Below are 111733 nucleotides of genomic sequence, written 5' to 3' on the forward strand. Positions count from 1 at the left end.
GCCGCGGCGACGGACGGGTGCTTCGCGGGCATCCGCTCGCCTGAGAACGACTCGCGCTCGCGCGTCGCCGCGCCGACGCTGAGCAGCCGCATGGCGTCACCGGTCGATCCGCCGGTCGACGACGCCACCAGCCGCGCCGGGTTGTGGAAGCCTTGCTGCTTCGCCAACCCCTCCGACCCGAACTCCGACCGGGACCGCCGCGCGACCTCGTCGGCGACCCGCGCGAGCAGCGCTTCGGTGTCGCGACGCACCTGCGCCACCGCATCCGTCACCCGCACCAGCCCGGCGTCGCTCATGCGCTCGACCTCGGACTGCAGATCACCCCGCACACCACCGCCCGCGGGCAGCGCTCCGACCCACTCGCCACCGAGCGCATCGACGTGCGCGGCGAGGGCTGCGAGGGGGTTCGACATGCCTCTATTCTGGCAGAGATTCGCCCGACATTCGAAACTTTGTTCGAACAGTGGAGAACTCGATTCGCGGCTGTGGATAGCATGGTCGCCGCCCCGCACGCCCGAGGAAGGACCCGCATGATCATCGCCGCCGCCGACGGATCCGCGCTCGGCAACCCCGGCCCCGCCGGGTGGGCCTGGTACGTCGACGACGCCTGCTGGGCCGCGGGCGGCTGGCCGCACGGCACCAACAACCAGGGCGAGCTGACGGCGGTGCTCGAGCTGCTCCGCGCGACGGCGCACCTCGATGACGAGCTCGTGATCCACTGCGACAGCCGCTACGTCATCGACGCGATCACCAAGTGGATGCCCGGCTGGAAGCGCAAGGGCTGGCGCAAGCGCGACGGCTCCCCCGTGCTCAACCTCGAGATCATGCAGGCGCTCGACGCCGCGATGGTCGGCCGCAACGCCCGCTTCGAGTGGGTGCGCGGACACACCGGCCACGACCTCAACGAGGCCGCCGACGACCGGGCGCGCGCCGCCGCGACCGCCTACCAGCGCAAGACCGAAGTGCCCGCGGGTCCGGGCTGGTCAGACGACTGCGTGACGGATGCCGGTGGGTCGGGCGCCTCCGATACGGCGACGGATGCCCCCGAAGGCGACGCCCCGAACACGACGACGGATGCCCCCGAGCCGGCGCCCGCAACCCCCGCAGCGGATGCCCCTGAGCCAGCCGCCGCTCCGGTCGCAGCGCGCCCCGACCGCACCGACGACGACGCCGCCCTCTTCGACTTCGACGACCCCGAGGCGGACTGGCGCACGCTGCAACTCGAGCTCACGACCGAGGAGCACACGCGCCTCACCGAGCGCGCCCGCGCCGCGGGCGTCACCCCCGAGGAGTTCCTCCGCGGCCTGATCTGAGCCGCAGGCCCTGCGGGCAGCGCCTACGCCGGCGCGTGGAACCGCTGCTGCGCCGCCACGAGGCCGTCGTCGACGATCGCCTCGACGGCATCCGCGGCATCCGACAGCAGTGACGGCAGCGCCTGGCGCTCCGCGCCGGCGAAGTCGCGCAGCACGAAGTCGGCCGGATCCTGCCTGCCCGGCGGGCGACCGATGCCCACGCGCACGCGCACGAAGTCGGGCGTCGAGAGCGCCTTGGCGATGTCGCGCAGTCCGTTGTGGCCGCCGTGCCCGCCGCCGCGCTTCAAGCGCACCGTGTCGAACGGGATGTCGAGCTCGTCGTGCACGACGATCACCCGGTCGGCCGGCACCGACGCGTACTTCACGAGCGCCGACACGGGTCCGCCCGACGTGTTCATGTAGCTGTTCGGCTTGGCGATGATGAGCTTCGCGCCGCCGGGGCGCACGAAGCCCTCCGCGACGCGCGACGGCGTGCGATGCGAGCGGAATGAAGCCCCGATGCGCGAGGCCAGCTCGTCGGCGACCATCTGCCCGACGTTGTGGCGGTTGCCGGCGTACTGGGCGCCGGGGTTGCCGAGGCCCACGACGAGCCAGGTGTTCGCGGCCACTGCGGGGTCCTCTCGGCGGCGCAGGCGGTCGAACAGGCCCATGCGCCCTCCTGCGGTCTCAATGAAGATGGTAGATCGGATGCGGCGCCCAACCGCCCCCGAAACGTCAGCGCCCGACGGGCGCCGGCCACGTCGACGGGCCGGCCCGAGCGAGCGGCCGGCTCAGGGGCATCCGCTCGCCGAATCTCCCCGGAGACGAGCAGGGCCCGCACCGACACCCCGAGCGTACCCGGGGGCGGCACGGGCCCCAGCGAAAATCGCGGCTACTCGGCGGCCTCGGCCGACTCCTCGGCAGCGGCCTCGGCGGTCTCCTCGGCGGCCTCCTCCTCGGCGGCGGGCTCCTCGCCCAGGTCGACCTTCTGCGGCTCGTGCACGTGCACGACGAGCACGTCGCCCTCGGTGAGCAGCGTGGCGCCCTTGGGGAGCTTCACGTCCGACGCGTGGATCTGCGAGCCGTCCTCGAGGCCCTCGACCGACACGACGACGTTCTCGGGGATGTGGGTCGCCTCGACCTCGAGCTGCAGCGTGTGCGCGTCGAGGTCGGCGATGAGGCCGGCGACGGGCTCGCCCTCGAGGTGCACGGGCACCTCGACGTGGACCTTCTCGCCCTTCTTCACGACGATGAGGTCGAGGTGCTCGATGAGCTGGCGCACCGGGTCGCGCTGCACGTCCTTCACCAGGGCGAGCTGCGTGCCGCCGTCGATGTCGAGCGTGAGCACGGCGTTCGCCTTGCGCACGATCAGCGCGGTCTCGTGCCCGGGCAGCGTGAGGTGCTGCGGGTCGGTGCCGTGGCCGTAGAGCACGGCGGGGATCTTGTCGGCGGCGCGGATCTTGCGAGCCGCACCCTTGCCGAACTGGGTGCGGAGCTCTGCGCTCAGCTTGTTGTCGTCAGCCATGGCTGTCTCTTCTCCTCATCGGGACGTGTCGCCCCAGGTCTTGTGTTGTTCAACTCGAACGCTCGTCAGCGTGAGGAATGACCGAAAGCCACATCCACCGCGTCGATCACGGATGCCGCGAGCCGGCGAAGCACCGGCCGCGAGGCATCCCTCGCCGAAGTCCAATCGACCACTCTACCAGCCGTCGCACGACGACTCCGAACTCGGGGGTGCGGGCGGGGAACACTACGCTAGTCGGCGTATCGATTCGCGGGCGGATTCACACGAGGGAGTCACGGAACGTGGCAGCAACAGCAGCAACAGCGAACATCGGCGTCGTCGGCCTGGCGGTGATGGGCTCGAACCTGGCCCGCAACCTGGCCAGCCGCGAGGGCAACACGGTCGCCGTGTTCAACCGCACCTGGTCGAAGACCGAGACGCTCATCACCGAGCACCCCGAGGCCGGCTTCGTCGCCTCGGAGGAGATCGACGACTTCGTCGCGTCACTCCAGCAGCCGCGCACCGCGATCATCATGGTCAAGGCGGGGGCGGGCACGGATGCCGTCATCAACGAGCTGGCGGACCGCTTCGAGCCGGGCGACATCATCGTCGACGGCGGCAACGCGCTGTTCACCGACACCATCCGCCGCGAGAAGGCGCTGCGCGAGCGCGGCCTGAACTTCGTCGGCGCCGGCATCTCCGGCGGCGAGGAGGGCGCGCTGCTCGGCCCGTCGATCATGCCCGGCGGCTCGGCGCAGGCGTGGGAGACGCTCGGCCCGATCCTGAAGTCGATCGCGGCGGTCGCCGAGGGCGAGCCGTGCGTGACGCACATCGGCACCGACGGCGCCGGCCACTTCGTGAAGATGATCCACAACGGCATCGAGTACGCCGACATGCAGTTGATCGCCGAGGCCTACGACCTCATCCGCCGCGGCACCGGCAAGTCGCCGGCCGAGATCGCGGAGGTCTTCGCCGAGTGGAACCGCGGCGAGCTCGAGAGCTACCTCATCGAGATCACCGCCGAGGTGCTGCGCCAGGTCGACGCTGAGACGGGCAAGCCCCTGGTCGATGTCATCCTCGACCAGGCGGGCGCGAAGGGCACCGGCGCGTGGACCGTGAAGAGCGCGCTCGACCTGGGCATCCCTGTCTCGGGCATCGCGGAGGCCGTGTTCGCCCGGTCGCTGTCGTCGAAGCCGGCACAGCGCGCCGCGGCATCCGACCTGCCCGGCCCCGCCGAGGCGTGGACCGTCGACGACGCCGACGCCTTCATCGAGGACGTGCGCAAGGCGCTCTTCGCCTCGAAGATCGTCGCCTACTCGCAGGGCTTCGACGAGATCGTCGCGGGCGCCGAGGAGTACGGCTGGGACATCCACAAGGGCGAGGTCGCGAAGATCTGGCGGGGCGGATGCATCATCCGCGCCCAGTTCCTCAACCGCATCACCGACGCGTACGCCGCCGACCCGGGTCTCGTGGCGCTGCTGACCGCACCGTACTTCCGCGACGCGCTGACCGAGTCGCAGGAGGCGTGGCGCCGCGTGGTCGTGGCGGCCGCACAGGCTGGCATCCCGTCGCCGGCGTTCTCGTCGTCGCTCGCCTACTACGACGGGCTGCGGGCCGACCGCCTGCCGGCCGCACTCGTGCAGGGGCAGCGCGACTTCTTCGGCGCGCACACGTACCAGCGCGTCGACAAGGACGGCATCTTCCACACGCTCTGGTCGGGCGACCGCACCGAAATCGAGACCGACGGCCCGAGCCACTAGGCCCGGAACTCTCGGCCCGGAAACGGCGGAACGACCCATGGCACAGCCGCGCTGGCGCTCGGAGGGCGAGGACCCGGACTACCGGTTCACGCTCGCCAACGAGCGCACGTTCCTCGCGTGGATCCGCACGGCGCTGGCGCTGCTCGCCGGCGGCGTGCTGCTGTTCGAGTTCGCGTCGACGATCGGGCCGCGCGTGCTCGTGGTCGTGCTGGCCGTCGGGCTCGCGGTCGTCGCCGCGGTGCTCGGCGGCCTGTCGTACGTGCGCTGGCGTGCCAACGAGATCGCGATGCGGCACGGGCGCGCGCTGCCGTACAGCATCGCCGTGCCGGTGCTCGCGGCCGTCGCCCTGCTCGGGGCGGCGACCATCGCCGTGATGATCCTGCTGGGCTGAGCTGCTCGTGAGTTCCGTCGTTCCGTCGTACGAGGGCCGTGACCCCGGGCTCCAGCCCGAGCGCACGGCCCTGTCGTGGAGCCGCACGGCGCTCGCGATCGCCGTGAACGCGCTGCTCGTGCTGCGCTCGGGCTTCGTGTCCGACCAGCCGGCGCTCGCGGTGCTCGGCGTGCTGCTGTTCGCGGCAGCGGCCGCGGCCGCGGCCTACGGGGTCGTGCGTGCGCGCGAGCTCGGACACGAGGGCGGCGTCGTGATGCCGTCGGCGTGGCCGCTGCTCGCGGTCGCGGCGGTCGTGCTGCTCGCAGCGGTGGGCGGCGTCGCCTCGATCGTGGTGGAGGCGGGGCGATGAGCGACGAGCACCCGGAGCTGGCCGGCTACGAGGCATCCGACGGCCCCTACCGCCCCCGCCGAGCGAAGGTCATGCGCGCAGTCGTGCTCGTCGCGCTCGCCGCCATGCTGCTGCCGCTCGTGCTCTCGGCCGTATCGGTCGCCCGCTCCACCGCCGCCCGCGCCTGCTTCGTCTACGTCGAGACCTACGTGCCCGACGCCGCCGCCTCCCACGTGCGCTTCGACCTCTTCGAGGAGACCGGCGCTGGCTGGCAGTGCGACTGGATCACCACCAGCGGCGTCACCCACCACCTCGGCAGCCTCGGGCTGATCCCGTCGGGCGCGGTCGTGCCGCCGGGCGTGCGGACCTGAGAACGCTTCGAGCGAAAACCGATCCGAAGCGGATGTTAGGCCGAGTCAGCACCGCCGTCTCTAGGCGACCCCGCCTCTAGCTTGGCGCGCATTTGGTCCAGAAGCGTCTGGACCTGGGCGTCGTCGAACAGCATCCCAACCTCGATCGCAGGACCGCTGAGATCGGCGGTCGATTCGACGATCACCTCGAACTCGCCGCTGTCCCAGATTGTTGCGACGACGAGTTCGCGTTCAGTAGCGATCTCAAGCGTGACGCTGTCCTTGCTACGGCCAGAGCTTGGCCCAGTGAGATCGACGCTCGCCCCGTCTGCTTCCATCGACTTCAGGTTCAGCTCGAGCCACACCACTGCAGACGTGAGAAGGTGCCTGCTCTGGACGCCCATAGTCTCCCTCGCCGCCTTCCGATTTCTTCGCCAAGTTGTCGCATCGGCGAACGGTCAAGCCAGTGCCTCGAGCAGATGCGCGTTCCGCTTCGCGATGAGTCGGCGCAGGTAGGGCACGAGCACCACGCGCTCGGCGAGGCGGCCGAAGATCGGGGACGCGACCGTGATCCGGTCGGTCATCCGCGTTCCGGTGCCGGACGTCTCGAACTCATGGACGTGCGTGAACGCCCGGAACGGCCCCCGCACCTGCCGGTCGACGAACCGAGACGGACGCTCCAACTCGGCGATCTCCGACGTCATGGTGAACCAGATGCCGAAGTGGCGCGCCCGCCAGGTCACGGTCTCGCCGAGGCCGATGCGCCCGGTGGTCACACCGGCGACCGCGCGCTCCCCGGACTGCGCCATCGACGACACGTGCGCGTCGATGTCGAGCGAGATGTCGAGCATCTCCTCGACGCCGTACGGCGCCTCGGTCGTCAGGACGAAGGTGGATGGCACGATGCCATTCTGCCGAGCTTCAGGCGCTGGGATCCGGGGCTGGGGACGCTTTGACCGAGTGCGCGTCGACCCCTTCGGTTGGGCCCACCTCCGAGGCATCCGCCCGCACCCGCCGCGGCCACACCGCCGCCACCGCCGCGCCGAGCACCACGAGCACGTTCGCGACGATGAGCAGGCGGTAGTCGACGATGCCGAGCAGGGCGGCGCCGAGCAGCGTCGCGAGGGTCTGCGGCACGTTGATCGCGAGGTTCGCGGCGGCGCCGACGCGGCCCTGCAGGCGGGCGGGGGTGGTGCGCTGGCGGTGGGTCGCGTAGGCGACGATGACCCAGACGACGCCGAGCCCGACGAACGGGATCGCGGCGACCGCGAGCCACGCCCACCAGCCCGCGGTCGGCAGTAGGCCGAGGCCGACGATGGCGACGCCGAGCGCGATGGTGCGCGACTCTCCGAGCCGGCCGACGACCCGCGCGGCGGTGATGCCGCCGATGAGCGAACCCACGCCCTGCGCGGTGACGATGATGCCGAGCCACGCGCTGTCGAGTCCGAGCCCGCCGAGCGCCGGGAAGATGGTCGCGTTCGACAGGCCGGTCGACGCGAACGCGACGGTGATCACGATCGTGAAGAGGGCGAGCATGGGCGAGGCGGCGATGTGGCGCACGCCCGCGCCGAGCTCGGTCCAGTAGTGCGCGCGCTCGGCGGCGGGTGTCGGCGGAGTCTCCTGCAGGTCGATGCGGGCGATGAGCACCGACGCGATGGCGAACGTCGCCATGGTCGTGCCGATGACCCAGACGGGGCCCGCGAAGACGTACAGCGCCGTGCCGATGAGCGGCGAGAGCAGGCGCGCGGCCTGGTCGATCGTCGAGAGCAGGCCGTTGCCCGAGGCGAGCTCCTCGTCGGGCAGCAGGTCGCGGATCAGCCCCGACTGTGCGGCCGCCGTGAGGTACCCGACGCAGCCGTACAGCAGCATGACGACGTAGATGATCCAGACATCGGATGCCTCCTGCACGAGCAGCAGCACGAGCAGCAGCGGAACCATGGCGGCGTTCGCGAGCGCGAGCAGCTTGCGGCGGGAGAACCGGTCGGCGATCTCGCCGAGGAACGGGGCGCTGAGCGCGGCGAGCCCGAACATCACGAAGACGATCGCCGCGGCGGAGCCCGAGCCGGTGAGGTCGTTCACCCAGACCGCCATCATCAGGAACAGCGCGCTGTCGCCGATGTTGCTGAACACCCACGCGCCGGCGAGGCGGCGGAACGGTCGGCGCTGCCAGGCGGCGGGCGTGCGGCGACGGGCATCCGTCGTCTCGGTCTCGGGGGCGGTCATGACTGGGCTCCGGTCTCGTCGGTGGTGCGCTCGTCAGTGTCGGCTTCGTCGGTGTCGGTCGCATCGGGCGCGGCGCCAGGCGCCCCGGTGGGCACCGAGCCGGGCTCGGCGTTCAAGGTCGCGAACATGCGCACGAGCCGGGCGCCCTCGGGGCGCAGCGACGGGTCGCCGATGCGGCCGGTGAACGGCTCGACGAGGGCGACGATCTGCTCGCCCAGCGCGGCGAGTTCGTCGCGGGTCGCCCAGAAACTCGAGGTGCCGACCATCGACGACCCCGCCCACTCGTGCTCGGCGGTGTCGCGCCCGACGGCGTCGAAGTATCCGCGCAGGCGGGCGTGCTCGCGGTCGACGACCAGACCGGCGAGGCCGAGCACGGATGCCATGGAGTCGGCGTTCTCCGGCGCGGGCGCTGCGCCCCACTGCCGAGCGACGAGCCGCCACGGCTTCTCGCGCCCGCGCGGCTCGGCGCGCTCGATGTAGCCGTACTTCTCGAGCTGCCGCAGGTGGAACGACGCACTCGCGACCGACTCCCCCACCTGCTCGGCGCACTCCGTCGCGGTCGCGTCGACCACGTCACCGAGCATCTCGAGGAGCGCGAGACGGATGGGGTGCGCGAGGGCGCGGATGCGTGCGGGGTCGTCGACCTGCATCCGCTCGTCTGAACCTGCCATGTGGCGAGGCTACAACCCTAAAGACTCCTTGTGCAAGACTTCTTTAGGATTGATCTCGTCAGAGGAGCAGGAACGCCAGAACGGCGAAGACGACGACACCGACGAGACTCAGGCACGCTGCCAGCTCGGTCGTCGTGAGGCCGCCTCCACGTGGTCCAGAATCCTCGCCTCGCGCGCGCACGACCAGCACCGCCGCGAGCACGAAGGCGAGCAGGAGGACGAGGGCGACGACGATCGCCGCAGTGCCGATCGGCCCGGCCAGCGCCGGCTGCTCACCGACGTAGCGGATGGTCTGCGAGAAGAACACCATCCCAATCGCACACCAGACCACGCCCACCACGACGAGCTGGCGGACGTGGCTCGCGGGCGAAACCGCGAGCACGCCCGAACTCAGCGGCACGCTCGTCTGCCGCATGAGCCGACGGAAGAACCGCGTCAGTTGCACTCGAAACGTCGCGATCGCGAGACCACCCAGGAGGGCAGCTGTGCCCATGAAGAACGTGCCGACCGCGGAGATCACCCGTGCACCTCCGACGTCGACGGCCGAGAACCCGCGAGCTCGGGACGGCCGTCAAAGGCTACCGGGCGAGCGGCGCCTCAGCGGCATCCGCTCACAGCCCTACCGAGCTACAGCTGCTCGCGCACCTGCCGGCGGATGACCTTACCGATCAGTGACCGGGGCAGGTCGTCGACCTCGACGACTCGGCGGGGCACCTTGTAGGGCGTCAGCCGGTCGCGCACGGCGGTGCGGATCGCCTCGGGGTCGAGCGTCGCGCCCGGCTGGAGCACGACCGCGGCGACGACCTGCTCCCCCGAGTGCTCGTCGGGCATGCCCACGACGGCGCAGTCGACGACGTCGGGGTGCTGGCGGATGACGTCTTCGACCTCGCTCGGCGCGACGTTGAAGCCGCCCGTGATGATGAGCTCCTTGATGCGGTCGACGATGCGCACGAAGCCGCCGTCGTCGATCGTCACGATGTCGCCGGTGCGGAACCAGGGCGCGCCGCCGTTGGGGTCGTCGACGAACACCTCGGCCGTCTCCTCGGGGCGGTTCCAGTACCCGCTGAACACCTGCGGGCCGCGCACGACGAGCTCACCGCGCTCGCCGGCCGGCACGTCCTCGGTCGGCGCATCCGGGTCGACCACACGCACCTCGGTGTCTGGCAGCGGCAGGCCGACGGTGCCCGCGCGGCGGGTCGTCGCGACCGGGTTGGCCATGAGCACCGGCGAGGTCTCCGACAGTCCGTACCCCTCGACCAGGTACCCGCCGGTCTTCGCCTCCCACGGCTCGACGACCGATGCCGACAGCGGCATCGCCCCCGAGATCGCGATCGAGATGCCCTCGAGCGACACGCCCTGCTCGGCCGCGGCCGCGGTCAGGCGTTCGTAGATCGGCGGCACAGCCGGCAGGAACGTCGGCGGGTGCTTGCGCACCACTTTCAGCACGAGGTCGGGGTCGAAGCGCGGGAACAGCACGAGTCGCGCGCCCATGCTCATCGCGAAGGTGAGGCAGAGCGTCAGCCCGTAGGCGTGGAACATCGGCAGCACGGCGTAGACGACCGACGTGCCGCGCGGGATCTCGGGCACCCACGCGCGCGCCTGCGCGGCGTTCGCGAGCAGGTTCGCGTGCGTGAGCGTCGCGCCCTTCGGCCGGCCGGTGGTACCGCTCGTGTACTGGATGAGCGCCACGTCGCCGACACGCGGCGCGTGGATGTGGGGCTCGATGCGATCGGATGCCACGAGTTCGCGCCAGGTCACGGTGTCGCGCACGTCCGTGGTGAGCGCCTCGCGCGCCTCGCGGGCCTTCGCGATCGGCAGGCGCAGCGCCGCGCGGGTGCCGAACGGCATCGCGCGGGTGACGTCGACCGAGACGATGTGCCGCTGGGCGATGTCGTCGGGGAAGTCCTGGATGGTCTCGACGACCTTGCTCCAGGCGACGACGACGCGTGCGCCGTGGTCCTCGAACTGGTGGCGCAGCTCGCGCGGCGTGTAGAGCGGGTTGTGCTCGACCACGATCGCGCCGAGGCGGAGGATCGCGTAGAACGCAACGATGTGCTGCGGGCAGTTCGGCAGCACGATCGCCACTGGATCGCCGGGCTGCACGCCGAGCTTGCGGAGGCCTTCGGCGGCGCGGTCGATCTGCTCGCCGAGCTCGGCGTAGGTCGTGACGCGGCCGAAGAACTCGAGCGCAGGCCGGTCGGGATACTGCGCGACCGACTCGTGGATGAGGTCGATCAGCGACCCCGTGGGCGCGTCGAGGTGGTGCGGCACGCCCGGCGCGTAGCTTGCGAGCCAGGCCTTGCCGGAGGCATCCGACATGCCTATGCAGCCCCGTCGAACATGCTGGTGACGGAGCCGTCGTCGAAGACCTCGTGGATCGCGCGCGCGAGCAGCGGCGCGATCGACAGCACGGTCAGGCGGTCCCAGTGCTTCTCGGGCGGCAGCGGCAGGGTGTCGGTGACGACGACCTCGTCGATGAACTCGCTCTGCAGCAGCTCGGTCGCGGGCGGCGAGAACACCGCGTGCGTCGCGGCGACGACGATGTTGGTCGCGCCGTTCTTCTTCAGCGCCTCGGCGGCCTTCACGATGGTGCGGCCGGTGTCGATGAGGTCGTCGACCAGCAGGCAGGTGCGGCCCTCGACCTCGCCGACGATCTCGTGCACCGAGACCTGGTTCGGCACCAGCGGGTCGCGACGCTTGTGGATGATGGCGAGCGGCGCGCCGAGCTTGTCGCTCCAGATGTCGGCGACGCGCACGCGGCCCATGTCGGGCGAGACGACCGTGAGCGTCTCGGGGTCGAGCTTCTTCTTGAAGTGCTCGAGCAGCACCGGCATGGCGAAGAGGTGGTCGACGGGGCCGTCGAAGAAGCCCTGGATCTGCGCCGCGTGCAGGTCGACCGACATGATGCGGTCGGCGCCGGCGGTCTTGTACAGGTCGGCGACGAGGCGCGCCGAGATGGGCTCGCGACCGCGGCCCTTCTTGTCCTGCCGGGCGTACGGGTAGAACGGCGAGACGACGGTGATGCGCTTGGCGGAAGCCCGCTTCAACGCGTCGAGCATGATGAGCTGCTCCATGAGCCACTCGTTGATGGGCGACGGATGCGACTGGATGACGAACACGTCGCAGCCGCGCACGCTCTGGCTGAAGCGCGCGTAGATCTCGCCGTTGGCGAAGGTGCGCGAGTCCGACTCGACGAGCTCGGTGTCGAGCTCCCGCGCGATCTCCTCGGCCAGTGCCGGGTGCGCCCGGCCCGTCACAAGGACGAGCTGCTTCGTGGTCTTGCTCGTGATGCTCGACATCCGCTGGTGGTCCCTCCCCCGGCTCAGCCGGCGTCCGTCTCGTCGTCCGTTGCAGCAGGGGTCGCGGCCTCCGCCGCCTCCGCTGCGGCCGACCCGGGTCGGTGCTCCTGCACCCACCCCGGCAGGTTGCGCTGGGGGGCGACGTTCACCGCGAGCGCGCCGGCCGGTACGTCCTTGCGCACGACCGTCCCCGCTCCCGTGTACGCTCCGTCGCCAATCCTAATGGGCGCGACGAACACGCCGTGGGACCCGGTCCGCACGTGCGAGCCGATCTCCGAGTGGTGCTTGTTCACCCCGTCGTAGTTGGCGAAGATCGAGCCGGCGCCGATGTTCGCCCCCTCGCCGATCGTCGCGTCGCCCACGTACGACAGGTGCGGCACCTTGCTGCCCTCGCCGATCGTGGCGTTCTTCGTCTCGACGAACGTGCCGATCTTGCCGTCCGCGCCGAGCGCGGTGCCCGGGCGAAGGTACGAGAAGGGCCCGACGGATGCCCCTGGGCCGATGGCCGACAGGGTGGCATCCGTTCGCTTCACCGTCGCCCCCGCCCCGACCTCGCAGTCGAGCAGGGTGGTGTCGGGGCCGATCACGGCGCCCGCCTCGATGACGGTCGCGCCCTGGATGTGCGAGCCGGGCAGGATCGTCACGTCGGGCGCGATGCGCGCCTTCAGGTCGATCCAGGTGGACGCCGGGTCCTGCACGGTCACGCCGTTCAGCTGCCAGCCGCGGATGATGAGGGCGTTCAGCCTGAGGGCGGCCTCGCTGAGCTGCGCGCGGTCGTTCACGCCGGCGACGAGCCACGGCTCCGACACCGGCACGGCCGACACCTCGGAGCCCGCGCGACGCAGCAGCGCGATCATGTCGGTGAGGTACTTCTCGCCCTGTGCGTTGTCGGTGGTGAGGTTCGCGAGCTGGTCGCGCAGCTCCTGCACGCCGAACGCGTACACCCCGGCGTTCGCCTCCTGCAGGGCGAGCTCCTCGCTCGTCGCATCCTTCTGCTCGACGATGCGGTCGAGCGCCCCCTCGGCCGTGCGCACGATGCGGCCGTAGCCCGTGGCGTCGTCGTAGACGGCCGAGAGCACGGATGCGGCGGCCGTCGCGTCGCGGTGGCGCGCGAGGAACCCGTGCAGCGTGCCCGCGTTCAGCAGCGGCACGTCGCCGTTCAGCACGAGCACGTCGCCGTCGAAGTCGTCGGGCAGTGCGGCGACCGCCTGCTCGACGGCGCGGCCGGTGCCGGGCACCTCGTCCTGGTCGACGATGATCGCGTCGGGGTACTCGGCGAGGATCGCCTCGGCGACCCGGTCGCGCTCGTGTCGCACCACCGCGACGACGTAGGCGGCGTCGAGCTCGCGCGCCGTGGCGAGCACGTGCGCGATCATCGGCGCGCCCGCGAGCGGGTGCAGCAGCTTCGGGGTGGCGGACTTCATGCGCGTGCCCTGCCCGGCGGCGAGTACGACGACGGCGAGCTTCTCATCGGTCATGCTCCGCCACCAGGATTCGAACCTGGACTTCACAGCTCCAAAGGCTGTCGTGCTGCCGTTACACCATGGCGGACCGCGCGCTCCCGCAGGCGGGCACGCGCGCGTCCAAGTCTGCCATGCGGGGGTGCGCCAGGCGGTGTCGGCGAGCGGGGCTCTCGCACGGTGCTTATTTTCGTATTACACTATCACCATGAGTGAGCGCGAGTCGATCGACGGAGTGCCGGTCACCGAAGACCAGATCGCCGAGTGGGCTGCCGAGGCGGAGGCAGGCTACGACGTCACTGCTCTGAAGAAGCGAGGGCGTGGGCGCCCCGGGCGCGGCGCGGAGCCGTCGCAAGTTGTGGCACTGCGGCTCACGAGTGAGGAACTCGCCGCCCTCGATGCGCGAGCGGAACGCGAGCACAAGACGCGCTCCGAGCTCATCCGCGACGCGATCGCCGCCTACGCCGCGTGAAGGTCCACGCGGGCGCGCTCAAGCACGGCATCTCGGCCGAGGACGCGACGCAGGCGGCATCCTGGCCCCTCTGGATCGAGGATCTCGACGACGACTCCCCCGCCCGTCAGCTGCGTCTCGGATTCGACACGCAGGGTCGCCTGCTCGAGACGGTGGTGCTGACCTTCGACAGCGGCAACGAGCTGGTCATCCATGCGATGAAGGCGCGACCGCAGATGCTCGAGCTGCTTCCCTAGGTCGAACCAGCCGTCACGCCTGGTAGACGACCTCGCCGCGCTTGTAGGTGGTGACGACGGCGATGTCGCGGATCGCGTCGGGGTCGACCTCGAGCGGGTTCGCGTCGAGCACGACCAGGTCGCCGAGCTTGCCCACCTCGATCGAGCCGCGGTCATGCTCGGTGCGGTGCTCGTAGGCGCCGTTGATCGTCAGGGCACGCAGGCCCTCGAGCGGAGTGACGCGCTGCACCTCGCCGAGCACCACGCCGCCCGACGAGCGGCGCACGACCGACGACCACAGCAGCAGCAGCGGGTTGATCGGCGTGATCGGGTAGTCGGAGTGGTTCGTCGGCTTCAGGCCCTTGTCGATCGCGGTGCGCATCGGCGAGATGCCGAACGCGCGCCGCTCGCCGAAGTTGCGGATGTGCGTGTCGCCGAACAGGTACGTATGCACCGTGAACATCGACGGCTCGAACCCCTCGGCGACGTAGTCGTCGAGCTGCTCGATGCGCATGACCTGCGAGTGGATCGGCACGGTGCGCCCGGGCGGGGTCGCGCCGGCCGCGACGGCGTTGCGGTGCGCCGTGAGCAGCTGGTCGACCGCCCCGTCGCCGTTCGTGTGCGCGAACACCTGCACGCCGTTGCGGTAGGCGAGTTCGACGAGCTGGTCGGTCGTCGCCTGGTCGATGACCGCGAGGCCGTGCCAGTGCTGCTCCCCGCCGGGCCCGCCGGTGACGTACTCCTCGGTGACGTTCGCGGTACGCCCCTGCGGCGAGCCGTCGAGGATGAGCTTCAGCCCCTGCACGGTGTGCCCGTTCGAGGTGGTGCCGATGAGCCCCGACTCGAGGCCCTCCTGGAAGTCGGTGAACACCACGAGCGAGCGCACGTCGACCGGGATGCCCGCCCCGTCGGCGAGGTCGCGCACCTGGTGCACCTGCTCCATCGACGCAGCGCCGTCCTGCACCGTCGTCACGCCCCACCGCGCGTACTCGCGCAGCATCTGGAACATGGCCGACTCCTCGTAGTCGAGGAGGCCGAACACGAGCGGGATCCACGCCTGCTCCCACAGCACGCCGTTCGGCTTCCGCGTGCCCGGATAGCGCACGATCGTGCCGCCGTCCGGGTCGTCGACGCCGTCGACGAACCCGTGATCCTCGAGCACGCGCGTGTTGGCGACGCCGCCGTGCCCGGAGATGTGCACGACCGCGACCCGGTGCTCCGGGAACTCGCGGTCGAGGATGTCGGCGGTGAGCACCCCGTCGTCCTCCATCTCGTCGGGGTAGTAGCCCCAGCCGATGACGAACTCGCCCGGCGCCGGCTGGTTGCGGTCCTTCGCGTCGTGGAGCTTCCGCAGGATGTCGGCGACGGTGCGCACGTCGCCCGTCGGAGCGGGCTGCAGCGCCGCGTGCTTGATGTACGGCGCGCCCATCGAGACGTGGCTGTGCCCGTCGACGAAGCCCGGGATCACGGTCTTGCCGCCCACGTCGACCGTGGTCGTGTCGGGGCCCGCGAGCGCGGCGATCTCGTCGGCCGAGCCGACGGCGGTGATCAGCCCGTCGGTCACGGCCACCGCCTCCGCGATCGTGTCGGCGTCATCGACGGTGATGACGGTGCCGCCGGTGAGGATGAGGTCTGGTGCGGTCATTGCTGCCTCCGAGGCATCCGATCGTGCAGTGGTTCAGGTTCGGTCGTTCTCATCGGGGTCCGGCTTCGGCGAGGCATTCGACTGCCCCTCCCCGCCGCCTGCGGCGAGTGCCACGGGCGTGCCGTCGAGCGTGAGCGGGCCGTCGACCAGCGTGCCCGCCTTGCGCATGGCGTTTGCGCGGGCGAAGAACAGCGTCGAGATCACCGCCAGCACGGTGAGGATGCCGGCGAAGATGAACATGGTCGTGTTGAACGAGCCGACGAAGACATCGGATGCCTCGCCGATGACCCGTTCGACCTCGGCAGGGTCGTAGTCCGACAGGTCGCCGCCCGAGACGTACGAGGTGATCATGCCCGTGTAATAGCCCTGCTGCGCGGGCTCGACGTTCGCCTGGGCGAACGCCTCGGCGATGCCGCGGCCGTACTGGCCGAACAGGAAGGTCGAGCTGAGCGCGGTGCCGAGCGCGAAGCTCATCTGACCGATCGCGGTCTTCGACGACGCCATCGCGCCGGTGAGCGCGGGCGGCGGCTTCGCCACGAAGTATTGGCCCATCGTCGTCTCGTTGAGCATGCGGGCGAACCCACCGATGACCATGGGGATCGCGAAGAAGATGTACGGGGTCGACGTGCCCGAGAAGCCCATCCAGACGAGCGTGCCGATCAGCAGCACGTGCCCGACGATGAGGTTCAGCGAGGCGGGGATGCCCTTCGACAGCAGGCGGCCGGCCACGATCGCGCCGATCACCATGGCGATGTTCATCGGCAACTGGCCGAGGCTCACCTGCAGCGGCTGGTAGAGGAACACGTACTGCCACAGCATCGACAGCTGGATCATGACGACGGCCTGCCACATGTTGAACGAGAAGCCGACGGCGACCGAGCCTGCGAGCTCCGGGTCCTTGAAGAGCTTGACCGGGAAGGCCGGATGCGACGAGCGGGCCTCCCACCAGACGAAGACGACGAACGCCACCAGACCAACCCCGACGGGGATCAGCACCTGGGGTGACACCCAGCCCGACTCGGCCGCGCCCGAGAGCCCGTAGATGACCCCGACCATGGTGATCGCGATCATGCTGAGTCCGACGTAGTCGAACGGGCCGGGGTCGTTCGCCTTCGCCTCGGGCAGCCCGCGCAGGCACATGAGGAGTGCGATCACTGCGACGATCGGCAGCAGGAGATAGCCGTAGCGCCAGCCGAAGCCGGCCATCCAGCCAGCGACGACCCCCAGGATGAGCGCCGCGGCGGTCTGCCCGGCGAGCCAGAACGCGACCGCCTTCGGAATCTGATTCGGCAGCACCTCGCGCAGCAGCGCGAAGCTCAGGCCGAACGAGGCGGCGATGCCGATGCCCGTGATCGCCCGGCCCGACATGAAGATCAGGGTGGTCGGGGCGATCGCCGTGATCACGCCGCCCGCCGCAGCTACGACGAGTCCGGCGAGCATCACCCTGCGCCGGCCGAGCCGGTCGCCGAGCGACCCCGTGGTGAGGATGAACGCGGCGAGCGCGAGCGTGCCGACGCTGGCGGCGAAGGCCCGCTCCGACGACGACATGTCGAGCTCGGTGCCCGCGCCCACGATCGCGATGTTGTTCGCTGTCGGATCGACGACCTGCAGGCACGAGGCCGCGGTCAGTGCGATCAGTGCCGCGGTGGTGCCCTTCGTTGCCGTGCTTCCCGGCGCCTGCCTGCTCACGAGCTCCCCCGTCCGTCCCCCGACACGGCTGACGCTAGCAGCCGGACGCTGCCCTTCGGAAGGGTGTAGGTTCGGCCGTGTCGGCGATCTCAGGTCGGGGGTACGGATGCCGCGGATGACACGGGCGTGGTCGGTGTGAGCGGCGTCGAGGCACCCGCATCCGCTCGCTTCACCCGGCGCCAGTGGCTGCTGCTCATCGGCTGCGGCATGGGCTTCGCGGTCACCGGCGCCGACCCCGCCGTGTTCTCGGCCAACATCGCGCTCGTGCGCACCGACCTCGGGCTCGACGGCGCGGAGACGGCGTTCATCGCGTCGCTCGCGACCCTGGTGCTCGCGGCTACCATCCTGGGTGCGGGCGTGCTGGGCGACATCCGCGGCAAGAAGCAGATGTTCATCGTCGGCGGCATCATCACCGCGATCGGCGAGGTGCTCGTCTGGGTGCCCGGCGGGTTCCCGCTGCTGATCGCGGCGCGCGCGGTCGCGGGCATCGGGTTCGCGTTCCTGCTGGGGCTGTCGCTCACCATCGTGAACGCGTCGTTCACGCCCGAGCAGCGCCCGCGCGCCATCGGCATGTACCTCGCGATGGCGTTCGCATGCACCGCGCCGATGCCCGCGATCGCCGGGCTCGTCTCGGCGGGCACCGACTGGCGCAACGGGTTCCTCGTGTTCGCCGGGTTCGCGCTGCTCGCGGCCGGGCTGGCCTGGCGGTTCATCGACCCGATCCCGAAGGCGGAGGGGCGGCGGCTCGACCTCGCGGGCATCCTGCTCGCCGCCGTCACCCTCGTGGGGCTCGTGTACGGCATCTCGCGCCTGCAGGACGGCCTGAACGTTGGTTCGCTCGTGCCGCTCGGGATCGGCATCGTGGGCGCCGTGCTGTTCGTGGTCGTCGAGCGGCGGGTCGCGCAGCCGGCCCTCGACCTGCGGCTGTTCTCGCGCGGCCCGTTCAACGCGGCCGTCGGCGGCGTCGCGACCTACAACTTCCTGAACGGCGGGTTCACGCTGCTCGTCTCGTACTACCTCGTGGTCGTGCAGGGGGCGTCGACCGCCGTGCTCGGGCTGCTCATGGTGCCCGCCGCGATCGTGCAGGCGTTCGCGGCCGGGTGGGCGGGGCGCCTCATCACCGCGCTCGGGTCGCGCACCGCGCTCGCGATCGGCCTGGGCGCCTGCACGCTCACGTGCTTCGCATTCGCCGCGCTCGGCGTCGACACCCCGATCTGGGTCGTAGTCATCGCGTTCACGATGATGTCGGTGTCGAACGCGCTCACGCAGACGCCGGTCGCGAACCTCATGATGAGCTACGCCCCGCGCGAGCTCGGCGGCTCGATCGCCGGCGTGAAGTCGGGCGTCGGCCAGACCGCCTACTCGCTCGGGCCGGTCGTGTACACGGTCGTCGCGACGATCCTGCTGCGCATGACCACGTCGGCCGAGATGGATCGCGCAGGGCTCACGGACGACGACGTGCGCGAGGCGCTCGCGTCGACCAGCGGCGGCGCGACGAGCGCCGGCGGCGGCGCCAACCAGGTGCTCGACCCCGACACGCTCGCCGCGCTCACCGAGGCGATCCGGGTGCCGTTCGCGCACGGGCTGCAGTGGACGAGCCTCGTCATGGCGATCGTGCCGCTCACCGCGCTGCTGCTGGCGCTGCGACTGCTGCCGCGCAAGGGGCAGGGGGCGGATGCCTCCGGCTCGGCGCCGTCCGGCGACGCACCGCACTCGTGACCCGCGATACTGGACGAATGGCCGAGGCAGACGAGGTCGACCGCATCGTCGACGACTGGGAGCGCGAGCGACCCGACCTCGATTTCGCGCCGCTGCAGGTGCTGAGCCGGGTCGCGCGCCTGTCGAAGCACCTCGACCGCGCCCGGCGCACCGCGTTCGCCCGCTCGGAGCTCGAGTCGTGGGAGTTCGACGTGCTCTCCGCGCTGCGCCGCGCCGGCGAGCCGTACCGCCTCTCCCCGAAGGCGCTGCTGCAGCAGACACTCGTCTCGAGCGGCACCATGACGAACCGCATCGACCGCCTCGTCGAGCGCGGGCTCGTGTCGCGCCAGACGGACCCGAACGACGGCCGCGGCATCCTCGTCGTCATGTCGACCGCCGGGCTCAACCGCGTCGACGCCGCCATCACGCGTCTCGTCGACGCCGAGGCCGAACTGCTCGGATCGCTGCCGGCAGCCGAGCGCAATCGCCTCGCGAACCTGCTGCGCAAGCTCAGCCTGGGCTTCGACGAGCTCGGCACGTAGGTCGGCCCAGGGGCATCCGCTCGCCCCTGCCGTCTACGCCTCGAGCTGCTCGCTCAGCTCCAGCCACCGGGTCTCGAGGTCGGCGACGGATGCCTCGAGCTCACCGAGCTCCACGGTGAGCACGCCGAGCCCGGTGAAGTCCGTCTGGTCGTGCGCGGCCAGGCGCTCGTGCGCCTCAGCGATCTCGCGCTGCTGCTTCTCGAGCCGCCGGTCGATCGACGCGAGCTCCTTCTCGGCGGTGCGGCGCGCGGCGCCGGTGAGCGCCGACGCGGCCGGCGTGGCGGGCGCCTGCGTGGTGGTCGCTGCGGCGACGGCGGACGCGCCGGCACCGGCATCCGTCGACCGCCTGCGCAGCTCGAGGTACTGCTCGACGCCGCCGGGCAGGTGGCGGAGGTGGCCCTCCATGACGGCGTACTGCTGGTCGGTGACGCGCTCGACGAGGTAGCGGTCGTGGCTCACGACGAGGAGCGTGCCGGGCCAGGTGTCGAGGAGGTCCTCGATGGCGGCGAGCATGTCGGTGTCGAGGTCGTTCGTGGGCTCGTCGAGGATGAGCACGTTCGGCTCCTCGAGCAGGATGAGCAGCAGCTGCAGGCGGCGCTTCTGCCCGCCCGAGAGGTCCTTCACCGGGGTCGAGAGCTGCGCACTCGTGAATCCGAGGCGCTCGAGCAGCTGGCCGGGCGTGAGCTCGGTGCCGCCGGCGACGTAGCTCGACTTCTGGCGGCCGATGATCGCGCTGACGCGCTCGTCGCCGAGGCCCTCCAGCTCGTCGAGCTGCTGCGTGAGGCTCGCGATGCGCACCGTCTTGCCGCGCTTCACGCGTCCGCTGGTCGGCTCGACCGCGCCCGTGACGAGGCCGAGCAGCGTGGACTTGCCCGCGCCGTTCACGCCGAGGATGCCGGTGCGCTCGCCCGGGGCGATGCGCCATTCGATGTCGCGCAGGATCTGGCGGGGCGTGCCGCTCGTGGCATCCGTCACCTCGACCCCGGCGTCGAGCAGGTCGACGACGTCCTTGCCGAGGCGCGCGACCGCGAGGCTCGACAGCTCGACGCTGTCGCGCACCGGCGGCTCACCCTCGATGAGCTGGTTCGCCGCCTCGATGCGGAACTTCGGCTTGCTCGTGCGGGCCGGGGCGCCGCGGCGGAGCCACGCGAGCTCCTTGCGGGCGAGGTTGCGGCGCTTCGCCTCGGATGCCGCCGCCATCTTGTCGCGCTCGACGCGCTGGAGGATGTACGCCGCGTAGCCGCCCTCGAACGGCTCGAGGATGCGGTCGTGCACCTCCCACGTCGCCGTGCACACTTCGTCGAGGAACCAGCGGTCGTGCGTGACGACGACGAACGCACCCTGGCCGGCGGGCCATCTCGTCTTGATGTGGGCGGCGAGCCACGCGATGCCCTCGACGTCGAGGTGGTTCGTCGGCTCGTCGAGGAACAGCACGTCCCAGTCGCCGACGAGCAGCGCGGCGAGCGCGACGCGGCGCCGCTGGCCGCCGCTCAGGTCGCCGACGCGCGCCTGCCACGGCACATCCGCGAGCAGCCCGCCGATCACGTCGCGCGTGCGCGCGTCGCCCGCCCACTCGTGCTCGTCGATGCCGCCGACGACCGCGTGCGCGACGGTGTGCGCCGGGTCGACGGTATCGGCCTGGTCGAGCATGCCCACACGGATGCCTCGCCGCTGCGTGACCCGCCCGGCATCCGGCTCCAGCCTGCCCGCGAGCAGCCGCAGCAGCGTCGACTTGCCGTCGCCGTTGCGGCCGACGATGCCGACCCGGTCGCCCTCGTCGAGCCCGACCGTCACCTCGTCGAAGACGACGCGGGTGGGGTACTCGAGGTGCAGCCGTTCGCCGCCGAGGAGGTGTGCCATGACCGTCCGAGCCTACCCGCGCGCGCTGCGCGCTCCGCTCCTCACGCCGCGCCCCGCGCCGCCCGCGCCCGACCGAGTACGCAAACTGCTGCAATCCACCATTCGTTTCCGCGCTCTGCGTACTCCGTCCCCGTTCGCGCGCGCGACCGAGTACGCAGAGCGCGGGAACGCAGAAGGCGTTTCCGCACTTTGCGTACTCCGCCGGCCAGACAGAGCGCGCTCTGCGTCCTCCACAAGCGTGCACGTCACGCGAGTCGGGCAGCGGCAGGTCGCCCACGCCGCCGTCGTCCATGCGTGACACATCGTGATCGCATGGCACGCCGACCCACGCCGCTCCCAGCCCCGCTCGCCTCGGCGCCGTTCCGCGTCTCGACCGCCGACGAACACGGCGTGAAGCGCGGGCGACTCCGCGCACGGGACCTCGAAGCGCCCTATCACGGCTCCCGCACGGCTGAGGCGCCGGCGAGTCACCTCGACCGGGCAGCGGTGTACGCCGTGCGGATGCCCGATCACCACGCATTCGCCGGTCTGACGGCCGCGATCATCTACAGCGCACCCGTCCCGATGCGTCCCGCCGAAGTGCAGCCGCTCCATGTGTCGGGCCACACGGACAAAGGGCTCCCCCGGTGCTCTGGCGTTCGCGGTATCCGACGGCGCGCGAAGCAAGTAGTACGTGTGCAGGGAGCTAAGGCACTGCGGGTCTCCTCTCCTGCCGATGCCTGGTGCGAGCTCGTGGGCATCCTGTCGCATGAGGATCTCGTCGCGGTCGGCGACTTCTTCGTCACCGGGCGCCAGCCGGTCGACGACGATGACGAGCCGCTCGCGACGATCGCAGAGTTGGAGGCTGCGGTCGACGCGCGATCGCGGAGCAACGGCGTGATGCAGCTGCGGGCGGCGCTCCGCGACATCCGCTACGGCGCAGTCTCCCGCATGGAGACCCGAACTCGGCTCGTCATCGTGAGCGGCGGGCTCCCGGAGCCCGAGTTGAACCACCGTGTCTACGACAACGAGCGCAAACTTGTCGCGATCGTCGATCTCGCCTACCCCGGGTTCAAGGTCGCGGTCGAGTACGAGGGCGAGCACCACTTCGAGCCGGTGCAGGGGCGCAAGGACATCGAGCGCCGCGAGAAGCTCGCCGACCTCGGCTGGACGACGGTGCAGGTCACGTCGAAGGACGTGTTCGACACCCCAGAGCAGACGGTGGAGCGCATCCGTGCCCGACTCCGCTCCCGCGGCGCGAACGTGTAGGCGCGTCCGCAACTCGCACGCGACCGAGTACGCAAAGTGCGCGAATCGGCGACAGATTGAAGAAGTTTGCGTACTCGGTGTCCGCGGAGGATACGCTCCAACGCCCAGCGGCCGCGACGGAGTACGCAAAGTGCGTGAACCTGCGACGCGTTGCAGCAGTTTGCGTACTCGGTGGGCCACATCGGTCGCGGACCGCGCGACGGAGTACGCAAAGTGCGTGAAACAGCGGCGGGTTGCAGCAGTTTGCGTACTCGGTCGAGCGGGGCCGCGGCGCGGGGCCGGACGCAGACGCTAGGCGGGGAGGACGCGGGCGCCGTGCACGGGGCCGTGGGCGCGGATCGCGGTGAGACGCGAGGCCGAGAGGGCGACCTGGAGCTCGAGGGCGGCGTCGGCGTCGGCCGCGAGGAACGCGACCGTGGGGCCCGAGCCGGAGACGATGCCGGCGAGCGCGCCGTTGTCGGCACCGAGCTGGAGGATGCCGCCGAGCCCGGGCGCGAGCTCGAGCGTCGCCGCCTGGAGGTCGTTGTGCAGCGCATCCGCGAGCCGCGAGGGGTCGCCCGCCCGCAGCGCGTGCAGCACAGCCGCGTCGACCTCGGGCCGCCGCGGCCCCGGGAGGGCGCCGCCACCGCGCTGGCGGTCGAGCTCGTGGTACACCGCAGGCGTCGAGATGCCGAACTCGGCGATCGCGAGCACCCAGTGGAACGAGCCGGTCGCGAGCGCGGGGCTCAGCCGGTCGCCGCGTCCGGTGCCGATCGCGGTGCCGCCCGCCAGTGCGAACGGCACGTCGGCCCCGAGGCGCGCGGCGAAGCCGTGCAGGTCCTCCTTCGAGAGGCCGAGCTCCCAGAGCGCGTCGCAGGCGACCAGGGCGGCAGCCGCATCCGCAGACCCGCCGCCCATGCCCCCGGCGATCGGCACGTGCTTGTCGATGGCCAGGTGCACGCCGGTGTCGACCCCGGCGTGGGCAGCGAGCATCCGCGCCGCCCGAATGGCCAGGTTGGTGTCGTCGACCGGCAACCCCGACGTGTCGATCGACCCGCCGAACGCGACCGTGATGTCCTCCGCCGGGTAGGCCCGCACGTCCTCGTAGAGCGACACCGCCTGGTACGCCGTCGCGACGTCGTGGTACCCGTCGGCCTCGAGCCCGCCGACCCGCATGAAGAGGTTGATCTTGCCGGGCGCCCGCACGTGCACGACGGGGGTGGCTTCGGCGAGCGTCATTGCTCCAACCTATCCCGCGGCCCGCGCGAGCCAGGCCCGAAGCTGCTCCTTCACCTCGGCGAACCGCTCGCCGTCGGCCATGCGGCTCCAGGTGAGCGTGACCGACGTCTTCGCGCCCCCGGGCGTGGCCTGCGCCGCGAGCTTCTCGCCGTCGTCGAGGGCCCATCGGGCATTCGGATGCTTCGCCGTGCGATTCTCCGCATCGGGCGCTCGCCCGAGCTCCGCCGTCACCACCGCGATCGCGGCGTCCAGCGCCGCATCCGTCTCGAACGGCAGGGTCTTCGACACGGATGCCTCGAAGGTGCCGTCCTGCCGCTGACCGGGCTGACGGATGCCCCGGGCCTGCTGGTACCCGACGACGATGCCCTGCGTCCACCACGGGTCCACGCCGTGCTCGGCGACGAGCCACTTCACGGTCGCCGGGTGCGTCCACGACGCGGCACCGGCCGCGTCGAGCACCGCGAACCAGCCGTCCCAGTCGCGCCCCGTCGCCGCCTCGAGCGCCTCGCCGCCCATCGCCTGTTGCATGCCCCCGACAGCCATGGGGCTCACGCTACCGCGCGGCGCGGGCGACGGCGAGGAACTGCTCGATGCCGAGCTCCTCACCGCGTGCCTGGGGGTCGACCCCGGCGGCTTCGAGCACGGCGGATGCCTCGGAGCTGGTGCCGCCCAGCACGCCCGCGAGCGCCTGGCGCAGCATCTTGCGGCGCTGCTGGAAGGCGGCGTCGATGATCGCGAACGTCCGCCGCCGCTCGTCCTCGGTGCCGGGCTCCGACCCGGAGCGCGCGAACCCCACGAGCACCGAGTCGACGTTCGGCACGGGCCAGAACACGAGCCGCGAGACCTGCCCGGCGATGCGCCAGTCGCCGTACCAGGCGGCCTTCACGCTCGGCGCGCCGTAGACCTTCGAGCCGGGCGCGGCGGCGAGCCGGTAGCCGACCTCGGCCTGCACCATGACGATGCCGCTCGTGAGCGACGGGAAGTGCTCGAGCAGGTGCAGCAGCACAGGTACGGAGACGTTGTACGGCAGGTTCGCGACCAGGCGCTGCGGCGGGGCGGGCAGCTCGGTGACCCGCAGCGCGTCGGCGTGCACGACGTCGATGCGGGTGCCCGACTGCATGAGCCGCACGGTGTGCGGCAGCTGCTCGGCGAGGCGGCCGTCGATCTCGACGGCGACCACGTGGGCGCCGGCCTCGAGCAGCCCGAGCGTGAGCGAACCGAGCCCCGGGCCGACCTCGAGCACGACATCGTCGCGCGCGACCTCGGCGAGCTGCACGATGCGGCGCACCGTGTTGGCGTCGTGCACGAAGTTCTGGCCGAGCTTCTTGGTGGGGCTCACGCCGAGGTACCCGGCGAGCTCGCGGATCTCGGCGGGGCCGAGCAGTCGCGGCGCAGGCGCGCCGCCGTCGGATGCCTCGTGCCGATGCGCGTTCATCGCTCCCCCACGAACCCGATGCTCACGTATTCCGCGAGGGTGATGCGGTGGGCGCGCCGTCGGCGCCGGAAACGGGCTCGGCGTCCCAGCGCCCGTAGGCCCGCTCCGTGTTCGACGCGATCTGCGCCGACAGCTCGTCCACATCGGCCCCGAGCACCTCGGCCATGAACCGCACGGTGTGCGGCACGAGGTACGGCGCGTTCGGGCGCCCGCGGTTCGGGGCGGGCGTGAGGTAAGGGGCATCCGTCTCGACCATGACGAGCTCGCGCGGCGCGGCGCGCAGCCCCTCGCGCAGGTTCTCGGCGTTCTTGAACGTCACGTTGCCGGCGAACGACAGGAACCAGCCGTGCTCGGCGCAGACGCGCGCCAAGGAAGCGTCGCCCGAGAAGCAGTGGAACACGGTGCGCTCGGGTGCACCGACCCGCAGCAGGGTCGCGACCACGTCGTCGTGGGCGTCGCGGTCGTGGATCTGCAGCGCGAGCCCGTGACGCTTCGCGATGTCGATGTGCGCCTCGAACGAGTGGAACTGCGGGTCGCGCCCGTCGGCGCCGGTGCGGTACCAGTCGAGCCCGGTCTCCCCCACCGCGACGACCCGGGGGCGGGCGGCCAGCGCGTCGATCGCCGTCAGCGCCTCGTCGAGCGACCCCTCGGCAGCGAGCTCCGGCGCGTCGTTCGGGTGGATCGACACCGCCGCGAGCACCCGCGCATCGCGCGCCGCGAGCTCGGCCGACCACTCCGACGTCGCCACGTCGGTGCCGACCTGCACGACCCCGGCGATGCCGACGGCCGCGGCCCGGTCGAGGTGCTCGGCCGGCGCGATCGGCATCGCACCGTCGGCCACCTCGAGGTGCGTGTGGTTGTCGTAGACGGGCACCGCGAGCGGCTCGGGGGCCGCCGGGTAGGCGGGCGACCCGCCGTCTCGAGCCGCCCGGGAACGCAGGTGACCGTCGGTCACGCCGCGCTCTCGATGCGCGGGAACAGCGGCTCGAGTGCGCCCACGGAAGCGGCGCCCTCCCAGTCGGCCGCACGGTCGATGCGCTGCGCGGTGATCTCGCCCGACCCGCCGAGCGCCGACCACAGCTTCGCGGTCGCGACCGGCAGCACGGGCGTGAGCAGCACGGCGAGCGTGCCGAGCCCGCGGTACGCGGTGTGCAGCACGGTGCCGAGTCGCTCGCGCTCGTCCGGGTCCTTCGCGAGCGCCCACGGCTCCTGCTCGGTGATGTACCCGTTCAGCACGTCGACGAGCTCCCAGACGCTGGCCAGCGCGTCGTGCGGCGCGAAGCGGTCGATGGCCGCCTGGGCGGCATCCGTCACCTGCCGTGCGGTGTCGAGCACCGCGGCATCCGCCTCGGTCACCTCCCCGGACGCGGGCACGGCTCCGTCGAAGTACCGCGTGATCATCGCGATCACGCGCGAGCCGAGGTTGCCGAAGCCGTTCGCGAGCTCGGCCTGGTAGCGCGCGGCGAGGTCCTCCCACGAGAACGAGCCGTCCTGGCCGAACGCGATCGCGCGCATGAAGTAGTAACGGAACGCGTCCGACCCGAACGTCGACGTGATCTCCTCGGGCGCGATGCCGGTGAGCTTCGACTTCGACATCTTCTCGCCGCCGACGAGCAGCCAGCCGTGGCCGAACACGCCCTTGGGCACGTCGAGCCCGGCGGCCATGAGCATGGCCGGCCAGATGACGGCGTGGAAGCGCAGGATGTCCTTGCCCACGATGTGATGCGCGGGCCAGCGGCGCGCGAGCTGCTCGTCGTCGGCGCCGTACCCGACCGCGGTGATGTAGTTGAGCAGCGCGTCGAACCACACGTAGACGACGTGCGACTCGTCCCACGGCACCTTCACGCCCCAGTCGAACGTCGACCGCGAGATCGACAGGTCGCTGAGCCCCTGCTTCACGAACGACACGACCTCGTTGCGCGCCGACTCGGGCTGCACGAAGTCGGGCCGCTCCTCGTAGAGCGCGAGCAGCTTCTCGGCGAACGCCGACATGCGGAAGAAGTAGTTCTTCTCGTTCAGCAGCTCGACCGGCTTGGAGTGGATGGCGCACACCTGCTGGCCCTCGTACTCGCCGGTGCCGGCGACGAGGTCGGACGGCTGCTTGTACTCCTCGCAGCCGACGCAGTAGTACCCCTCGTACTCGCCGGTGTAGATGTGGCCGTCGTCGTAGAGCTTCTGGATGAACGTGCGCACGCCCTCCTCGTGGCGCTCGTCGGTCGTGCGGATGAAGTCGTCGTTGGCGACGTCGATGGTGCCGAGCAGCGGGAACCACGACTCGGAGACGAGCTTGTCGGCCCACTCCTGCGGCGTCACGCCGTTGGCGGTCGCGGTGCGCAGGATCTTCTGGCCGTGCTCGTCGGTGCCCGTGAGCATCCAGGTGTCGTCGCCCCGCTGCCGGTGCCAGCGCGCCAGCACGTCCGCCGCGACCTCCGTGTACGCGTGACCGATGTGGGGCACGTCGTTGACGTAGAAGATGGGCGTGGTGATGTAGAACGAGGAGCCGTCGGCCATGCCCTCGATTCTATTGGGGCGCCGGATGCCCCCAGGCCCGTGTTACCTCGCCGCGGAACGCCCTCCCCCGCCGCCGGCACCCGCGCCGCGATCGGCGTGCGCCCGCGGGCTCGCGACCACCGGCGGCAGGTTCTCCTGCACGTTCAGGTGCTCGTGCACCGTGGGCACGTCGAGCGTCGACTCCTGCTCCTTGAGCGCCGGTCCACGCACCTTCTGGCCCGGGTATTCCACCAGCTGCATGCCGATCACGATCTTCCCCGGCGCCTCGCGCTTCTCCATGGCCCGGTACGCCTCCTGCACGCGCTCGAGCGGGAAGATGTCGGCGACGGGCAGGCGGATCTGCCGGTCCTCGACGAGGCGTGCGACCCGCTCGAGGGTGACCATGTCGCCGGCCGCCGCGCGCCCCACGCCCTGCTCGTCGACCGCGTCCCAGTCGGTGAGGGTCGTGATGCGCTGCGACGGCACGCCGAGCTCCTGGGCCGTGGCGACGTCGCCCGTGCCGAGGAAGTCGATGAACGCGTCGACCCCGTCCGGCGCCTCGGCGCGCACCCGGCCGGCCAGGTCGGGGCCGTAGGCGAGCGGATGCACCCCCAACTGCCGGAGAAAGTCGAACCGTTCGGGCACCGACGTGCCGAACACGGTCGCGCCCCGCAGCACGGCGAGTTGCGCGGCGATGCAGCCGAGCCCGCCCGCGGCGGCGGTGATCACGACGGTGTCGCCCGCGCCGACGCCGGTCTGCCGCAGCGCGCCCCACGCCGTGGTGCCGGCCACGTAGAGCGAGCCCGCGACCTCCCAGGTCACATGCGCGGGCTTCCGCATGAGCTGCGACTCGGGTGCGACGACGAACGTCGCGTGCGCGCCCTCGGCCCACCCCATGACGGAGTCGTTCGGCTGGAACCTGGTGACCCCCGGGCCGACCGCGGCGACGATGCCGGCGAGGTCGCGCCCCTCGCCCGCCGGGAAACTCGCGGGCGAGCGATCGGGATGCTCGCCGCGCCGCCTGGCGGACTCGACCGGGTTCACGCCGGATGCGACCACCTCGACGAGCACCTCGCCCGGACCGGGCCGCGGCGCGTCGATCTCGACGACCTCGAGCACTTCCGGGCCGCCGAACCTGTTGAACTGAACTGCCTGTGCCATCACGCACCTCCAACGTGTCGTTGTCTGGTGCCTCCACCACCATTGTCCCCCTTTCGAGGGGCACCGCGGCTGTGAATCGGCGGGGATTCCGAGATCGGTCAGCGCGAGTCGCGCGCGGCGAGCGCGGCCTCGTACAGCTCGCGCTTGCCGAGGCCGGTCTCGGCGGCGACCTCCGCGGCCGCGTGCTTCAGGCGTTCCCCACCCGCGACGAGCGCCTGCACGCGGGCGAGCGCCTCGGCGGCATCCGCCTGCTTCGACTCGGCCCCGGCGACGACGATGCAGATCTCGCCGCGCACGCCGTGCCCGGCCCACTCCGCGAGCTCGGCGAGCGGGCCGCGCCGCACCTCCTCGTGCAACTTGGTCAGCTCGCGGGCGACGGCGGCGCGGCGGTCGGCGCCGAATGCGTCGGCGAGCGCGGCGAGGCTCGCCGCGATGCGGCTCGGCGCCTCGAAGAACACGAGCGTGCGCGGATCGTCGGCGAGGTCGGCGAGCCGGCGCGCGCGGTCGCCCTGCTTGCGCGGCAGGAACCCCTCGAACGCGAACCGGTCGGTCGGCAGGCCCGACAGGGCGAGCGCGGTCACCACGGCGCTCGGGCCCGGGATGCAGGTCACCTCGACGTCGGCCGCGATCGCCGCCTCGACCAGGGGGAAGCCCGGGTCGGAGACCGTCGGCATGCCCGCGTCGGTGAGCACGAGCACGTCGGCGCCGCGGGCGTGCTCGACGATCTCCGCGGCACGCGCGCGCTCGTTGTGCTCGTGCAGTGGAATGAGTCGCGGCCGGTTCGCGATGCCGAGCGCGGCGAGCAGCTTCTGGGTGACCCGGGTGTCCTCGGAGGCGACGACGGTCGCCTGCGCGAGCGCGTCGCGCAGCCGGGGCGAGGCGTCGCCGAGGTTGCCGATCGGGGTCGCGCCGAGGATGATCACGCCCCCAGTCTGCCCGACGGCGGGCGAGGGGCGAGCGAGCCTGCGGCGAGCGCCCGCGCGGCGCCCGGCGTTCCCGCAGCCGGCCCGACCGGCGCGACCGGCCCGCGCGGTGCGTGACCGCACCGCAACACGCGTGGCCTAGCATGATGCCCGATGGCAGCCGAGGACGCCGACGGCCCCGACCGGGGCGCCGCCGAGGCGCGCCGGCAGGGCGCGAGCGAGCGCCGGCCGCCGGTGCCCGGACTCGCCCTGCCCGAGTCGATGCTCGTCACCCGCGCGCCGCGGCCGGCCGACGAGGGGCGCGACTCCGGGGCATCCGACGCCGACGACCGCGACGACCGCGACGACGACCTGCGCGGCAGCGCGCTCGACGCCTGGTGGGAGCGCGTCTGCTCGACGCCCGCCCGACGCCTGCTCTGGTACTGGGGCGCGCCGATCGCGGTGACGCTCGTCGCCGCGGTGCTGCGGTTCTGGAACCTCGGGCACCCGCAGCAGATCGTGTTCGACGAGACGTACTACGTGAAGGACGCGTGGACGCTCTGGAATCTCGGCTACGAGGCGCGCTGGCCCGAGGGCGCCGACGAGGGGTTCGCCGAGGGCGACACGGACGCGTACCTCGACGAGGGGTCGTACGTCGTGCATCCGCCGCTCGGCAAGTGGCTGATCGGGCTCGGCATGGCCGCGTTCGGCGCCGACGCCGCGTTCTGGTGGCGCGCCTCGACCGCGCTCGCGGGCACGCTCGCGGTGTTCATCGTGACGATGGTCGCGCGCCGCCTCACCGGCTCGACCGTGGCGGCCGTGCTGACCGGGCTCTTCCTCGCGATCGACGGCAACGCGATCGTCATGTCGCGCGTCGCGCTGCTCGACGGCTGGCTCATGCTGTTCGCCCTGCTCGGGTTCTGGTTCGTGGTGCTCGACCGCGACTGGACGTGGCGACGCCTGTCGCGACGGGTGATCGCGGCGCGCTCGGGCAGCCGCGAGTCGGCGGTCGGACCCGCGTTGTGGAACCGGCCGTGGGTGCTCGCGGCCGGTGCCGCGTTCGGCGCGGCGTGCGCGGTCAAGTGGTCGGGCGTCTGGTTCCTCGCAGCGTTCGGGCTGTACCTCGTGCTCGTCGACACGCTCGCCCGGCGACGCCTCGGCGTGCCGTTCTGGCTGAGCGGCGGCATCCTGAAGCAGGGGCCGATCACGTTCCTGCTGTTCGTGCCGGTCGCGCTCGTGGTCTACCTCGCGAGCTGGACCGGGTGGCTCGTCACCGACGGCGGCTACTACCGGCAGTGGGCCGCCGATCCGGACAACGCGATCGGCGCGCAGCTCGAGTGGGTACCGGCGGCCATCCAGTCGCTGTGGCACTACCACGAGTCGGCGTACGGCTACCACGTCGGGCTCGACTCGGAGCATCCGTGGCAGTCGAACCCGCTGACCTGGCTGCTGATGATCCGCCCGGTGGCCATGTACCTCTCGACCGACCCCGCGTCGTGCGCGGCCGATGCCTGCCGCGAGGTCATCACGGGGCTCGGCAACCCGCTGCTCTGGTGGGGCGCGGCGCTCGCCGTCGGGTACCTGCTGTACCGGCTCGTGCGGTACCGGGAGTGGCAGGTCGCGGCGATCCTCGTCGGCGCGGCCGCCGGGTACCTGCCGTGGCTCGCCTACCTCGACCGCACGGTGTTCCAGTTCTACTCGATCGCGTTCCAGCCCTTCACGTTCCTCGCGCTCGGCTACGCGGCGCACGTCATCCTCGGCACACCCGACGACCCGTGGTGGAAGCGCGACCGCGGCATCGGCGTGGTCGCGGTCTTCACGGTGTTCGCTGTGCTCGTCTCGGCGTTCTACTACCCGATGTGGACCGGCATCCCCATGAACGAGACGTTCTGGCGCCTGCACCTCTGGCTCCCCGGCTGGAGCTGATCACCCTGCGACATGATGGGGGCATGGCGGAGGACGAGACGGCCCTGATCGTGATCGACGTGCAGCAGGGGTTCGACGACCCGCGCTGGGGGCCGCGCAACGCGCCCGGCGCGGAGGCGAACATCGAGCGGCTGCTTCAGGCATGGGCGGATGCCTCGCGGCCGGTCGTGCTCGTGCGCCACGACTCTCGCGAATCCGGGTCGCCGCTGCGTCCGGGGCAGCCGGGCAACGACCTGCGCCCGTTCGTGGCCGGCGCGGCGCACGAGCTGCTCGTCACGAAGCACGTGAACTCGGCCTTCCACGGGGAGCCCGACCTCGAGGGGTGGCTGCGGGCCCGGGGCATCCGGCGCATCGTGCTCTGCGGCGTGCAGACGAACCAGTGCGTCGAGACGACCGCGCGCGTGGGCGGCAACCTCGGCTTCGACGTGACCGTCGCGCTCGACGCCACCCACACGTTCGACCTCGAGGGGCCTGACGGGCTGCGCCTCACCGCCGACGAACTCGCCACGGCGACCGCCGTGAACCTCGCCGGCGGCGGCTTCGCCCGCATCGCGGCCACGGCCGACCTCGTCTGAGCGCGGCCCGAGCGAGTCTCGCGTTTCGCTCGATTACGCGGGCGTCCGGCGCCGCCCGCGCGCGCCACTACGGTGGAGCGCATGGCAGACCGCGAATACGGCTTCAAGACGCGTGCGATCCACGCCGGCAACATCCCCGATGCGGTGCACGGCAGCAGGGCGCTGCCGATCCACCAGTCGACGGCGTTCGTCTTCGACGACACGGCCGATGCGGCCGCGCGCTTCGCGCTGCAGAAGTACGGCAACATCTACTCGCGCCTCGCGAACCCGACCGTGGCGAGCTTCGAGGAGCGCGTCGCGAGCCTCGAGGGCGGCCTCGGCGCGGTCGCCACGGCCAGCGGCCTGAGCGCGCAGTACATCACCTTCGCGAGCCTCGCCGGTGCGGGCGACCACATCGTGGCATCCGCCAACCTCTACGGCGGCTCGATCACCCAGCTCGACGTGACCCTGCGCCGCTTCGGCATCGAGACCACCTTCGTGCAGTCCGCCGACCCGGTCGACTACGCCGCCGCGATCACCGAGCAGACCAAGGCGCTGTTCGTCGAGACCGTCGCGAACCCGTCGGGCGAGATCGCCGACCTCGAGGGCCTCGCCGACGTCGCCCGCGCGCACGGCGTGCCGTTCATCGTCGACTCGACCATCGCGACCCCGTACCTCAACCGCCCGATCGAGTGGGGCGCCGACATCGTCACCCACTCGGCGACGAAGTTCATCGGCGGCCACGGCACGACCCTCGGCGGCGTGGTCGTCGAGTCGGGCCGGTTCGACTGGCACTCCGAGAAGTTCCCGCTGTTCAACGAGCCGGTGCCGAGCTACGGCGGACTGCAGTGGAACGGCAACTTCGGCGAGTACGCGTTCCTCACTCGGCTCCGCGCCGAGCAGCTGCGCGACATCGGCCCCGCGCTCAGCCCGCACAGCGCGTGGCTGCTCGCGCAGGGCGTGGAGACGCTGCCGTACCGCATCCAGGCGCACGTCGACAACGCGCGCGCCGTCGCCGAGTGGCTCGAGCAGGACGACCGCGTGTCGCAGGTCTGGTGGGCGGGTCTGCCGAACCACCCGCACCACGACCGTGCGCAGAAGTACCTGCCGAAGGGCCCGGGCTCGGTCTTCAGCTTCGAGGTGAAGGGCGGCCGCGCGGTCGGCCAGAAGCTCATCGAGTCGGTCAACCTCGCCAGCCACCTCGCCAACATCGGCGACGCGAAGACGCTCATCATCCACCCCGCGTCGACCACGCACGCGCAGCTCACCGAGCAGCAGCTCGTCGACGCCGGCGTGCTCCCGGGCGTGGTGCGGATTAGCGTGGGCATCGAAGACGTTGAGGACATCATCGACGATCTCGACCAGGCCCTCGCGGCCGCGACCGGAGGCGAATGATGACGGATGCCACGACGGTGGCCGACACCACCGCGGATGCCACGACCGACGCCGACCTCGAGACGGTGCGCCTCGTCAACGGCCTGAGCTGCGAGATGCCGGCGAACTCGCCGCTCGCGCGCCTGCTGCGCTCGCAGCGCACCTGGGAGGGGCCCGACGCGAAGGAGCGCCTGAGCATCTTGCGCACGGCGAAGTCGATCGCGATCGTCGGCGCCTCCTCGAACCCGGCGCGTTCGAGCTACTTCGTCGCGACCTACCTGCTGCAGTCGACCGACTACCGCGTGTACTTCGTGAACCCGAACGCGACCGAGATCCTCGGCCAGCCGGTCTACCCCGACCTGGCGTCGCTGCCCGAGGTGCCCGACATCGTCGACGTGTTCCGTCGCGGCAGCGACATCCCGAGCGTGATCGACGACGTCGTCGCGGCCGGCGCGAAGACCGTCTGGGTGCAGCTCGGCATCTGGAACGAGGAGGCCGCGTACTACGGCGAGGAGCAGGGGCTCACCGTCGTCATGGACCGCTGCATCAAGGTCGAGCACGCCCGCTTCCACGGCGGCCTGCACCTGCTCGGCTTCGACACCGGCCAGATCACGAGCCGCAAGACGCTGCGCTGACGACCCGTTTGAGCGAGGGCGGTCGGATGCCCCGGGGCATCCGCTCGCCTCGCCCTAGGTGCGCGCGACCAGCAGGTACGTGAGGTACACGACGTACGCCGCGACGAACGCCGCTCCCTCGAGCCGGCGGATGCGATTGCCGCTGACGAACACGGGGATGCACGCGAGCGCGGTCGCGACCATCACGGGCAGGTCGACCCGGACGATCTCGGGCTCGATGCCGATCGGCGCGGGCGAGACGACCACCGTGAGGCCCAGCACGAGCGCCAGGTTGTAGATGCTGCTGCCGAGCAGGTTGCCGATCGCGAGGTCGCGTGCGCCGCGGATGAGCGCGATGACCGCGGTCGCGAGCTCGGGCGCCGACGTGCCGAGCGCGACGATCGTGAGGCCGATGACCGCCTCGGAGACGCCCAGCGCGGTCGCGATCTCCACGGCGCCGGCGACGAGCCAGTCGGCGCCGAGCAGGATCACGCCGAGCCCGACGACGACGTACGCGACGTCGCGCACGGCCTTCCAGCGCGAGACCTGCGGCGGGTGCACGTAGATGATGCTGCCGGTCTCGGTGCGCCGGTGTGCCGCCTCCTCGCGGGCACGGCGAGCGGATGCCGCCTGGCGGCGCGCCCCGCGCACGATGACGGCCGCGTAGGCGACGCCCACGAGCAGCAGCACGCCGCCGTCGATGCGGCCGTAGACGCCGTCGAGCGCGAGCAGCAGCGCCAGCACGCTCACGCCCACCATCGTGGGCAGGTCGACGCGCAGCGTGGCATCCGTCACCTTCACCGGCCGCACGAGGGCGACGAGCCCGAGGATCAGCAGGATGTTCAGGATGTTCGTGCCGGCGATGTTGCCGACGACGAGCGCGCCGCTGCCCTGCAGGGCAGCGTCGATGCCGATCGCGAGCTCGGGCACGCTCGTGCCGAACGCGACCACCGTGACGCCGACCACCATGGGCGAGACGCCGAGGCGCTCGGCGAGCCGCGAACCGCCGCGCACGAGCAGCTCGGCGCCGACGACGAGGGCGACGAGTCCGGCGAGGAACGCGATGACGGGCGGCATGCGCGTCAGCGTCCCGGGACGGCGGGGTCGCGACGCGTCGGCATGCGCCCAGCTTAGGCACCCTCCCCCGACCATTCGCGGTGGCAGCGGTCGTACCGGTGTGATTCGCCGCTCACTTGATGGCGCCGGAAACGATACGATCCGGCACCTGTCTGTACGATCGTGTGTGAATTGTGATTCACAACAGTCGTGACATCCGCCCCTCCGAGTGTCATACTCGACCGCGCACCACGGTCTCATTCAAGGAGGAATCACATGGCCGTCACCAGTTCCGCACTCCGCCGACCGGCGCTCCTCGGCCTGGGGGCCGGGCTCGCGGTCACCGCCCTCGTGCTCTCCGGCTGCGCCGGTCGCGAGTCGTCCGGGGGCGACGACACCCCCGACGCGGCCGCCTGCGACCCCGGCTTCACCGAGACCGAGGTGCGCATCGGCGTCAGCGTCCCGATGTCCGGCCCCGCCGCCGCCTACGGTCCCATCGGCGCCGCAATCGAGGCGTACTTCGACGACGTCAACGAGGCCGGTGGCCTCGAGTTCTCCGACGGCGTCACCCGCGAGGTCGTCGTCACCGTGATGGACGACGGCTACGACCCCGCGAAGACCGCGGTCAACGTGCGCCAGCTCGTCGAGCAGGACGAGGTGTTCGCGCTCGCGGGCGTGCTCGGCACCGGCGCCGCCATCGCGACCAGCGAGTACGTGACCGAGGAGGGCGTGCCCTACCTCTACGCCGGCACCGGCAGCGACGCGATCCTCGCTCTCAGCGCGGAGTCGCCGTACACGACGGGCTTCATGCCGCAGTACGACTTCGAGGTGCAGACGCTCTCCGAGTACATCCTCGCGACCGACCCGGATGCGACCGTGGCGATCCTGTACCAGAACGACGAGTTCGGCGAGTCGATCCGTGCGAACTTCGAGGCGCGCTTCGAGGGCACCGGCGTCGAGATCGTGGCCGAGGAGTCGTACGAGGTGGCATCCGGCACCGTCGACAGCCAGGTCACGAACCTCGCCGACTCGGGCGCCGACTGGTTCCTCGACTGGGCCGTCGGCACCTTCGCGACGCAGTCGCTGAAGAAGAAGGCCGAGCTCGGCTGGGACGCGACGACCGTGCTCAACGCTCCCGCGGCGGACGCCACGTTCTTCCTCATCCCAGCGGGCGAGGGCGCCTCCGACGGCGTCGTGTCCATCGCGTACGCGAAGGACATCACCGACGCGTCGCTCGCGGGCGACCCCGGCTGGGACGCGTACGCCGCGTTCGCCGAGGCCCACAGCGACGCGTTCGACCCGCGGTCGGTGCCGGCCGCGGCGGGCTACTCGACGGCGCAGCTGCTCGAGATCTCGCTGGCGAACATGGACGGCTGCACGCGCGACGCGCTGCTCGAGTCGGCGACCTCGTTCGACGGCGAGACCATCGACCTGCTGCCGAACGACGTCACCATCTCGACGACGCCGGAGTACCCCTACGTGTTCTCGGAGCTGAAGGTGCAGATCTTCAACGGCGCCACCTGGGAGCTGCAGGACGAGGTCTACACCCTGCAGTAGCCAGCCCCGGTCGGGGCGGGCTCCGGCCCTCCCCGACCGCACCCGAGGAGCACCATGCGCATCATCCGACTCGACACCGGCCCCGACTCCCCCTGGTCATCCGCCCCCTGCTCGAGGTGGACGACATCCACCTCTCCTTCGGCGGCGTCCGCGCGCTCGACGGCCCCGGCCTCACGGTCGCGCCCGGCGAGATCGTCGGGCTCATCGGCCCGAACGGCGCCGGCAAGACCAGCCTGTTCAACTGCATCAGCGGGCTGTACGCCCCCGATTCCGGCAGCATCCGCTTCGCCGGCGAGGAGCTGATCGGCATGCCGCGGCACCGCATCGCGCGGCTCGGCATCGGCCGCACGTTCCAGAACCTCGGGCTCATCCCGCGGCTGCCCGTGCTGCACAACGTGCTCGCCGGCACCTACCGCACCACGCGCGGCGGGTTCTGGGCCACGGCGCTCGCGCTGCCGCACGTCGCTCGCGACGAGGAGCAGGCGACGCGCGACGCGCTGAAGCTGCTGCACTCGCTCGACCTCGTCGACGTGGCGCTCGAGCCCGTCGGCACCCTGCCGTTCGGCACCCAGAAGCGGGTCGAGCTCGCCCGCGCGCTGGTCGGCGAGCCGCGACTGCTGCTCGTCGACGAGCCCGCGAACGGCCTCGTGCATTCCGAGGTGATGGAGCTCGCCGACACGATCCGCCGGCTCGCCGGCGAGCGGAACATGGCGGTGCTCGTCGTCGAGCACCACATGGGACTCGTGCGGTCGATCTGCGACCGCGTCGTGGTGCTCGACTTCGGTCGGCTCCTCGCCGAGGGCAAGCCGCGCGAGGTCGCGAGCGATCCCCGTGTGGTCGAGGCGTACCTGGGGACGGCCGCATGAGCCTCCTCGACGCGCGCGGCCTCACCGCCGGGTACGGACAGGTCACCGTGCTGCACGACGTGTCGTTCCGCATCGAGCCCGGTGAGATCGTCGTGGTGCTGGGCTCGAACGGGGCGGGCAAGACCACGCTGCTGCGCGCGCTCTCGGGGCTCATCCCCGCTCGCGGCGGGCTGTCCGTCGACGACGTGTCGGTCATCGGCACCGGTACCCACCGCCTCGCCGCGCTCGGCATGGCCCACGTGCCCCAGGGCCGCGGCACCTTCGGCGACCTGACGGTCGAGGAGAACCTCCTCGTCGGCGCGGCCACCCGGCCCCGGCGCGAGGCGCGCACCGACCTCGACCGCTGGTACACGCGCTTCCCCCGCCTCGGCGAGCGCCGGCACCGCCCGGCCGCCGGGCTCAGCGGCGGCGAGCAGCAGATGCTCGCGATCGCGCGCGGCTTCATGTCGCGCCCCCGACTCGTGCTGCTCGACGAGCCCTCGCTCGGCCTGGCACCCGCCATCACGACCGACCTGTTCGGCACCCTGGCCGACCTGCACGACGAGTCGGGCGCGGCCATGCTCATCGTCGAGCAGAACGCCGAGCTCGCGCTCCGCATCGGCGAGCGCGCCCTGCTGCTCGAGCACGGCCGCATCGTGCAGCGCGGCACGGCCGACGAGTTCCGATCCAGCGACGACATCCGTCGCGCGTACCTGGGGGTGTGACCCGTGGACCTCCTGCTCCAGCAACTCGTCGACGGCGTCGCGGCCGGCGCGATCTACGGCGCCCTCGCGCTCGCGCTCGTGCTCGTCTACCGCGCGTCGCACACCATCAACTTCGCCCAGGGAGAGATGGCGCTGCTCGGCGCCTACCTCTCCTGGCAGTTCTTCGCGTTCGGCCTGCCGCTGCTCGCCGCCCTCGCGGTGTCGGTGCTCGCGTGCGGGGTGCTCGGCATGGGCATCGAACGGGTGCTGATCCGCCCGCTCGCGAAGCGCAACCAGCACCTCCCGATGATCATCACGACGCTCGGCCTCATGATCGCGCTGAACGCGGTGATCGCGTGGGTGTGGGGACACCAGACCCGCGAGGTGCCGCCCGTGCTCGGTCAGGGGGCCGTCGAGGTCGCGGGCGCCGCACTCTCCCGGCAGGACCTCGTGATCATCGCCACGGTGCTGGGCGGCGCGATCGCACTGGCCGCGTTCTTCCGCTTCACCCGCACGGGCCTGTTCATGCGCGCCACGGTCGGCGACCCCGAGTCGGCCCGGCTCTCGGGCGTGCGCACCGGTCGCATGCTCTCGGTCGGCTGGGGCCTCGCGGGCTGCATCGGCGCGATCGCCGGCACGCTCATCGCCCCCGAGCTGTTCCTGCAGCCGGGCATGATGGCGCCGGTGCTCATCTACGCCTTCGCGGCCGCGACGCTCGGCGGCCTCGACTCGCCGCTCGGCGCGATCGTGGGCGGCATCATCGTCGGTCTGGCCGAGAACATCGCCGGTACCTACGTGCCGTGGATCGGCAGCGAGTTCAAGCAGGGCCTGGCGCTCGCGATCATCCTCGTCGTGCTGCTCCTGCGGCCCGCGGGGCTGTTCGGCTCCCGGAAGGTGGTACGCGTATGACGACGCAGCTCGACGAGCAGACCGAGCGGGCGGATGCCCCTGAGCCGGCCGCTCCCGCTCGTGCCCCGCGCATCACCCCGGTGGAGTGGCTGCGCACGCCCCGCCCGCCGCTCGCGCTCTCGAAGCCGGTCTCCCTGGCGCTCGGCGCCGCGGGGGTCGTCGCGCTGGCGATCGTGCCGTTCGTGAACCCGAGCTGGGTGAACCTGCACGTCGCGCTCGTGCTGATCTTCGCGATCGTCGCGATGGGGCTCAACCTGCTCGTCGGCATGGGCGGGCAGGTGTCGCTCGGCCACGCGGCGTTCTTCGCGGTGGGCGCGTACACGACGGCCGTCGTCGGCGCGGCGGGCGTGCCCGCGGTCGCGACGTTGCCGCTCGCGGGCGCCGTCGCGTTCGCGATCGGCTGGCTGTTCGGCATCCCCGCTCTGCGATTGCAGGGCCTCCAGCTCGGCCTCGTCACGCTCGCCCTCGCCCTCGTGACGCCGCCGGCGATCCGCCAGCTCGACGAGATCACGCGCGGCAGTCGCGGCATCGGCATCGACGGCGACGCGCCCGCGTGGATCCCGCTCGACCAGGACCAGTGGGTGCTACTGCTCGCGCTCGTGGTCTTCGTGCTGGCCTGGATCGCGACGGCGCGGTTCGCGCGCGGGCGCCTGGGGCGCTCGTTCGTCGCGATCCGTGACGCGGAACTCGTCGCCGAGACCCTCGGCGTCGCGGTGCAGCGCACGAAGGTGCGGCTGTTCGCGACCTCGGCCGCGTACGCGGGCGTCGGCGGCGGCCTCTACGCGATGCTGCTCGAGTTCATCGGCCCGGAGAACTTCGGCCTCACGCTCTCGATCTCGTTCATCACCATGATCGTGGTCGGCGGCATCGCGACCGTGCCGGGCGCGGTGCTCGGCGCGGCGTTCGTGCAGGCGGTGCCGGCGATCGCGGGCGAGATCGACCCGGCCGCGGCGGGCTTCACGTACGGCGTGGTGCTGCTGCTGTTCGTGTTCTTCGTGCCGTTCGGCCTGATCGGCGTGATCCGCGGGGCGCTGCGGCCGCTCGTCGACCGGGTGCCGTGGCTGCGGCCGCGCCGGCTGCGCTGAGCGGAATGTGACGGCACGTGTCGGCGGCCCTCGTGCCCGGCGCGCACCCGGCATAGCGTGACCACATGACGCTCACCCTCGACGCTCCCCTCGTCAGCACCCAGTGGCTCGCCGACCGGCTCGGCGCCGACGACCTCGTCGTGGTCGACGCGACCGTCGTGTTCGCCTCGACCCCGCAGGGCTCGCGGCCGATCAGCGGGCTCGACGCGTACCTGGTCGACGGGCACGTGCCGGGTGCGGTGCACGGCGACCTGCTCGAGGCGTTCTCCGACCCCGCCGGCCGCTTCGGCTTCCCGCGCCCCGACCTGGGCGCCGTCGCACGCGCGGCGCAGGAGCTCGGCATCCACAACGGCTCGACCGTGGTCGTCTACGACGCGGCGCTCGGCCAGTGGGCGGCGCGCCTCTGGTGGGTGCTGCGGGCGGCCGGCCTCGAGCGCGTCGCAGTGCTCGACGGTGGGTTGACCGCCTGGCGCGCCGAGGAGCGGCCGCTGGCCACGGGCCACGAGGGCGCTCCGACCACCGAGCCGCTGACCCTCGCGGAGCGTCCCGATGCGTGGGCCGACCGCGACGAGGTCGCCGCCGTGGTCGCCGGCACGCGCGACGCCGCGCTCGTGTGTGCGCTGTCGCCGCACCAGTTCAGCGGCGCCGACGGGTCGGGCGGCCACATCCCGACCAGCGCCAACCTGCCGTTCGGCAGCGTGGTCGACCGCGAGACCCGCCGCTTCGCCGGCAGCGACGCGCTCGCGCAACGCGCCGACGAGCCGGGCCGGGTGATCGTGTACTGCCACGCGGGCGTCGCCGCCGCCGGGCTCGCGCTCGCACTCGTCGCGAACGGGGCCGACGACGTCGCCGTCTACGACGGCTCGCTCAACGAGTGGGCGTCCGACCCCGAGGCGCCGCTCGCGACGCTCGCTCCGTCACCCGTCGCCTGACCCGCGCCGAGGCGACCCGGCTCAGCAGCCGCAGGCGACGGGCTCGCCGAGCGGCCCGGGCGAGGCATCCGACACGCCCGTCAGCGGGTCGACTGCGCGCGACCCGGCGCCCGACTCGCCCGCGATCGGGTACCCCTCGCGCGCCCAGTACTCGAACCCGCCGAGCATCTCCTTCACCGGGTGGCCGAGCGCCGCGAACGCGAGCGCGCCCTTGGCGCCGCCGTTGCAGCCGGGGCTCCAGCAGTAGACGACGACGGGCGTGCCCGGCGCGATGAGCCCGTGCGCCTCGGCCGTGACACGCGCGTGCGGCAGGTGCAGCGCGCCCTCGACGTGCCCCTGCGCCCAGGCGGCGTCGCTGCGCACGTCGACCACGACGAAGCCCGGGTCCTCGGCGGCCATGGCGGTGGCCACGTCGGACGCGTCGGTCTCGAACGCGAGGCGCGCCCGGTGGTGGGCGACGGCCTCCTCGGGGGTGGCGGCTCCGGCGAAGAGGGCGGGGGTGACGGATGCGGGGGTCTCGGCGCTCATCCCCGCATCCTGCACGATCGTGACGGCCCGCGTCGCGCGATCCCGCGTCGCCGACCGTCGATTTCCGGCCATGTCTCGGCCACACTGGGGGCATGACGAGGCTGCGCATCACCGTGACGGGCATGGTCCAGGGCGTCGGCTACCGCTGGTGGACGCGGGCCGAGGCGCAGCGCCTCGGCGTCTCGGGGTGGGTGAAGAACCGCCTCGACGGCCGGGTCGAGGCCGAGGCGGAGGGCGATGCGCAGGCCGTCGCCGCGCTCGTCGACTGGATGCGCGGCGGTCCGCCGTCGGCGACGGTCACCGCGGTCGAGACCGCCGAGGTGACGCCGACCGGCGAGACCGGCTTCCGCATCGCCGGCTGAGCGGCGGGCACCCGGGCACGAGCGCCGACGCGTCAGTCGTGCAGTGCGAAGAACGCGCCGACCGCCCGGCCGAGCCCGACCAAGTCGTCGACGTGCACCAGCTCGCGCGCCGAGTGCATCGACAGCAGCGGCACGCCCACGTCGACCGTGCGCATGCCCAACCGCGTCGCGGTCAGCGGCCCGATCGTCGACCCGCACGGGATCGTGTTGTTCGACACGAACGGCTGCGTCGACACGTCCGCCGCCTCGCACGCGCGCGACCACATGGCGGCACCGACCGCGTCGCTCGCGTAGCGCTGGTTGGCGTTGAGCTTCAGCAGCACGCCGCCGCCCGGCACGGGGCGGTGCGTGGGGTCGTGGCGCTCGGGATAGTTCGGGTGCACGGCGTGGCCCGCGTCGGCCGAGAGGCACCACGACGCGGCGAGCGCGCGTCGCCGCGAGGCATCCGTCGCCCCCACGCCCTCGGCGATGCGCACGAGCACGTCCTCGAGGAACGGGCCCGACGCGCCGGAGCGCGAGTTCGACCCGAGCTCCTCGTGGTCGAACGCGGCGAGCATGCTGATGTGCCCCGCGTCGGCGGGCGCGTCGATGAGGGCGCGCAGGCCCGCGTGCACCGAGGTGAGGTTGTCCATGCGCGGGCTGGCGAGGAAGGCCGCGCCGTCGCCGAACCGTGCCGGCGGCTGCGTGTCGACCGTGAGGATGTCGTGCCCCGCGATGTCGGCGACGTCGACGCCCGCCCGGGCCGCGAGGAGCTCGGCGATGTCGCCGGCTGCCGTCTCGACGCCCCACACCGGCTGCGTATTGCGCTGCTTGTCGAGGATCAGCCCGGTGTTGTTGACCCCGCGGTCGAGGTGGATCGCGAGCTGCGGGATGCGCAGCATCGGTCCGGTGCGCACGAGCCGTACGCGACCGTCGCGCGTCGCGACTCGGCCGGCCAGCTCGAGCTCGCGGTCGAGCCACGAGTTCAGCAGCGGGCCGCCGTAGACCTCGACGGCCGCCTGCTTCCAGCCGTTGCCCCGCACGTCGGGGCTCGGCTTGAGCTTGAAGCCGGGCGAGTCGGTGTGGGCGCCGAGCACCCGCACGGGCAGGGCGCCGGATGCCTCGGGCTGCACCCACGCGATGACCGCACCGTCGCGCACGACGACGTACTTCCCGGGCCCGCCGGTCCAGTCCTCCGACTCCTCGAGCCAGGTGAAGCCCGCCTCGACGGCGCGCTCGGCGACCTCGACGGCGGCGTGGTAGGAGCTCGGGGACGCCTGGACGAACCGGGCGAAGTCGTCGACGATCGAGTCGGCTTCGTGCGTAGGGGGCATGCCCCCATCCAACCATCCCGCCCGGTCCCGCCCGTCCCTTCCTCGAGTCGTCATGAACTGTCGCTATCCGGCCGGTCGAAGCGACATCTCATGACGACTCGGCGAGGGGTGGCGGGTTCAGGCGAAGCGGATCGACTGCTGCAGCCGGGTGCGCACCTCCATGACCTCGCCGCCGCCGATCAGCGCCGAGCCCGGCAGCCCCGTGCGCAGCACGCCCGCGAGCCGCGAGCGCTGCACGAGCGCGGTCACCGCGCCGCGGGTCGAGCCGAGCACCTGGAGGTCCTCGTCGGAGTCGCCGTCGGGCACGACCACGAGCAGGCAGGTGAACTTCACGTGCGCGGCCCGGCCGACGGCCTTCGCGCGCTGCGCGAGCGCGCGCATCGGCTTCTCGCCGGCGAGCGCCTCGCCGATCAGCTCGCCGCGGCGGATGCGCACGGGCGCGCCCCAGTCCTCCGACTGGAGGGCGAACAGCCCGGTCGGGCCGAGCACGACGTGGTCGAGCTTCGCGGGCAGCCCCGGCCCCGCGGCATCCGTCGCGACGTCGTGCCAGGCCGTGTAGGCGATGCCGAGCGTCGAGACGGTGCGCGCCGTCGCCTCCTCGGCGAGCGCGTCGGCCAGCACGTGGCGGATCTCGCGCGGCGCGCGACGCACGAGGTCGGCGCCGAACGGGTCGGGCAGGTCGACGCCGCGACCGGCCCACTCGCGGATGAGCTCGAGGTAGCGCACGCGGGAGACGCCGCCGGGGTGCCCGTGGCTGCGAGTGCCGGGCCGGGTGTCGCGCCGCTCGCCCTGCGTGCGCGGCATCGACCACGAGCCGGCGCCGTCGTCGGCGGTCGTCGTGCGCGCGGGCCCGCCGCGGTCGTACGCAGCGCGCGCCTCGGCGGTGCCGACGCGCTCCCATGCCGCCTGCACCTCGTGGAACCGGTCGGGATCGCCGCCCGTGTCGGGGTGCGTCTCGCGGAGCTTCCGCCGATACGCCGACCGCAGTTCGCCCGTCGACGCGTCCGGCCGGACGCCGAGCACCTCGTACGGCGTCGCCTGGAGCGGGCTGTCGGGCATCGCGTGCAGCGCCTCCGGAATCATGCGGAACGTGGGGGTCGAATCCCGACCCTACCGCGACGCGCCGAGTAGACTCCGAGCACATTCCAAGCCGCCGAGGAAGGACTCGCATGATTCCCGAGATCAACTACTGGGCGGTGCTGCTGGCGACGCTCTCGACCATGGTCGTCGGCTCGATCTGGTACACCCCCAAGGTCTTCGGCAACTACTGGATGCGCGTGGCGAAGGTCGAGCCCGACGGCAAGGGCGCGGTCGGGGCGATCATCGCGACGCTGCTCGTGAGCTTCGTCTCGTCGTGGGTGCTCGCGGGCGCGACCGTGATCGCGTGGCACTTCTACGGCGGCAGCTTCCTCGTCAACGCGCTCGTCACCGCGCTCATCCTCTGGGCCGGCTTCACCGCGGCTCGCTTCATCACCCACGACGCGTTCGAGCGCCGCCCGGCCGGCCTCACGACGCTCAACATCGCGCACGAGCTGGTCACGTTCGTCGTGATGGCGGTCATCATCGGCGTATGGCCGCCCGCCGGCACCGTCTGACGCCGCGCGTCTTCCGCGAGTCGTCATGAAGTGTCGCTTCGCGTAGCGTCGAAGCGACACTTCATGACGACTCGGCGTGTGGCGGGCCTCGTCGGACGCCCGACACCCCGCGCCCGGCGTAGCGTGGACGACATGCCCGTGCGCGAGGCCCCTCCCGACCCGCGCCGTCGTCGCGCGCTCCGCATCCTCGGGCTCGCCCGCATCGCCCTCGCCGTGGTCGAGGTCATGGCCCTCGTCCAGAACTTCCGGTACGTGCTCGGGTTCACGAGCTTCGCCACCGAGAACTTCTTCTCGTACTTCACGGTGCAGTCGGCGTTCCTCGCGGTCGCGGTGATCGGCGCGAGCGGCGTCGTCGCGGTGCTGGGCCGGCGGGAGCCCGGCTGGCTCACGGGCATCCGCTGCCTGGTCATCACCTACGTCGTCGTGTCGGGCGTCGTGTTCGGGCTGATCGTGTACCAGGCGCGCGCGACGGGGTACCGCATCGACGTGCCGCCGTCCGACCAGGTGCTGCACTTCGTGGTGCCGGTCGTGCTCGTCGTCGACTGGGTGCTCGAGACCGTGCTGGGCGTGCGGCACGTGCCGGTGGGCTGGCGCACGCTCTGGTGGGTGCCGCTGTTCCCGATCGCGTGGCTCGCATACACCCTCGTGCGCAGCCCCGCGGTCGGCTGGTACCCGTACTTCTTCCTCGACCCGTTGCAGGTGGGCGGGGCGTCGGGCATCGTCGTCGCGTGCGCGATCGTGCTGGCCGTGCTGCTCGCGGTCGCGGCGCTGCTCGTCGCAGCCACGCGCATCGTTCGGCGCGAGGGCGCGGGCACCCTCGACCCCGTGCCGGTCGAGCGAGCGGATGCCCCCGAGCTCGCCGCCGCACCCCGCTGAGCCGGTCGACCGGCCCGGCCGGTCCGCGCGCTCAGCTCGCGAACGGCTCGAGGCTCGCGCGTGCGAGTGCGATCACCTCGTCGTCGGATGCCTCCGCGAGCGCCTCCGCCCGATCGGCCGCGAGCAGCCCCACGAGCACCGGCTGCTCCGCGCTCCCGCCGAGGTCGAGCCAGCCCGCGAAGGGGTCGTCGTCGGCGGCGACGACCGTACGCACCGGGGGCCCCGCCGGCAGGAACGACTCGTCGAAGCGCAGCCACACCTGGTCGAGCAGGCCGTTGCCGAGGACCGAGACCGCGCGGGCGTGGCGCAGCGGCAGCGCCGGGGTGAACGAGATGAGGTTGGCCCGCAGCACGCCGAGCGGCACGGTCACGATCGCCCGGTCGGCGGCGAACGACTCGCCCGTCTCGAGTCGCAGCGACACCAGGTCGCCCGAGTGGTCGATGCTGAGCACCGCTCCGCCGAGCAGCACGTCGAGGCCCGACGCCTCCTCGCGGAGGAACTGCACGTAGGGCGTCTCGACCCGCTCCTGCCGCGCGGGATCCTCGGGCGCGAGCCCGCCGATCCGCGCCGAGAGCTGGCGGGCGTCCGCGCCGGTGCGCACGCCGAGCACGGTGTCGAGTTCGTACGCGAGCCAGTCGGTCGCCGAGACGCCCGTCTCGTCGGGCTCGTCGGAGAGCCGGTCGATCGCGCCCGAGCGCAGCAGCGCGTTCGCGAGCGTCACGTCGTGCGGCTGGGCCAGCGCCCACTCGCGGGCCGCGGCTACGGCCTGCGCACCGACGTCGGACGCCTCGACCGGCTCACCGGCCGCGGTGCGCACCTGCGGCGCGGTGTCGAAGGGCGCGGTCGTCGCGCCGGCGCGCGCGAGGCGCGCCTGCAGGCCCACCGCGTCGGCCGGCACGAACCCGGCGCCGAGCTCGACGGGCACCGGCCAGGCGTCGTCCTCGACGCTGTGGATGCGGCCGCCGATGCGGTCGCGCGCCTCGAGCACGACCACCCGGTAGCCGGCGTCGGCGAGCGCGCGTGCAGCGGTGATGCCCGCGAGCCCCGCGCCGACGACCGCGATGCGCGCCCCCGGCTCGGCCGACTGCGCGACCTCGGCCGCGGCGCGGGCGCCCTGCTCCGCGGCGCCGCGCACCGTGCCCGGGAAGGCGGTCGACGTCGCCTCGCCCGCGAGGAACACGCGCCCATCGAGCGGCACGGCGAGGTCGCGTCGGTGCTGCGGCGTCGAGCCGACCGCCTGGTAGCTGAAGGCGCCCCGTGCGAACGGGTCGAGGCCCCAGGCCGAGCGGCGCATGGCGGCGGGTGCGGGCACGGACGAGGCGACGGGCGTGCCCGTCGGAGTGGGCGTCGGGGTGGCCGGTGTCGGCGACGCGGTCGGGGTCGGCGTCTCCGGCACGCAGCCGGTCAGCAGCGCGGCGAGGCCCGCCGCGGAGCCGACCAGGAACGTGCGCCGCCTCATCGCGACCCGCTCCCCTCGGGGCCCGTCGTCGCTGGCGCGAGCATGCCGCAGAGCGCGAGTTCGAGCACGTCGCCGCGCAGCTCGGCCGCGAGCGCCGGCTCGTCGGCCTCGAGCAGGCCTGCCAGGGCGCTCGCGATGGCGCCCACCGTGAGCGTGCCGTCGCTCGCGCCGACGAGCGCGGCGAGCGCCGTGCCCGCGTCGACCGTGCGCGCGAACCCGCCGCCCTGGCGCAGCGTGATCGCGGTCGGGTCGTCCGACCCGGGCCAGTGGTGGCGCTGCTCGGTCACGTCGCCCGCGACGACGGGCCGGGCGCCGTCGACGTCGCCGACGAGCCGGTCGAACGCGTCGACGCACCCTTCGAGGTGCGGGCCGGGCGCACCGGAGCCGAGCGGCCCGTGCAGCTGCTCGGTTCGGCGCAGCCGCACCACGCCGTCGGCCGGGCGGCGAGCGACGACGTAGCCGAACCCGACGGCGTCGACGCCGCGCGCCTCGAAGTCGTCGAGCCAGGCGCGGACCATCGCACCGTACTCGGGCGTGCCCGGGCGCGTGCCGCCGTCGCGCACCCACGTCTCGGCGTACTCGACCGGGTCGACCCGGTCTCGCTCGATGAGCCAGTACTCGAGCTCGGGCGCGAACCAGTCGCTCGCGCGGTCGAGCCCCGCCCCCGGTCGCCGCGGTACTCCCAGTCGGCGAGCAGCTGCGCCGTGCCGCCCGGCTCGAGGTGGTCGGCGAGGCCGCCGAGCACCTGCGCCACGAGCGCGTCGCCCACCATGCCGCCGTCGCGGTACTCGTAGGCGGGCACGTCGTCGCGACGCGGCGTGATCACGAACGGCGGGTTCGAGACGATGCGGTCGAACCGCTCCCCCGCGACGGGTTCGAACAGGCTCCCGAGGCGGAACTCGATGCCGGTCACGTCGTTCAGCGCGGCGTTGAGCGCGGCGAACCGCAGCGCCCGCGCGCTGATGTCGGTGGCGACGACCCGGTCGGCGTGCCGGGCCGCGTGCAGGGCCTGAATGCCGCATCCGGTGCCCAGGTCGAGCACGCTGCCGACGGGTGCCTGCCACTGCAGTGCGGCGAGGGTGCTCGATGCGCCGCCGACGCCGAGCACGTGGTCCTCGGCGAGCGGTGCGCCGGTCGCGAGCTCGCCCGGGTCGGACGCGATCCACCACTCCGCGGCACCGACGCGGTCCTCGAACGCGTACGGCCGCAGGTCGACGCGCGCCGTGATGCGCTCGCCGGTCGCCTCGACCAGGCCGAGTTCGACCGCGCCGTCGACGCCGGCCGCGGGCAGTGCGCGCTCGAGGTCGGCAGGCGCCGCGGTGCCGCCGAGCACGAAGCACCGCGCGAGCGTGGCCCGCGGGTCGGACCCGGGTTCGAGACGCTCCAGCCGTCTGGCGGCCGGCACCGCGTCGCCGCGGTGCAGCGCGGCCGCCGCCTCGTCGCCCCACAGTTCGTCGAGTCCGGCGACCGTGAAGCGCGCGGCGGCGAGGTCGCGCGCCAGCGCGCCCGCGATCCGCCTCTCCGACGCAGTCACCACGCCTCTCATTCAACCGCAGGCGGCGCGCCACCGGTGCCGCATCGCCGCACGCGGTGCATGCGGCCCGGAAGCCGGGCGCGCATCACGCATCGGCAAGGTTCGCGAAACGCAGATGTCACACTCCGGGGTTAGCCTTGCCGTGTCCGATCAGAGGGGAGCACATGTCGCAGGAGGCGCCGACCATCGAGCGGCTGCGCCAGGACGCGCGAGACGAGCTCGCGGCCCTCATCGACCTGCGCTGCCGGCTCGGCGAAGATCCCTGGGCGTTCCTGCCCGACCTGCCGACGGTCGACGAGCAGGTGGTCGCGACGCTGCGCGAGGAGCGCATCCACGTCGACCCGTGGAGCACGGCGCGCGCCCGGGCGTACCACCCGACCGCGCGCGCGGGCGACCGCGAGCGCTTCGAGTACGACGTGCTGCGCGACATCGCGGTCGAGCACCCCGACCTGAGCGTCGCCGTCTGGGGCATGATCGGCCGGGTCCCCACCGTCTGGTGAGCCCGGCTCACGCGGTTCAGGGCGAGTCGGCCAGCGCCGCCGCATCCGTCACCGGCAGCCGGCACGTGAAGTCACGGCAGAGGTAGGCGGTCGTCCGCCCGTCGCGCATGACCCTGCCGGCGAACAGCTCGAACCCGGCGTTCGCCCAGTGCGGCACGCGCCCCTCGTCGACGACCACGGCGACGGATGCCCCGTGGCGCCGCGTGGCGCGTACCAGTTCGGCGTCCGCCCCGGTCGACGGCGCCACCGTGACCAGCTGCGTGAGTCCGCGCGCGAGCTCGTCGGCGACGCGGAGCGAGGTGCCGAACGCCAACGGCTGCCGCAGCATCGGCTCGGCGACGCGCGCGACCGCGGCGCGCGCGGCGTCCAGGTACGTCGCGTCGCCGGTCAGCGCGAACAGCGTGGCGCAGGCATCCGCCAGCGCGCTCGGCCCCGACGGCGTGGCCCCCTCCGAGGGGTCCGCCTCCACGACGAGGTCGTGCGCCCGGAGCACCGGGTCGGTTCCGCCCGGCACCGCGAACACCGGCCCGCCGTCGACCGGCTCCACGACCGCCTCCAAGGTGGCGTCGACCAGCCGCCGGGCCTCGACCGCGAGCGAGGGTTCGCCGTCGGCGATGGCCACGGCGAGCAGCCCGTTCGCGAGCATGCCGTAGTCCTCGAGGGCGGCCCGCGCAGCGGATGCCTCGCCGCCCAGCGACATGCGGATGAGCCGCCCGTCGTCGCTTCGGTGCCGTTCGAGCAGCATCGTCGCCGTCTCCCTGGCGGCGTCGACCCATGCGGGCTCCTCGAGCAGCGCGCCCGCGGTCGCGAGCCCTTCGATCGCGAGCCCGTTCCACCCGGCCAGCACCTTCTCGTCGATCGCGGGCGCCGGCTGCTCCGCGCGCGCGGCGGCGTCGAGCGCGTAGTAGCCGCCCTCGGTGCGCTCGCCGTCGACCTCGCTCTCCGAGTCCTGCGCGCTCGCGAAGCCGCCGTCGGGCCGGCGCAGCACGTCGAGCAGGTACCGCGCGATCCCTCGGGCGGTGCCGACCGCGAGCCCGTCACCGAGCACGGCCGCACGCGCGGCGACCGTCAGCAGCTGCGCGTTGTCGTACAGCATCCGCTCGTAGTGCGGCTCGCTCCAGTCGACCCGCGTGCCGTAGCGGAAGAAGCCACCCTCGACGGGATCGCGCAACGGCGACACGGCCATCGCGGCGAGGCTGCGGCGCGCCGACGCCGTCGCGTCGCCGCCGTGGCCGAGCAGGAACCCGAGCACGGGTGTCACGGGGAACTTCGGCGCGCCGCCGTATCCGCCGTGCGTGCGGTCCTCGAGCGCGACGAGGGCGTCGGCCGCCGCGTCCAGCTGCGCCGCGCCGGGCGGTCCGTCGGCCGAGGGCCGCAGCACGGATGCCTCCGCCAGCGCGTTCGCCAGCGACGACGCGGTGGCGTCGACCTCGTCGCGCCGCTGCGTCCAGGCCTGCGACACGGCGTCGAGCAGCTCGCCGAACCCGGGCGCTCCGCCGGCCGGGAGCGGCGGGAAGTACGTGCCGGCGTAGAACGCCCGGCCCTCGGGCGTCGCGAACACCGTGAGCGGCCAGCCGAGGTTGCGCGTGAACGCGCTCGCTGCGGCGAGGTAGCCGGCGTCGACGTCGGGATGCTCCTCCCGATCGACCTTGATCGCGACGAACCCGTCGTTCAGCTGGGCGGCGACGACCGGATCGCTGAAGCTCTCGCGGGCCATCACGTGGCACCAGTGGCAGGTGGCGTAGCCGATCGACACGAGCACGGGCACGTCGCGGCGGCGCGCCTCGGCGAACGCCTCCTCGCCCCACGGCCACCAGTCGACCGGGTTGTCGGCGTGCGCGCGCAGGTACGGGCTCAGCGCGCCGCGCAGTCGGTCGGCCATCGTCAGTCGTGCTGGGTGGTCGGCCAGGACGAGGGCCCGCGCGACCCGGCCGGGTACTCCTCGAGCGGCACGCGGTCCTCTTCCCACGCCTCGAGGATCGGCGTCACGATGCGCCAGCACGCCTCGGCCATCGGCCCGCTGACCGACAGCAGCTCATCGCCGTCGAGGATGCCGCCGAGCACCTCGGCGTACGCCCCCAGGCGCCCCTCGGTCGAGCGGGACGCGAGTTCCACGGTGCGCAGCGCGAGCAGGTCGTCCGCCCGGTTGACGGCGACGTCGAGCACGATGCGCTCCGGCTTCATGCCGATCCGGAGCCCCCGCCGCACCTCACCGCTGAAGCCGCGCGGCAGCGAGCTCGGCTCGCGGAGCGTGATCGAGATCTCCTCCCGATCACGTCCGATCGCCTTCCCGGATCGCAGCACGAACGGCACGCCATGCCACCGCTCGGCGTTCACCTGCAGGGTCACCTCGGTGAGCGTCTCGGTCTCGCGTGCCGGGTCCACGCCGTCCTCGGCGGCGTAGTCGGGGAAGACGCGCGAGCCGACGCTGCCCGCGGTGTACCGAGCGCGTCGGCTCGCCTCGGACGCATCGCTGCCCCACACCCGGGTGCGTTCGAGCACGTCGGCCATCGCCCGGTGCATGTCCTCGGACTCGACCGACGCTGGCGGTTCCATGGCGATGAGGGCGAGCACCTGCAGCAGATGGCTCTGGATCATGTCGCGCAGGGCGCCGGCCCTGTCGTAGTACCCCGCGCGTCCCTCGAGCGCGAGCGATTCGTCGAAGACGACCTCGACGCGTTCGATGTGGTCGCGATGCCACACGGACTCGAACATGTGGTTCGCAAACCGCAGGCCGGTGAGCGCGAGCACGGTCGTCTTGCCGAGGAAGTGGTCGACACGCACGACGCGCACCCCGTCGGGGAGCCGCGCGAGCAGCGCGTTGAACGCGCGCGCGCTCTCGAGGTCGGTTCCGAACGGCTTCTCGAGCGCGAGCACCGTGCCGGCCGGCACGTCCATGTCGGCGAGCGTCTCGCATGCCGCGTGCGTCACCGCCGGCGGCAATGCGAAGTAGATCGCCACGGGCCCGGGCAGGTCGTCGAAGAGTGCCTGCAGGTCGTCACGGCTGGTGGCGTCGGCCTGGCGGTAGCGAGCGGATGCCTCGAGCGAGGCGACGAGCGGATCGTCCTCGTCCGCGCGGAGCGCCGCGCGAAGGCGCCGACGCCATTCGTCGTCGCTGAGTGCCGACTGCCCCACACCGACGAGGGCGAGCTTCGACCGCCGGTCGTGCATCAGGAGCTGCCCGAGGCCCGGCAGGAGGAGCCGCGCTGCGAGGTCGCCGTCGGCACCGAGGATCACGAACGTTCGTCGTGTCGCCATGCGGCCCATGCTAGAGGGCGCCCCGAACGCACGAAACCCCCAGCATCGCTGCTGGGGGGTTTCGTTCAAGGTATGTCCGGCGGTGTCCTACTCTCCCACAGGGTGGCCCCTGCAGTACCATCGGCGCTGCGAGTCTTAGCTTCCGGGTTCGGAATGGGTCCGGGCGTTTCCCTCGCGCTATGGCCGCCGAAACTCTAGCCACACCCACGCGTGATGGGGGTGTGTGGTCTCGGGTCCCACCCCGCCAACCCGAAGGCGGGTTGTGGGTGGGTGTTGAGTTGTTGTTCGTGTGGTGGGAACCACAGAGTGGACGCGAGCGATCTACAGGCCACACACCCCTGCCTTACACGTGGGTGTGTGTAGTGATAATCAAGTTGTCGGCGTATTAGTACCAGTCAGCTACACCCGTTGCCGGGCTTCCACATCTGGCCTATCAACCCAGTCGTCTGGCTGGGCGCCTCTCCCCCGAAGGGGATGGAAATCTCATCTCGAGGCCGGCTTCCCGCTTAGATGCTTTCAGCGGTTATCCATCCCGAACGTAGCTAATCAGCGGTGCTCCTGGCGGAACAACTGACACACCAGAGGTTCGTCCAACCCGGTCCTCTCGTACTAGGGTCAGATCCTCTCAAATTTCCTGCGCGCGCAGCGGATAGGGACCGAACTGTCTCACGACGTTCTAAACCCAGCTCGCGTACCGCTTTAATGGGCGAACAGCCCAACCCTTGGGACCTACTCCAGCCCCAGGATGCGACGAGCCGACATCGAGGTGCCAAACCATGCCGTCGATATGGACTCTTGGGCAAGATCAGCCTGTTATCCCCGAGGTACCTTTTATCCGTTGAGCGACAGCGCTTCCACAAGCCACTGCCGGATCACTAGTCCCGACTTTCGTCCCTGCTCGACCTGTCAGTCTCGCAGTCAAGCTCCCTTGTGCACTTACACTCGCCACCTGATTGCCAACCAGGTTGAGGGAACCTTTGGGCGCCTCCGTTACTCTTTGGGAGGCAACCGCCCCAGTTAAACTACCCACCAGGCACTGTCCCTGAACCGGATTACGGTCCGAAGTTAGATATCCAGAGTGACCAGAGTGGTATTTCAACAATGACTCCACGAACACTGGCGTGCCCGCTTCAAAGTCTCCCACCTATCCTACACAAGCCACACCGAACACCAATACCAAGCTGTAGTAAAGGTCACGGGGTCTTTCCGTCCTGCTGCGCGTAACGAGCATCTTTACTCGTAATGCAATTTCGCCGAGTTCGCGGTTGAGACAGCTGGGAAGTCGTTACGCCATTCGTGCAGGTCGGAACTTACCCGACAAGGAATTTCGCTACCTTAGGATGGTTATAGTTACCACCGCCGTTTACTGGGGCTTAACTTCTCAGCTTCGCTCCGAAGAGCTAACCGTTCCGCTTAACCTTCCAGCACCGGGCAGGCGTCAGTCCGTATACATCGTCTTGCGACTTGGCACGGACCTGTGTTTTTAGTAAACAGTCGCTTCCCACTGGTCTCTGCGGCCTTCAACGCTCCAGGAGCAAGTCCCTTCACGAATCCGGCCCCCTTCTCCCGAAGTTACGGGGGCATTTTGCCGAGTTCCTTAACCACGATTCTCTCGATCTCCTCGGTATTCTCTACCTGACCACCTGAGTCGGTTTGGGGTACGGGCGGCTGGAACCTCGCGTCGATGCTTTTCTCGGCAGCATAGGATCACCGACTTTTCATCCCCATCGCGTCTCAGCCATGATGAACGGCGGATTTGCCTACCGTTCGGCCTACACGCTTGGACCGGGACAACCATCGCCCGGCTCGGCTACCTTCCTGCGTCACACCTGTTAATACGCTCACCGCACCAGACTCGGGTCCCACGCTCCCCACCCCGGTGCCCCCGAAGGGACGATGGGATGGTTCGGATGGTTAGCATTGCTGGATTAGTGTGGGCGGTTCTTCGCCGGTACGGGAATATCAACCCGTTGTCCATCGACTACGCCTGTCGGCCTCGCCTTAGGTCCCGACTTACCCAGGGAAGATTAGCTTGACCCTGGAACCCTTGGTCTTCCGGAGGACGGGTTTCTCACCCGTCTTTCGCTACTCATGCCTGCATTCTCACTCGTGTGCCATCCACGGCTGGATCACTCCGCCGCTTCACCCGGCACACGACGCTCTCCTACCGATCCGCACGACTGGACCACGAAGGCCTGTCAACTGTGCGAATCCCACGACTTCGGTGACGTGCTTGAGCCCCGTTACATTGTCGGCGCGGAATCACTTGACCAGTGAGCTATTACGCACTCTTTCAAGGGTGGCTGCTTCTAAGCCAACCTCCTGGTTGTCTGTGCAACTCCACATCCTTTCCCACTTAGCACGCGCTTAGGGACCTTAGTCGGTGGTCTGGGTTGTTTCCCTCTCGACGATGAAGCTTATCCCCCACCGTCTCACTGCTGCGCTCTCACTTACCGGCATTCGGAGTTTGGCTGACGTCAGTAACCTGTTGGGGCCCATCGGCCATCCAGTAGCTCTACCTCCGGCAAGAAACACGCAACGCTGCACCTAAATGCATTTCGGAGAGAACCAGCTATCACGAAGTTTGATTGGCCTTTCACCCCTATCCACAGCTCATCCCCTCCATTTTCAACTGAAGTGGGTTCGGTCCTCCACGACGTCTTACCGTCGCTTCAACCTGGCCATGGATAGATCACTTCGCTTCGGGTCTAGGACATGCGACTGAATCGCCCTATTCAGACTCGCTTTCGCTACGGCTACCCCACACGGGTTAACCTCGCCACATATCACTAACTCGCAGGCTCATTCTTCAAAAGGCACGCTGTCACCCCAACAAGGAGGCTCCAACGGTTTGTAAGCAAACGGTTTCAGGTACTATTTCACTCCCCTCCCGGGGTACTTTTCACCTTTCCCTCACGGTACTTGTCCGCTATCGGTCATCTGGGAGTATTTAGGCTTATCAGGTGGTCCTGACAGATTCACACGGGATTTCTCGGGCCCCGTGCTACTTGGGATACTCCTCCGGCCGGCCAGGCATTTCGACTACGGGACTCACACCCACTCCGGTCCGCCTTTCAATGCGGTTCGTCTATACCCGACACGTCACCGTGACTGTCCGGCAGAACAGTCCGAGAAGTCCCACAACCCCGACCATGCAACCCCTGCCGGGTATCACACATGGCTCGGTTTAGCCTCATCCGCGTTCGCTCGCCACTACTAACGGAATCACTATTGTTTTCTCTTCCTGTGGGTACTGAGATGTTTCACTTCCCCACGTTCCCTCTACCCGCCCTATACATTCAGGCGGGAGTCACCAGGTCACCCGAAGGGCCTGGCGGGGTTTCCCCATTCGGAAATCCTCGGATCACAGCTCGTTTATCAACTCCCCGAGGCTTATCGCAGATTACGACGTCCTTCTTCGGCTCCAGATGCCAAGGCATCCACCGTTTGCTCTTAGAAACTTGAAATCACATGAGTATGAATCGATCGCACACACCCCAAAGGGTGCATGAGATTGACCAATGATCAGTCGGACACCCCCTCCGAAGAAGGAGTGTCTTACTTGATCTTGTGAACGACCCGCCCGAAGACAGGTCGATCTAAGATGCTCGCGTCCACTATGTAGTTCTCAACACACGAACGGTACCCACACCACCACCAGCCATACGCTGGTGCCGAATGCGGGTCCGTGCAAGGTTACGAAGCCCCGAAAGGCCCGGTCCCTCAGGACCCAATAGCGTGCATGTGCCGGCCACCACCAACCCCCACCGTTCCCTTCCCACGACAAGCGCGGGATGTACTGAGCAGTGATCGGATCCGACCGACACCTATGCCAACGTTCCACCCATGAGCAACCAGCAGAACACATTCGGTCCTGATCTGGTGTGCCTGGAGAACCTCTCGGTCCCCAGATGCTCCTTAGAAAGGAGGTGATCCAGCCGCACCTTCCGGTACGGCTACCTTGTTACGACTTAGTCCTAATCACCGATCCCACCTTCGACAGCTCCCTCCACAAGGGTTGGGCCACCGGCTTCGGGTGTTACCGACTTTCATGACTTGACGGGCGGTGTGTACAAGGCCCGGGAACGTATTCACCGCAGCGTTGCTGATCTGCGATTACTAGCGACTCCGACTTCATGAGGTCGAGTTGCAGACCTCAATCCGAACTGAGACCGGCTTTTTGGGATTCGCTCCGCCTTACGACATCGCAGCCCTTTGTACCGGCCATTGTAGCATGCGTGAAGCCCAAGACATAAGGGGCATGATGATTTGACGTCATCCCCACCTTCCTCCGAGTTGACCCCGGCAGTTTCCCCTGAGTTCCCACCATGACGTGCTGGCAACAGAGGACGAGGGTTGCGCTCGTTGCGGGACTTAACCCAACATCTCACGACACGAGCTGACGACAACCATGCACCACCTGTATACGAGTGTCCAAAGAGTTCCTCATTTCTGAGGCGTTCCCGTATATGTCAAGCCTTGGTAAGGTTCTTCGCGTTGCATCGAATTAATCCGCATGCTCCGCCGCTTGTGCGGGCCCCCGTCAATTCCTTTGAGTTTTAGCCTTGCGGCCGTACTCCCCAGGCGGGGCGCTTAATGCGTTAGCTACGACACGGAAACCGTGGAAAGGTCCCCACATCTAGCGCCCAACGTTTACGGCGTGGACTACCAGGGTATCTAATCCTGTTCGCTCCCCACGCTTTCGCTCCTCAGCGTCAGTTACGGCCCAGAGACCTGCCTTCGCCATCGGTGTTCCTCCTGATATCTGCGCATTCCACCGCTACACCAGGAATTCCAGTCTCCCCTACCGCACTCGAGTCTGCCCGTACCCACTGCAGGCGCGAGGTTGAGCCTCGCGTTTTCACAGCAGACGCGACAAACCGCCTACGAGCTCTTTACGCCCAATAATTCCGGACAACGCTTGCACCCTACGTATTACCGCGGCTGCTGGCACGTAGTTAGCCGGTGCTTTTTCTGCAGGTACCGTCAAGCCGAAGCCCTTCTTCCCTACTAAAAGAGGTTTACAACCCGAAGGCCGTCATCCCTCACGCGGCGTTGCTGCATCAGGCTTGCGCCCATTGTGCAATATTCCCCACTGCTGCCTCCCGTAGGAGTCTGGGCCGTGTCTCAGTCCCAGTGTGGCCGGTCACCCTCTCAGGCCGGCTACCCGTCGACGCCTTGGTGAGCCATTACCTCACCAACAAGCTGATAGGCCGCGAGTCCATCCCAAACCGAAAAAACTTTCCACCCCACACCATGCGGTGCGAAGTCCTATCCGGTATTAGCTCCGATTTCTCGGGGTTATCCCAGAGTCCAGGGCAGGTTACTCACGTGTTACTCACCCGTTCGCCACTAATCCACCCAGCAAGCTGGGCTTCATCGTTCGACTTGCATGTGTTAAGCACGCCGCCAGCGTTCGTCCTGAGCCAGGATCAAACTCTCCAAAAAAAAATGGCGCCAACCCAACAAAAAGAGGGCCGACAAATCTGATCTCTGACCAAAGAACAACCAAAACTGGCTGTCCATCAATCCAAAGGAATCCCACCAACACCCGAAGATGCTGGACGGGGTTCAAAAAATGGCATTGAACATAGTGCACGCTATTGAGTTCTCAAGAAACGGACGCTCCGAAGTGTCAGCCTCTCGGCTTGCCACTCAGGGCAACCTCTCTACTGTATCACCCTCGGGCACCAGGCTCAAACCGGCCTGTCGCCTCCGACAGGCGCAGCCTGACGGATCGCGATCAGTGTGCGATCGCGACGATCGAAAGTGACGAATAGACATCCTAGGCGCTGCGAAGGGCTCCGACAAGAGCCGGACTTCGTTGCGTTGGATGGTCCCGCTTGAGGCCGGGAGGCTCTGCCGCTCTCCCGCACCTTTGGGGTGACGAGTAAGAACACTACGTGCCGCTCGCCGCTTCGCCAAAACGAACGCGCAGGCCGGGCGTGTCGCGCATCGCGCACCGCCCGGCCCGCGCCCCGAAGAGGCCGTTCAGGCGCGGAATCAGGCGCCGACGGTCATCGGATCGGCGTGCTCCCCGGTCGGCGGCAGCGCGTCGAGCTGCGCGACCTCGGTCGCATCCAGCTCGAACCCGAACACGTCGAGGTTCTCCTCCATGCGCGCCCGCGAGGTGGTCTTCGGGAAGACGACGAACCCGCGCTGCAGGTGCCAGCGCAGGAGCGCCTGCGCCGGCGACACCCCGTGGCGCTCGGCGATGCCCACCACGGCGGGGTCGCCGAGCAGGGCGGTCTTGCCCTGGCCGAGCGGACCCCACGCCTCGACGGCGATGCCGTGCTCGGCGCAGTAGGCGACCACGTCGCGCTGCTGGTGGTAGGGGCTCAGCTCGATCTGGTTGACGGCGGGCGTCACCCCGGTCTCCGCGGCGAGCCGCTCGAGGTGCGGCACGAGGTGGTTCGAGACGCCGATGGAGCGCGAGCGCCCGGTCTCGCGGATGCCGGCGAGCGCGTTCCACGCCTCGACGTAGCGGTCCTGGGACGGCACCGGCCAGTGCACCAGGTAGAGGTCGACGTAGTCGAGGCCGAGGCGCTCGAGGCTCGCATCGAATGCGGCCCGTGCCGAGTCGCCGCCCTGATCGTCGTTCCAGAGCTTCGTCGTGATGTACAGCTCCTCGCGGGGGATGCCCGACGCCGCGATCGCGCGCCCGACCCCCTCCTCATTGCCGTAGATGCGTGCGGTGTCGATGTGCCGGTACCCGGCCTCGAGCGCGTCGGTCACGATGCGCTCGGTCTCCACGGGGTCGACCTTGAAGACGCCGAAGCCCAGCTGCGGGATGTCGTGTCCGTCGTTGAGGCGGACACTCGGGACGAGTGAATCAGTCATGCGTCCATCCCATCACGCGGGCAGGTCTCGCGGGCAGGTCACGCGGGCCGGGCGCGGGGGCAGACCACGCGGGCGCCGTCACCTCGCCCTGCGCGTAGCGCTGGCGCGCGCGATCCGACCGGGAGGTCACGGGCACGAGTTCGGTGGCATCGGCCAGGCCGAACGACGGCATGCTCACGTACATGCTCTCGGCGCGGGCGACCTGATACGTCTCGTGCCAGATGCCCACGGCACCGGGAGCCCGACGCGCGGCCCGGTTGAACGCCGCCCAGGCGGGCCGGTGCTCCCCCGAGGCATCCGATGCGTAGTCGTAGAGCTTGTCGTGGCTGCTCCAGTACTGCACGACGTATGGGCCGTTCGCCCCCGTCAGCAGCCGGGCGCCGAGGAAGCCCGAGTCGGGTGTGGTCGCGAGCTCCCGCAGCATGCGCGGCATCGCGAGGAACGCCGGCAGCCACAGGTCGGGACGCCACCACCGGTTCACGCGCATGCCGATCAGGAAGACGACGAGCTCGCCGTCGTGCCGGTGGGTCATGCGACCCGTGTTGACCTTCGCCATGATGCCCCCGTCGAACGCTTGGAGAGTTGCAGTATCCAATACTAGATATCGACACTATCCAATGCAAGGGCGAGCGGATGCCCCGGGGCCGCGCACCGCTCGGCCCGGCGCGCCGTACGATGGAGGGCTGTGCTTCCCACGATCACCTACCCCGCCGAGCTGCCGGTCTCCGGCATGCGCGACGAGATCACGCGCGCCGTGCGCGATCACCAGGTCGTGATCGTGGCCGGCGCGACCGGCTCGGGCAAGACGACGCAGCTGCCGAAGATCTGCCTCGAGCTCGGGCGCGAGTCGATCGCGCACACCCAGCCGCGCCGCATCGCCGCGCGCACCATCGCCGAGCGCATCGGCGAGGAGCTGGGCTCCGAGGTCGGCGACCTCGTCGGCTACCAGGTGCGCTTCACCGACCGCGTGAGCGAGTCGACCCGCATCAAGGTGATGACCGACGGCATCCTGCTCAACGAGATCCACCACGATCGGATGCTGCGCCGCTACGACACGATCATCATCGACGAGGCCCACGAGCGCAGCCTCAACATCGACTTCCTGCTCGGCTACCTGAAGCAGCTGCTGCCGAAGCGGCCTGACCTCAAGGTGATCGTCACGAGCGCGACGATCGACCCCGAGAGCTTCGCTCGGCACTTCGCGGATGCCGCGGGCGAACCGGCGCCGGTCATCGAGGTGTCCGGCCGCACCTACCCGGTCGAGATCCGCTACCGCCCGCTCGTCGGCGAGGCCGGCGACGACGAGGAGGACGAGGGCGCCGCGGCCGACGACAAGGACGTGCAGCAGGGCATCCTCGACGCGCTCGACGAGCTCGACCGCGAAGCGCCGGGCGACGTGCTCGTGTTCCTCTCGGGCGAGAACGAGATCCGCGACGCCGAGGAGGCGGTGCGCGGCCACGCCGCACGCCGCGGCGGTGCGGGCGTCACCGAGGTGCTCCCCCTGTACGGCCGACTGTCGGCCGCCGACCAGCACCGCGTGTTCGAGCCGTCGAAGGTCGCGGGCCTCCGGCGCCGGGTGATCCTCGCGACGAACGTCGCAGAGACGAGCCTCACCGTGCCCGGCATCCGCTACGTGGTCGACGCCGGCACCGCACGCATCAGCCGCTACTCGACGCGCGCGAAGGTGCAGCGCCTGCCGATCGAGCCGATCTCGCAGGCGTCGGCGAACCAGCGCTCGGGCCGATCGGGCCGCACGAGCGACGGCATCGCGATCCGCCTCTACGCCGAGGAGGACTACGAGAAGCGCCCCGAGTTCACCGACCCCGAGGTGCTGCGCACCAACCTCGCGGCGGTCATCCTCCAGATGGCGTCGCTCGGGCTCGGCGCGGTCGAGGACTTCCCGTTCCTCACGCCACCCGATGTCCGCGGCATCCGCGACGGCCTCGACCTGCTGCGCGAGCTCGGCGCGCTCGAGGACCGCGACTCGCGCGACGGCCCGCGCCTCACGCGCGTCGGCCGCCAGCTCTCGCGCCTGCCGATCGAGCCCCGCTACGCCCGCATGGTCATCGAGTCGAAGGCGCAGGGCGTCTCGCGCGAGGTGCTCGCGATCGTGGCCGGCATGACCATCCAGGACCCGCGCGAGCGCCCGCTCGAGAAGCGTGAACAGGCGAACGCGATGCACGCCCGGTTCGTCGACCCGACGAGCGACTTCCTCACCCTGCTGAACCTCTGGAACCACCTCGAGGAGCAGCAGCGGCAGCTCGGGTCGAGTGCGTTCCGGCGCATGTGCCGCACCGAGTTCCTGAACTACCTGCGCGTGCGCGAGTGGCAGGACCTGTACCGCCAGCTCGTGCGCCTCGCGAAGCCGCTCGGCCTGCACGTCGGCGAGCCGCGCGTCAACGCCGACGGCATCCACCGGGCGCTGCTGTCGGGGCTGCTCTCGCACATCGGGCTGCGCGACGACACGGCGACGGATGCCGCGCGGGGACGCGGGAAGGGCCGCCCCGAGGCATCCGGCCGCCGCCCCAGCCGCGAGTTCGTCGGGGCGCGCAACACCCGGTTCCAGGTGTTCCCGGGCTCGGCGCTCGCGAAGAAGCCGCCGGCCGCGATCATGACCGCCGAGCTCGTCGAGACGAGCCGCCTCTTCGCGCGCACCGCCGCCGCGATCGACCCCGCGTGGGCCGAGCCGCTCGCCGGGTCGCTCGTGAAGCGCAGCTACGGCGAGCCGCGCTGGGACCCGAAGCAGGGCTCGGCCATCGCCGACGAGAAGGTGCTGCTGTTCGGCGTGCCGATCGTGCCGAAGCGACGGATGCAGCTGGCACGAGCGGATGCCCCGCTGGCGCGCGAGCTGTTCATCCGGCACGCGCTCGTCGACGAGGAGTGGGACACCTCGCGCCTCGACCGGCGGGTGTTCGCGTGGGTGCGCGCGAACCGGGCGCTCCGCGCCGAACTCGGCGACCTCGAGGCGCGCACGCGGCGGCGGGACATCCTGGCCGGCGACGAGGCCGTGGTCGCCTTCTACGAGGAGCGCGTGCCGGCCGACGTGTCGACGACCCGCGGGTTCGAGAAGTGGTGGCGCACCGAGCACCGCACGCGGCCCGACCTGTTCACGATGCGGCGCGAGGACCTCGTCGGCGACGAGGCCGACGGCCGCGGCGACGGGTTCCCCGACCAGTGGCGGCAGGGCGACCAGACGATCCGCCTCGCGTACCGGTTCGACCCGGGCGCCGACGACGACGGCGTGACCGCGACCGTGCCGCTCGTGCTGCTGCCGCGGCTGTCGCCGGTCGGCTTCGACTGGCAGGTGCCGGGCCTGCGCGACGAACTCGTGCAGGCGATGCTTCGGACGCTCCCGAAGTCGATCCGCCGGTCGGTCGTGCCGGCGGCCGAGTGGGCCGCGCGCATCGGCGACGAGCTGCCCGGCGGGCCGGAGGACGGCGCGGAGCGCGAGCCGCTCGCCGAGGTCGTCGCCGCCACGATCAAGCGACTGACGTTCACGCCCGTCACGGCGGACGACTTCGATCCGGAGCGCGTGCCGGCGCACCTGCGCATGACGTTCCGGGTGGTCGACGAGCGCGGCCGCGCCGTCGGCTCGGGCACGGACCTCACCGAGCTGCAGCGCCGGCTCGCCGACCGCACGCGTGCGGCCGTGGCCGACGCCGTCTCGAAGCCCGGCCGGGCGCGCGGGAGACAGCGCCCCGCCGAGACCGCGGCAGCGGATACCGCAGGAGCGGCGAGCGCAGGACCGGCGATCGCGGAACGCTCGGGCGTGACCGCCTGGGAGTGGGACGAGCTGCCCCGCCACGTCGACACGCGGCAGGCCGGCAACGTGATCCGCGCCTACCCGGCGCTCGTCGACGACGGGGACGCCGTGTCGGTGCGGCTGGTCGCGACCGCCGCCGAGCGCGACCGGGCGTCGCGGCGCGGCATCCGTCGCCTGCTCGTGCTGGCCACGCCGTCGCCCGTCTCGTACGTGCAGGAGCACCTGTCGAACCAGGAGAAGCTGCTGCTCGCGGCGAGCCCCTACGGCGGCACCCGCGCGCTGCTCGACGACTGCCTCGCGGCCTGCGTCGACGCCGTGCTGCGCGAGCGGCACCCCGACGGGCTGCTGTTCACCCGTGCCGAGTTCGAGGCCGTGCGCGACGCGGTCTCGGCGAGCGTGATGCAGCGACTCGACGACACGGTCGCGCTCGTCACGCGCGTGCTGCAGCGCTGGCGCGAGGCCGACAGGGCGATCCGCGGCGCGACGAGCCTGCCGCTCATGCACGCGCTCGGCGACGCCCGCGCGCAGCTCGACGCGCTCGTGCGACCCGGCTTCGTGCTCGCGACGGGACTCGAGCGGCTGGTGCACCTGCCCCGCTACGTCGAGGGCATCGTCGTGCGGGTGCGGAAGCTCCAGGAGCAGCCCGGCCGCGACCGGCAGTGGATGAACGAGCTCGAGAAGGCCACGGCCGCATACGAGTCGGCCGGCGGGGCGATCCCGCTCGCCGCCGACTCCCCCGCCGAACTCGTGCGCGCCCGCTGGCTGCTCGAGGAGCTGCGGGTGAGCCTGTTCGCGCAGGAGCTGCGCACCGCCGAGCCGGTCTCGGTGCAGCGCATCGCGAAGGCGCTCGCGGGCTGACGCGGCGCTGCCGCGCCGCACGCTCAATCGCGCGAGCGTCTCAGCCGTGCAGCGCGCGGAAGCGCTCCTCGTAGTCGCCCGAGAGCTCGCCGAACCGGCGGTCCCACGCGGCCTCGTCGGCGTGCGTCGGCAGCGGGTCGACGACGTGCCGGCCGAGCTGCTCGAGGTACACGTGCCAGCCCGCGCCGTAGTAGATCGATTGGACGCCCTCGTGCCGGAGGCGCAGGCGCGTGCCCCCGTCAACCTGCGCGAGCTCGACGCGCAGCACGGTCGGCTGCTCCTCGCGCGCGTGCCAGACGGTCTCGAACGAGCGCGGCGGGTCGCACGAGGTGACCTCACCCACGCCCCACACGCTGCCGTCGGAGGCGATCGCCTCCCAGCTGCCGCCCACGCGCAGGTCGCCGCGGTACTCCGTCATCCATCGGGCCAGTCGCTCGGGCGTCGTGACCGCCTCCCAGAGGTCGTCGGGCGTCGTCGGGTAGACCTCGTCGAACTCGAGGAGGAAGCCCTCGCCGTGCCGGGTGATCTCGCAGTCCATGCTCATGTCGTCTCCGTCTCGTCGGTGCGGTCGCGGTCGTGGGTGGGATCGTCGGCGGCGTCCGGCGCGCGCCGCCCCCGCAGTCCGCGGGCGACCTCGGTGTGCAGGGCGTCGAGCCGCTGCGACCACTGCGCGCGGTAGCGCGCGAGCTGTCGCTCGGCGTCGTCGATGCCCGCGCCGTCGACCGCGTAGAGCCGACGGGCGCCCTCGGCCCGCACGGTCGCGAACCCGGTCTCGCGCAGCACCCGCAGGTGCCGGGAGACCGCGGGCTGGGTGATGCCGAACTCGCCGGCGATCACCTCGACGATCGCGCCCGCGGGCCGCTCGCCGTCGGCGAGGAGCTCGAGGATGCGCCGGCGGACCGGGTCGCCGAGGACATCGAATGCGTGCACGGTCCATTCGTATCAGGAATCAGTTATATCAGTCAAGACTGATGTGATTTCGGATGCTCCGCCGGAACGTAGAGTGCAGATGTGAAACGCTACGCCGACCTGCTCCGCACCCCGGGAGTCGCTCGGATCATCGCGGCACAGCTCACCGCCCGGTTCCCGTCGGGCATGCTGTCGCTCGCCTTCCTGCTCCACGTCGAGCGCGAGACCGGATCGTACGGGGCCGCCGGCCTCGTGCTCGCCGCCACCTCCGTCGGCCAGGCGGTCGCCGGGCCGCTCACCAGCCGCTTCATGGGGCGCTGGGGCATGCGACCCGTGCTCATCACGACGCTCGTCATCTGCGCGGCATCCGTCGTCGCCATCGCCGTGCTCCCGCTCACGGTTCCCCTCTACATGGCGATCGGCCTGGTCTGCGGCCTGTCGACGCCGCCCGTACAGCCCGCCGTGCGCACGATCTACCCGAAGATGGTGAACTCCCGGCAGCTCACGCCGCTGTTCTCGCTCGACGCGTCGGCGCAGGAGATCATCTGGGTCGTCGGCCCCGTCGTCACCACGTTCATCTCGACCCAGATCAGCACGGTCTGGGGCATCCTCACGGCCGCTGCGCTGCTCGTCGGCGGCGGCATCTGGTTCATCTCGTCGCCCGAGCTCGGGCGCGTCCGCATCCCGATGTCGAAGCGACGGTTCGGGGTGGTGCTCGGGCGGCCGCCGGTGCTGCTCGGCACGATCGTCGGGTTCCTCCTCATCGGCGCCTGCGCGGCGGTCGAGGCCGGGGTCGTGGCGGTCTTCGGGCACGACGGCGCCGAGGCCGGCATCGTGCTCGCCATCTTCGCCGTCGGCAGCCTGGCCGGCGGCCTGCTCTTCGGGCACATTCCGATCGGGCCGTGGGCGCTCGCCCGGCGCATGCTGATCGTGTTCGTCGGCGTCGCGGTCGCCGCGGCGGCCATGGAGTTCTGGTGGCTGGCAGCGACGCTGTTCGTCGCGGGCATCGGCATCGCGCCCGCGCTCGCCGTCATCTTCGCGATCGTGTCGGCGAGCGTGAAGTTCTCCGACACCGCCGAGGCGTACGGCTGGATCGGCACCGGCCAGCTCATCGGCGCCGCGCTCGGCTCGGCGGTCGCCGGCTTCCTGATCGACGGCTACGGCCCGGTCGGCGCCTTCGTCGCGGCCGCGGTGCTCGCGTTCGTCGGCGTCCTCGTGCCCACGATCGGGCGGCGCTGGCACCCCGACCTGCGCGGGCGCGACGCGAGCCCGATCCCCGACACCGAACCCGTCACGATCACCCCGCACTGACCACCCGCGGGGCCCCGCCAGACGAGCCGGGACGCCGCAACGTTGTGCCCGCCCGGAAACCCGCCGAAAGTGCAACGCAACCGTGACCGGACTCCCAGACCGCTCGCAGTCACGGGGCTCGCGTGCGCCGCTACCGTGTGTGCCATGAGACGCATCGCAGCCGCCGGAGCCGGCATCCTGCTCACCGCACTGGTCCTCACCGGGTGCTCGTTCTCGGCGAACGACTCGGCCACCGTGTCGGAGCCCGGCGTGGTCGGGCCCGAGGTGATGGGGCCCGACGGCGAGATGCAGCTGCGCGACGGCGACATGGCGATGGACGAGTTCGCCGAGGAGTCGTCGGGCGGTGCGGATGCCGCGGACGACCGCAGCGTCATCACGAACGGATCGGTGTCGATCACGGTCGACGACCCGATCGCCGCATCGCAGCGGGCCACCGGCATCGTGACCGCGGCGGGCGGCCGCGTCGACAGCCGCACCGAGTACCCCGAGGCCGACAACCGGCAGGCGAGCGCGTCGCTGCTGCTGCGCATCCCCGCCGAGCGCCTCGACGCGACGCTGCAGGAGCTCCAGGAGCTCGGCACCGTGAACACCGTGTCGGTCAGCTCGACCGACGTGACGATGCAGGTCGAGGACCTCGACGCGCGCATCGGCGCGCTCCAGACCTCGGTGAACCGCCTCACCCAGCTGCTCGCGCAGGCCGACGACATCTCCGACCTGATCACCATCGAGACCGAGCTCACCAACCGGCAGGCGCAGCTCGACTCGCTCGTGGCCCAGCGCGCGGCGGTCGGCGACCAGGTCGAGTTCGCGACGGTCTGGCTCGAGCTCTACGCCCCCGGCATCGTGGCGCCGGCCGAGCCCGACTCGTTCTGGGACGGCGTCGTCGCCGGCTGGAACGCGCTCTGGGGCTTCCTCGGCGGGCTCATGGTCGCGTTCGGCGTGCTGGCCCCGTGGCTGCTCTTCCTCGCGGTGATCGCCGCGGTCGCGACCGGCATCGTGCTGCTCGCCGTGCGCGGCAGCCGCCGGTCGAACCGGGCCGCGCCGACGGCGGGGCCGGCTGCGCCGGAGGGGGCGACGGATGCCTCCGAGCCCGCGCCGACCGGCGACGGAGGCAGCGACGGCCGGGCGTAGTCTGGCGGCGTGACCGTCGACGATGTCCTGACCGAGGGGCTGCTCACCCGCATCCGCGCCCGTGCTGCCGACTACGACCGCGAGAACCGCTTCTTCGACGAGGACCTCGCCGAGCTCCGCGAGGCGGGGTACCTGCGGGCGCTCGTGCCGGTCGAGCTCGGCGGCCTCGGCTGGAGCCTCGGCGACGCGCTGCAGGCGCAGGCGCGGCTCGCGGGAGCGGCCCCGGCGACGGCGCTCGGCGTGAACATGCACCTGGTCTGGACGGGGGTCGCGAAGATCCTCGCCGACCGCGGCGACGACACGCTGGGCTTCCTGCAGCGCGAGGCGGCCGACGGCGAGGTGTTCGCGTTCGGCATCAGCGAGGCGGGCAACGACCTCATGCTCTTCGGCTCGCGCTCCGAGGCCAGGCCCCAGCCCGACGGCGGGTACCGGTTCCACGGCCGGAAGATCTTCACGTCGATGTCGCCCGCGTGGACCCGGCTCGGCACCATGGGCCTCGACACCTGGTCGTCGGATGCCCCGAAGATCGTCTACGCCTTCATCGACCGCGACGACCCCGACGTGTCGAGCCTCGACGACTGGGACACGATCGGCATGCGCGCGAGCCAGAGCCGCACGACCGTGCTCGACGGCGCCTTCGCGCCCGCCGACCGGGTGGTGCGCCGGCTCGATCCGGAACCGAACGCCGACCCGTTCGTGTTCGGCATCTTCGCCGCCTTCGAGCTGCTGCTCGCGGCCGTGTACACCGGCATCGGCGACCGGGCGCTCGAGCTCGCGGTGGAGGCCGCGCACGCGCGGACCTCGATGAAGTTCGATGGCCGGAAGCTCGCGCACGACCCGGACATCCGCCGCCGCGTGGCATCCGCCGCCATCGCGCAGGACGCGCTGGCACCGCAGCTCGCCGCGCTCGCGCACGACGTCGACGCGCTCGCCGACCACGGGCCGCGCTGGTTCCCGAAGCTCTCGGGAATGAAGGTGCGCGCGACCGAGACCGCCCGGGCCACGGTCGACCAGGCGATCCGCGTCGCCGGCGGGCGGACCTTCTTCGCGGGCGACGAGCTGGGGCGGCTCTCCCGCGATGTGCTCGCGGGCATCTTCCACCCCTCCGACGACGAGTCTGCGCACGCGACCGTCGCGAACGCGTGGCTCGGGCCGATCCCCGAGTGACCGGCCGCACCGGGCGGCCTCGCTAGACTCGGACGCAGCCGCGCAGCGACGCGGACCGACCGCGAGAGGCCCCCAATGAACGTGTTCGCATTCGTCATCGCCATGCTGCTCTTCCTGCTCGGCATGCTCGCGTTCGGCATGGCCTTCGTCGCCACCGGCTTCGAGACGCTCGTCTTCGCCGGTGGAATCCTGCTCATCGCGGTCTCGCTCGCGATCCCGTTCCACCTGCTCGGCCGCACCGACGGGGCCTGACGGGCACGGCCTGATCACAGGTCGACGCGCGGGCGCCCCGGCGACCTCGCGCGCGGCTAGAGTCGAACCGTGGGCGTGAGAATCGAGAAGGTCGACCTGCCGGGCATCGGCGTCCGGCACGACCTCGTGACCGACGCGGGTCGGCGCATCAGCGTCGTCTCGCTGCGCGACGGCGAGCATGACCTCGGCGTCTTCGACCGGGACGACCCGGACACCTGCCGGGAGACGGTCGCGCTGAGCGACGACGAGGCCTCGGCGCTGGCGGACCTGCTCGGGGCATCGGTGATGATGTCGCGGCTGACGAGCTTCGCCGACGGATCCACCGGCGTCTTCACCGAGCAGCTGGAGCTGCCGACCGACTCGCCGTACCTGAACGCGCGCCTCGGCGACACGCAGATGCGCACGCGCACGAGCGTGTCGATCGTCGCGATCGTGCGCGACGGCACGGTGGTGCCGTCGCCGACGCCGGCCGAGGTGCTGCGCGCGCGCGACGTCATCGTCGCCGTCGGCACGCGCGAGGGCCTCGACGCGGCCTCCCGCCTGATCGCACACGGCCCCGGCTGAGACGGGGGCGCCGATGCATGAGACGACGCTGATCCTCATCGAGGTCGGCGCCCTCCTGCTCGGCATGAGCCTGCTCGGGCGGTTCGCGATCCGCGTCGGCATCTCGCCGATCCCGCTCTACCTGCTCGTCGGGCTGCTGTTCGGCGAGGGCGGCGTGCTGCCGCTCGACGCCAGCGAGGAGTTCTTCGAGGTCGGCGCCGAGATCGGCGTCATCCTGCTGCTCGCCCTGCTCGGGCTGGAGTACACGGCCGAGGAGCTGTTCACCAACCTCCGGCAATCGAAGTACGCCGGATTCATCGACGCCGTGCTCAACGCGACGCCCGGTGCCGTCTGCGCACTCATGCTCGGCTGGAGCCCGGTCGCCGCGGTCGCGCTCGCGGGCGTGACGTGGATCTCGTCGTCGGGCGTGATCGCCAAGCTCATGCGCGACCTCGGGCGCCTGAGCAACCGCGAGACGCCGACGATCCTGGCGATCCTCGTCATCGAGGACCTCGCGATGGCGTTCTACCTGCCCGTGCTCTCGGCGCTGGTCGTCGGCGTCAGCCTGCTCGAGGGCGCGGTGGCGGTCGCGGTCGCGGTCGCCGTGGTCTCGATCATCCTGTTCGTGGCCTTCCGGCACGGCCACGTCGTGTCGCGGTTCTTCTCGACCGAGCACGCGGAGCCGCTGCTGCTCGGCGTGCTCGGGCTCACCATGCTCGTGGCGGGGCTGGCCGCGCAGGTCAACGTGTCCGCCGCGGTCGGTGCGTTCCTCGTCGGCATCGCGCTGTCGGGCCGCGTGGCGCACTCGGCGTCCCAGCTGCTCACCCCGCTCCGCGACCTGTTCGCGGCGATCTTCTTCGTCTTCTTCGGCCTCGCGACCGATTCGAGCGAGCTGCTGCGGATGCTGCTGCCGGCGGCGCTGCTCGCCGTCGCGACCATGGCCACGAAGACCCTCACCGGCTACCTCGCGGCCAAGCGCGCGGGCATCGGCCCGCTCGGCCGCTGGCGCGCCGGGTTCTCGCTGACGCCGCGCGGCGAGTTCTCGATCGTCATCGCCGGGCTCGCGATCAGCGCCGGCGTGGCCCCGGACATCGCGCCGCTCGCGACGGCGTACGTGCTCATCACGATCATCGGCGGCTCGATGCTCGCGCGCCTGCCCGACGCCAATTGGTTCCGTACCCTGGTCGTGGCCGGCGCGTCGCGCGCGACGAAGTAGGCCCGGCCGGTCGGTTCCCGGCCGCGACCGCTCAGGCGGACTCCGCCAGCAGTTCCCGCACGCGCGGCACGACCTGGGTGCCGTAGCGCTCGATCGAACCCATCATGAGTTCGTGCGGCAGCGTGCCGTTCGAGACCTTCAGGTCGAAGCGCGAGACGCCGATGGCGCGCACGGCAGCGGCGATCTTCTGCGCGACCGTCTCGGGCGAGCCCGCGTAGAGGGCGCCGTGCGGCCCCGCCTCCTGCTCGAAGTGCGCGCGGGTGATCGGGCCCCAGCCGCGCTCGCGGCCGATGCGCCCCATGATGTCGGCGTAGTGCGGCCAGAGCTCGTCGCGCGCCTGCTCGTCGGTGTCGGCGATGTGACCGGGCGAGTGCACCGCGACGGGCAGCTCCTGGCGACCGAACTGCCCGAGCGCCTTGCGGTAGAGCTCGGCGAGCGGCGCGAAGCGCGCCGGGGAGCCGCCGATGATCGCGAGCACGAGCGGCAGTCCGTAGTGCGCGGCGCGCACGACCGACTCGGGGCTGCCGCCGACGCCGATCCAAGTGCGCAGGCGACCGTGCTCGACGTGCGGGTAGACGGTGCGTCCGTCGATCGACGGACGCAGCTTCCCCTCCCAGGTGACGGGCTCCTGCTCGAGCAGCTTCGCGAACAGCTCGACCTTCTCCTCGAACAGTGCCTCGTACTGCCCGAGGTCGTAGCCGAACAGAGGGAACGACTCGGTGAACGAGCCGCGCCCGAGGATCACCTCGGCGCGGCCGCCGGTGATGCCGTCGAGGGTCGCGAAGCGCTGGAACACGCGCACCGGGTCGTCGGAGCTCAGCACCGTGACCGCGCTGCCGAGCTGGATGCGCTCGGTGCGCGCACCGATCGCCGCGAGCACGACCTCGGGCGCCGAGACCGCGAAGTCCTCCCGGTGGTGCTCGCCGACGCCGAAGAAGTCGAGGCCGGCCCGCTCGGCGGCCACGCCCTCCTCCACGACGTTGCGCAGCACCTGCGCCTGGCTGAGCGGCTCGCCCGCGGCATCCGTCGTCACGTCGCCGAACGTGTCGACCCCGAACTCGACCTGCGTGTCCATCGTGCTCCCCTCCGCCGCGGCGGTGTTCCATGCGTTCGCATGTTCCGAACGCGCGCACCACCCGCGCCTATTCCAGCACGAGCGGGAATCCCGCACCGGTGCGTCCGGTTGCACCTCGTGTGCAGGAGCGTCCCCACCCCCGGTCCGCGTTCGGCCGCCGCGTCGTCGGCATCATCGGCGTCGGCAAGGTCGGCAGTGCGCTGGCGCGCCTCGCGATCGCGGCCGGCTACGAGGTGCTCGTGGCGGGTTCGCCGCGCCAGCTCGCGCTCGCGCTGCTGGTCGACACGGTCGCGCCGGGGGCGCAGGTGACGGATGCCTCCGAGCTGGCGCGCCGGGCCGACCTCGTGATCGTGGCGGTGCCGTTCGCCAAGGTCGACTCGGTCGACTGGCGCCTGCTCGACGGGAAGATCGTGGTCGACGCGACGAACTACTGGCCGCCGATCGACGGCGTGCTCGCCGACGTCGAGGCCGACGGCCGCTCGACCGCCGAGCAGCACGCCGACCTGAACCCCGCGGCACGCGTCGTCAAGTCGCTCAACCACCTCGGCTACCACGACATGGAGGAGGACGAGCGGCCCGCGGGCGATCCGCTGCGGCGCGCGATCGCGGTGGCGGGCGACGCCGCCGATGCGAAGGCCGTCGTGGCCGACTTCGTCGACGCGATCGGGTTCGACCCGGTCGACGCCGGCCCGCTCGCATCCGGTCGCCTGCTCGAGCCCGGCCACCTGGTCTTCGGCCGCGAGCTCGACCGCGACGAGCTGCGCCACGCGCTCGCGCAGGAGGGCGCGACGCGGCTGGTCTAGGGTGTGCTGGTGCCCGCAGCATCCGTCACGCCCCGCCCGGGAGCGCCCGAGCGCCTCGCCCGCATGATCGCCCTGCCGACCGTCTCGGCCGAGCTGGACGCCGTCGGGCGCGAGCCGTTCGAGGCGTTCGCACGGCTGCTCGAGGAGGAGTACCCGCTCGTGCACGCGCACCTCGAGCGCGAGCGGCCGAGCGAGTTCGGCCTGCTCTACCGCTGGCCGGGGCGCAGCGACGAGCGCCCGGTCGTGCTCATGGCGCACTACGACGTCGTGCCCGCGCGGGCGGAGGACGGCTGGACCCACGATCCGTTCGCGGGCGTCGTCGCGGACGGGGCCGTGCACGGCCGCGGCACGCTCGACGACAAGGGTCCGCTCCTCGTGATCCTCGAGGCGGTCGAGAACCTGCTCGCGGCCGGGTTCGCACCCGCGCAGGACGTGTACCTCTCCTTCGGCGGCAACGAGGAGTCGTATGGCGACGCGGCCCCCATCGCCTCGGACCTGCTGCACGAGCGCGGCATCCGCCCCTGGCTCGTGCTCGACGAGGGCGGCGCGGTCATCGACGACCCCATGTCGTGGGTGCACGTGCGCTCCGCCATGGTCGGCGTCGCCGAGAAGGGAATCATGACCGTGGTGCTGCGGGCCGACGGCGTCGGCGGGCACGCGTCGGCGCCCCGCGGCACGACCGCCACGGCGCGCATCGCCCGCGCGGTGCGCCGCCTCGAGCGCAACCCGTTCCGGCCGCGGCTGCCGCGCTCGGCGCGCGACATGCTCGGCACGTTCGCCGCGCACGCCTCCGGCTCGGCGCGGCTCGCGCTGCGCGCGTTGGCGGCGGTGCCGTGGCTCACCGCACGCGTGTTCGCGCGCATGGGCGGCGAGCCCGCCGCGATGGTGCGCACGACCCTCGCGGTCACGATGCTCTCGGGCGGCAGCGCGCCGAACGTGCTGCCCGCCGGGGCGTCCGCCACCCTCAACCTGCGTCTCGCGCCCGGCACCACGACCGCGCAGGTACTGCGACGGCTGCGTCGCGTGATCGGCGATCGCCACGTGCGCATCGAGGTGCCCGAGGCCAGCGACCCGTCGCCCGAGTCGCCGGCCGACAACGCGCAGTTCGACGCGATCCGCGCCGCCGTCGGAGCGGCCCACCCCGACGCGGTCACGGTGCCGTACCTCATGATGCAGGCCACCGACTCGCGCTGGTTCCACCGCTACACGCCGGCGACCTACCGGTTCGCGCCGCTCGCGATGGACGCGGGGCAGCGCGCCGCGATCCACGGCGTCGACGAATGGGTGTCGATCGACAGCCTCGAACGCGGCGAGCGGTTCCACCGGGCGCTGCTCACAGCGTTGCCGGACTGAGCCCGAACCGGGCTAGGGTGTTCGCACCCGGTTCGACCCGGTCCCTCCCGCAGCACCCCGCACCACTGGAGCATCCCTTGTCACGCGCCGTGAGATTCGGACCCGTCGCGGCCGTCGTCGGCTTCCTCGCCTTCGTCGAGTTCACGAGCGGCATCATCCAGGGCTACTACACGCCCCTGCTCACCGACATCGCACGCCACCTCGACATCCACGACGCCGACGTGAACTGGCTCGAGGGCTCGCAGCTCATGCTCTCGGCCCTCGTCGTGCCGGCGCTCGCGAAGCTCGGCGACATGTTCGGGCACAAGCGCATCCTGCTCGTCTCGACCGCGGTGACCGCCGCCGCGAGCCTCGCGCTCGCGTTCACCGACCAGTTCGCGGTGTTCCTCGTGGCATGGGCGCTCCAGGGCTTCTACGTGGTCTGGCTGCCGCTCGAGATCGCGCTCATCTACTCGCGGAGCCGCGACCGCGAGGCGCCGGCGGCGCTCACCCGCCGGGCCGCGGGCTTCCTCGTGGCCGCGCTCGAGCTCGGCGCCATCGCCGGCGCGCTCTCCGCGGGTGCGCTGGCCGACAGCGGCATCCCGATCCAGGTGCTGCTGCTCATCCCCGCCATCGCGGTCTGCGCGTGCTTCTTCGTGATCCTGTTCGGGGTGACGGAGTCGCCCGACCTCACCGGCGGCCGGTTCGACACCGGCGGGCTCGTGCTCATCACGCTCGCCCTGCTCGCCTTCACCGGCGGGCTCAGCCTGCTGCGCATCAACGGTCCCGCCGACCTGCTCTCGTGGGGCGTCGTGCTGCTCGGCCTCGCGCTCATCGTGCCGTTCGTGCGCTACGAGCTGCGCCAGGCCGACCCGCTCATCGACGTGCGCCTGTTCCGCTCCCCCGCGCTCTGGCCGGTGTTCCTCACCGCGGGCCTGTTCGGCGTCAGCGTGCTCGGCGCGCAGGCGCCGCTGTCGACCTTCGCACGCACCGACCCGTCCGAGGTCGGCTACGGGCTCGGCGCGACGACCGGCGAGACGTCGATCCTCATCGGCGCGTACGTGCTCTCGCTCGTCGTCGGCGCGCTGCTCTTCCCGCTCGTCACGCGCTGGGTCGCCCCACGCATGGCGCTCATCGGGGCGAGCCTCATGGTCGCGACCGGGTACCTGCTGTTCCTGCCGTTCCACGACGGGTACGCGCAGGCGCTCACGAACATGGTGATCGCGGGCATCGGCTCGGGCGCGCTCGTCGCCGCGCTGCCCGCCGCCGCAGCCGCCGCGGCACCGGCGCACCAGACGGGCGTCGCAACGGGCCTCACCAACTCGGTCAAGACGGTCGGCGGCGCCGTGGCATCCGCGGTGTTCGCGATCGCGCTGATCCAGCACCTCGGCGGCGGCACGGGCGACGGCACCGCGGGCAGCTTCTCGGGCTACGTCACGGTGTGGCTGGTCTGCGGCCTCACCGCGGTCGTGGCGGCGGTCAGCCTGTACTTCGTGCCGAAGCACGCGTTCTCGGATGCCCCGGAGGGAACCGAGCCCGCCCTGCGCTGACCCGCGCGCCGGGCCGGCGTCGTCGGCCCGTGGCATCCGCCCGCCGTGGCCCCCGCGTCAGGCGTGCCCGCTCGCGATGTCGTCGTCGTCGGGCTCGTCGGGGCCGGGCTCCGGCTCCCCGTCGGCGGCACGGCTGCGGCGGGCGCGGACGCGCGCGCCCAGGTCGGCCATGCCCACCGCGAACGCGATCGCGAGCAGCACCGCGACCGCCAGCATGCCGAACCCGTACGCGTGGTGGAACACCTCGAGCTGCGGGGCGTCGCCCTCCTCGCGGTACAGCGTGGCGTAGAACAGCGACAGCGCGATCGCGGTGCCGACGGCGGTGCCGATGCGCTGCCCGAGCTGGCCGACCGACCCGGCGAGGCCACCGCTGCGCACGGGCACGTCGGCGAGCGTCAGCGTCTGGTTGGGCGAGACCACGAGGCCGCCGCCGAGGCCCGCGACGATCAGCGCGCCGGCCATGGCCCACGGCGTGACCGCCGACGGCGTCGAGAGCGCGAGCAGCACGAGCACGCCGACGCCCGCGATCAGCACGCCGAGGCCGAACAGCACCAGCCCGCGGCCCCAGCGCTCCACGAGCAGGCCGCCCCGCCAGGACGCGAAGGCGCTCGTGAGGGCGTAGCCCATCGTGACCATGCCCGCGAACACGGGCGCGACGTCGAGGCCGTCCTGCAAGTACAGCGTCGTGAGCAGGAACATCGACGGCACGGCCGCGAAGAACACCGACTGCAGCAGGGCGCCGTTGCGGAACGACCCGATGCGGAACAGGCCGAGCGGCACGAGGGGCTGGCGACCGGATGCCTCGTAGCGGCGCTCCCACGCGACGAACGCGCTGACGCCGAGCACGAACACCACGAGCAGCCACCAGCGCGCGGGGTCGTCGTCGGGCGAGCCGGTCGTGAACAGGAACGGCCACATGAGCGAGAGCACCGTGATCGCGAAGATGACGAGGCCCACCGGGTCGAGCTGCACCTTCCGGTGCGAGCGGGTGCGGGTCTCGGGCAGCACCCAGAGCGCGAGGGCGATGGCGATCACGCCGAGCGGCACGTTCATCCAGAAGATGCCGCGCCAGCCGTCCTCGGGGCCGCCGATGGCGATGAGCAGCCCGCCGAGGGTCGGGCCGATCGCGGTCGTCACGCCGATCATCGCGCCGAACAGGCCGAACGCCCTGCCGCGCTCGGCGCCGTGGAAGAGCTGCTGGATGAGGCCGAGCACCTGCGGCATCTGGATGCCCGCGGCGACGCCCTGGAGCATCCGGAACACCAGCAGCCAGGTGGCATCCGGGGCGAGCGCGCACGCCAGGCTCGTGAGCGTGAACAGGGTCAGTCCGACGACGAACAGCACGGTGCGCGAGCGCTGGTCGCCGAGGCGGCCGGCGGGCACGAGCGTGAGGCCGAAGGCGAGCACGTAGCCCGAGACGATGAGCTGCAGCTCGGTCGAGCCGGCGCCCATCGCCTCCTCGATCGAGGGCAGTGCGACGTTGACCTTCGAGAGGTCGAGGATGGTGAGCCCGGCGACCGCGACGCAGACCCAGTACGCGCGCCAGCGATGCGAGTCGGGCAGGGGGATGTCTCGCGTGCGGGGCAGGTCGCTCATCGGGTCGAGCCTACGCCCGGGGCGGCCGCCCGCCGGTCACCCGGAGACGACGTTCGGCGCGCCGCCCGCGAGGGGCGACGCGCCGAACACGACGAGTCTCTCGGCCTGGTGCCGGGGCGTGTCCCCTAGGCCTGGTCGCCGATGGCGAACCGCACGCTGCCGTCCTCGCCGACCTGTGCGTCGAGCACCTTGTCGTCGAGGGCGAGCGCGGCGAACTCGCCGAGGAAGACCTTGGCCCCCTCGGCCTCCACGACGGCGTCGCTGGCTTCGGGCGCGGGCGCGACCGACACGGCGAACTCGGTGCCGCCGGGCTGGTCGGTGTTGATGCGGAGTCCGCCGTCGTCGAGACCCGGGGTCTGGGCGACGATGGTCTTCACCACGGTGCTGGCAGTTTCGGTGAGCGTGAGCACGAAGGCTCCCTTCCTTGGCTGGCGAGCGGAGTCCCCCACGATTCAGCATCGACGCGGCACGGTCAAGCCGACGCGGGACGAAACGCGCACATTCCGCGATGGGCGAACCGGCGGGCGTGCGGCGCGTCGCGGGTGCGCGCCGGGGTCCCGGCACCGCTCAGGCGGGCGCGCCCACCCTCGGCAGCGTCACGTCGAAGCGGCATCCGCCCGGCACGTTGCGCACGCTCACGCCGCCCGCGTGCGCGGCGACGATGCCCTGCACGATCGCGAGGCCGAGCCCAGCGCCCGCGGCGATCGGGTCGGCGGGCGCCTCGCTCGGCGAGCGCGACGGCGTGCCGCGCCACCCGGCGCGGAACACCTTCGCCAGGTCCTCCTCGGGGATGCCGCCGCCCGCGTCGGTGACGCTGAGCGCGACGTGCTCGTCGCCCGTCTCCTCCGCGGTGACCTCGATGCGGCTGCCCGGCGGCGAGTGCTGGATGGCGTTCATGAGCAGGTTGCCGACGACCCGCGAGAGCTCGCGCGCGTCGCCCGTGACGGTGAGGTCGCCCGCGCGCGACTCGACGATCGTCACCTCGCGCGAGCGGGCCAGCGGCAGCAGCTCGGCGACCGCGTCGGACACGAGGTCGAACAGCGACACCTGCTCCATCTCGAGCGCGAGCGCGCCCGACTGGATGCGCGAGAGCTCGAACAGGTCGTCGACCATGCTCGAGACGCGGTCGACCTGCACGCGCATCTGCGCGTGGTAGCGGGCGGGGTCGTCGACCATGTCGTCCTCGAGCGCCTCGGCCATGGCCCGGAGTCCGGCGAGCGGGGTGCGCAGGTCGTGCGAGATCCACGCGATGAGCTCGCGGCGCGAGGCGTCGATTCGCGCCACCTCGGCGCGCGAGTCGGCGAGGCGGCGGCTGGCGTCGGCGAGCTCGGCGGCGAGCGCGGCGAACTCGGTGCCCTCGCGGCCGTCGGGCTGCACGGTCTGGCCGTCGCCGACCGCGCGGGCGATCTCGCGCAGGCGCCGGGTGTTGCCGACGAGGATGCGGCCGAGCACCGCGCCCACCCCGAGCGCGACCACGCCGCCGACCACGACGACCCAGCCGGTCACGAGCAGGTCGTGCTCGGAGAGGTACATGGCGTTGGCGACGGCGATGGTGCCGGCGCCGACCGCGAGCACGGTCGAGAGCACGACGATGACGACCTGCACCATGATCGACGCGCGACGGGCCGCGACGAGCGCGAGCAGGCCGGCGGCGCCGACGAGCAGCGCGGCGACGCCGGCGATGCCGACGATGGCGAGGAGGTCGGGCAGCGGGATCATGCGGCGAACCGGTATCCCACGCCCCACACCGTGGTGAGGTGCTGCGGCTCGGTGGGGTCGTCCTCGATCTTCTCGCGCAGGCGCCGCACGTGCACCGTCACGGTCGAGAGGTCGCCGAAGTCCCACTTCCACACGGCCTTGAGCAGCTGCTCGCGGCTGAACACCTGGTGCGGATGCTTCAGCAGGAACGCCAGCAGTTCGAACTCGCGCACGCTGAGCGAGAGCTCCTCGCCGTGCTTGGTCACGACCCGGTCGGCGGTCGCGAGATGGAACGCGCCGAGGTCGAACGGCGCCTCGGGGGCGAAGTCTGGGAGGCTCCGGCGCAGCACCGACTGCACGCGCAGCACGAGCTCGCGCGGCGAGAACGGCTTCGCGATGTAGTCGTCGGCGCCGGCCTCGAGGCCCTCGATGCGGTCCTCGGTAGAGCCGAGCGCGGTGAGCATGATGACCGGCACCGGGCGCTCGGCGCGGATGCGGCGGCACACCTCGACGCCGTCGATGCCCGGCAGCATCCGATCGGCCACGACCAGGTCGGGCGGCACGCGCGCCGCCTGCCGGAGCCCCGCGATGCCGTCGCGCTCGGCGTCGACGATGAACCCGGCGGCGCGCAGGTAGCGGCAGACGACCTCCAGCACGGTGGGGTCGTCCTCGATCACGAGCACGCGCCGGTCGACGAGGGCCTCGTCGACCGCGGGCCCGCCCTCGGGGTTCGGTTCGGCCACGTGCCAAGAATAGGACGCAGGCGGGTTGCGGGGCGGTGGATGCGGCGCCGCAGCGCCCCTCGTCCCGGAATCGTAAGACTTGGCCTGCTGCGCTCCGCCCGCCCGCTCCCTAGTGTCGGACTCGTGACCGTATCTGCCGTCGACGTCGTGCTCCCGTGCCTCGACGAGGAGGGGGCGCTCCCCCGCGTGCTCGCCGGGCTGCCCGACGGCTACCGTGCGCTCGTCGTCGACAACGGGTCGACCGACCGCTCGGCCGAGGTCGCGCGGGCGGCCGGTGCGACCGTGATCGCCTGCCCCGTGCGCGGATACGGGGCGGCGGTGCACGCCGGGCTCGAGGCATCCGTCACCGACATCGTGGGGTTCGCCGACGCCGACGGCTCGCTCGACCTGGGCGAGCTGCCCGCGCTGGTCGCGCTCGTCGAGAGCGGCGCCGACCTCGTGATCGGGCGGCGCGTGCCGGTCGAGCGCGGTGCGATGCCGCTGCACGCCCGGTGGGGCAACGCCGTGATCGCCCGGCGCGTGCGCGCGATCACCGGGGTCTCGCTGCGCGACATCGGGCCGATGCGGGCGGGGCGGCGCGAGGCGCTGCTGGCGCTCGGGCTCGACGACCGGCGGAGCGGCTACCCGCTCGAGCTCGTGCTGCGCGCGGCAGCCGACGGGCTGCGCATCGCCGAGGTCGACGTGACCTACCGGCGCCGCATCGGCGTCTCGAAGGTGACCGGCACGGTGCGCGGCACGATCACCGCGGTGCGCGACATGTCGGCCCGGCTGCGGGAGGCCGCCCGGTGACGGCGGTCGCGGTGATCGCGAAGGCATGCCTGCCCGGGCATGCGAAGACGCGGCTGCACCCGCCGTACTCGCTCGCGCAGGCCGCGACGATCGCCCAGGCGTGCGTCGACGACACCCTCGACCTCGCGCGGGCGCTGCCGGCCACGCGGCGCATCCTGTTCCACGACGGCGAGCTCGGGGCGACGGATGCCTCGGGGTTCGAGGTGCTCGACCAGCCCGCGGGCGGGCTGGACGCCCGGCTCGGGTACCTCTTCGACGCGGTCGACGAGCCGCTCGTGCTGATCGGCATGGACACGCCCCACGTGCGCCCCGAGGCGGTGCTGCCGGCGTTCGCGGATGCGCCCGGGGTCGACGCCTGGCTCGGCCTCGCGACCGACGGCGGGTTCTGGGCGCTCGCGATGCGCGCGCCCGACGGGGCGCTGCTGCGCGGCGTGCCCATGTCGCAGGACGACACCGGCGCGCTGCAGCTCGGCCGGCTGCGCGAGGCGGGGCTCGCGGTGCGGATGCTGCCCGAGGCATCCGACATCGACACGGCCGCCGATCTCGCGCCCGCCGTCGCCGCCGCGCCCCAGGGCCGGCTCGCGCGCGTGGTCGCGGAGCTCGTGCCGGAGGAGGGCGCGCCGTGAGCCGGCCGACCGTCGGGGTGGCGATCGAGCCGCGCTTCGGCGCGGGCGGCCACGATCCGTACGACCGCGCGCTGCGCGACGGGCGCGCGACCCTGGAACTCGCGCACGTGGACGCGACCGGCAGGGCGGCCACCTCGCCGATCGACGTCGCCCGCTTCGCCGCACCCGCCGACGAGGCCGACCGGTCGACGCTCGACGGCGTGCGCGGCGCGGTGCTCGACGCCGGCTGCGGCCCGGGGCGGATGGTGCTCGCGGCGATCCTCGCGGGGCACCTCGCGCTCGGCGTGGACGTGTCGGCGGCCGCGGTCGCGGTCGCGCGCGCCCGCGGGCTGCCCGTGCTGCACCGCTCGGTATTCGACCGGCTCCCGTCGGAGGGCGCGTGGGGCGCCGTGCTGCTGCTCGACGGCAACGTCGGCATCGGCGGCAGCCCCGCGGCGCTGCTCGCCCGGTGCGCAGCGCTACTCGACGCGCACGGCCGCGTCGTCGTCGAGACGCACGTCGACCACGACGCCGATCACGCGTTCGAGGGCGTGCTGCACGACGGCGCGGGCGGGCGCAGCCTCCCGTTCCCATGGGCGCACCTCGGCGTGCGTGCGCTCCCGGCTCCCGCGGCATCCGCCGGCCTCGCCGTGCGCGACGCCTGGACCGTCGGCGACCGATCCTTCGCGGCCCTCGAGCCCGCCTGACCTCGCGCCAGGGGCTCAGGCCCGGCGGCGGTCCCGCGCGTGGAGCGCGGAGACGCCGACGGCGACGAGCACGGCGATCGCGAGCCACGCGACGGCGAGCGCCAGCGCGTACTCGCCCGCGAGCACGGTGGGGTTGCGCGGGCCGCGCGCCTGCGCGATGAGCAGCGGCACCACGAGGATCGTGACGAGCGCGCCGATCGCGAGACCTGCGCCGATCAGCGAAGCGGCGCCCCGGGGCATCCGACCGCCCACCCTGCGCAGGCCACCGCCGACCGCCGCAGACGCGGGCGCGAGGATCGCGTCGTGCAGCACGATCGCCCCGGCCAGCCAGATCACCACGGCGAGCACCTGGTCGAGCCGCTGCTCGGTGAACAGCAGGAACCCGCCGTAGAGCGCCAGGCCGACGCCGACCACGACGAGCGCCACGCGCGCGGCCCTCATGCCTGCACCTCGATCCGTTCGATCCACTTGGTCTGCACGACGCCCGGGCGGGCCGGCGCGATGATGCGCGCGGGGTACCCGTGCTCGAGGTCGAGCACCTCGCCGTTCAGCTCGAGCGCGACGAGCGTGAGCGGGTCGCGCGCGAACTCGGGCCCCATCTCGGAGGTGCGGAACGCCCCGCGCGGCTCGAGGCTGGTGATGAAGACGGATGCCCCTGACGGCGCCCCGACCGCCTCGAGCAGGTCGCGCATGGCGACGCCCCGCCAGTGCGCCGTCGTGCTCCAGCCCTCGACGCACGCGATCGGCAGCACGGCCTCGCTCTGGGGCATCGCGGCGAGCTCGTCGCGCGTGAACGGCTGCTCGGTGCCGTCGTGCGCGACGGTCAGCCGCCAGTCGGGGTCGCGCGCGAGGTCGGTGACGCCCGCCTGCGCTGCGGTGCGGTTCACGGGCAGGCCCTGCGGGCCGTCGCCGCGGCGGCGCGGCGCGAACACGTTGAACGGCTCGAGCCAGGCCCAGGTCTGGCCGGCGGTCGTGGCGACGAGCGCCACCGACGCCGTCGCGACGGTCGCGAGCAGCGCGCGGCGGCTCATGCCGGAGTCAGGCATCGGCGTCTCCTTCCCGGGGCGCCGGGGTCGCGGAGTCGGCCGATTCAGGGGCATCCGACCCCCGGCGCCAGTACCGCACGATGTCGGGCAGCTTCACCGCCACGTGCACGGCCAGCGCGCCGACCAGCACCCACGCGAGCGCGAAGTGCGTGCGGCGGAACGAGAACTCCCACGGGTACCACTGGTACGTGTTGACGAGGCCGATGAGCGGCTCCATGACCGCGACGGCCACGAGCACGGCGATCGACGTGCGCTCGATCGCGTGCGGGATCGAGCGCACGGGCGGCCACTCGAAGAGCTTCGGGTAGACGGTCCAGAGCTTCGCGAACAGCAGCGGGAGGAGCGCGATGCCGACCGTGACGTGCACGCCCTGGCTGGCCTGGTAGAGCCAGACGGGCCGCGTCGGGAACACCATGCCCGGCAGCGGGTCCTGCAGGAAGTGGCTGTAGAGGCCCGTCGCGAAGCAGATGAGGAAGGCGGCGCCGAGGAGCCGCCCCAAGACGACCGCGGTGCGCGGATGCTTCGCGGGGTGCGCGAGCTCGGCCCGCACCCCCGCGAACCGTCGTTCCGCGACGACGGCGAGTCGATCGGTCACGCCGCTCATGCGTGCCATTCTCGTGACGAGCGGGGCGGAGGCCGAGCGTCTTTCCTTACGGTCCGCGAACACCGGCCCGCTGCGCCTCGCACGCGCGGCGCCCGGCACGGCACGATCGAAGCAGCCCCGCACGACGAGAGGACCCGCACCGTGACCGCACCCGCACCGCACGCAGCGCACGGCGTCGAGATCGGCGTGATCGGCGGCTCCGGCCTGTACGGCCTGCTCGACGACGACGCGCAGCCCGTCGACATCGCGACCCCGTACGGCCCGCCGTCGGGTCCGCTCGTGATCGGCGCGCTGGAGGGCCGCCGGGTCGCGTTCCTCAGCAGACACGGGGCGGGTCACGTGATCCCCCCGCATCGCCTCAACTTCCGGGCGAACATCTGGGCGCTCGCGAGCCTCGGCGTGCGTGCCATCGTCACCTCGGCCGCGGTCGGCGGGCTCGTGCCCGAGGCGCGCCCGGGACGGTTCGCGCTGCCCGACCAGTTCATCGACCGCACCGTCGGCCGCGCCGACACGTTCTTCGACGGCCCGTCGGTGCAGCACCTCGCGGCGGCCGACCCGTTCTGCCCCGAGCTGCGCCGGCACGCGGCATCCGCCGTCACCGCACTCGGCGAGGACCTCATGACCGAGGCGACCACCGTCGTGATCCAGGGGCCGCGCTTCTCGACCCGCGCCGAGTCGCGCCTGTTCCGCTCGTGGGGCGCGCACCTCGTGAACATGACGCAGTACCCCGAGGTCGTGCTCGCCGCCGAGCTCGGCGTGGGCCTCGTGAACCTGTCGTTCGTGACCGACACCGATGCCGGCGACGAGGCGGGCGAGGCCGACGCGGTCGACCCGCAGCTCGTGTTCGACCGCATGGCGGCGGCCGAGCCGCGCATCCGCGCCGCGATCACCGCGATGGTCGGCGCGGTGCCCGACGCCTACACCGCCCGGCAGTTCGTCGACCCGGCGGCCGTCGCGGCCGTGCTCGCGCAGGCGCCCGTGGTGGCCTGACGTGCTGCTCGTCACCGGGGGCGCCGGCTTCATCGGCTCGCACGTCGTCGAGGCGGCCGTCGCGCGCGGCGAGCGCGTGCGGGTGCTCGACGCGTTGCGGCCCGAGGTGCACGGCGGGGCGCGGCCGGTGCTGCCCGACGGGGTCGAGCTGGTGCAGGGGTCGGTGACGGATGCCTCCGAGCTGCGCGCCGCCCTCGACGGCGTGACCGCGGTGTGCCACCAGGCTGCGAAGGTCGGGCTCGGCGTCGACTTCGCCGATGCGCCCGACTACGCCGAGACGAACGTCACCGGCACGGCGGTGCTCCTCGCCGAGATGACCGCGGCGGGCGTCGACCGGCTCGTGATCGCGTCGTCGATGGTCGTCTACGGCGAGGGGCGCTACCGCGACGGCGACCGGGTCGTGCTGCCGCCGCCGCGCGCGGTCGACGACCTCGAGCGCAGCGTGTTCGATCCGCTCGGCGCCGACGGCCGGCCGCTCGTGCCCGTGCTGGTCGGCGAGGACGAGACGCTCGACCCGCGCAACGTGTACGCCGACACGAAGCTCGCGCAGGAGCACCTGGCGTCGTCGTGGTCCAGGGCGACCGGCGGCCGCGCGGTGATGCTGCGGTACCACAACGTGTTCGGGCCGCGGATGCCGCGGGACACGCCGTACGCAGGGGTCGCGTCGATCTTCCGCAGCGCGCTCGAGCGCGGCGAGGCCCCCGGGTGTTCGAGGACGGCGGGCAGCGCCGGGACTTCGTGCACGTGCGCGATGTGGCGCGGTCGAACCTCGCCGCGCTCGACGGGCTCGCGGGCCTGCCCGACGGCGCGGCGCGCGCATTCAACGTCGGCAGCGGCACGCCGCGCACGGTGCTCGAGTTCGCGACGGCGCTGGCCGACGCCTTCGGCGGGCCCGCACCCGTCGTCACGGGCGAGTACCGCCTGGGCGACGTGCGGCACATCACCGCCTCGTCGGCCCGCATCGCCGACGAGCTCCGATGGCGCGCCGCCGAGCCGTTCGACGCAGCGGTGCGCGAGTTCGCGACCGCTCCCCTGCGAGCCGCGCCCTGACCTGACTAGAGTGATCCTCATGTCCGGCGCCCCGCCGAGGGCGATCGTCGACGAGGGGCGGCAGTCATGCCGAAGCCAGACGAACCGCACGCGCGCACCGACCAGCCCGAGGGGCTGTGGCGCGCGACCATGCGCTACGTGCCGGTCGGGCTCGCGCTCTTCGCGGTGCAGCTCGACTTCTTCGCGCTGAACCTCGCGCTGCCGACCATCGCGAAGGACCTCGGCGTGCCGGTCACCGACCTGCAGTGGATGCTGAGCGGCTACCTGCTGAGCCTCGGCTCGTGCTTCGTGCCGGCGGGCAAGCTCGGAGACACGATCGGCCGCCGCAAGGTGCTGATCATCGGCATGATCATCTTCGGCGGCACGAGCCTCGTCTGCGCACTGGCATCCGCAGCCCCGTGCTCATCGCGTTCCGCGTGCTGCAGGGCATCGGGTCGGCGCTCATCATGCCGAACGCGTTCGCGCTCATCGCCGCGACCGCGCGCCCTGAGCAGCGCGCCCGCATCATGGGCATCATGCTCGGTCTCTCGGGCTCGGGCACGGCACTCGGCCCCGTGATCGGCGGCGGGCTCGCGTCGGTCGCGGGCTGGCGCTGGGTGTTCCTCATCAACGTGCCGGTCGCGATCATCGCGGCGATCGCGGCGGCCCGCCTGCCCGAGTCGACCGCCGACGGCCGCACGAGCGTGCGCAGCATGGACTGGCTCGGCGTGGTGCTCGTGACCGCGGGGCTGGCGCTCGCGTGCGTCGGCATCGACAACACGACGAACCTCGGCCTCGCGTCGCCGCTCACCTGGGCGCCGGCGGCGATCGGGGCGGTGCTGCTCGTGTGGTTCTTCCGGCACGTGGCCCGCAGGGAGCATCCGCTCATCAACCTGCGGCTGTTCCGCGAGCGCGGCTTCGTCTTCGTGCTGCTCGCGGGCACCGCGCTCAACATCGCGTTCATCGTGTTCGTGTTCGCCGCGACCCTGCAGCTGCAGGAGGTGCGCGGGCTCTCGGCGGCGGAGTCGGGGTTCGTGTTCATGCTCGCGGCGGTGGGCGTGGCCGCGTGCGGGCCGACCGCGGGGTTCCTCACCGACCGCTTCGGCGCCGGCTGGGTGCTGAGCGCCGCCTGCGTGCTCGCGACCGCAGCGGTCACGGGCATCGCGCTGGCCCAGAACCTCGTGGTCTACACGATCGCGCTGGCGTTCTGCGGGCTCGGCTGCGGCATGGGTTTCTCGGTGTCGCAGATCGGCGCGGCCGACCTCCTGCCCGCCAAGCTCGCGGGCGAGGGCAGCGCGCTCGCACTGACCTCGATGATCGCGCTCGGCGGCGTCGGCGCGGTCATCGCGGGCGCGGTCATCGAGGCGCTCTCGGGCACGCCGAAGGCCTGGTCGCTCACCGCGCTGCTGCTCGGCCTCGCCGTGCTGCTCGCGCTCACCGCGGTCGCGACCATCGCGAGCACGCTGCGACGGCAGGGCTTCTCGACGACGGCGCGCTCCAGCTGAGCGGGCGCGCTCAGCCGACCAGCGCGATCAGCCCGTAGTACACCGCGTAGACCGGCCAGACGATGGCCTGCAGCAGGCCGAGGATGACCGCCCAGAAGCTGCCGTCGGAGCGGTCGATGAAGTAGATCGCGGCCCCGATGTAGGCCAACAGGAAGAAGAATCCCCACTGCCCGGCCGATCCGTAGTTGCGGCTTCGATCGCTCATGGCGCCCTCCCGCGGGGCGCGCTCGGGCGGCGGCCCCTCATCGCCAGCGTATTCCCGCACGATTCGCACCTGCAACGCACGCCCGCGACGCCCCGACGCGCTAGGTTGATCGCCATGCCGGCACGCCCACTCGACCGAATCGTCGGTGCCGTGTGCCTGGCCGCGCTCGTCGTCACGTCGACCGCCGCCGGCGTGCACAGCACCGAGGCCCGAGCGGATGCCGCCGCGCTCGCGTCGTACGACGACGCCGTCGTGGTGCTCACCGGCGCCCGCACCGACGCCGACCAGGCGAGCGCCGACCTCGACGCCACGCGGGCAACCGCCACCGATGCCGCCGACGCGGCCACCTCGGCGCTCGAGGTGGTCGACCCCGAGCTGCTCGACGACACCGCCACCGTCGAGGCGCTCGAGGCGGCTCGCGACGAACTCGCGACCGCCGACGAGGTGATCGACGGGTACCTGGCGGAGACCGCATCCGACCCGGACGACGACCTCGGCGCCGCACCCGCCACGCGAGACGAGCACGCGTCGGCGGCCGTGCGGCTCATCGTGCGTGCGGGCGTGCTCGACACCGCAGCGGGCACGATGCGCGACTTCGACGCCTCGCTCGCCGAACTCACCGCCGCGGTCGACGGGGCAGCGCTCGACCTGGCCGCCTCGGCGCACGCGCACGGTACGGCGACGGATGCCCCGGAGCTGGCCGGCGACGAGGCGACCGACGCGTACGCGGCCGCCGTCGGTGCGCTCGACGGCGTCGCCGCATCCGATCTCGCCCCTGCACTCTCCGCGTACCAGGACGCGTGGGCCGACGCGGTCGCCGCGCACGAGGCGGCGGAGGAGGCTGCGCGCGCCGCCGCCGAGGCATCCGCCCCGCCCCCGGCCGCGAACACGTCCGACGGGGTGCAGCCGACGTACATCCGCGGCATCCTCGTGGTGAACAAGACCTACGGGCTGCCGAGCTGGTACGGCAACGGCCTGACGGCCGAGACCGTGAACGCCTACGAGCGCATGCGCGCCGAGGCGGCGGCATTCGGCCTCGACCTCTACATCTCGAGCGGGTTCCGGTCGTACGCGACCCAGGCGTCGATCTACAACCGGTACGTCGCGAACGAGGGCGTCGCCGCGGCCGACCGCCATTCAGCCCGGCCCGGGCACAGCGAGCACCAGACCGGGCTCACCTTCGACCTGAACACGATCACCGAGGCCTTCGGGCGCACCGCCGAGGGGCAGTGGGTCGCGCAGAACGCGCACCGCTTCGGATTCATCGTGCGCTACCCGCCCGGTAAGGAGGCGATCACCGGCTACGTCTGGGAGCCGTGGCACCTGCGCTACCTGGGAGTGGGCACCGCGAGCGAGGTGTACGCGAGCGGGCTGAGCCTCGAGGAGTACCTGGGCATCACGTCGGTGTACCGCTGAGCCGGGGCGCGCTCAGCCGCCGCGCCTCCCTCGCCAGAGCACCGGCTCGACGTCGCCGGCCCCGTGATCGAGCTGGTAGTCGAGGTTCACGGCCGCGTTGATCAGCGCGAGATGACTGAACGCCTGCGGGAAGTTGCCGAGCTGCTCGCCGGTGAGGCCGATCTCCTCGGAGAACAGGCCGAGGTGGTTGGCGTAGGTCAGCATCTTCTCGAACGTGTACCGCGCCCGGCCGGTGTGCCCCGACCGCGCGAGCGCGTCGACGTACCAGAAGGAGCAGAGCGTGAACGTGCCCTCGGAGCCGCGCAGGCCGTCGGGTGACGCGCTCGGGTCGTACCGGTAGACGAGGCTGTCGGAGACGAGCGTCTCCTCCATGGCCGCCATCGTCGACAGCCACATCGGGTCGCGCGGGGCGACGAACCCCATCAGCGGCATCAGCAGCAGCGAGGCATCGAGCACATCGGTGTCGAGGTGCTGCACGAAGGCGCCCCGTTCGGGATTCCACCCGGTCGACATGATCTCCTCGTAGATGCGGTCGCGCTCCGCGGTCCAGCGCTCGATCGATGCGGGGCGCCCACGACGCTGTGCGAGGCGGATGCCCCGGTCGAGCGCCACCCAGCACATGAACCGCCCGTAGGTGAAGTGCTGCTTCCCGCCACGGGTCTCCCAGATGCCCTCCTCCGGCTCGCCCCAGTGGTCGCAGACCCAGTCGAGCATGTCGCGCACCTGGTCCCAGCCGCGGTGCGGCAGCTCGAGGCCGTGCGTGTCGGCGAGGTGGATCGCCGACATCGCCTCGCCGTAGATGTCGAGCTGCAGCTGATCGGCCGCGCCGTTGCCGACGCGCACCGGGCGCGAGCCCCGGTAGCCGTCGAGCTCGTCGATGGACTCCTCGACGAGGTCGGAGGAGCCGTCGACGCGGTACATGATCTTCAGCGGCCCGGAGTCGTCGCCGACGCTCTCGTGGATGCGGTCCATGAGCCACTTCACGAACGCCTCGGCCTCGTCGATGTGGCCGATGCCGAGGAGCGCGTACACCGAGAACGAGGCATCGCGGATCCACGTGTAGCGGTAGTCCCAGTTGCGCTCGCCGCCCACCTGCTCGGGCAGCGCCGCGGTAGGGGCGGCGACCAGCGCGCCCGTCGGTGCGTAGGTCATGAGCTTCAGCGTGATCGCCGACCGCGACACGATCTCGCGCCAACGGCCGGAGTAGGTCGACGTGTCGGTCCACTCCCGCCAGTACTCGCGCGTCTGGTGGTACAGGTCCTCGAGCTCCTGCTGGTCGAGCTGCCGGGGCTCGACATCGCCCGACGAGAGCACGACGCCGGTCGTCTCCCCCGCGTGCAGGGTGATGGTGATGCGCACGCCGTCGCCGGTCGGCTCGATGTGCCCGGCCCGGCGGCCGTCGTGCAGCACGGGCCCGCCGATGCGGTGCAGCGTCAGCCTGCCGGCATCCGATGCGAAGACGATGCCCGCCCCGTTCACGATCTCGACCGTGTGGGGTGCCCGCCCGTAGTCGAACCGCGGCTCGATCTCGCCGACGAACGTCATCGTGCCGCGCACGACCCGCACCTTGCGCACGAGTCGGTGCTCGTCGGTCGCCTCGCCGCCCGTGACGGGCATGAAGTCGATCACCTCGCCGACGCCCGCCTCGGTGAGGAACCGCGTGACGAGCATCGCGGTGTCGGGCAGGTAGAGCTGCTTGGTCACGAAATCATCGGTGTCGGGGCGGATGCGGCAGAAGCCGCCGCGCTCGGCGTCGACAAGCGACCCGAAGACGCTCGGCGAGTCGAACCTGGGGCAGCAGAACCAGTCGATGGTGCCCTCGCGGTCGATGAGCGCAGCCGTCTGAAGGTCGCCGATGATGCCGTGATCGCTGATGTCCGGGTAGTCGCCCGCCACCGTGGTCCCCGTCCCGGGGGTGCTCGCACGGCTCCCCCGGCAGCAGGCTCGCACCCGGCGCACGCGAGGTCAAGGGCGACGGCAGGCGGATGCCTCGAATTCGACGAAGTCCGAGGGTTTATCGATAATGCACTTCTCGTGGCATTCTCCGCCGAAATACGTGAATCGGGAATACACTGCGAATATGGCAAAACGAGTCATCGAACAATTCGTCGACGATCTCGACGGTTCCGTGCTCGACGGCGACGCGGAAACCGTGCGATTCGCACTCGACGGCACCTCCTACGAGATCGACCTCTCACCGAAGAACGCCTCGGCACTCCGCTCCGACTTCGAGAAGTACGTCACGGCGGCCCGCAAGGCGAGCCTCGGCGGCCCCGCGCGGAAGCGGCGCTCGAGCGGCGGGTCGACCGACACGGCCGCGATCCGCGAGTGGGCGCGCGCGAAGGGCATCGACGTGCCGTCGCGCGGCCGGCTGCCCAAGAGCGTGATCGACGCCTACGGCGCCGAGGGCTGAACCGCCCCTCCTCGTGGATTCCGACGAGTTCCGCGCGCTGCTGGTGGCGCGGCGCGAGGAGTTCGTCGCGGCCGCCGGCGCCCATGATGCGACCGAACGCGAACTCGCCTCGGCGCGCGGCGACTCGACAGCCGACGACGAGCACGACCCCGAGGGCGTGACGATCTCTGCCGAGTGGTCGCAGCTCGCGGGCCTGCGCGAGGCCGAGCGGCGTGAACTCGAGGAGATCGACGCCGCGTTCGCGCGCCTGGAGGCCGGCACCTGGGGCACCTGCGTCGACTGCGGGCGCCGCATTCCGGTCGGTCGCCTGCGCGTGCGCCCCGAGGCGGCCCGCTGCGTGGAGGATGCGGCGCGGGCCGAGCGCTGACCCCTTCCACCGGCACATTCCTCTGACTAAGGTCAGAGGATGACCGACCCCCGCGTCGCGCCGATCCGCGCGTTCAACCGCACCACCACCGAACGCCTCGGCGTGCTCGAGGAGCAGTACCTGGCGCGAGGGCGACCGCTCGGCCAGGACCGCGTCCTCTGGGAGATCGGCACGTCGGGCGCCGACGTGCGCGAACTACGCGCCCGGCTCGGACTGGATTCGGGGTACCTCAGCAGGCAGCTGCGCGCCCTCGAGCAGGAGGGGCTCGTCGCTATCGAGACGTCGCCCGACGACGCGCGGGTGCGCCGGGCACGCCTCACCGCGGCCGGCACGTCCGAGCTCGACGAGCTCGACCGTCGTTCGGACGACCTGGTGGGCGACATCCTCGCCCCGCTCACCGAGCGCCAGCGCGACGCCCTGGTCGACGCGGCCGACACCGTCCGGCGGCTGTTCACCGCCTCCGCGGTGTCGATCCAGGCCGTCGACCCGGCGACGGCGGCTGCCCGGACCGCCGTCGAGGCGTACCACCGCACGCTCGACGCGCGCTTCCCGGGCGGTTTCCGCGCGGAGCGCAGCCGCCCCGCGGCCGACGACGCGTTCCGCGCGCCGCGCGGCGCGTTCCTCGTGGCCGTGCACGGCGACCGCCCGGTCGGATGCCTCGGGCTGGCCTTCCCCGACGACCGGACCGCCGAGCTCCGCCGCATGTGGGTCGCCGACGACCTCCGCGGTGCCGGGCTGGGCCGCCGGCTGCTGGCAGAGGCGGAGCGCCGCGCCGCCGACGCGGGCGCCCGGAGCATCCGACTCGAGACGAACGGCTCGCTCACGGAGGCGATCGGGCTCTACCGGGCATCCGGCTACCGCGAGGTCGCACCGTTCAACGACGAGCCGTACGCGCACCACTGGTTCGAGAAGCGGTTCGCCGACGACCCCGCGTCCGCGCCCCGCGTCGGGTTCATCGGCCTCGGCATCATGGGCCGGCCGATGGCGGAGCGCCTCGCGGGCAGCGGTGTGCCGCTCACCACGTGGACCCGGACCCCGACCGACGACGCCTGGCCCGTGGGCACCGACGTGCGCAGCGCGGCATCCGTCGCCGACGTCTTCGCCGGTTGCGACACCGTGTTCGTCATGCTCCGCGACGCCGACGCGGTCGACGCGGTGCTGCGCCGAGCCCCGGGCGGGCTCGCCGCGCTCGTGCGCGGTCGGACGATCATCAACACCGGCACCCTCTCCCCCAGCTTCTCGCGCACCCTCGCCGACGAGGTCGAGCGGGCAGGCGGATGCTACGTCGAGGCGCCCGTCTCGGGCTCGCGCATCCCCGCCGAACGCGGCGAGCTCGTGGCGATGCTCGCCGGCCGGGCCGACGACCTCCGGCGCATCCGCCCGCTGCTCGAGCCGCTCTGCGCGCAGGTCACCGACTGCGGCGCCGTGCCGGCCGGGATCGAGATGAAGCTCGCGGCCAACGTGCTCGTGCTCGCGACCATGTCGGGCCTCGCGGAGTCGTTCCGCTTCGCCCGCGCGCACGGCCTCGACGTCGGGCGCCTGCGCGACATCCTCGACGCCGGGCAGATGTCGTCGCCGATCTCGCGCGTGAAGACCGCGAAGCTCGTCGCCGAGGACTACGCCGCCCAGGTCGCCGTCACGGATGCGCTCGCGAACGCCCGCCTCATCGCCGACGCGGCGGCGGCCACGGGCGTGCCCGTGCCGCTCACCGAGTGCAGCGGCGACCTCCTCGCCGAGGCGGTCGCGCGCGGCGACGGCGCGCTCGACGCGGTGGCGATGGCGCGCACGTCAGGTGCGACGGAACGTTGAGCCTCAGCCCCCGTCGGCGGCAACCTCGGGCTCGACCTCGGGTTCTCGGCGCGCCGACACCTCCGCCGGGAGGTTGCGCGAGAGGAAGAGCGAGAGCACGAGCAGCGCGAACACGATGAAGATCGCCTGCTTGAGCGCGTCGAGCTGCGAGTCGGCGTAGTCGCTCGCGATCGCCGTCGCAGTGGCCTCGTCGCCGCCCGCGTCGAGTACGAGCTGCTCGGCCTCCGCCTCGGAGACGATCGGCACGCCCGCCTCGACCCGCTCGATCACCTGGCTGCGCACATCGCCGGAGACGTCGGCGTTCACCTGGATGGCGGAGACCAGTCCCGAGCCGAGCAGCGTGATGAACACGGAGCCCACGATCGCGGTGCCGAACGACGACCCCAGGTTCTGGAACGTGCCCTGCAGCCCGCCGACCTCCGACGAGTCGTCCTGCTCCACCGCCGACATGTTCACGTTGCCGAGCTGCGAGGCGAGCAGGCCGAACCCGGCGCCGGCGATGAACATGCCGATCGCGAACGGCCAGCCGACCAGCTCGGGTTGCAGCGCGACGAGGATGAAGAGGAGCCCGACGGCCATCGTGACCTGGCCGAGCTGCGCGATGCGCCGCGCCGACCTGCGGGCGGTGAGCCAGGACCCCACCGCGGAGAACACGACAAGGCCGAGCGACAGCGGCAGGATGCGCAGCCCCGTGCCGAGGGCGTCGTAGCCCTGCATCGTCTGCAGGTAGACCGGGATGACGAAGAACAGCGCCGCGACCGCGAAGTACTGCACCAGGAACCCGGAGAGCCCGCTGCGCAGCGCGGCGATGCGGAAGAGGCGCACCTTGAGCAGGGGCATCCGCCCGCTCTCGGCCAGCTTGTGCTGACGCAGGAGGAACCACCAGAGCACCATGACGCCCGCGAGGATGAGGTACGTCACCGGCGAGATGCCGAGCGGCGCGATCTCCACGCCGCCGATCTCCGGCGGGGCCACGGGCACGAACCAGCCCCAGGTCTTCGACTGGAGCACGCCCAGCACGAGCATGGCCATGCCGCCGGCGGAGAGCAGCACGCTCGGCACGTCGATGCCCAGGCCCCGGTCGGCGGCGACGTCCTTGATGCGCCCCGAGACGATGAGGATGCCGATCATCACGATCGTCTCCGCGACGAACACGTACCGCCACGAGGAGTAGGTCGTGACGAGTCCGCCGATGAGCGGGCCGGCGGCCGCGGCGAGGCCGGTCACCGCGCCGAGGATCGAGAACGCGACGACGCGCGCCCGACCCTCGTAGTTGATCGCTGCGAGCGAGGCGATCGCCGGGATCACGAGCACCGCGCCGAGCCCTTCCACGACCGACCAGCCGAGGAGCAGCACGGTGAGGTTCGGACTCAGCGCCGTCACGAGCGACCCGACGCCGTAGATCACCGCGCCGATGCGGAACGCGCGCGAGCGCCCCCACTTGTCGCCGAGCTTGCCGCCCGTGAGCATGAACGCGGCCATGGTCAGCGTGTAGAACGTGATGGCCGCCTGCATGCCCGTGATCGAGGTGCCGAGGTCGGACGCGACCTGCGAGATCGACACGTTCATGACCGTGCTGTCGAGCACCATCACGAACTGCGCCACGGCCAGGACGACGATCACGAATCCGTGCTTCACAGCACCGACCCTAGCGGCGCCGGGCCTCGCCGTGTGGCGGAACGACGAAGCCCCCGGCACGTATCCGTACCAGGGGCTCCGCTTCGGTGGACCCAGGGGGATTCGAACCCCCGACCTTCTCATTGCGAACGAGACGCGCTACCAACTGCGCCATGGGCCCGAGCGACATTCACCATATCACCACGGCGAGCGCACTCCGAATCGAGCGGCGCCCCGCCCGCGCGGCCGTTCAGCCCGCGACGCGGCGACGTCGCAGCACGGCGTCGAGGTCGGTCAGACCGGGCCCCGTGTCGCCCACGACACCCATCGACGCGTAGCGGTTCGGCGCTGCGGAAGCCTCCTCCGCGGCCGCCGATGCGGATGCCCCGGCGCGAGGCTGCGGCGCCTGCACCGGCGCCCGCTGCCCGTCGCTGCGCGCCGGTGCCGCCTGCTCGCGCCCGGCGATGCGCGACCCGTAGCCACCGGTCACGCGCGCGGCGATCGACGTCACGTCCGGGCGCATTGCTGCGGCCCGCTGCTCGAGCGCGGCCTCGCTCGCGGCACGCCGCAGCTGCTCCGCCGCCTCGATCGACGCCATGGCGGTCGCGGCGATGCTGCCGCGCGAGAGCACGAGCGGCTTCGGCAGCGGCTGCGGGGTCCAGCCGCCCTCGGCGGCCTCCCGCGTGAACTCGATGGGCTCGAACGTCGCCTGCTGGGGTGCGGGCGCATCGGATGCCACGGGCTGTTCCGCCGCCGCGGGCGCGACGCGTCGGCGCGCCAGCGCCACGATGCCGCCGAACGAGGCGACCATGCCCGCGCCACCGGCGAGCGCGACGAACTCGCTCATGCCGAACGCGAGCCCGACGAGGCCGACCACGACCGTGATGAGCGAGAGCAGCAGGCCGAGCGAGCACATGGCGCGACGCCGGCGCAGTCGTCGGCGGGCCGCGCCGCTCGCCTCGCGCACGGTGGCGGCGGCGACACGGCGCGCCTCTGCGGCGCGCAGCCGCGCGGCCTTCTCCTCGGCCTCGGCGAGCGCGCGCCGGGCCTCGGCCTCGTGCTCGGCGGCACGTTCCTGCTTGCGCAGCAGCCGCTCCTGCTCGGCGATCGCGCGCGCGTTCGCCTCGACGGTCACGGGCTCGGGGTCTCCGACGTCTCGGCGAGGATGCGGAGCGTCTGCTGGAGGCGCACGGTGTTGCGCTCGGTCGCGAGGTACTGGCCTCGCCGCACCCAGCTCGGGAGCAGGTATGCGATCCAGAGCACGGCGGCGACGGCCAGAAGGATCCCCCGCCGAGCACGTCCATGCGCCAACGGTACGGCCGCGCGGAACCGGCCGACAACAGCGCTCCGGCGTGTCCGCGCGATCTGGCCGAGCGCAGCGCCCGGGCGCTACCGGTCGGGCTGCAGCGGGTACGCGGCCGCGGCCCGGTCGTCCGGGCTGATCCGCGCGGCATCCGCCGGCACCCGGCCCTCGCGCCAGCGCCGCAGCACGCCGCCGCGCACCTCCTCGACGACGAGCGCGAAGCAGAAGTGGTCGCGCCAGTCTCCGTCGATGTGGATGTACCGCCGACGCAGCCCCTCGTAGCGGAACCCGAGCTTCTCGACGACCCGCAGCGAGGCGGCGTTCTCGGGGCGGATGCAGATCTCCATGCGGTGCAGGCCGAGCTCGAAGAAGCAGTGGTCGGTGGCCAGCGCGACCGCGGTCGGCGTGATGCCGCGCCCGGCAGCGCGCTGCACGACCCAGTAGCCGATGGTCGCCGACGAGACCGAGCCGTAGGTGATCGACGAGACGTTCAACTGCCCGACGAGCTCGCCCGAGTCCTCGATGAGGAACGGGATCGCAGATCCGGCGCGCGCGTGCGCCAGGAGGTTGCGGATGCTCCCCCGGGTATCGAGGCTCGACGAGCCGGCGGGGTGCGTCGCCTCCCACCGGCGCAGCCAGGCGCGGTTGTCGAGCAGTTCCCGCTCGAGGGCCCGCGCGTCTCGCACGCGGATGGGGCGCAGGGTCACCGCGCCGTCACGCAGCGTGGGAAGCGCGGGACCGGCCATCCGGACCTACCCCTCGGCGAGGCCCGTGGCGTACTCGCGCAGCCACGGGCGCAGTTCGGGGCCGAGGTCGTCGCGGTCGGCGGCGAGCTGGATGACGGCCTTGATGTAGTCGAGCTTGTCGCCCGTGTCGTAGCGGCGACCGCGGAATACCACGCCGTACACGCCGCCCGTGGTCTCCGCGTCGTCGGCGAGTTCGAGCAGCGCGTCGGTGAGCTGGATCTCGCCGCCCTTGCCCGGCTCGGTGTGCTCGAGCACGTCGAAGATCTCGGGCTTCAGCACGTAGCGGCCGATGATCGCGAGGTTCGACGGCGCGACCTCGCGGGCGGGCTTCTCGACCAGGCCGGTGACCCGCACGACGTCGGGGTCGTCGGTCGCCTCGACCTCGGCGGCGCCGTACATGTGGATCGAGTCGGGGTCGACCTCGAGCAGCGCGATGATCGTCGCATCCCGCTTCTCGTGCTCGGCGAGCATGCGGCTGAGCAGCGGGTCGCGCTCGTCGATGAGGTCGTCGCCGAGGAGCACCGCGAACGACTCGCGCCCGACGTGCTTCTGCGCACGCAGCACCGCGTGGCCGAGGCCCTTCGGATCGCCCTGGCGCACGAAGTGCACGTCGGCGAGGGCGCTCGACTCCATGACGCGGGAGAGCTTCGACTCGTCGCCCTTGGTCTGCAGGGTGTGCTCGAGCTCGGTGACGCGGTCGAAGTGGTTGGCGAGCGCGTTCTTGTTGCGGCCGATGATCATGAGCACGTCGTCGAGCCCGGCCTCCACGGCCTCCTCCACGACGTACTGGATGGCGGGCTTGTCCACGACGGGCAGCATCTCCTTCGGCATCGCCTTCGTCGCGGGGAGGAACCGGGTGCCGAGGCCAGCGGCAGGGATGACGGCCTTCGTGATGCGCTGGGACATGCCGACCAGCGTATCCGTTCCGGGGCGTGCACAAGCGGCGGATGCCCCGGCGGCGCGCCCGTAGGATGGGGCCATGTCGGCCGACCCCGAGCATCGGAAGCGCACCCTGCGAGCCGAGCTGCGCGAGCGCCGCCGCACCCTCACCTCGACCGAGCGGTCGTCGGCGTCCGACGGGTTCACCGCCCGGCTCACCGAGCTGGTCGAGCAGCACGGCGCCCGGTCGCTCGCCTGCTACCTCTCGATGCCCGACGAACCCGACACCCGGCCGTTCGTGCGATGGGCGGAGGATGCCGGCATCCGCGTGCTCTTCCCCATCAGCCGGGAGGACGGCCTGCTCGACTGGACCGTCGGCGAGGACCGCTCGGAGGTCACGGGCCTGCACGGCATCCCGGAGGCGACGGGCGAGCTGCTCGGTCCGATCGCGATCAACGACGTCGACCTCATCGTCGTGCCGGCCGCCGCGGTCGACGCCACGGGCACCCGGCTCGGCTGGGGTCGGGGCTATTTCGACAAGACCCTGGGATCGATGGGACAATGTCCCCCGGTCTACGCCGTCGTCTACGACACCGAGTTCGTCGACGACGTGCCGCGCGAGCGACACGACCAGCCGGTCGACGGCGTCGTGACGCCCACGCGCATCGTCTCCTTCTGACGGCGAGACTCCCCGAACGAGAGAACGCCCGTGCCCACCTACGCCTACCGTTGCACCGAGTGCGACAACGCCTTCGACATCCAGCAGTCCTTCTCGGACGCCTCGCTGACCGAGTGCCCCGCGTGCGGCGGCCGCCTGCGCAAGGTGTTCGGCTCCATCGGCGTGACCTTCAACGGGTCTGGCTTCTACCGCACCGACTCGCGGTCGGGTGGGTCGAGCGGGTCCAGCACGGCGGCGAAGGCGGATGCCCCTGCCAAGACCGACTCCGGGTCGTCGACGTCGAGCGAGAAGTCGTCGAGCTCGTCCACCCCCGCGAAGGCGCCCGCCGCAACGAGTTCGTCATCGTCGTGAGCTAGCGTGTCCTGACGGACCGCGCGAGGGCGCGGCCCGTTTCTCGTACGGGGAGGGTACATGCTCAAGGGTTTCCGCGACTTCATCATGCGGGGCAACGTCATCGACCTCGCGGTCGCCGTCGTCATCGGCGCGGCGTTCACCGCGGTCGTCAACGCCGTGGTGACCGGGCTGATCAATCCGGTGATCAGCATGTTCTTCCAGGCGGACTCGCTGAACGAGGCGATGAAGGTCCCGCTGTTCGGCGGCTCCGAGCTGTCGCTCGGACTCATCCTCGGCGCGATCATCAACTTCCTCGTCGTCGCCGCGGTCGTCTACTTCGTGTTCGTGATGCCGGTGAACCACGTCAAGCAGCGGGCTGAGGAGCGCATCCGCTCGGGGCAGCCGCCGGCCGCGGGCGACCCGCCCACGCCGACCGAGGTCGAGCTCCTCGGGCAGATCCGCGACCTGCTCGCCGAGCAGTCCGGCACGACGCACACCGACGGACGGCACGCGGGGTCCTAGACCGAACGGGTCCGCACCGCTCCTTCACCAGTGCGGCGGCCGCTCGCGCGTGATGCGCTCGTCGTCGCCGGACGCGCCCGGCTTCGGCTTCCGCGATGCTTCGTCGCGGGCGGGCGCCTCGGGCGACGGGTCGCTGCCGGGCGCGGGCGTCAGGCGCGCGCGCCGGGCGCCCCGAGCCCGTTCAACCCGCTGACGCGGTGGCTCATCAGAAGCCTCGCCGTCGGCGGCATCCGCTCGCTCGGCCCCGTCTGCATCGGGCGCCGTCGGGGTCACGACGGCAGGTCGCGCAGGTCGATCGGCTGGGTGTCGGCCGACACCGGCGGCTCCTTCGGCACGGCGCCGAGCAGGGTCGCGACGCGGCGGGCGACCGCGTCGGGGTTGCCGAACAGCTCGAAGCTGTGCACGCGCAGCACGTGCCAGCCCAGTCGCCGCAGCACGGCGGGCCGCAGGCGCAGCGACTCGCGCAGGCTCTGGTCGACGAGCGCCGGGTCGGTCTCGACGACCACAGCGCGGCCGGCGCGCGAGGCGGCCAGGGCGAGCTTGCCGTGGTGGCCGAGGGCGACGCGGATGTCGAGCTTCGCGAGCCGTGCCGCGAGGTCGATGAGCATCGGGTCGGTCGACTCCTCGACCGACGGCCCCGAGATGCGCTCCTCCGCCTCGGCGAGCACCTCGGCGAGGGCGAGCACGCCGTGCCCCTGGCGGCCGTGGTCGATCTCGTCGGGGCGGAAGCAGGCGACGATGTCCATCGAGCGCCGGGCGCGGGTCATCGCGACCGCGAGCAGGCGGTCGCCGCCCGGCTCCCCCAGCGGTCCGAAGTTCGACAGCAGCCGGCCGTGTGGCGTCGGAGCGAACCCCACCGAGAAGATCACCCGGTCGCGGCTCTGCGCGACCGCCTGCTCGAGCGTGAGCACCGTGAACGGCTCGGCGCGGTCGGTGAGGATGAAGTCGGAGAGGTCGGTGCGCTTGGCGAACGCGGCGAGCACGGCCTGGTGCACGCGCGCCGCGTGCCGGGCGCTCGCGGTGATGACCATGAGCGACTCGCGCGGGCGCTTGACCGCGTGCTCCATGACCAGCTCGACGACCTTCGCGACCTCGGCGTCGACGCTCTCGACGGTGCCGGTGCGCGGGTCGGGCAGCCCGGAGCCCTCGAGGAAGTGCAGGTTCAGGCTGCCGTGCCCGAGGAAGCTGCCGGCCCAGGGCAGCGAGTCGATGCGACCGTCGTAGTAGCGGCGGTTGACGAGCTCGGCGAGGTCTTCGCCGCCGGCGCGGTAGCTGCGGGTCAGCGTGAGCGTGGGCAGCAGTTCGCCGAGGCGCGCGAGCGCGGACTCGTCGTGGTCGTCGTCGCGCCCCTCGTCGGACTCGTCGCGTGCGGCCGCCGTGATGACGCCGTCGTCGACGTCCGGGTCGAGGATGCCGGTCTCGAACGGCGTGGGCGTCTGCGTGACCGGGTCGCCGAAGGCGACGACCTGCTTGGCGCGGCGGATCGCGCCGAGGTTCTCGGCGAACGTCGTCGCGGCGGCGTCGACGAGGATCACTGCGTCGAACGCGATGCGGTCGTCGATGGCGCCGACGTCGTACGGCGAGGCGAGCCACACGGGAGCGAGCGCACGGAAGAGGTGCGGCGCGGCCTCGTGCAGGCGGCTCGCGGTGGCGCGGTCGGCGCGCAGCAGCGCGCGCAGCTGCTCCGCCTCCTCGGGCCAGTCGACGATGCCGACCTTCCACGACTCCGCGAGCTGCCAGGCGAGCTGCGGGCCCGCGCTGGTGGCGTGCGCCTCGTCGACGAGGCGGAAGTCGGCCTCGAGCCGGTCGAGCACGGCGGTGTTGGCGCCGAGCAGCGCGGCGTCGCCGGCGAGCAGCGACTCGAGCACCGACTGCCACCAGGTGAGCTCGAGCTCGGCGGCCACCTGCTCCTGCGGCACGTGCCGGCGCGAGAGGTCGACGAGCAGCGGGTCGAGGTCGAGCTCGCGGAGAGTGCCGAGCAGCGCGGTGCGCTCCTGCAGATTCGCGAGCACCTCCGACTCGGCCGCGAGCCCCGACATGGTCGCGACGAGCTCGCGGATCGGCCGTTGCGCGAGCTCGCGGTCGGTGCCGACCGTGCCGAGGGGCACGTCGAGCGACGCGAGGTCGGATGCGACGTGCTGGAACAGCACGTGCAGGTCGGCGACGCCGACGGGCACGCCCGGGATCGAGCCCGCGGTCGAGTAGCGGTTCCACAGGGTGCGCTGCTGCTGGATGCGGCGGAGCGAGCCGTTCATGTCACCGACGTGCACGCCGGGGCGCACGAACTCGAGCGCGTGCCGGCGCAGGCGTCGACGGTTCGCGCCCGACATGCCGCGCGAGTCGCGGCGGGCCGAGGTCGCGGCGATGAGCTCGCCCAGCGGGCGGTCGAAGACCGAGGGCTGGAATCGGTCGAGCGTCTCGCGGATGTCGAGGAGGAGCCGGAGGAAGACGCCGAGCTCGGCGACCGACTCGAACGGGCGGAGGCTCGTGGTCGAGATCACCGCGCTCGCGCGCTCGAGCAGACGCGGGAGATCGCTCCCCTGCAGCCGCTTGGCGAGTTCGTGCGCCTGCCCCGCCTCCTCCGACGAGGTGAACGATGCCCCGTACCAGGGCGAATCGCCCGGGCCGTACTTGAACTCGCCGAGCTCGGCGGCGCGCACGAGGTCGTCGGCCACCTGGGCGCGGTCACCCGAGAGCCGTTCGAGTGCGGCCCGGTCGAGCCGGGCGGTCGTCGACGGCGGGTCGGGCATGAGCGACAGGCGTGCGAGCTCGCCCAGCGCGTCGAGCACCGAGACCCGGAAGCCCGGGTCGCGCCGGGTCAGCGCGCTGCGGTAGTCGATCAGCACCTTGCGCAGGCGCACGAGCGCGTCGTCGACGTCGGCCACGCGCGGCTTCGTCGCCTTCTCGTTGCGCGAGATCGAGCGCACGAGGTCGCGCCGGAGGGTCGTGGTCGTGACCGCGGCGCCCGCGAGCCCGACCTGCTCGAGACGGTGCGCGATGCCGTCGAGGCTCGCGCGCCGCGCGCCGACGACGAGCACGCGGCGGTGCCGCTGCACGAGCGCGCCGATGGCGTTCACGATGGTCTGCGACCCGCCGGTGCCGGGCAGCGTCTCGACGACGATCGAGGATCCCGCCTCGATCTGCGCGATGACGTGCTCCTGCTCCGCGTCCGCGTCGTGCACGAGCGTGTCGGTCGCGGGCGAGCGGTGGTCCTGCCCGACCGAGACGACGGGTTCGTAGGCGGCCTCGACGGATGCGCGTACCGAGGCGTTGCCCGCCACCGCGTCGATCACGGGGTGGTCGAGCTCGGCGGCATCCGCCACCATGGCCGGGCCGACCTCGGCGAACGTCGACACCACGAGGCGGGGCGACACGCTGAACCACGGCAGGTGCGAGGTGAGCCCGCGCAGCCGGTCGATGACGGGCTGCGGCTTGAAGGCGCCGTTCGTGATCGCGAGCGCGACGAACGACTCGGCGTCGAGCGAGATCTGGAACTGGTCGCGCAGCGCGCGTGCGAGCGCGGGGTTGAGGAACGGCTGGCCCTTGAGCTTCAGCTCGAAGTCGCGGCCGTACCGGCGGATCGCGAGCGGTCGCAGCAGCACGGGCGCGAGGTGCTCGACGTCGTCGAAGCGCCACTTCGCGAGTCCGATCGCGAGGTGCACGCCCTCGATGCCGCGAACGCTCCGCAGCTCGATTCCCTTCTGGGTGATCTCGGCAGCGGCCAGGCGCGCGTTGCGGAGCGCGAGCTCGTCGCGGATGAGGCTCGAGAGCAGCGTCGACTTGCCGGTGATGAACTGCGGCAGGCCGCCCGGGTGCGTCGTGGAGAGCTCGATGCGGGTGCGCGGCGTGTCGACGAAGCGCAGCAGCGGCGAGCGCCCGCCCACCGCGGCGAGCTCGTCGCGCCAGCGGCGCCACTCGGGGTCGGCGACCTCGCCCGGGGCATCCGCTCCACCCGCACCTGCGGTGGCGGACGCGGGGGCGTCGGATCGTTCGTCGGGGACCGGAGCCGGGGGCGCGAAGCCGGACGCGCCGTCGCCCGACGCGCCGACGAGTCCCTCGTCGTCGTGATGCATGTCGAGGCGGCGCACACGGACACCATACGTTCGAGTCGAGCGGATTCCGTGCAGCATCGCCGCAGTCCTTACCATGGATTTGGATACCCGCGCCGTATTCCGATACCCTAGGGGTATGCAGTCGTCCTCCCCCGCACCCGCTCCGGCTCACCGCACGATCATCATCGGCGGCGTGGCCGGCGGCATGTCCGGCGCGACCCGGCTCCGCCGCAACGACGCCACCGCCGAGATCGTCGTGGTCGAGCGCAGCGGCGCCGTGTCGTTCGCGAACTGCGGCCTGCCGTACCACGTGTCGGGCACCATCGCCGAGCGCTCCGCGCTCGAGCTGCAGACCCCGGAGCGCCTGCGCGACCGGTTCGGCATCGACGCCCGCGTGCGCCACGAGGCCGTCGCGATCGACCGGGAGGCCAAGACCGTCTCGATCCGCTCGCTCGACACCGGACACGTCGAGGTCGAGCCCTACGACTCGCTCGTGCTCTCCCCCGGCGCGGCGCCCGCGGTGCCGGCGGCGCTGCGCGACCGCCCGGGCGTGTTCGCGCTGCGCACCCTCGACGACCTCGACGCGATCATGGCGCACCTCGGCGACGGCTCGCCGACCGATGCGGTGGTCGTCGGCGGCGGGTTCATCGGCATCGAGATGGCCGACAACCTGCACCGTCGCGGCATCCGCACCACCGTCGTGACCCGTGGCGAGCAGCTGCTGCCGTCGCTCGACGCCGAGCTCGCGGCACCGCTCGCCGACCACCTCGCACGCGAGGGCGTCGCGGTCGAGCTGCTGCGCACCGTCACGCACCGCGGCGAGCGCTCGGTCACGCTCGACGACGGGCGGGAGCTGCCCGCCGACCTCGTGATCGCGGCCACCGGCGTCGTGCCCGAGACCGCACTCGCCGTGCAGGCCGGGCTCGAGCTCGGGGCATCCGGCGGCATCGCGGTCGACGAGCTGCACCGCACCTCCGACCCCTCGATCTACGCGGTCGGCGACGCGGCCGAGAAGTCGCACCGCATCTCGGGTGACGCTCGCCTGGTCACGCTCGCCGGCCTCGCCAACCGGCACGGCCGCGCGGTCGCCGACACCATCACCGGGTCGCCGAAGCCGGCCGTCCCGGCGCTCGGCACCGCGATCGTCGACGTGCTCGGCGTCACCGCCGCGAGCGTCGGCCTCGGCGAGCGCGAGCTGCGCGCGGCGGGGCGCGAGGTGCGCGTCATCCACTCGCATCCGCTCAGTCACGCCGGCTACTACCCCGGCGCCGAGGCGATGTCGCTGAAGCTCATCGTCGACGCCCGCACCGACGCCATCCTCGGCGCGCAGGCCGTCGGCGGGCAGGGAGTGGACACCCGCATCGACGTCATCGCCACGGCGATGGGCGCCGGCCTCGCGGCATCCGACCTCGCCGACGTCGAGCTCGCCTACGCGCCGCAGTACGGGTCGGCGAAGGACCCGGTGAACATGCTCGGCTACATCGCCGAGAACCGGGCCTCGGGGAGGCGCCCACGGTGCAGTGGCACGAGCTCGACGCGGAGGTCGCCGCGGGCGCCGTGCTGCTCGACGTGCGTGCGCGCGGCCAGCTCGCCGAGGGACGCATCCCCGGAGCCGACTGGGTGCCCGTCGAGGCGCTCCGTGCTCGGCACGATGAGTTCCGCGGCCGCCCGGTCATCGTGCACTGCCGCGTGGGCCAGGGCGCGCACACCGCCCAGCGCCTGCTCGCCGAGCTCGGCCACGACGTGCGCAACCTCGACGGCGGCTACCTCACCTGGCGCGACGGCATGCGCGCCCGCGAGCTCGCGACGGCGCCCGAACTCGCCGCCGCCTGACCCCCACCACGACCCACCGACCGGAAGGAACGCGATGCGATCCATCACCCCCACCGCACTGGCCGCGATCGACGGCCCGACCATCATCGACGTCCGCGAGGTCGAGGAGGTCGAGGCCGCGAGCGTGCGCGGCGCGACGAACATCCCGATGAGCGTGCTCGGCCAGCGCATCGACGAGGTGCCCCGCGAGGGCACCGTGTACATCATGTGCGCGTCGGGCGGGCGCAGCGCGCGCGTGACCGAGTACCTCGACCAGCAGGGCTACGACGTCATCAACGTCGCCGGCGGCATCACCGAGTGGTACCGTGACGGACTGCCGGTCGAGCTCGGATCGGGGAAGTGACCATGTCCGGCACGAGCGCGACGTCAGGAGCGAGCATGACCACCGAGTACTCCGCGACGACCCCCGGTTCCGACGCGCAGCGGCGCATCGCGAACCGCCTGAAGCGCGCACGCGGTCAGCTGAACGCCGTGATCGACGCGGTGGAGTCGGGCGGCGACTGCCGCACGGTCGTCACCCAGCTCGCCGCGGTCTCGAGCGCGCTCGACCGCGCCGGCTTCGCGATCATCTCGCAGGCCATGCGCGACTGCGTGATGCTCGACGACGAGCAGTCGGATGCCTCGGGCGAGGCGTCCGACCGCCACCGCCTCACGCCAGACGAGGTCGAGAAGCTCTTCCTCTCGCTCGCCTGACGCGCGCCCGGCTCCTCGCCGGACCGCCCGACCGCCGGCCGCGCCGCCGCTCAGGCGTTCGCGAGGTCGATGCCGTGCGCCCTGGCCACGGACTCGTTGACGAGCCGGCCGCCGGTCGTGTTGAGCCCCTTCGCGAGCGCCGCGTCGCGGGCCATAGCGACCTCGGCGCCGTTGTCGGCGATCGCCAGCGCGTACGGCAGCGTCGCGTTCGTGAGCGCCGGGGTCGAGGTGGCGGGCACCGCACCGGGCATGTTCGCGACGCAGTAGAACAGTGCGTCGTGCACCCGGTAGGTGGGCTCGGCGTGGGTCGTGGGGTGCGATCCCTCGAAGCATCCGCCCTGGTCGATCGCGATGTCGACGAGCACCGCACCGGGCTTCATGGTCTTCACCATGTCGTCGGTGACCACCTTCGGCGCCGCGGCGCCGGGCACGAGCACCGCGCCGATCACGAGGTCGGCGTCGCGCACCTGGCGCGCCACCTCGTAGGGCGAGGAGGCGAGGGTGCGGATCTGGCCGTGGTAGCGGGCGTCGAGCTCGCGCAGGCGCGGCAGCGACACGTCGAGCACCGTCACGTCGGCGCCGAGGCCGAGCGCGGTCATGGCCGCCTGCTCACCGGCGACGCCGCCGCCGATCACGACGACCTTCGCCTTCGCGGTGCCGGGCACGCCCGCGAGCAGCACGCCGCGGCCGCCCTTCGAGGCGTGCAGGTGGGCGGCGCCCTCCTGCGGGGCGAGCCGGCCGGCGACCTCGCTCATGGGGGTGAGCAGCGGCAGCGAGCGATCGGGCAGCTGCACGGTCTCGTACGCGATCGCGGTCGTGCCGGCGGCGATGAGCGCCTCGGTCAGCGGCCGGTCGGCAGCGAGGTGCAGGTAGGTGAACAGCACGAGGTCGGGGCGGAGGAAGCCGTACTCCGAGGCGACGGGCTCCTTGACCTTCAGCACGAGCTCGGCCGCCCACGCCTCGTCGGCGGTCTCGACGATCTCGGCACCGGCGGTGCGGTACTCGTCGTCGCTGTAGCCCGCGCCCGCGCCGGCGCCGGCCTGCACGCTCACGCGGTGGCCGCGCTCGCCGAGCGCGTGCGCGCCCGCGGGGGTGACCGCGACGCGGAACTCGTTGTTCTTGACCTCAGCCGGGACGCCGACGTGCATGCCTACTCCGAATCTCATGGGGGAATGTGGGCCCATCATCCTCTGATGTTCGCCCGTTGTGAAGATCAACCGCATATCATTCGGCACAGGGCGGATGCAGCAGGCATCCGTTCGGAAACGGAGACCCGAATGCCCGAGGAACCGCAGATCCGCAGCGGCGCGGTGACCACCCTCGACGACATCGACCGCGAGATCATCGCCCACCTGCACGACAACGCGCGCATCTCGAACGTCGACCTCGCCCGCGAGGTGGGGGTGTCGCCCTCGACCTGCCTCGCCCGCGTGAAGTCGTTGCGCGACCGGGGCGTGATCGTGCGCTACACCGCCGAGATCGACCCGCGGGCGCTCGGCTACACGCTCCAGGCGCTCGTGAGCGTGCGCATCCGCGCCGGCGCCCGTCACCTCATGGGGCAGATCTCCGACGAGCTGCGGCGTCAGCCCGAGGTCGCGCAGCTGTTCTTCCTCGGCGGCGCGGAGGACTTCCTCATCCACGTGCGGGTGCGCGACAGCGAGCACGTGCGGGAGTTCGTGCTCAACAACCTGTCGGCGAACCCCGCGGTCGCCCTCACCGAGACGAACCTGGTGTTCGAGCACCACAGCGCACTGTCGGCGGGCCTGCGCACCCCGCTGTGATCGCAGCCGTCCCGGGAAGTCAAGTCCCTGTGCCTCGCGACGGCCGACACGTATCGTCGCACCGATGATAGGAATACCGGGCGACCACCGCTCGCACGACGCCGCCGCCCTCCCGCCCGTGGGCCTCTGGTGGCCCATGCTCGAGGCCGACCTCCGGCGCGAGGTGCTCGAAGACCTGGATGCGCCACTCCGCGAGGGAGTCGTGCGCCGCATCCTCGACCTGTGCGAGGTCGACGGCGACCCGCGCGCGCTGCGGGGCGTGCGCCTGCGCGAGCACGACCGCGCCTACATCGCGGGCTGGTCGCACGCGATCGGCTGGAACTGACGCCCGGGTCCGCGTCAGGGGTGCCGACGTAGAATCAGCTTGCGCGGGCCGGCGCGCTCCGAAACGGTCGAGAACGACGAGGAGCATGCGTGCCCGAGGCCCCTCCGCGATGGCATCCCATCCTCGCGGCATCCGAGCCGGCAGCCGGTCACTGGGTGCTGATCGACTCGCTCGGCCGCGAGTACGGCCGGGTCACCATCGTGCGCCGCGGCGACGAGGTGGGCTACCGCGCCTGGTTCGGCGAGGTGTCCGTCGGCTCCTTCACGACCCTGCGCCGTTCGTGCGAGGCCGTGCACCGCGCGTTCCTCGACGCCCACGGGCCCGGCGGCTTCGCGCCCCTCCCCTGGCATTCCTGAGCGGATGCCCGTGAGTCAGGCCTCCGCACCCTCGGCATCGAGCCGCTCGGCGCGCGCCGCGAGCCACACCGCGCGCGCGGCATCCGCGTTCAACAGGCCGATGCCGATCCCGACGACGATGTCCGGCCAGCCCGACGACCAGACGAGGGTCACGAGGGCGGCCCCGATGATCGCGATGTTCGCGAGCACGTCGTTGCGGGCCGACAGCCACGCCGCCTTCGGCAGCGAGCCGGCGTGGTGCCGGTGCCGAACCAGCAGCACGGCGCTCAGCAGGTTGATCGCGAGCGCGCCGGCGGCGGCGAGGCTCAGCGCACCCACCTCGGGCGGCTGGGGGTCGAGGATCTTCGCGACCGCGATCCAGATCGTCGCGAGCGCCGGCACCAGGATGAGCATTGCGAGGCCGCGGCCCACGAGCGAGCGCGTGCGCGCCGCCCAGGCGACCGCGAAGAAGATGAGCAGGTTGATGCTCGCGTCCTCGAGGAAGTCGACGCTGTCGGCGAGCAGCGACACCGAGCCGATCCCCACGGCGACCGCGAACTCGATGCCGAAGTAGGCGCCGTTCAGGATCGCGACGATGAGCACCGCACGTCGCAGGCCGGCATCGGGAGCGTCCGTCGGGGTCATCCGACCAGTATCGTGGCGCGACCCCGCGCGCCGTGCACCCTGTGGGTGCGGATGCCGCCTAGCCGACCGCCCGCGTCACCAGGTCGCGAAGCGCCCGCTCCACGTCGTCGTTCACCTCGACGACCGCGAACGACGTCGGCCACATGGCCCCGTCGTCGAGCTTGGCGTGCTCGTCGAAGTTCACGGTCGGATAGCGCGTGTCGAACTTCGACTTGGGTTGCACGAACATCACGACCTTGCCGTCGGCGTCGGCCCATGCGGGGAAGCCGTAGAAGGTCTTCGGGTTGAGGCCCGGCGCCTCCTCGGAGACGATGCGGTGGAACATCGTCGCCACGGCGCTGTCGATGCCGGTCAGCGCGTCGATCGCGTCCATGCACGCCTCGAGTTCGCGGGCGAGCTTCGCGGCGCCCTTCAGCCCCTTCGTCGAGCGGAGCTCCTCGGCGCGCTGCTTCATCGCCGCCTTCTCCTCGGCGGAGAACCCGCCCTGTTCCTCGGCCATGCGCTGTCATTCCTTCCGTTCCGCGCGTTCCGGGGCGCTGCCCCGGCGTGACGGATTCAGGCTACGCGCGCCCCGGCCCGTGGACTTCTCGAATCCTGCCCGGCTCGCCGACTGCGCACGGCCGATCAGGTCAGCCCCGCCCTGCAGCATCCCCCGCGGCGAGCCGCTCCAGCAGCCACTCCCCGCCGGGCGGCACGGTGCCGCCGCGAGCCGCGACCCATTCGCGCACGTCGGCCAGCGTCTCGGCGATCAGATCGTGCTCGCCGTCGGCCTCGAGCTCCTCGATGACACCGCGGAGCTCGTCGACCGTGTACCCGCGGTACCGCTGGTCGCCGTCGGGGTGCCGCGCGTCGATCGCCGCGGCGACCGCTTCGACGACCTCTCGCGAGCCGAACGGGGTGCCCACCCAGATGTTCGCGCGCGCGGGCCGGAACTCGACGAAGCGCAGGCCGACGAACTCGTCCTCGTCGAGGGCGCGGAACGTCAGTTCGACGCCGAGCTGCGGTCCGGTCGAGTGGTCGCCGATCGTCACGAACGCGGGCGCGCTGCGAGCGATGAGTTCCCACGGCACGTGGTACTGCCGGCGCGGCCGGAACACGCCCCGCCAGAACCCGATGCCCTCGCCGTCGACGAGCAGCGTGTAGACCATCGGCACCCCTGAGCGCCACCACGGGCGCTCGGAGCCGGTGACGCGCGAGAGGACCATCCCGGTCGCGAGCGTGTCGGAGAACCCCTGATACGCGGTCAGCACGAGCGCATCCGGATGCTGCGCCGCGAGTCGCGCGTTGCGCGCGACCACCGGTCGCAGCCACACGAAGAGCGCCGCGACGATCACCCAGACGACCGCCGCGACGATGAGGATCGCGTCGTACGGCAGCAGTGCGTCCGTCACGAACCCGCCCGCTTCGAGCACCACCACGAACGCCCACGCGATGACGGCTCCGCTGCCGAGCACGAGCGTCCACCAGACGATGCCGAGGCCCCGCGTGCGCTCGAGCCGATCCGGCGGGGTGAGCGCGGAAGCCGGCAGCCCGCGCGCGACCTGCATGGTCGGCGCCTCGTACCGCCTGGCGGCGTGGTGCCGGCGGTACGGCACCGCCGCGAGTGCGAGCGTGACGACGAGGAATCCCGCCGCCATCATCGCCAGCGTGAACGGCTCGACGCCGTACAAGAGCCCCGCGAGCGGCGCGACCAGCACCGGGATGACGTACGCGCCGCGCACGTAGAACTTCAGGAAGCCACCCAGGCGCATCGGCTCGACGTCGGACTCATCCGGCATCCTGACTCCGTCCTGCGCCGCCCGGGGTCGACGACCGCCCGGTCAGCCTAGGCAGCGGATGCCGCGAGATGCACCGTATCCACAGAAACTGCCGCCCGGATCAGAGCGGCCCGTCGCCGAACTGGATGCCCGTGATCGCGAGGTTGACCCAGAGGAAGTAGCCCACGAGGCCGAACACGACCGCGAGGATTCCGACCGTCCAGGCGGCTCCGTTCGCACCCTGCTTCCGGAGCCGCACGAACGCCAGGACCGCGACGACGGTCGACGCGAGCACCGGGAATGCGAACACGAGCGTGGCACTCGCGGGCCCGAGCCCGACGAACGCGGCGATGGCGAACAGCCAGACGGGCGCGAGCGCGCACACGATGCCGACGATGAGCCACGTCGTCGTGGCGGCGGCCGGCCGTGCCGGCGCAGGGGTCTCTGTCATGGACGGACAGTAGCAGCGCGATCTTGCAGTGGACAAGAACGCGATCGCCCCGGTCCACGTCCGTCAATAATTGATGCCGGTGAACGCTCGGGCGCCCCCTCGCCCACATCCTCGGCACGGCCGGGGCCGTTGACCGTACACTCGAGGTATGGATTTCCCCGGTGAACCGGGCGTGAACGGCGGTCGTGCGCTCGTGCTCCTCGCCCAGCTGACCGGGTCCTTGAACTCCATCGCACCGCCGGCGATCGCCGGATTCGATTCGTCGAACGCGATCCACCGCATCCTCGTCGAACTCGATGCGCACCCGGGCATCACCCCGAGCGCGATCGCCGACCACCTCGAGGTCGATCGCAGCGTCGTCTCGCGAGCACTCGCTCGGCTCGATCGCAACGGCATCATCACGAGGCGCATCGAGCACCACGATCGGCGTTACGTACGCGTGCGGCTCTCGGCGCGCGGAGCACGCGAGATGGCCGCCTACTCGGACTCGATCCTGGCTGTGCTCACCGAGTTCGCTCGGGACGCCGAGACGCTGTCCGCGCTCCTCGGCGCCGAGGACCGGCAACCTGTCGAGCCCCTCGGCGTGACCCCGGCGATCGTGATCGATCGCCTCGCTGCGTTCGGCTCCCGCGTCGTCGCCCAGCTCCTCGAGCTCGAGCGACCGTACGGTGTCGCC

Annotated in this window: 109 protein-coding genes, 2 tRNA genes, 3 rRNA genes and 3 pseudogenes (2 of these 117 cut by a window edge); 56 read left to right on the forward strand and 61 right to left on the reverse strand. The window is 71.8% G+C overall.

Annotated elements, in window-relative coordinates:
• Positions 1–512, reverse strand: the beginning of a protein-coding gene (locus QUE38_RS02405) for an HNH endonuclease signature motif containing protein (RefSeq protein WP_286309989.1). Its footprint begins 949 nt before the window's first position; the window shows 512 of its 1461 coding nt (coding positions 1–512); its start codon is at positions 510–512; the stop codon falls past the left edge of the window.
• Positions 513–530: 18 nt separating this feature from the next.
• On the opposite strand from QUE38_RS02405, the gene QUE38_RS02410 reads away from it, so the two are divergent.
• The gene (locus QUE38_RS02410) at positions 531–1313 is read left to right on the forward strand and encodes an RNase H family protein (protein WP_286309990.1); all 783 of its coding nucleotides are present in this window, start codon (positions 531–533) and stop codon (positions 1311–1313) included.
• Between the two features lie 23 nt (positions 1314–1336).
• Here the strand turns inward: QUE38_RS02410 and pth are convergent, their stop codons facing one another.
• Both pth and QUE38_RS02420 read right to left on the reverse strand, forming a co-directional pair.
• The gene (gene pth / locus QUE38_RS02415) at positions 1337–1963 is read right to left on the reverse strand and encodes an aminoacyl-tRNA hydrolase (RefSeq protein ID WP_286309992.1); all 627 of its coding nucleotides are present in this window, start codon (positions 1961–1963) and stop codon (positions 1337–1339) included.
• Between the two features lie 221 nt (positions 1964–2184).
• A complete protein-coding gene (locus QUE38_RS02420) occupies positions 2185–2817 on the reverse strand; it encodes a 50S ribosomal protein L25/general stress protein Ctc (RefSeq protein ID WP_286309993.1) in 633 nt (210 codons plus the stop codon).
• A 332-nt stretch (positions 2818–3149) separates the two neighbouring features.
• Between QUE38_RS02420 and gndA the strand changes: the two genes are divergently transcribed.
• From gndA to QUE38_RS02440, 4 genes are read left to right on the forward strand one after another with little or no spacing between them, the layout of a single operon-like run.
• Positions 3150–4556 carry an NADP-dependent phosphogluconate dehydrogenase gene (gene gndA, locus QUE38_RS02425; RefSeq protein WP_286311619.1) on the forward strand — a complete coding sequence of 469 codons (1407 nt, stop codon included), beginning with the start codon at positions 3150–3152 and terminating at the stop codon, positions 4554–4556.
• 37 nt (positions 4557–4593) lie between these two features.
• Positions 4594–4947, forward strand: coding sequence for a DUF202 domain-containing protein (locus QUE38_RS02430; RefSeq protein ID WP_286309994.1), 354 nt, complete (start codon positions 4594–4596; stop codon positions 4945–4947).
• Between the two features lie 7 nt (positions 4948–4954).
• A complete protein-coding gene (locus QUE38_RS02435; protein ID WP_286309995.1) occupies positions 4955–5296 on the forward strand; it encodes a DUF202 domain-containing protein in 342 nt (113 codons plus the stop codon).
• Positions 5293–5646 (forward strand): hypothetical protein, encoded by a 354-nt coding sequence (locus tag QUE38_RS02440; RefSeq protein WP_281885518.1) that lies wholly within the window; start codon positions 5293–5295, stop codon positions 5644–5646. The genes QUE38_RS02435 and QUE38_RS02440 overlap by 4 nt, the downstream gene beginning before the upstream one ends.
• Positions 5647–5681: 35 nt before the next feature.
• Here QUE38_RS02440 and QUE38_RS02445 read toward each other — a convergent pair whose 3' ends face one another.
• The 9 genes from QUE38_RS02445 to QUE38_RS02485 form a co-directional block, all read right to left on the reverse strand.
• A complete protein-coding gene (locus tag QUE38_RS02445; protein ID WP_286309998.1) occupies positions 5682–6029 on the reverse strand; it encodes a hypothetical protein in 348 nt (115 codons plus the stop codon).
• Positions 6030–6083: 54 nt separating this feature from the next.
• Positions 6084–6527 carry an SRPBCC family protein gene (locus QUE38_RS02450; RefSeq protein ID WP_433996937.1) on the reverse strand — a complete coding sequence of 148 codons (444 nt, stop codon included), beginning with the start codon at positions 6525–6527 and terminating at the stop codon, positions 6084–6086.
• Between the two features lie 19 nt (positions 6528–6546).
• Entirely contained in the window at positions 6547–7848 is a 1302-nt protein-coding gene (locus tag QUE38_RS02455; protein WP_286310000.1) for an MFS transporter, read from the reverse strand.
• Positions 7845–8519, reverse strand: a complete 675-nt coding sequence (locus tag QUE38_RS02460; RefSeq protein ID WP_286310001.1) for a winged helix-turn-helix domain-containing protein — start codon at positions 8517–8519, stop codon at positions 7845–7847. Before QUE38_RS02460 ends, QUE38_RS02455 begins: the two co-directional genes overlap by 4 nt.
• Positions 8520–8577: 58 nt before the next feature.
• The gene (locus QUE38_RS02465) at positions 8578–9039 is read right to left on the reverse strand and encodes a hypothetical protein (RefSeq protein ID WP_286310002.1); all 462 of its coding nucleotides are present in this window, start codon (positions 9037–9039) and stop codon (positions 8578–8580) included.
• A gap of 107 nt (positions 9040–9146) precedes the next feature.
• Complete coding sequence (locus QUE38_RS02470) at positions 9147–10838, reverse strand: long-chain-fatty-acid--CoA ligase (protein WP_286310003.1); 1692 nt, start codon at positions 10836–10838, stop codon at positions 9147–9149.
• Between the two features lie 2 nt (positions 10839–10840).
• A complete protein-coding gene (locus QUE38_RS02475; RefSeq protein WP_286310004.1) occupies positions 10841–11818 on the reverse strand; it encodes a ribose-phosphate diphosphokinase in 978 nt (325 codons plus the stop codon).
• A 23-nt stretch (positions 11819–11841) separates the two neighbouring features.
• Complete coding sequence (glmU, locus tag QUE38_RS02480) at positions 11842–13296, reverse strand: bifunctional UDP-N-acetylglucosamine diphosphorylase/glucosamine-1-phosphate N-acetyltransferase GlmU (RefSeq protein WP_286310005.1); 1455 nt, start codon at positions 13294–13296, stop codon at positions 11842–11844.
• Between the two features lies 1 nt (position 13297).
• A tRNA-Gln gene (locus QUE38_RS02485) sits at positions 13298–13369 on the reverse strand.
• Positions 13370–13486: 117 nt separating this feature from the next.
• Here QUE38_RS02485 and QUE38_RS02490 point away from each other — a divergent pair.
• Together QUE38_RS02490 and QUE38_RS02495 are read left to right on the forward strand one after the other, a co-directional pair.
• Positions 13487–13750: a ribbon-helix-helix domain-containing protein gene (locus QUE38_RS02490; RefSeq protein ID WP_286310007.1), complete on the forward strand. Its 264-nt coding sequence runs from the start codon at positions 13487–13489 to the stop codon at positions 13748–13750.
• Entirely contained in the window at positions 13747–13986 is a 240-nt protein-coding gene (locus QUE38_RS02495) for a BrnT family toxin (protein ID WP_286310008.1), read from the forward strand. Before QUE38_RS02490 ends, QUE38_RS02495 begins: the two co-directional genes overlap by 4 nt.
• Positions 13987–13999: 13 nt before the next feature.
• On the opposite strand, the gene QUE38_RS02500 is transcribed toward QUE38_RS02495, so the two are convergent.
• The gene (locus tag QUE38_RS02500) at positions 14000–15610 is read right to left on the reverse strand and encodes an amidohydrolase (protein ID WP_286310009.1); all 1611 of its coding nucleotides are present in this window, start codon (positions 15608–15610) and stop codon (positions 14000–14002) included.
• Positions 15611–15643: 33 nt separating this feature from the next.
• On the reverse strand, positions 15644–17299 hold the full coding sequence (locus QUE38_RS02505; protein ID WP_286310010.1) for an MFS transporter: 1656 nt from the start codon (positions 17297–17299) through the stop codon (positions 15644–15646).
• Positions 17300–17425: 126 nt separating this feature from the next.
• On the opposite strand from QUE38_RS02505, the gene QUE38_RS02510 reads away from it, so the two are divergent.
• Positions 17426–19018, forward strand: coding sequence for an MFS transporter (locus QUE38_RS02510; protein ID WP_286310011.1), 1593 nt, complete (start codon positions 17426–17428; stop codon positions 19016–19018).
• Positions 19019–19035: 17 nt separating this feature from the next.
• A complete protein-coding gene (locus QUE38_RS02515; RefSeq protein WP_286310012.1) occupies positions 19036–19539 on the forward strand; it encodes a MarR family winged helix-turn-helix transcriptional regulator in 504 nt (167 codons plus the stop codon).
• A gap of 33 nt (positions 19540–19572) precedes the next feature.
• Here the strand turns inward: QUE38_RS02515 and QUE38_RS17810 are convergent, their stop codons facing one another.
• A complete protein-coding gene (locus tag QUE38_RS17810; protein ID WP_433996965.1) occupies positions 19573–20739 on the reverse strand; it encodes an ATP-binding cassette domain-containing protein in 1167 nt (388 codons plus the stop codon).
• A gap of 191 nt (positions 20740–20930) precedes the next feature.
• A pseudogene (locus QUE38_RS17815) lies at positions 20931–21399 on the reverse strand (ATP-binding cassette domain-containing protein); the annotation flags it as partial.
• Positions 21400–21711: 312 nt separating this feature from the next.
• Between QUE38_RS17815 and QUE38_RS02525 the strand changes: the two are divergent.
• The gene (locus QUE38_RS02525; RefSeq protein WP_286310014.1) at positions 21712–22647 is read left to right on the forward strand and encodes an endonuclease domain-containing protein; all 936 of its coding nucleotides are present in this window, start codon (positions 21712–21714) and stop codon (positions 22645–22647) included.
• A gap of 291 nt (positions 22648–22938) precedes the next feature.
• On the opposite strand, the gene QUE38_RS02530 is transcribed toward QUE38_RS02525, so the two are convergent.
• The 7 genes from QUE38_RS02530 to rsmI form a co-directional block, all read right to left on the reverse strand.
• Positions 22939–23865, reverse strand: a complete 927-nt coding sequence (locus QUE38_RS02530; protein WP_286310015.1) for a 4-(cytidine 5'-diphospho)-2-C-methyl-D-erythritol kinase — start codon at positions 23863–23865, stop codon at positions 22939–22941.
• A 9-nt stretch (positions 23866–23874) separates the two neighbouring features.
• Positions 23875–24408: a hypothetical protein gene (locus QUE38_RS02535; RefSeq protein WP_286310016.1), complete on the reverse strand. Its 534-nt coding sequence runs from the start codon at positions 24406–24408 to the stop codon at positions 23875–23877.
• 10 nt (positions 24409–24418) lie between these two features.
• Entirely contained in the window at positions 24419–25300 is an 882-nt protein-coding gene (gene rsmA, locus QUE38_RS02540; RefSeq protein ID WP_286310017.1) for a 16S rRNA (adenine(1518)-N(6)/adenine(1519)-N(6))-dimethyltransferase RsmA, read from the reverse strand.
• Between the two features lie 22 nt (positions 25301–25322).
• The gene (locus tag QUE38_RS02545) at positions 25323–26255 is read right to left on the reverse strand and encodes a TatD family hydrolase (RefSeq protein WP_286310018.1); all 933 of its coding nucleotides are present in this window, start codon (positions 26253–26255) and stop codon (positions 25323–25325) included.
• Positions 26252–27811, reverse strand: a complete 1560-nt coding sequence (metG, locus tag QUE38_RS02550) for a methionine--tRNA ligase (RefSeq protein ID WP_286310019.1) — start codon at positions 27809–27811, stop codon at positions 26252–26254. Before metG ends, QUE38_RS02545 begins: the two co-directional genes overlap by 4 nt.
• A gap of 42 nt (positions 27812–27853) precedes the next feature.
• Positions 27854–28951 (reverse strand): NADP-dependent oxidoreductase, encoded by a 1098-nt coding sequence (locus QUE38_RS02555; RefSeq protein ID WP_286310021.1) that lies wholly within the window; start codon positions 28949–28951, stop codon positions 27854–27856.
• 98 nt (positions 28952–29049) lie between these two features.
• Complete coding sequence (gene rsmI / locus QUE38_RS02560) at positions 29050–29874, reverse strand: 16S rRNA (cytidine(1402)-2'-O)-methyltransferase (protein ID WP_286310023.1); 825 nt, start codon at positions 29872–29874, stop codon at positions 29050–29052.
• 153 nt (positions 29875–30027) lie between these two features.
• Here rsmI and QUE38_RS02565 point away from each other — a divergent pair, with 153 nt between their 5' ends.
• The 4 genes from QUE38_RS02565 to QUE38_RS02580 all read left to right on the forward strand — a co-directional run bounded on the left by QUE38_RS02565 (position 30028) and on the right by QUE38_RS02580 (position 34342).
• Complete coding sequence (locus QUE38_RS02565; RefSeq protein WP_286310025.1) at positions 30028–31779, forward strand: dolichyl-phosphate-mannose--protein mannosyltransferase; 1752 nt, start codon at positions 30028–30030, stop codon at positions 31777–31779.
• A 23-nt stretch (positions 31780–31802) separates the two neighbouring features.
• Positions 31803–32354, forward strand: a complete 552-nt coding sequence (locus tag QUE38_RS02570; RefSeq protein ID WP_286310026.1) for a cysteine hydrolase family protein — start codon at positions 31803–31805, stop codon at positions 32352–32354.
• Positions 32355–32435: 81 nt separating this feature from the next.
• A complete protein-coding gene (locus tag QUE38_RS02575; RefSeq protein WP_286310027.1) occupies positions 32436–33728 on the forward strand; it encodes an O-acetylhomoserine aminocarboxypropyltransferase/cysteine synthase family protein in 1293 nt (430 codons plus the stop codon).
• Positions 33729–33823: 95 nt separating this feature from the next.
• Positions 33824–34342: a CoA-binding protein gene (locus tag QUE38_RS02580; RefSeq protein ID WP_286311624.1), complete on the forward strand. Its 519-nt coding sequence runs from the start codon at positions 33824–33826 to the stop codon at positions 34340–34342.
• A gap of 54 nt (positions 34343–34396) precedes the next feature.
• Here the strand turns inward: QUE38_RS02580 and QUE38_RS02585 are convergent, their stop codons facing one another.
• Positions 34397–35398, reverse strand: a complete 1002-nt coding sequence (locus tag QUE38_RS02585; protein ID WP_286310028.1) for a calcium/sodium antiporter — start codon at positions 35396–35398, stop codon at positions 34397–34399.
• 255 nt (positions 35399–35653) lie between these two features.
• Here QUE38_RS02585 and QUE38_RS02590 point away from each other — a divergent pair, with 255 nt between their 5' ends.
• The 6 genes from QUE38_RS02590 (at position 35654) to QUE38_RS02615 (ending at position 41409) form a co-directional block, all read left to right on the forward strand.
• On the forward strand, positions 35654–36934 hold the full coding sequence (locus tag QUE38_RS02590) for an ABC transporter substrate-binding protein (protein ID WP_286310029.1): 1281 nt from the start codon (positions 35654–35656) through the stop codon (positions 36932–36934).
• Between the two features lie 116 nt (positions 36935–37050).
• Entirely contained in the window at positions 37051–37800 is a 750-nt protein-coding gene (locus QUE38_RS02595) for an ABC transporter ATP-binding protein (RefSeq protein WP_286310030.1), read from the forward strand.
• Entirely contained in the window at positions 37797–38504 is a 708-nt protein-coding gene (locus QUE38_RS02600; protein ID WP_286310031.1) for an ABC transporter ATP-binding protein, read from the forward strand. Before QUE38_RS02595 ends, QUE38_RS02600 begins: the two co-directional genes overlap by 4 nt.
• Positions 38505–38507: 3 nt before the next feature.
• Positions 38508–39392 (forward strand): branched-chain amino acid ABC transporter permease, encoded by an 885-nt coding sequence (locus tag QUE38_RS02605; RefSeq protein ID WP_286310032.1) that lies wholly within the window; start codon positions 38508–38510, stop codon positions 39390–39392.
• Positions 39389–40477 (forward strand): branched-chain amino acid ABC transporter permease, encoded by a 1089-nt coding sequence (locus QUE38_RS02610; protein WP_286310033.1) that lies wholly within the window; start codon positions 39389–39391, stop codon positions 40475–40477. The genes QUE38_RS02605 and QUE38_RS02610 overlap by 4 nt, the downstream gene beginning before the upstream one ends.
• A gap of 65 nt (positions 40478–40542) precedes the next feature.
• Positions 40543–41409: a sulfurtransferase gene (locus QUE38_RS02615; protein WP_286310034.1), complete on the forward strand. Its 867-nt coding sequence runs from the start codon at positions 40543–40545 to the stop codon at positions 41407–41409.
• 21 nt (positions 41410–41430) lie between these two features.
• On the opposite strand, the gene QUE38_RS02620 is transcribed toward QUE38_RS02615, so the two are convergent.
• Positions 41431–41937, reverse strand: coding sequence for a rhodanese-like domain-containing protein (locus QUE38_RS02620; protein WP_286310035.1), 507 nt, complete (start codon positions 41935–41937; stop codon positions 41431–41433).
• A gap of 92 nt (positions 41938–42029) precedes the next feature.
• Between QUE38_RS02620 and QUE38_RS02625 the strand changes: the two genes are divergently transcribed.
• Entirely contained in the window at positions 42030–42299 is a 270-nt protein-coding gene (locus QUE38_RS02625; RefSeq protein ID WP_286310037.1) for an acylphosphatase, read from the forward strand.
• Positions 42300–42331: 32 nt separating this feature from the next.
• Here QUE38_RS02625 and QUE38_RS02630 read toward each other — a convergent pair whose 3' ends face one another.
• Together QUE38_RS02630 and QUE38_RS02635 are read right to left on the reverse strand one after the other, a co-directional pair.
• Positions 42332–43612, reverse strand: coding sequence for a M18 family aminopeptidase (locus tag QUE38_RS02630; protein ID WP_286310038.1), 1281 nt, complete (start codon positions 43610–43612; stop codon positions 42332–42334).
• 117 nt (positions 43613–43729) lie between these two features.
• Positions 43730–44671 carry a J domain-containing protein gene (locus QUE38_RS02635; protein ID WP_286311626.1) on the reverse strand — a complete coding sequence of 314 codons (942 nt, stop codon included), beginning with the start codon at positions 44669–44671 and terminating at the stop codon, positions 43730–43732.
• A gap of 110 nt (positions 44672–44781) precedes the next feature.
• Between QUE38_RS02635 and QUE38_RS02640 the strand changes: the two genes are divergently transcribed.
• Positions 44782–45207 (forward strand): DUF1761 domain-containing protein, encoded by a 426-nt coding sequence (locus tag QUE38_RS02640; protein WP_286310039.1) that lies wholly within the window; start codon positions 44782–44784, stop codon positions 45205–45207.
• A 132-nt stretch (positions 45208–45339) separates the two neighbouring features.
• Positions 45340–46083 (forward strand): Pr6Pr family membrane protein, encoded by a 744-nt coding sequence (locus QUE38_RS02645; RefSeq protein WP_286310040.1) that lies wholly within the window; start codon positions 45340–45342, stop codon positions 46081–46083.
• A 31-nt stretch (positions 46084–46114) separates the two neighbouring features.
• On the opposite strand, the gene QUE38_RS02650 is transcribed toward QUE38_RS02645, so the two are convergent.
• Genes QUE38_RS02650 through QUE38_RS02655 form a run of 3 tightly spaced genes read right to left on the reverse strand, consistent with a single transcriptional unit; the run spans position 46115 to position 49079 of the window.
• Positions 46115–47542 (reverse strand): flavin monoamine oxidase family protein, encoded by a 1428-nt coding sequence (locus tag QUE38_RS02650; protein WP_286310042.1) that lies wholly within the window; start codon positions 47540–47542, stop codon positions 46115–46117.
• Entirely contained in the window at positions 47539–47829 is a 291-nt protein-coding gene (locus QUE38_RS17360; protein WP_350227511.1) for a hypothetical protein, read from the reverse strand. The genes QUE38_RS02650 and QUE38_RS17360 overlap by 4 nt, the downstream gene beginning before the upstream one ends.
• On the reverse strand, positions 47826–49079 hold the full coding sequence (locus tag QUE38_RS02655; RefSeq protein WP_350227512.1) for a DUF7059 domain-containing protein: 1254 nt from the start codon (positions 49077–49079) through the stop codon (positions 47826–47828). The genes QUE38_RS17360 and QUE38_RS02655 overlap by 4 nt, the downstream gene beginning before the upstream one ends.
• A 161-nt stretch (positions 49080–49240) precedes the next feature.
• Between QUE38_RS02655 and QUE38_RS02660 the strand changes: the two genes are divergently transcribed.
• On the forward strand, positions 49241–49576 hold the full coding sequence (locus tag QUE38_RS02660) for a hypothetical protein (RefSeq protein ID WP_281885432.1): 336 nt from the start codon (positions 49241–49243) through the stop codon (positions 49574–49576).
• 16 nt (positions 49577–49592) lie between these two features.
• Here the strand turns inward: QUE38_RS02660 and QUE38_RS02665 are convergent, their stop codons facing one another.
• From QUE38_RS02665 to QUE38_RS02695, 7 genes are all read right to left on the reverse strand, one after another.
• Positions 49593–51458 (reverse strand): thioredoxin domain-containing protein, encoded by a 1866-nt coding sequence (locus QUE38_RS02665; protein ID WP_286310045.1) that lies wholly within the window; start codon positions 51456–51458, stop codon positions 49593–49595.
• Between the two features lie 2 nt (positions 51459–51460).
• A complete protein-coding gene (locus tag QUE38_RS02670; RefSeq protein WP_286310046.1) occupies positions 51461–52903 on the reverse strand; it encodes a glucose-6-phosphate dehydrogenase in 1443 nt (480 codons plus the stop codon).
• A gap of 5 nt (positions 52904–52908) precedes the next feature.
• Positions 52909–53025 (reverse strand): 5S ribosomal RNA (gene rrf, locus QUE38_RS02675).
• Positions 53026–53199: 174 nt separating this feature from the next.
• Positions 53200–56301: ribosomal RNA gene (locus QUE38_RS02680) — 23S ribosomal RNA — on the reverse strand.
• 455 nt (positions 56302–56756) lie between these two features.
• Positions 56757–58282, reverse strand: a 16S ribosomal RNA gene (locus QUE38_RS02685).
• The 16S, 23S and 5S rRNA genes sit together here, the layout of an rRNA operon.
• 555 nt (positions 58283–58837) lie before the next feature.
• Positions 58838–59674, reverse strand: coding sequence for an aldo/keto reductase (locus tag QUE38_RS02690; RefSeq protein WP_286310047.1), 837 nt, complete (start codon positions 59672–59674; stop codon positions 58838–58840).
• Positions 59667–60230, reverse strand: a complete 564-nt coding sequence (locus QUE38_RS02695) for a DUF4188 domain-containing protein (protein WP_286310048.1) — start codon at positions 60228–60230, stop codon at positions 59667–59669. The genes QUE38_RS02690 and QUE38_RS02695 overlap by 8 nt, the downstream gene beginning before the upstream one ends.
• A gap of 129 nt (positions 60231–60359) precedes the next feature.
• Between QUE38_RS02695 and hrpA the strand changes: the two genes are divergently transcribed.
• A complete protein-coding gene (gene hrpA, locus QUE38_RS02700) occupies positions 60360–64295 on the forward strand; it encodes an ATP-dependent RNA helicase HrpA (RefSeq protein WP_286310049.1) in 3936 nt (1311 codons plus the stop codon).
• A gap of 40 nt (positions 64296–64335) precedes the next feature.
• Here the strand turns inward: hrpA and QUE38_RS02705 are convergent, their stop codons facing one another.
• Complete coding sequence (locus QUE38_RS02705; RefSeq protein ID WP_286310050.1) at positions 64336–64839, reverse strand: SRPBCC domain-containing protein; 504 nt, start codon at positions 64837–64839, stop codon at positions 64336–64338.
• Positions 64836–65225 (reverse strand): ArsR/SmtB family transcription factor, encoded by a 390-nt coding sequence (locus QUE38_RS02710; protein ID WP_286310052.1) that lies wholly within the window; start codon positions 65223–65225, stop codon positions 64836–64838. Before QUE38_RS02710 ends, QUE38_RS02705 begins: the two co-directional genes overlap by 4 nt.
• A gap of 81 nt (positions 65226–65306) precedes the next feature.
• Between QUE38_RS02710 and QUE38_RS02715 the strand changes: the two genes are divergently transcribed.
• The 6 genes from QUE38_RS02715 to QUE38_RS02740 all read left to right on the forward strand — a co-directional run bounded on the left by QUE38_RS02715 (position 65307) and on the right by QUE38_RS02740 (position 70824).
• Positions 65307–66515, forward strand: coding sequence for an MFS transporter (locus QUE38_RS02715; RefSeq protein WP_286310053.1), 1209 nt, complete (start codon positions 65307–65309; stop codon positions 66513–66515).
• A 144-nt stretch (positions 66516–66659) separates the two neighbouring features.
• Positions 66660–67646 (forward strand): DUF4349 domain-containing protein, encoded by a 987-nt coding sequence (locus QUE38_RS02720; RefSeq protein ID WP_286310056.1) that lies wholly within the window; start codon positions 66660–66662, stop codon positions 67644–67646.
• A gap of 9 nt (positions 67647–67655) precedes the next feature.
• Positions 67656–68813: an acyl-CoA dehydrogenase family protein gene (locus QUE38_RS02725; protein ID WP_286310057.1), complete on the forward strand. Its 1158-nt coding sequence runs from the start codon at positions 67656–67658 to the stop codon at positions 68811–68813.
• A 75-nt stretch (positions 68814–68888) separates the two neighbouring features.
• Positions 68889–69065 carry a hypothetical protein gene (locus tag QUE38_RS02730; RefSeq protein WP_286310059.1) on the forward strand — a complete coding sequence of 59 codons (177 nt, stop codon included), beginning with the start codon at positions 68889–68891 and terminating at the stop codon, positions 69063–69065.
• Positions 69066–69134: 69 nt separating this feature from the next.
• Positions 69135–69629: a cation:proton antiporter regulatory subunit gene (locus QUE38_RS02735; protein WP_286310060.1), complete on the forward strand. Its 495-nt coding sequence runs from the start codon at positions 69135–69137 to the stop codon at positions 69627–69629.
• A 13-nt stretch (positions 69630–69642) separates the two neighbouring features.
• Positions 69643–70824 (forward strand): cation:proton antiporter, encoded by a 1182-nt coding sequence (locus QUE38_RS02740; RefSeq protein ID WP_286310062.1) that lies wholly within the window; start codon positions 69643–69645, stop codon positions 70822–70824.
• A 31-nt stretch (positions 70825–70855) separates the two neighbouring features.
• On the opposite strand, the gene QUE38_RS02745 is transcribed toward QUE38_RS02740, so the two are convergent.
• Positions 70856–71899, reverse strand: a complete 1044-nt coding sequence (locus QUE38_RS02745) for an LLM class flavin-dependent oxidoreductase (RefSeq protein WP_286310064.1) — start codon at positions 71897–71899, stop codon at positions 70856–70858.
• A 119-nt stretch (positions 71900–72018) separates the two neighbouring features.
• Between QUE38_RS02745 and QUE38_RS02750 the strand changes: the two genes are divergently transcribed.
• The 3 genes from QUE38_RS02750 (at position 72019) to QUE38_RS02760 (ending at position 75584) form a co-directional block, all read left to right on the forward strand.
• Positions 72019–72702 (forward strand): NADPH-dependent F420 reductase, encoded by a 684-nt coding sequence (locus QUE38_RS02750; RefSeq protein WP_286310066.1) that lies wholly within the window; start codon positions 72019–72021, stop codon positions 72700–72702.
• A gap of 9 nt (positions 72703–72711) precedes the next feature.
• Positions 72712–74055, forward strand: coding sequence for a M20/M25/M40 family metallo-hydrolase (locus QUE38_RS02755; RefSeq protein ID WP_286310067.1), 1344 nt, complete (start codon positions 72712–72714; stop codon positions 74053–74055).
• An 89-nt stretch (positions 74056–74144) separates the two neighbouring features.
• A complete protein-coding gene (locus tag QUE38_RS02760; protein WP_286310069.1) occupies positions 74145–75584 on the forward strand; it encodes an MFS transporter in 1440 nt (479 codons plus the stop codon).
• A 57-nt stretch (positions 75585–75641) separates the two neighbouring features.
• Here QUE38_RS02760 and QUE38_RS02765 read toward each other — a convergent pair whose 3' ends face one another.
• From QUE38_RS02765 to QUE38_RS02780, 4 genes are all read right to left on the reverse strand, one after another.
• Positions 75642–77180: an MFS transporter gene (locus QUE38_RS02765; protein WP_286310070.1), complete on the reverse strand. Its 1539-nt coding sequence runs from the start codon at positions 77178–77180 to the stop codon at positions 75642–75644.
• A gap of 125 nt (positions 77181–77305) precedes the next feature.
• Positions 77306–77590 carry an iron-sulfur cluster assembly accessory protein gene (locus tag QUE38_RS02770; RefSeq protein ID WP_286310072.1) on the reverse strand — a complete coding sequence of 95 codons (285 nt, stop codon included), beginning with the start codon at positions 77588–77590 and terminating at the stop codon, positions 77306–77308.
• A gap of 157 nt (positions 77591–77747) precedes the next feature.
• Entirely contained in the window at positions 77748–78899 is a 1152-nt protein-coding gene (locus QUE38_RS02775) for a sensor histidine kinase (protein WP_286310073.1), read from the reverse strand.
• A complete protein-coding gene (locus tag QUE38_RS02780) occupies positions 78896–79621 on the reverse strand; it encodes a response regulator transcription factor (protein ID WP_286310075.1) in 726 nt (241 codons plus the stop codon). The genes QUE38_RS02775 and QUE38_RS02780 overlap by 4 nt, the downstream gene beginning before the upstream one ends.
• A 123-nt stretch (positions 79622–79744) precedes the next feature.
• Here QUE38_RS02780 and QUE38_RS02785 point away from each other — a divergent pair, with 123 nt between their 5' ends.
• Genes QUE38_RS02785 through QUE38_RS02795 form a run of 3 tightly spaced genes read left to right on the forward strand, consistent with a single transcriptional unit; the run spans position 79745 to position 81722 of the window.
• Entirely contained in the window at positions 79745–80410 is a 666-nt protein-coding gene (locus QUE38_RS02785) for a glycosyltransferase family 2 protein (protein ID WP_286310076.1), read from the forward strand.
• Positions 80407–81036 (forward strand): TIGR04282 family arsenosugar biosynthesis glycosyltransferase, encoded by a 630-nt coding sequence (locus QUE38_RS02790; protein ID WP_286310077.1) that lies wholly within the window; start codon positions 80407–80409, stop codon positions 81034–81036. The genes QUE38_RS02785 and QUE38_RS02790 overlap by 4 nt, the downstream gene beginning before the upstream one ends.
• Positions 81033–81722 carry an SAM-dependent methyltransferase gene (locus tag QUE38_RS02795; protein ID WP_286310078.1) on the forward strand — a complete coding sequence of 230 codons (690 nt, stop codon included), beginning with the start codon at positions 81033–81035 and terminating at the stop codon, positions 81720–81722. The genes QUE38_RS02790 and QUE38_RS02795 overlap by 4 nt, the downstream gene beginning before the upstream one ends.
• Before the next feature lie 15 nt (positions 81723–81737).
• Here QUE38_RS02795 and QUE38_RS02800 read toward each other — a convergent pair whose 3' ends face one another.
• From QUE38_RS02800 to QUE38_RS02810, 3 genes are read right to left on the reverse strand one after another with little or no spacing between them, the layout of a single operon-like run.
• Positions 81738–82163 (reverse strand): hypothetical protein, encoded by a 426-nt coding sequence (locus QUE38_RS02800; protein WP_286310079.1) that lies wholly within the window; start codon positions 82161–82163, stop codon positions 81738–81740.
• Positions 82160–82768, reverse strand: coding sequence for a molybdopterin-dependent oxidoreductase (locus QUE38_RS02805; RefSeq protein WP_286310080.1), 609 nt, complete (start codon positions 82766–82768; stop codon positions 82160–82162). Before QUE38_RS02805 ends, QUE38_RS02800 begins: the two co-directional genes overlap by 4 nt.
• A complete protein-coding gene (locus QUE38_RS02810; protein ID WP_286310081.1) occupies positions 82761–83372 on the reverse strand; it encodes a hypothetical protein in 612 nt (203 codons plus the stop codon). The genes QUE38_RS02805 and QUE38_RS02810 overlap by 8 nt, the downstream gene beginning before the upstream one ends.
• Before the next feature lie 141 nt (positions 83373–83513).
• Between QUE38_RS02810 and QUE38_RS02815 the strand changes: the two genes are divergently transcribed.
• The 4 genes and pseudogenes from QUE38_RS02815 to QUE38_RS02830 all read left to right on the forward strand — a co-directional run bounded on the left by QUE38_RS02815 (position 83514) and on the right by QUE38_RS02830 (position 86896).
• Positions 83514–84362, forward strand: coding sequence for an MTAP family purine nucleoside phosphorylase (locus QUE38_RS02815; RefSeq protein WP_286310082.1), 849 nt, complete (start codon positions 83514–83516; stop codon positions 84360–84362).
• Between the two features lies 1 nt (position 84363).
• Positions 84364–85133: pseudogene (locus QUE38_RS02820) on the forward strand (NAD-dependent epimerase/dehydratase family protein); the annotation flags it as partial.
• Positions 85134–85478: 345 nt separating this feature from the next.
• A complete protein-coding gene (locus QUE38_RS02825) occupies positions 85479–85970 on the forward strand; it encodes an MFS transporter (RefSeq protein ID WP_286310083.1) in 492 nt (163 codons plus the stop codon).
• Positions 85859–86896, forward strand: a complete 1038-nt coding sequence (locus QUE38_RS02830; protein ID WP_286311628.1) for an MFS transporter — start codon at positions 85859–85861, stop codon at positions 86894–86896. The genes QUE38_RS02825 and QUE38_RS02830 overlap by 112 nt, the downstream gene beginning before the upstream one ends.
• A gap of 10 nt (positions 86897–86906) precedes the next feature.
• Here QUE38_RS02830 and QUE38_RS02835 read toward each other — a convergent pair whose 3' ends face one another.
• On the reverse strand, positions 86907–87101 hold the full coding sequence (locus QUE38_RS02835) for a hypothetical protein (RefSeq protein ID WP_281885371.1): 195 nt from the start codon (positions 87099–87101) through the stop codon (positions 86907–86909).
• A 114-nt stretch (positions 87102–87215) separates the two neighbouring features.
• Here QUE38_RS02835 and QUE38_RS02840 point away from each other — a divergent pair, with 114 nt between their 5' ends.
• Positions 87216–88517 carry a M15 family metallopeptidase gene (locus QUE38_RS02840; RefSeq protein ID WP_286310085.1) on the forward strand — a complete coding sequence of 434 codons (1302 nt, stop codon included), beginning with the start codon at positions 87216–87218 and terminating at the stop codon, positions 88515–88517.
• Between the two features lie 12 nt (positions 88518–88529).
• On the opposite strand, the gene QUE38_RS02845 is transcribed toward QUE38_RS02840, so the two are convergent.
• Positions 88530–90413, reverse strand: coding sequence for a glycoside hydrolase family 15 protein (locus tag QUE38_RS02845; protein WP_286310086.1), 1884 nt, complete (start codon positions 90411–90413; stop codon positions 88530–88532).
• Positions 90414–90597: 184 nt separating this feature from the next.
• On the opposite strand from QUE38_RS02845, the gene QUE38_RS02850 reads away from it, so the two are divergent.
• Genes QUE38_RS02850 through QUE38_RS02860 form a run of 3 tightly spaced genes read left to right on the forward strand, consistent with a single transcriptional unit; the run spans position 90598 to position 93106 of the window.
• On the forward strand, positions 90598–90930 hold the full coding sequence (locus tag QUE38_RS02850) for a histone-like nucleoid-structuring protein Lsr2 (protein ID WP_286310088.1): 333 nt from the start codon (positions 90598–90600) through the stop codon (positions 90928–90930).
• 13 nt (positions 90931–90943) lie between these two features.
• Entirely contained in the window at positions 90944–91297 is a 354-nt protein-coding gene (locus tag QUE38_RS02855; RefSeq protein WP_286310089.1) for a TraR/DksA family transcriptional regulator, read from the forward strand.
• A 39-nt stretch (positions 91298–91336) separates the two neighbouring features.
• On the forward strand, positions 91337–93106 hold the full coding sequence (locus QUE38_RS02860; RefSeq protein WP_286310091.1) for a GNAT family N-acetyltransferase: 1770 nt from the start codon (positions 91337–91339) through the stop codon (positions 93104–93106).
• A 3-nt stretch (positions 93107–93109) separates the two neighbouring features.
• On the opposite strand, the gene QUE38_RS02865 is transcribed toward QUE38_RS02860, so the two are convergent.
• The 6 genes from QUE38_RS02865 to galU form a co-directional block, all read right to left on the reverse strand.
• On the reverse strand, positions 93110–94744 hold the full coding sequence (locus QUE38_RS02865; protein WP_286310093.1) for an MFS transporter: 1635 nt from the start codon (positions 94742–94744) through the stop codon (positions 93110–93112).
• Between the two features lie 87 nt (positions 94745–94831).
• Positions 94832–94904: transfer RNA gene (locus tag QUE38_RS02870), tRNA-Ala, on the reverse strand.
• A 69-nt stretch (positions 94905–94973) separates the two neighbouring features.
• The gene (locus QUE38_RS02875) at positions 94974–95858 is read right to left on the reverse strand and encodes a hypothetical protein (protein WP_286310094.1); all 885 of its coding nucleotides are present in this window, start codon (positions 95856–95858) and stop codon (positions 94974–94976) included.
• Positions 95855–95986, reverse strand: coding sequence for a hypothetical protein (locus tag QUE38_RS02880; RefSeq protein ID WP_286310096.1), 132 nt, complete (start codon positions 95984–95986; stop codon positions 95855–95857). Before QUE38_RS02880 ends, QUE38_RS02875 begins: the two co-directional genes overlap by 4 nt.
• Positions 95987–96112: 126 nt before the next feature.
• On the reverse strand, positions 96113–96772 hold the full coding sequence (locus QUE38_RS02885; protein WP_286310097.1) for a GNAT family N-acetyltransferase: 660 nt from the start codon (positions 96770–96772) through the stop codon (positions 96113–96115).
• Between the two features lie 6 nt (positions 96773–96778).
• The gene (gene galU, locus QUE38_RS02890; protein ID WP_286310098.1) at positions 96779–97678 is read right to left on the reverse strand and encodes a UTP--glucose-1-phosphate uridylyltransferase GalU; all 900 of its coding nucleotides are present in this window, start codon (positions 97676–97678) and stop codon (positions 96779–96781) included.
• Between the two features lie 73 nt (positions 97679–97751).
• On the opposite strand from galU, the gene QUE38_RS02895 reads away from it, so the two are divergent.
• From QUE38_RS02895 to mscL, 3 genes are read left to right on the forward strand one after another with little or no spacing between them, the layout of a single operon-like run.
• Positions 97752–98330, forward strand: a complete 579-nt coding sequence (locus QUE38_RS02895; protein WP_286310099.1) for a 5-formyltetrahydrofolate cyclo-ligase — start codon at positions 97752–97754, stop codon at positions 98328–98330.
• A gap of 30 nt (positions 98331–98360) precedes the next feature.
• A complete protein-coding gene (locus tag QUE38_RS02900) occupies positions 98361–98681 on the forward strand; it encodes an FmdB family zinc ribbon protein (RefSeq protein WP_286310100.1) in 321 nt (106 codons plus the stop codon).
• 60 nt (positions 98682–98741) lie between these two features.
• Positions 98742–99185, forward strand: a complete 444-nt coding sequence (gene mscL, locus QUE38_RS02905; RefSeq protein ID WP_286310101.1) for a large conductance mechanosensitive channel protein MscL — start codon at positions 98742–98744, stop codon at positions 99183–99185.
• A gap of 269 nt (positions 99186–99454) precedes the next feature.
• On the opposite strand, the gene QUE38_RS02910 is transcribed toward mscL, so the two are convergent.
• Positions 99455–103273, reverse strand: a complete 3819-nt coding sequence (locus tag QUE38_RS02910) for an AAA family ATPase (RefSeq protein ID WP_286310102.1) — start codon at positions 103271–103273, stop codon at positions 99455–99457.
• 169 nt (positions 103274–103442) lie between these two features.
• On the opposite strand from QUE38_RS02910, the pseudogene QUE38_RS02915 reads away from it, so the two are divergent.
• The 4 genes and pseudogenes from QUE38_RS02915 to QUE38_RS02925 form a co-directional block, all read left to right on the forward strand.
• Positions 103443–104621 (forward strand): annotated as a pseudogene (locus QUE38_RS02915) (FAD-dependent oxidoreductase); the annotation flags it as partial.
• Positions 104622–104806: 185 nt separating this feature from the next.
• Positions 104807–105070: a rhodanese-like domain-containing protein gene (locus QUE38_RS17365; protein ID WP_350227622.1), complete on the forward strand. Its 264-nt coding sequence runs from the start codon at positions 104807–104809 to the stop codon at positions 105068–105070.
• Between the two features lie 34 nt (positions 105071–105104).
• Positions 105105–105413 carry a rhodanese-like domain-containing protein gene (locus QUE38_RS02920; RefSeq protein ID WP_286310104.1) on the forward strand — a complete coding sequence of 103 codons (309 nt, stop codon included), beginning with the start codon at positions 105105–105107 and terminating at the stop codon, positions 105411–105413.
• A gap of 35 nt (positions 105414–105448) precedes the next feature.
• On the forward strand, positions 105449–105763 hold the full coding sequence (locus QUE38_RS02925; protein ID WP_286310105.1) for a metal-sensitive transcriptional regulator: 315 nt from the start codon (positions 105449–105451) through the stop codon (positions 105761–105763).
• A gap of 50 nt (positions 105764–105813) precedes the next feature.
• Here QUE38_RS02925 and ald read toward each other — a convergent pair whose 3' ends face one another.
• Positions 105814–106911: an alanine dehydrogenase gene (ald, locus tag QUE38_RS02930; protein ID WP_286310106.1), complete on the reverse strand. Its 1098-nt coding sequence runs from the start codon at positions 106909–106911 to the stop codon at positions 105814–105816.
• A 129-nt stretch (positions 106912–107040) separates the two neighbouring features.
• Here ald and QUE38_RS02935 point away from each other — a divergent pair, with 129 nt between their 5' ends.
• The 3 genes from QUE38_RS02935 to QUE38_RS02945 all read left to right on the forward strand — a co-directional run bounded on the left by QUE38_RS02935 (position 107041) and on the right by QUE38_RS02945 (position 108225).
• Positions 107041–107544, forward strand: a complete 504-nt coding sequence (locus QUE38_RS02935; protein ID WP_286310108.1) for an Lrp/AsnC family transcriptional regulator — start codon at positions 107041–107043, stop codon at positions 107542–107544.
• Positions 107545–107608: 64 nt separating this feature from the next.
• Positions 107609–107869: a hypothetical protein gene (locus tag QUE38_RS02940; RefSeq protein WP_286310109.1), complete on the forward strand. Its 261-nt coding sequence runs from the start codon at positions 107609–107611 to the stop codon at positions 107867–107869.
• Positions 107870–107958: 89 nt separating this feature from the next.
• Positions 107959–108225 carry a hypothetical protein gene (locus tag QUE38_RS02945; RefSeq protein ID WP_286310110.1) on the forward strand — a complete coding sequence of 89 codons (267 nt, stop codon included), beginning with the start codon at positions 107959–107961 and terminating at the stop codon, positions 108223–108225.
• 15 nt (positions 108226–108240) lie between these two features.
• Here the strand turns inward: QUE38_RS02945 and QUE38_RS02950 are convergent, their stop codons facing one another.
• The 4 genes from QUE38_RS02950 to QUE38_RS02965 all read right to left on the reverse strand — a co-directional run bounded on the left by QUE38_RS02950 (position 108241) and on the right by QUE38_RS02965 (position 111057).
• Complete coding sequence (locus QUE38_RS02950) at positions 108241–108849, reverse strand: cation transporter (protein ID WP_286310111.1); 609 nt, start codon at positions 108847–108849, stop codon at positions 108241–108243.
• A 58-nt stretch (positions 108850–108907) separates the two neighbouring features.
• On the reverse strand, positions 108908–109348 hold the full coding sequence (locus tag QUE38_RS02955) for a hypothetical protein (protein WP_286310112.1): 441 nt from the start codon (positions 109346–109348) through the stop codon (positions 108908–108910).
• 130 nt (positions 109349–109478) lie between these two features.
• Positions 109479–110627, reverse strand: a complete 1149-nt coding sequence (locus QUE38_RS02960; protein WP_286310113.1) for a hypothetical protein — start codon at positions 110625–110627, stop codon at positions 109479–109481.
• Positions 110628–110727: 100 nt separating this feature from the next.
• On the reverse strand, positions 110728–111057 hold the full coding sequence (locus QUE38_RS02965) for a hypothetical protein (protein WP_286310114.1): 330 nt from the start codon (positions 111055–111057) through the stop codon (positions 110728–110730).
• 148 nt (positions 111058–111205) lie between these two features.
• Between QUE38_RS02965 and QUE38_RS02970 the strand changes: the two genes are divergently transcribed.
• On the forward strand, positions 111206–111733 hold the 5' portion of the coding sequence (locus QUE38_RS02970; protein ID WP_286310115.1) for a MarR family transcriptional regulator. Its footprint extends 309 nt past the window's final position; the window shows 528 of its 837 coding nt (coding positions 1–528); it begins with the start codon at positions 111206–111208; the stop codon falls past the right edge of the window.

It is taken from the genome of Agromyces mangrovi (assembly GCF_030296695.1).
GTDB classification, from domain to species: Bacteria; Actinomycetota; Actinomycetes; order Actinomycetales; family Microbacteriaceae; genus Agromyces; species Agromyces mangrovi.

Bases quoted from the DNA above. Each gene is read 5' to 3' on its own strand.
- QUE38_RS02530 (WP_286310015.1), bottom strand. From the start codon at position 23,865: ATGACGCTCGCCGAAGCCACCCCCGTCGTGCACGTGCGGGCGCCCGGC.
- QUE38_RS02825 (WP_286310083.1), top strand. From the start codon at position 85,479: ATGCCGAAGCCAGACGAACCGCACGCGCGCACCGACCAGCCCGAGGGG.
- QUE38_RS02830 (WP_286311628.1), top strand. From the start codon at position 85,859: ATGCCGAACGCGTTCGCGCTCATCGCCGCGACCGCGCGCCCTGAGCAG.
- QUE38_RS02740 (WP_286310062.1), top strand. From the start codon at position 69,643: ATGCATGAGACGACGCTGATCCTCATCGAGGTCGGCGCCCTCCTGCTC.
- QUE38_RS02835 (WP_281885371.1), bottom strand. From the start codon at position 87,101: ATGAGCGATCGAAGCCGCAACTACGGATCGGCCGGGCAGTGGGGATTC.
- QUE38_RS02950 (WP_286310111.1), bottom strand. From the start codon at position 108,849: ATGACCCCGACGGACGCTCCCGATGCCGGCCTGCGACGTGCGGTGCTC.
- QUE38_RS02580 (WP_286311624.1), top strand. From the start codon at position 33,824: ATGCCGGCGAACTCGCCGCTCGCGCGCCTGCTGCGCTCGCAGCGCACC.
- QUE38_RS02660 (WP_281885432.1), top strand. From the start codon at position 49,241: ATGTCGCAGGAGGCGCCGACCATCGAGCGGCTGCGCCAGGACGCGCGA.
- QUE38_RS02620 (WP_286310035.1), bottom strand. From the start codon at position 41,937: ATGAGCGCCGAGACCCCCGCATCCGTCACCCCCGCCCTCTTCGCCGGA.
- QUE38_RS02440 (WP_281885518.1), top strand. From the start codon at position 5,293: ATGAGCGACGAGCACCCGGAGCTGGCCGGCTACGAGGCATCCGACGGC.
- QUE38_RS02645 (WP_286310040.1), top strand. From the start codon at position 45,340: ATGCCCGTGCGCGAGGCCCCTCCCGACCCGCGCCGTCGTCGCGCGCTC.
- QUE38_RS02860 (WP_286310091.1), top strand. From the start codon at position 91,337: ATGACCGACCCCCGCGTCGCGCCGATCCGCGCGTTCAACCGCACCACC.
- QUE38_RS02600 (WP_286310031.1), top strand. From the start codon at position 37,797: ATGAGCCTCCTCGACGCGCGCGGCCTCACCGCCGGGTACGGACAGGTC.
- QUE38_RS02805 (WP_286310080.1), bottom strand. From the start codon at position 82,768: ATGCCTGACTCCGGCATGAGCCGCCGCGCGCTGCTCGCGACCGTCGCG.
- QUE38_RS02885 (WP_286310097.1), bottom strand. From the start codon at position 96,772: ATGGCCGGTCCCGCGCTTCCCACGCTGCGTGACGGCGCGGTGACCCTG.
- QUE38_RS02585 (WP_286310028.1), bottom strand. From the start codon at position 35,398: ATGCCGCCCGTCATCGCGTTCCTCGCCGGACTCGTCGCCCTCGTCGTC.
- QUE38_RS02765 (WP_286310070.1), bottom strand. From the start codon at position 77,180: ATGAGCGACCTGCCCCGCACGCGAGACATCCCCCTGCCCGACTCGCAT.
- QUE38_RS02525 (WP_286310014.1), top strand. From the start codon at position 21,712: ATGGCACGCCGACCCACGCCGCTCCCAGCCCCGCTCGCCTCGGCGCCG.
- QUE38_RS02615 (WP_286310034.1), top strand. From the start codon at position 40,543: ATGACGCTCACCCTCGACGCTCCCCTCGTCAGCACCCAGTGGCTCGCC.
- QUE38_RS02955 (WP_286310112.1), bottom strand. From the start codon at position 109,348: ATGGCCGAGGAACAGGGCGGGTTCTCCGCCGAGGAGAAGGCGGCGATG.
- QUE38_RS02810 (WP_286310081.1), bottom strand. From the start codon at position 83,372: ATGAGCGGCGTGACCGATCGACTCGCCGTCGTCGCGGAACGACGGTTC.
- metG (WP_286310019.1), bottom strand. From the start codon at position 27,811: ATGGCCGACGGCTCCTCGTTCTACATCACCACGCCCATCTTCTACGTC.
- QUE38_RS02570 (WP_286310026.1), top strand. From the start codon at position 31,803: ATGGCGGAGGACGAGACGGCCCTGATCGTGATCGACGTGCAGCAGGGG.
- galU (WP_286310098.1), bottom strand. From the start codon at position 97,678: ATGTCCCAGCGCATCACGAAGGCCGTCATCCCTGCCGCTGGCCTCGGC.
- QUE38_RS02705 (WP_286310050.1), bottom strand. From the start codon at position 64,839: ATGAGCATGGACTGCGAGATCACCCGGCACGGCGAGGGCTTCCTCCTC.
- QUE38_RS02625 (WP_286310037.1), top strand. From the start codon at position 42,030: ATGACGAGGCTGCGCATCACCGTGACGGGCATGGTCCAGGGCGTCGGC.
- QUE38_RS02960 (WP_286310113.1), bottom strand. From the start codon at position 110,627: ATGCCGGATGAGTCCGACGTCGAGCCGATGCGCCTGGGTGGCTTCCTG.
- QUE38_RS02635 (WP_286311626.1), bottom strand. From the start codon at position 44,671: ATGCCCGACAGCCCGCTCCAGGCGACGCCGTACGAGGTGCTCGGCGTC.
- QUE38_RS02445 (WP_286309998.1), bottom strand. From the start codon at position 6,029: ATGGGCGTCCAGAGCAGGCACCTTCTCACGTCTGCAGTGGTGTGGCTC.
- mscL (WP_286310101.1), top strand. From the start codon at position 98,742: ATGCTCAAGGGTTTCCGCGACTTCATCATGCGGGGCAACGTCATCGAC.
- QUE38_RS02555 (WP_286310021.1), bottom strand. From the start codon at position 28,951: ATGGCACAGGCAGTTCAGTTCAACAGGTTCGGCGGCCCGGAAGTGCTC.
- QUE38_RS02895 (WP_286310099.1), top strand. From the start codon at position 97,752: ATGTCGGCCGACCCCGAGCATCGGAAGCGCACCCTGCGAGCCGAGCTG.
- QUE38_RS02775 (WP_286310073.1), bottom strand. From the start codon at position 78,899: ATGATCCCGCTGCCCGACCTCCTCGCCATCGTCGGCATCGCCGGCGTC.
- QUE38_RS02575 (WP_286310027.1), top strand. From the start codon at position 32,436: ATGGCAGACCGCGAATACGGCTTCAAGACGCGTGCGATCCACGCCGGC.
- QUE38_RS02475 (WP_286310004.1), bottom strand. From the start codon at position 11,818: ATGTCGAGCATCACGAGCAAGACCACGAAGCAGCTCGTCCTTGTGACG.
- QUE38_RS02840 (WP_286310085.1), top strand. From the start codon at position 87,216: ATGCCGGCACGCCCACTCGACCGAATCGTCGGTGCCGTGTGCCTGGCC.
- rsmA (WP_286310017.1), bottom strand. From the start codon at position 25,300: ATGAACGCGCATCGGCACGAGGCATCCGACGGCGGCGCGCCTGCGCCG.
- QUE38_RS02610 (WP_286310033.1), top strand. From the start codon at position 39,389: ATGACGACGCAGCTCGACGAGCAGACCGAGCGGGCGGATGCCCCTGAG.
- QUE38_RS02935 (WP_286310108.1), top strand. From the start codon at position 107,041: ATGCCCGAGGAACCGCAGATCCGCAGCGGCGCGGTGACCACCCTCGAC.
- QUE38_RS02745 (WP_286310064.1), bottom strand. From the start codon at position 71,899: ATGGACACGCAGGTCGAGTTCGGGGTCGACACGTTCGGCGACGTGACG.
- QUE38_RS02490 (WP_286310007.1), top strand. From the start codon at position 13,487: ATGAGTGAGCGCGAGTCGATCGACGGAGTGCCGGTCACCGAAGACCAG.
- QUE38_RS02470 (WP_286310003.1), bottom strand. From the start codon at position 10,838: ATGTCGGATGCCTCCGGCAAGGCCTGGCTCGCAAGCTACGCGCCGGGC.
- QUE38_RS02730 (WP_286310059.1), top strand. From the start codon at position 68,889: ATGAACGTGTTCGCATTCGTCATCGCCATGCTGCTCTTCCTGCTCGGC.
- QUE38_RS02690 (WP_286310047.1), bottom strand. From the start codon at position 59,674: ATGACTGATTCACTCGTCCCGAGTGTCCGCCTCAACGACGGACACGAC.
- QUE38_RS02720 (WP_286310056.1), top strand. From the start codon at position 66,660: ATGAGACGCATCGCAGCCGCCGGAGCCGGCATCCTGCTCACCGCACTG.
- QUE38_RS02535 (WP_286310016.1), bottom strand. From the start codon at position 24,408: ATGGCTGTCGGGGGCATGCAACAGGCGATGGGCGGCGAGGCGCTCGAG.
- QUE38_RS02940 (WP_286310109.1), top strand. From the start codon at position 107,609: ATGATAGGAATACCGGGCGACCACCGCTCGCACGACGCCGCCGCCCTC.
- QUE38_RS02460 (WP_286310001.1), bottom strand. From the start codon at position 8,519: ATGGCAGGTTCAGACGAGCGGATGCAGGTCGACGACCCCGCACGCATC.
- QUE38_RS02420 (WP_286309993.1), bottom strand. From the start codon at position 2,817: ATGGCTGACGACAACAAGCTGAGCGCAGAGCTCCGCACCCAGTTCGGC.
- QUE38_RS02650 (WP_286310042.1), bottom strand. From the start codon at position 47,542: ATGAGGCGGCGCACGTTCCTGGTCGGCTCCGCGGCGGGCCTCGCCGCG.
- QUE38_RS02640 (WP_286310039.1), top strand. From the start codon at position 44,782: ATGATTCCCGAGATCAACTACTGGGCGGTGCTGCTGGCGACGCTCTCG.
- gndA (WP_286311619.1), top strand. From the start codon at position 3,150: ATGGGCTCGAACCTGGCCCGCAACCTGGCCAGCCGCGAGGGCAACACG.
- QUE38_RS02455 (WP_286310000.1), bottom strand. From the start codon at position 7,848: ATGACCGCCCCCGAGACCGAGACGACGGATGCCCGTCGCCGCACGCCC.
- QUE38_RS02630 (WP_286310038.1), bottom strand. From the start codon at position 43,612: ATGCCCCCTACGCACGAAGCCGACTCGATCGTCGACGACTTCGCCCGG.
- QUE38_RS02430 (WP_286309994.1), top strand. From the start codon at position 4,594: ATGGCACAGCCGCGCTGGCGCTCGGAGGGCGAGGACCCGGACTACCGG.
- QUE38_RS17810 (WP_433996965.1), bottom strand. From the start codon at position 20,739: ATGGCGGCGGCATCCGAGGCGAAGCGCCGCAACCTCGCCCGCAAGGAG.
- QUE38_RS02850 (WP_286310088.1), top strand. From the start codon at position 90,598: ATGGCAAAACGAGTCATCGAACAATTCGTCGACGATCTCGACGGTTCC.
- QUE38_RS02565 (WP_286310025.1), top strand. From the start codon at position 30,028: ATGGCAGCCGAGGACGCCGACGGCCCCGACCGGGGCGCCGCCGAGGCG.
- ald (WP_286310106.1), bottom strand. From the start codon at position 106,911: ATGCACGTCGGCGTCCCGGCTGAGGTCAAGAACAACGAGTTCCGCGTC.
- QUE38_RS02665 (WP_286310045.1), bottom strand. From the start codon at position 51,458: ATGGCCGACCGACTGCGCGGCGCGCTGAGCCCGTACCTGCGCGCGCAC.
- QUE38_RS02695 (WP_286310048.1), bottom strand. From the start codon at position 60,230: ATGGCGAAGGTCAACACGGGTCGCATGACCCACCGGCACGACGGCGAG.
- QUE38_RS02500 (WP_286310009.1), bottom strand. From the start codon at position 15,610: ATGACCGCACCAGACCTCATCCTCACCGGCGGCACCGTCATCACCGTC.
- QUE38_RS02920 (WP_286310104.1), top strand. From the start codon at position 105,105: ATGCGATCCATCACCCCCACCGCACTGGCCGCGATCGACGGCCCGACC.
- QUE38_RS02590 (WP_286310029.1), top strand. From the start codon at position 35,654: ATGGCCGTCACCAGTTCCGCACTCCGCCGACCGGCGCTCCTCGGCCTG.
- QUE38_RS02410 (WP_286309990.1), top strand. From the start codon at position 531: ATGATCATCGCCGCCGCCGACGGATCCGCGCTCGGCAACCCCGGCCCC.
- QUE38_RS02925 (WP_286310105.1), top strand. From the start codon at position 105,449: ATGACCACCGAGTACTCCGCGACGACCCCCGGTTCCGACGCGCAGCGG.
- pth (WP_286309992.1), bottom strand. From the start codon at position 1,963: ATGGGCCTGTTCGACCGCCTGCGCCGCCGAGAGGACCCCGCAGTGGCC.
- glmU (WP_286310005.1), bottom strand. From the start codon at position 13,296: ATGACCGATGAGAAGCTCGCCGTCGTCGTACTCGCCGCCGGGCAGGGC.
- QUE38_RS02800 (WP_286310079.1), bottom strand. From the start codon at position 82,163: ATGAGGGCCGCGCGCGTGGCGCTCGTCGTGGTCGGCGTCGGCCTGGCG.
- QUE38_RS02515 (WP_286310012.1), top strand. From the start codon at position 19,036: ATGGCCGAGGCAGACGAGGTCGACCGCATCGTCGACGACTGGGAGCGC.
- QUE38_RS02965 (WP_286310114.1), bottom strand. From the start codon at position 111,057: ATGACAGAGACCCCTGCGCCGGCACGGCCGGCCGCCGCCACGACGACG.